Source organism: Botrimarina colliarenosi (assembly GCF_007859955.1).
GTDB lineage: Bacteria > Planctomycetota > Planctomycetia > Pirellulales > Lacipirellulaceae > Botrimarina > Botrimarina colliarenosi.
The window spans coordinates 57672-141080 of record NZ_SJPR01000009.1; the positions used below are offsets into that span (position 1 = coordinate 57672).

The following is an 83409-nucleotide window of genomic DNA, read 5'->3' on the forward strand; positions in this document are numbered from 1 at the left end:
AGGGCAAGCACGTCTTTGTCGAGAAGCCGATCTCTGTCGACATGGCGGGCGCCGAACGCGTCGCTCAGACCTGTGAGGTCGCCGCGTCGAAGGGGCTGTCGATCGTCTCCGGCCTCTGCTGGCGCTACGACTTGGGGGTCCTTGAAACGATGAAGCGGATCGAGGACGGCGCGATCGGCGACATCGTCGCGATCGAGTCGTGCTACAACTCGGGCACGCTCTGGCACCGTGGCGACAAGCCCGACTGGAGCCGCATGGAGTACCAACTCCGCAACTGGCTCTACTACACCTGGCTGTCGGGCGACATCATCGCCGAACAGGCCATCCACTCGCTCGACAAGACGGCTTGGCTGCTCGGGGATCAGAGCCCCACCAAGGCGATGGCGATGGGGGGCCGCCAGCAGCGGACCGACCCGAAGTACGGCAACGTCTTCGATCACTTCACCGTCTTCTACGAGTACCCCACCGGCCAGAGCGTTTACTTCACCTGCCGGCAGCAGGACGGCTGCACGATGCGGGTCGACGAAGTTGTCCACGGCACGAAAGGGAAGGCCGAGATCCTAGCCGGACGCATCTGGACCCCCGGCGGCAGCGAGTGGCGGTACGACGGCCCCAAACCGAGCATGTACCTCAACGAGCATGTCGAGTTCTTCAAGAGCATCCGGGCGGGTGAGCCGATCAACAACGGCCACTACATGGTCAACAGCACGCGGATCGCGCATCTGGGACGGATGGCCGCCTACACCGGCAAGACGACCAGTTGGTCCGACGCCATCGCCGACCCGACTCACCTGGGCCCTCAGGATTACAGTTGGACCGACGTCCCCGAACCGTCCGTCGCGATCCCCGGGATCTTGGCAAAGGCATGAAACGCTGGCTCACCTTCCTAGCCATCGCAGCGGCGCCAGTGCTCGCTAGCGGCGAAACGCCCGGCGTCGCCACCGAGCGTCCCGCCGAGGGCCGCTACGTCGAGGTCGACGACGTCTTCCTCGTCCCCTACGAGGCGACAATCCCTGGGACCGATGTGTCGTTCTGGATGGAGCCGATCCCCGGCGACAAGACGCTCGCCCCGTACTGGATCGGCCGCACCGAGGTCACCTGGGCCGAGTACCGGCAGTACATGAATCTATGCGCCATCTTCGAGCGGTTCAACGACGCCGGCGTGCGACAAGTGACCGACGCCAACCGAGTCGATGCGATCACCGCGCCGTCGAAGCTCTACGACGCCAGCTTCACCTTTGGGTCGGGCGACAAGCCCGAACTGCCGGCCGTGTCGATGACGCAATACGCCGCCAAGCAGTACACGAAGTGGCTCAGCCTGTTGACGGGCTCCGTGTATCGGCTGCCGAGCGAGGCGGAGTGGGAGCACGCCTGCCGCGCCGACGGAGCCGAGCCGAGCGATCCGGATGCGGTCGCTTGGCACGAGGACAATTCCGATTTCGAGACCCACGCGGTCGCCCGAAAGGAGCCCAACGCTTGGGGCCTCTACGACATGCTCGGCAACTCGAGCGAATGGGTGCTCGACGCGCCCGACGCCGAGTTAGAAGACGCCGATGGCCCCAGAGGCGAGCCGCCCGTCGCGTGGCCGACAAAGCTCTTCCCACGGCTACTAAAGGGGGGCTCCGCCTTCTTGGCGGCGGACGAAGCCACGTGCGACGCGAGACGCGACTCGGACGACGACACCTGGCGTGACTACGACCCGAACACCCCCAAGAGCCCGTGGTGGTTCGCGAACGACGACGCGCAGGACGTCGGGTTCCGCGTGTTGCGGCCCTACCAGGCGACGTCGGACGCGATGCGACTCCGCTACTGGGACGCCGACATTCCGCGGATCCAGAAGGTGGCCGACTTCCGAATCGACGAAGAGGGCCGCGGCGAACGCGGATTGGTCGATCCAGGACTGCCAGCCGCCATCAAGCAGTACGGCCGCTAGATTGTTCCCCTCCCTTTCAGGGAGGGGTTAGGGGAGGGTCTCGGCGATCCCTACAGGAAAACTCTCCTGTGCAGGACAGTCCCACCCTCCCCTAGCCCCTCCCTGAAAGGGAGGGGGGAAGTAGAGTCGGTACCCGTTCAAACCCATCCCCCAACCCCTCGTTATCGAGGGGAGGGGAGTTTTCGCCATGGATGACTCAATGCACGCCAACGAGTCGCCGCCGACCCAACGGCTCGCTTCGCTCGACGTGTATCGCGGCGTCACGATGCTGCTGCTGGCGTTCACCGTCCCGAACTGGGGATGGCAAGAGCCGATCGCAGACGCCCACCCCTGGCTGCGCCCCTTGGCGGAGCAGTTCGAGCACGCCACGTGGCGCGGCATGACGCTGTGGGACCTAATCCAGCCTTCGTTCATGTTCATGGTGGGGGTGTCGTTGCCCTACTCGCTCGCCTCGCGCAAGCGCCGTGGCGCCATGCAGGCCTCGTTATGGAGACACGCCGCGACACGAGCCGTGGCGTTGATCCTGCTCGGCGTCTTCCTCCGCTCGATCGGCCGCGACGAAACCAATTGGACGCTCGAGGATGTCGTCTCGCAGATCGGGCTGGGATACTTGCCCCTCTTCTGGCTGGCGACACGTGGACCCCGTGAGCAAGGGATCGCTATCGCCTTGCTGCTGACGGCGACTTGGCTCCTTTACGCTCTCTGGCCAATCCCGACCGATGACGAGCTGGTCGTCGAGCACTTCAGCGGCTTTTGGGCCCACTGGAACGAGCACGTTGGTCCCGGCGTCGCGTTCGACCGGTGGCTGCTGAACCTGCCGCCCCGATCGACGCCCTTCGTCGTCAATGAAGGGGGCTACTACACGCTCAACTTCTTGCCATCGCTAGCGACGATGACGCTCGGCCTACTCGCCGGTCAGCAGATGAAGAGCGATCGGACGGCGGGGGCAAAGCTCGCTTGGCTCACCGCCTGGGGCGTGGGCTTGCTCGCGTTCGGACTCGCCCTCGACGCCGTCGGCGTATGCCCCCTCGTGAAAAAGGTCTGGACACCGAGTTTCGCGCTAGCGTCGGGTGGCTTGTGCCTCGTGATCCTGGCCGTCTTCTACGCGATCCTGGACGTTGGCGGCTGGCGGCGCGGGGCCGAGCCCGCCACGGTAGTGGGACGCAACCCGCTCGCCATGTATGTGATGACCTGGACCATCGCTTCGTGGGTGCTCATGAACCTGACAACACACTTGGGCGACGACCTTTTCTTCGTCTTCGGTGCCCCCTACGCCCCCCTGCTTGGCAATCTCGCCGTGGGGACGGTCCTGTGGCTGTTTTGCTGCTGGATGGACCGAAATCGGGTCTACGTCCGCCTCTAGAGAAGTTACGACGTCGATCAGAGACGCCTGTCAGTTGGACGCCGAAGCGATCGGCGCCGCCCCGTCGGAAGCGCTCGTCCGTGGCCAAACGCCCGTCAGATCTCCCGATTTTTTAGACGCGAGCCCCCGACAGTCGTCGAGGTCCTTCCAACAATTCGGGTTCCCGCACCGCACCAATCGGGTGCGATCAAGCCGCCTGCGCCACGGATCAAGATTTCAACGGCGGACGGTATTGGTTGCCGAGGCAGAGGCGTGCTGCTTTGAGTCCCGTCGCGATCGGCTGCGATTGTGATCCGGAAACGTCAGGGTCAAGCGAACATCCGCTCCAACGCCTCGTCGATCGATTCAACGTACGACTCTTCGGCGACGGCTTCGGGGCGGTCTCCCGTTAAGCCTTCATCCGACACGGAATCGGCGAAGTCGAAGTCCTGGCTCTGATTCAGAAGCAGCAGTGCGGTTTGTCGAGTTAGCGGCGTTGTTAAAGCGACGCTTGATTGGGCGACCGGTCGCGATAGGAACGGCTCGCGCTGGGGCGCGACAACGAACGATCGTTGCCTGACGCCGCTGTCGGCGTCGTTGGTTGGATCACTCTGCGCACTCGACGCGGCGGTCGAGGAATCCGCTACGAGTGGGACGGGGCTAGGTATCGCCACTGCGTTGGTCGCCACCGCGTCCGCCATTGCAGCGTCCTCAATCGGGTCGATCGGCTCGCTCGCTAGCGCAACGGATGGTGGGACCGACTCGAGACGGATCAGTTGGTCAGGCGTCGCCGTGCCGAGCGTGGCGCCGTAGCTGGCGACCCATACGTCGTAGTCGTTGCTGTCGATAACGGCGTCGCCGTTGGCGTCACCCGACGTGTAGGGGGCGCCGACAACGCTTCCGAGCGAATCGCGCCAGAGGCTGTAGTCGGCGGCGTTGACCTTTCCATCCCGGTTGAAGTCCGCGGCGAGTACGAAATCGGCCGGAGTCGTTCGGAGGACGTACTCCCCGGCGCCCGACTCCGCCGTGGCCTGGACGATATAGACGCCCGATACGTTCGCGACGAAGCCGAGCGACGCGTTCACCCCGTCGGCCGAATCCTGGTCCGTTCCGACCAGCACGCCAAAGGGGTCGTAGACGGTGATCTGCGGGTCGAGCGTGTTAGCCGGCGCCGACGGTCCGAGCCTTGGCAACGCCGTTTCGAGGAGGATCCCCTGGCCCGCCTCGAGCGTGATTTCGTAGTAGTCACCCCCGGATGGCAACTGGAGGACCACTTCAAACTCATGGATCGTCGCGGCGCCGAGGCCGGGGCCGTCGAGGGAGTTCAGCGGGTTGCCCTCCGGGTCGACAACCCCGTCATCGACCCGCAACCGATAGCGTCCCGTGCGGAGGGGCGTCGAGCCGTCGCCGACAGCCAGCGTGACGGTGGTCGCCCCGTCGTAGAGAGGCACCAGGGCGAGCACCACGTCGTCGCCGGCGCCGTCCTGGAAGACCCCATCAAAGCCGGCGCCAAGGAGCGAGAAATTAGCCGCGTTGGACGCGGCGGTCGCATCGAGGACTTCGCTGAACTCAAGCGTCAGCTCGGTGAGACTGAGGTCGGTGGTGACGCCGGCCGCGGGGCTGATCGCCGTGACCCGCGGCCCCTGGAGCGCCGGGTCGACCGACACGAGCGTGAGGGCGCCGACGGAGTCGATAAACCCGGGGCCGGTTGCGTCGTCGAAGCCGACGTCGAACCCCACGGTCGAGGGGTCGTCCATGTCGATCGCCGACAGGGCGAGGGCGTCGTAGACCTCTGCCGGCGTCGCCAGTGGTGAAAGTTGCTTCATCAGCGCCGCCACCGCCGCCGCATGCGGGGCCGCCGCCGAGGTGCCAAAGAAATTGGGGAACCCATCCCCGTCGACGTCGCTGCCGAAGAACGTCGTATTGGTCCCGTCGGGCGCGACCAGATTGGGTTTGCTCCGCAACTCGTTGATGCGATTGCCGGCGAGGTCGAACAGCGTCGGAATCCCCCCCGCCGAGGAGAAGCTCTCGAGCGACGGGGCCGATGCGCCAAACGCGGGCGTGGCGCGGTAGTCGGCCGCTCCGATCGCCATCGCGCCCGCCGCGTTGGCGTGGCCGTAGGCGGTCGCGCTGTTGCTGGCGTACTCGTCGACCGTGAGCGTGTCGAACGAGACCCACTTCATCAAGCCGGGCGCGGCTCCTCCCGCCAGGCCGATGGCGATGTTGAGCGAGGAGGAACCAGACGTGTTGGTGAAATTCATCACCTCCAGCGCGTCGCCCCCCAGGTTGCGGGTCGTGCTCGACGCAAGGACCGACGTGCCCGTCGAGTTGAGGACGTAGACATCGAGGTCGTTTTGCGTTCCGGCGCCGCCGCTAACCGAGAAGAAGGGCGAGTCCCACTGGAACGACAGGATGAAGGAGCTGCCGACGGGGACGGTGATTCCCTGCAGCGTATCGACGCCCGGGCCCGGGTCGAAGTCGTGCAACTCGGCGCCGAAGCGTGACTCGCCGCTGCCGCGGAAGGCGTCGTCCCACGAATCCCTGCCGTTGTTGCCCGCCGACGAGAAGTAAGTCGCTCCGTTGGCGACGACCGTGTCGATCGCTTGAGCGATCACGCCGTCCTGGAACATCGGCTCGGCGAAATAGATGACGTCGTCAACGATGACGTCGGCGCCCGCGACACTCTGTAGCTCGAGGATTCCGTTGGCGAAGTCGGCCTGCCCATTGAAAGCGGTGTGAAAGGCGAGGGCTGCGCCCGGCGCGACGTCGTGCACCAACTGCGCCATCGCCCTGCCCTCGCCCGTGCCGGAGGTGTCGGAAAGCACGTTAACGGGGGTCGTGTTCCCGAAGGGATTACCGACGCCCGGCAGATCGCCGAAGGCCACATCCGACGCGCCGGAACCGAAACTGTCGGAGAGGACGCCGATGGTCACGCCGGCGCCATCGACGCCAAACAGCGAGCGGGCGGCGTCCGACCCCATCGACCGATCGCCCTGGCTGGTGGTCCTGCCGACGTTCGTCATCGGTCGGTAGGAGGCCCGCGCGAATCGCATCGCAGTTAGTTCGGCCATTCCGCCGAGCGCCTCCACAGGCATCCAGCCCGAGACGGTCCGGCTGTAGACCGACCCCCCCTGCATGCCCAAATCCTCCAGCCGCGTCAGGAGCTCCAACCCGTCCTCTTCGGCAAAAGCGTCCACCAGCACCCAGCCATCCTGAATCTCGACCAAGTTGCGTGCGCCGCTTGATGACGCGTTGGCGTGGGCGGCGAGGTCCAAGCCGAGGGTCTCCCGATAGATCGCGGCGAGATCGGCGCCGATCTTCTTGCCGAGGTCGTCTTGATTCGCCGCCGCGCCGAGGAACTCCGCCTGGGGCGTCGCGGTGAGGTCGGGTATGAGGCCGGGCGTGGGGTCGTAGTAAGGCCCCGCGGCGCCGGTCTCTGGCGTCGCGCCGGGGCCCACGGCGATCGGAGGCACGAATCCAAACGGTGCGACCCCGGAGCCGTCGTCACCACCGAGCGCCGAAACCGCAAAGCCGACGGCAAAGGTGTCGAGCAAGGCTCCGGTGTCGGGGTCCAGCCGATAGATGACCCCTGACGAGTACGCCGAGACGTAGAGCGACCCCGCCACGTACGCCAACCCGTAGGCGCTCGAGCTGGGCGAACTGAACGAGTTAACGGCCGTCCCGGTCGCGACATCTACTTCGTAGATGAAGCCGTTCGACAGGAAGTCGTTGACGAAGATCGAACCACGCGTCGCAGCGCCAGCCGCTCCACCCCGCACCGAGACGGGTAGTAGAAAGCTCCCCACGACGGTGTCGGTCACGGTGTCGACGAAGTAGGCCCGCGCCTCGATCGTGTCGATCACCACCAGCCGCCCGCCGTAGTAGGCGAGGCTGTCAACCGTCGTCGGAAGGCCCATGCTCGCGAAAGAGTCGGTGTCGAGCACCTCGCCGGTCGCCGGGTCTATCTCGTAGAGCAGCGTGCTGCCGACGCCGAAATCGCCTTCCGAATAGAAGAGGGAGCCGCCGCCCATCGCGAGGCCGTCCGGCCCGCCGGTGGGCGCCTCGGGCAACGGGATCGTGGCGATCGGCTCACCCGTCTGTGGGTCGATCTCGACGACCGCCGACGAATTGACATTCACCGCATAGAGACGGTCGCCGCCGCTTGGTTCGAATCCCAAGAAGCCCAGACCCGAGCCGCCGACGGCAAGTTCTCGTACCGAGGGGCTGGCCGAAGAGCCGTTCGGCTCCGCCTCGAACACCGCGCCGGCTGTCACGACGACGCTGTACCGACCCGCCTGTTGCGAGACAACCCGCACGCCGATGACGCCATCTTGAGCAGGCGTGTACCCCAAGACCCCGAAGTCGTAGTTCTCCACCACCTCGCCGGATGGCGCCGCGACGCCGCTCGCCAAGACAACGCCGGACATCGGATCGACGATCTGGAGCGTCACGCCCGCGAAGTCGGCGTTCTCTTGCGACGCAAGAACGACGTCGATCGGCACGCCGCCAACCACCGGCAGGGTGAACTCGTCGAGGTCGGCAATCGACGCACCGGCCGCTTCGACCCGCAGGTCGTCAATGAACCAGCCTTCATAGTTATTAGCGACCGCGTCAACCGAGTCGAAGCGGAAGCGGAGCTGAATCGACCGGCCGGCGAACTGGCTGAGGTCCACTGAAACGGTCCGCCAATCGCCGGCCGTGTCGCTAGCGAGCGTGCCGTTGGTGGTGAGGAGGATCGGCGTCACGACGCCGCCCGACACAACCGCGACCTCGGCGACATCGTTCAACCGGTCGGTCTCGATCAAGTGATTGAACGTGAGCCAGGCGCCCCCCGTGTCGGGAATCGCGATCGTCGGCGAAGTCACGACGCCTTCCACCGGGACGCCGGAGTTGTAGTCGCCTCCGCCGAAGGGGCCCGTATTCTGGCCGAAGTAAAGGCTGTTGGGGGCGGAGTGATTCGGGAGGCCGTCGAGTTGCCGGCCCGTCGAAAGGTCCCACAATCCGGCGCCGGCGCCGAAGTTGTTGTTGACGATAAAACCGCCCCGACCCAGATTAAAATCCTCCGTGTAGATGGTCGAACGCGACGGCGTCGGCGCCGCCTGACCGAGGACGGCGTAGCGGCTCTCGGGCAGAGAGACCAGCGAGCCGTCAATCGCGAGCGGATTTGAGAGCCCCGAGTCGAGCGGTCCCAAGTCGAGCGACGTGTTGAGAAAAACGTCCAGTCGGTAGCTGGTCGGCTTGTCGCCCACGACTCGCAGCGTCAGCGGACTGTCGATCGGCATCGCGACGGCTTGCAACACCGCCGCCGCGCCGGCGACGGGCGCCGTGATCGGGCCGCTGAGGCCGACGGCCGAGACGTTGAGCGTGGCGGTCGGGTCGGTGGGCGTCACGGTGACGGCGATCACCTCGCCCGCCGCGAGCGACAAGACGAAGTCGTCGAAGTCACCCGGCCCATTGAGGATGCCGGCGTTGTTCTCGCTAGCGAAGACCAAACCGCCCAGCGGCTCGAGCCGCGTGAAGTCGGCGATTGTCCTGACGCCCGCCGAATCGATCTGAAAACCTAACGTGTAGTCGCCGCCAGGAATCCCGTCGCCGCTCGGCGCGCCGTCGAGCGGCGTCCCCAATGGCTCGCCATCGAGGACGTTCCCGACGGCGTCGACGAAGGAACCCGCCACGAGCGTGAACTCGTACGCTCCTTCGTCGAGCGCCGTGTAGTCGACGGTGAACGTCTGGCTCGCCGAATCGTACGAGAAGGCTTCCGCGGCGACGCTCGACCCCGAAACGGTCTCGACGAGACGGAACGAATCGAAGGTGAGTAGCGACTCGTCGATCGGCTCGCTGAACGTCGCCGAGATAGCATGGTCGCCGTTCAGATAGGTCACGCCCAGCGGCAGAGAGAGGCCGTCGATCCGGGCCGCTTGGACGATCGGTGGCGTGTTGTCGATCTCGAAGGTGAAGGTCTGGTCCGCGTTGGCCAGGCCTTGGAGGTCGGTAACAGCGCCGGCCGGGAGCGTAACGGTGAAGGCTCCATCGCCGAGCGCAGCCGAGGGATCGATCTCAAATCGATACGTGAGTGAATCGATCTGAATGACGCTCAACGCGCCGGCCACGCCGTTCAGTAACAGATCGCTGGCCTCGACCTCGCCCGCCAACAGGGGCTCCGAGAACACGAGATCAATCGCCGAGGGCAGCGCGTTGAGGAGTTCGCCGTCGGCGGGGGAGGTCGCAACGATCTCGGGCGCCCGGGCGCCGCCGGTGGCCCCGGTGAGGGACACGTAGTACTCGCCCGCCAATCCCAACGCGGAGACTCGTAAGCGGTAGGCGCCCGCCTCGGCGGCACTGTAGAGCAGGGACGTTCCGTCGCTTACGACTTGCGTCCCGCTAGGATCGAACAGGGCGACCCGCGCCAGCGGCGAGTCGCTGGGCACGAACTGATGCGCGCCGGGAGTTGTCTTGGCGAGCAGCAACGCGGCGGGGCTGTCGGACCCGTCGTCCAGAGCGCCGGGCGTCGCGACGTACCACTGGCCGACTTGGAACGCTTCCCCGGTCGGGGAAATCGCTCCCGGCAAGCGGTACGCGTAGGCGTCGGTGTATTCCCAGGGTGAGCCGGCGCCATCGACTCCGAACGGACCGTACAGGTCGAGGATCGACGACCCATCCGCCGCATCGGTGACGGCGTAGCGATCGTTGCCGTCGCCGATGAGCTCGTCGGCGTAAACGTCGGCGGCGAATCCGTAAACGCTCTCGAAAACGGCGCGGCCGCCGTTCGCCGACGACGCGATCATCAGCGAGGCGCCGGCGCCAATCGTCACTCCCGTCAGGTCGATATCGACCGTGCGGTCGGTGTTGGCGTTCGTCTGGACAATCAGTCCGCCGGCGGTGAAGGTGAACGGAGCGGAGTTCGTGTTCGTGATCTCGACAAACTTCGGGTTGCCGTCTGCGATCGCGCCGTCGACGACCTCGGAGATGATCACGCCGCCAGGAAGCCCCGTGGCGAGAGGATTGTTGAACTCCCCTGCCCCGCCGCCCGGCAGCGAGACCGACGCCGATAGCGTGTCGCCGGCATTGAGCGTCACGAGGTACCAGTCGTCGTCACCGCCGACGCCTTCCTGATCGGGACCCACAACCGCGCCGAGCACACCAGCAAGGCCGCCCACGTCTTGGGCCGTTTCAAACGAATCGTTCGACCCTCGATCGAGGGCGGCGTCGCGGGTCAAAACTATGTCGTATTGCCCGGTCCCGGCGACGCGCAAGAAGTAGTCTTCCAACGCCCCGTCAGACGTCCTATCGACGTAGTTTTCGAAAAACCATCCTCCGTCGACCGAGGGCGTGCCGGAGGCGATCAGCGTCACTCCGTCGGCGGCGTACAGTTCGGCCGTAACGCCCTCGGCCCCAACCAGAGCCGCCGTCGCCGCTTGGCCGTCCGCCAATTCGAACCGGTACCAGTCGTCGCCCAGGACACCCGCGACCGCGTACGCCACGTCGATGGTGACATTTCCAGGCCCGATCCCCGAATTGACGGCGGTCGAAGGAGTCACCGTCAGCGTGATCGTCCCGTCCGCCGCCAGCAGGGCCGCCGTGGCTGCAGGAATCGTGAATTGCGCTGTCGAAAGCCCCCCTTCCGAGCCACCCGACGCAAAAAGGACTTGTGAGAAGAGCCCCTCGGCATCGACCGTGAAGAACTCGGTCGTGGAACCCAGGTCGGCCTCCGTGTTCACCGTGACAACGACGTCACCAACCGGCGTCGGCGTCTGGACGAAGTCGAACGTCAAGATGTTGGGGGCGAAGGCCCGACCGAGGTCCGTCAGGCTCGCCATGTACGTTGGGCCGACGCTCGACACCAGGCCTGTCACCGCCGCGTGCTCGCTCAAGACACCAAAGCGCCCTGAAGCCAGAGGGGTAAAGTCGAGCGTCTCGGCCTGCGCTGGGGATGCGTTGTCGGCGCCGCCTAGTTCCTCGCGCTCGGGCTGGGCGTTCAGTAGCGCGTGCAAAGTGAAGCCACCGGTCGTGTCCGAGTCGCCGGCTACTTCGATGCGGTAGGTCCCGCTGACGCCGACCGGGAGACTCTGGAGGACCGCCGCCTCGCCGGCCGCCGCGGCGGTCGCGACGGCCAGTGACTCGCCGTTGGGTCCGAACAGCTCCACCAGCGCGCTGATTTCGCCGTCGATCACCACGCTGATCGCTTGCCCCACGTCGAGGTCGACCTCAAACGCGTCGATATCGCCCGCGGGGCTGATGTAGCCCGACGCACTGGCCTCGTAAACGAGCCCCCCCGCCAGGCCTCGCGGCGTGAAGTCCACCAGCGGCGACGTGACCGTATCGACCGAGAAATTGACGACGAAGTCGCCGCCCGGGACGCCGTCGCCCGAAGGGATCGTCGTCACAGGATCGGCCTCGCCGTCGAGCTCGAGCCCGAGGACATCGACGAAGGCGCTGTCGATCAAGCGGAGGACGAAGGCGTCCTCGGGAAGGTTGGCCGTTGTGGTCACCGTCAACGACAGCGTCGCGACGTCGAACGTCACGCTCTCGATCGGCTGCGACCCCGTCCTGCTCCCGACAAGCGACACGCCGCTGGGGGTGAGGGCCGACTGATCGAGCGGCTCATCAACGACAAAAGTAAACGTTCGGAAATCGGGCGGTCGACTCTCCCCCTCGACGACGGATGTGCCGACGATCCTGGGGCCTTGGCCATCGACGACGACGGCGATCGAGAACCCCTCGAGCGGCCGACCGTCCAAGGCGACAAGCGAGCCGGCTGCTAGCTCCAGAGTGTGGACGCCGTCGGCTAGCGCCGGGAGTGCGAAACTCAGAATGTTGGGGTCGACCACCGTCAGACCCGTCGCTGCGCCGAAGCCATCAATGAGCAAGTCGGACGTCGCCACCGAGTCGAGCCGCAGGTCGGCGTCCAGATCGACGGTGAACGTTGTCAGACCGCCCGGCAAGAACGTGTCGCCATCGACGGCCGACGACGCGACCACCTCGAACGGGTCCGGCGCCGCGGTCGTCCCGGTGACTTCGACGGCGTAGTCGCCGACCGTCTCGCTCTCGCCGAAGAGTCGCAGCGTGTAAGCGCCCGTTTGCGACGCGGCAAACGACAGGGTCTCGTCGCCAGCGGCGTTGACGTGCGGCACGACCGAGCCGTCGGGCGCGATGACCTCGACGGCGGCGTCGAGATCGTTGAGAAACTCGTACGGACCGGCGCCCGGCGTGTAGGTCCTTATCTGGACGGCGTCGCCAGCGATCGCCTTGAACGTGTAGACGTCGGGGCGCAGCTCCAATCGCGGGATTGGCGGCGCGCCGATCGTGGCGAAGAGCGACTCGACGTCGGACTGGCTCGACCCAAAGACGATCTGGAAATCGCGGGTGACGGCTGCGCCACTCGGGAGGTTGCCGATGTTAAAGGCGAGATTTATCGCGATGTCGTCGGACACGCCACCGGGGTCAGCGGGCGAGTCGATGACGACGAAGGGATTGGTAATCGTGAACCCCTCGGCCGACACCACGACATCGGGGTCGTTCGAACCCAGCCCGATCGACTTGCCCCCTGCCGACGCGACAACCAGCGTTCCCGCCGAAGTGACATCGTTGGACGTTGAAGACGTCGTTGAAGAAGGGTCCGGGTCGATGTTCTCCAAAAAGGCCAACCCGCTCAGCACGGCGCCCGACTGATTATCGATGGTGGTCGTGACGTGCATGAAGTCGTCACCATCGGTCCATTGGACGGTGCGTTGGAAGGTGACGCCGGGCGAGATTTCCCCTTGGATTCGATAGGCATGGTGGTTCGCCTGAGAGATGTCGTAGATGGCGACCGGGAACGATGGGCTAGAAACCGGCGAGTTGTTCGCGAACGTTTGGCCGTTGAACGCGACCGAATAGCCCGCCAGAAAGGTCCCCCGGTTAACGATCTCAACGCCGCCGTGAGAGATGCCGACGCCCGGCCCAGAGAACGAACCGTCGACCGCAAAGCCAACGCTCAGCGGCGAGCCCACGACATCAAAGGGGGCGACGAGGGGCGTCTCAAGCGAAACATCAGCGTCGACATAACCGAGGGCTGTCTCGCCGGACCGCAACGGCATGGGATCTGGCGCGAGGCCGCTGAAGGAATTCAGTTTTCCTTCTTTAAGGGCGACGAGCCGATACTCCCCCGAGGCGCCGGAAACGCGTAGGTAATAGCGATCGGCCGCGTTGTCGGAGGTCGTGTCGACGAAGCCGCTTATCGCAATCCCGACCGAGTCGCCGGACGGGCGCCCCGTTGCGAGGAGCGTTACGCCGTCGGCGGCGTAGAGTTCGAGGATGGCGCGGTGGGCCCCCGAGAGGGCGACCGTCGCCGCTTGGCCGTCCGCCAAATCGAAACCGTACCAGTCGTCCCCCGATGCGTCTGCGATCGGTTAATCAACGTCGATGGTGACGTCGCCCGAACCATAGCCCGAGTTGACCGAACTAGAAGGGGTGACGGTTAGTGTGATCTGGCCGTCGGCGGCTAATTGAGCGGCCACCGCCTGGGGGATCGTAAACTGGTCCGTTGAGAGCCCCCCTTGGGACCCTCCGGTCAAGAAAACGTTCTGCGTGAACAAGCCCTCGGCGTCGATCGTGAAGTACTCGGAGGCGGAGTCCAGGTCGGTTTGTGCGACCACCTTGAACACCACATCGTTCAGCGGTGCGGGAGTCCCCGTAAACGCGAACGTCAGGACGTTCGGGTTGAACGCCCGCCCGTAGTCAGTCAGGCTCGCCGTGAAAGTGGGGCCCGAGGCGGCGCCCTCGCCAACTATCGCCGCACGTTGCGCCGTGAGCGGGCCGACCGCGGCGAACGCTGGCTCGAGGTCTTCGGCCTCGGCGGGCGAGTCGTTCGAGGGTCCGCTATGGCTCTCGCCCTCCCAGGCCGCGTTCAGGACGGTGCTCAGAGTAATTGCGTCGAAGGGGACCCCGTCGCCGCTCGAGACGCTGATCGTATAAACTCCCGCCAAATCAATGGGCAGTGACGACACCGCCGCGGCGTCACCTGCGGCGGGAACGCTCGTAGCGGCAATGGTCGCGCCGAGCGGGTCGACGACGGTCAGATTAGCCGTCGAGAAACCGGTGGCCGACAACGAAAGCGACTGCCCCGCGTCCAGCGCAACCTCGTACGACTGGATCGGGTTGCCCGGGTCAACGACCGCGGCGAAAGTCGACGCGTAGATCAACCCACCAGCCGGGTCGAGCGGCGCTAACGCCGGTAGCGGCTGGACGGCGAGGAGGTCTCTCGCTTCGAGCCTCTCCGCACGCCGCACGCGGTGCCGGGACCTCCTTTTGTTAACGACCTGCGAGCTTCTCGATCGACGCATCTTGCGATTAGGCACAGGAGGTCCTCGTAAGCGTCAGTTCACAGATGAGTAGCAGGCATAGACGCAGGCTCAACTTCAACGCATGATCAACTCGGTTAACTTGGCCGCATAGTATATCGCGATCCCAAGCCCAACAAGCACCTCGAACCAGTCCCGCTCGTGAGGCACAGGCTGATCACTCGGTTCGACGAACGCGGCGACGACAAGCGTTCACGGATCGTCGGTCGGGATTCAGCCGCACGCTTCCCTTAACGCCTTCTTCGCGAATGAAGGCGAGTAAACGCGGTGCTTGTCGCAAGAGAGGGGCCCTAGCAGCAGCCAGACCTGGTAGTTTTCCACTAGCGCCTTGTCAAAGCTAGAAGATGGGGGTCGGCGCCATGAGCCGTTTTGGCGCTAGCCACGGTTCTTGGTGATTCAACCGAGGCTAGCGCCCAATCGGCTCATCCTAGGATTCAGCTTCGACAAAGCGCTAGCTGTGTCGAAGCTGAACGCGTTGGGCCCGCGGCCGACGTCGATGAAGACGCCGCCTCCGACTCACAACGATCGACGCAAAACGCCACGACTTCGAACTATTCCGGTGTGAGCCTCCAAGCGGCTCGAGCGACGGCCTGCGATGAGGTGCGCGATCTATTTCGAAGTCGACTGCCTACAAGTACTCGTTGATCACGTTCTCGAACAACTCCTGCCGCCCGCTGGCGTTGGGCGCCGCTTCGCCCTGATCGAGCATCCGCTTCTCAAGCGAGGCGAAGCTGTGGTCGCCCGCTTCGATCTCGGCGCCGAGGCCCGTGTCCCAGCTGGCGTAGCGGTCGCGGACCATTCCTTCGATCCGGCCGTCGGCCCGCATCGCCGCGGCGATCTTCAGGCCCCGCGCGTAGGCGTCCATCGAACCGATATGTGCGTAGAACAGATCGATCGGCTCGAAGCTCTCGCGGCGGACCTTGGCGTCGAAGTTCACGCCGCCGGTGGTTAGCCCGCCGTATTTGAGGATCGAGTACATGCACTGCGAAGTCATGTAGATGTCGGTGCCGAACTGGTCGGTGTCCCACCCGAGCAAGAGGTCGCCGGTGTTGGCGTCGATCGAGCCCAGCGCGCCGGCGGCGCCGGCCACCTCGAGCTCGTGCTGCATCGTGTGGCCTGCGAGCGTGGCGTGGTTCGTTTCGAGGTTGAGCTTGAAGTACGGCAGGAGGTCGTACTGCCTGAGGAAGTTGAGGCACGCCGCCGCGTCGGAGTCGTACTGGTGCTTGGTCGGCTCCTTCGGCTTCGGCTCGATGTAGAACGGACCGGTGTAGCCGATCGCTTTGGCGTGGTCGACCGCCAGATGCAGGAACCGCGCCAGGTGCTCCTGCTCGCGCTTCATGTCGGTGTTCCAGAGGCACTGGTAGCCTTCGCGACCGCCCCAGAACGTGTACCCCTCGCCGCCCAGCTCGTGCGTCACCTCGAGCGCCTTCTTCACCTGCGCCGCGGCGTAGGCGAAGACCTCGGCGTTGCAGCTCGTGGCGGCGCCGTGCAGGTAGCGCGGGTGGCTGAACAGGTTGGCGGTGCCCCAGAGCAGTTTGACGCCACTCCGCTGTTGCTCTTCCTTGAGGACGGCGGCCACCGCGTCGAGATTCTTGTGGCTCTCGGCGAGCGTTTTGCCCTCGGGCGCCACGTCCCGGTCATGGAACGCATAGAACGGCGCGCCGAGCTTCTCAAAGAACTCGAAGGCGACGCGGGCCCGCTTCTGGGCGTTCTCGACCGAGTCCGAGCCGTCGTCCCAGGGCCGCTGCATCGTGCCGGCGCCGAACGGGTCGGAGCCTGTCCCCCGAAACGTATGCCAGTAGACGACGCTGAACCGCAGGTGGTCCCGCATCGATTTGCCCTCGATCATCGCCTCGGCGTCGTAGTGCTTGAACGCCAGCGGATTGCGGCTCGTGGGGCCTTCGTAGGGGATCGCGGCGGCGACTTCGGAGAACGCGGGCATAGAACGGTGACGCAGTTAAAAGGAGGAGTCGAGGAAGACGCGGGACCGCCGAGGCTACCACTGACAGCGGCGTCCAATGCATATCAAACAGCATACGGCGGCGATTGACCACGCCCCCGGCTCGGGGACGCCGGCCAGCGGCGACGTCGTAGCAGTGGCGCCGTAACGCGACGCCCAAACAAGGCGGTCGGCTTCATCGACCACGCCGTCGTTGTCGCCATCGGCGGCGAGGTTCGCAGTGGACGCCCCGACGCTGTCACGCCAGACGGTGTAGTCCGCGGCGTCAACGGCGCCGTCTTGGTTGTAGTCACCGACGAGCAGGTTCAAGACGATTGAGAGCGACTCCCCGTCGTCCGAGAGGACCGCGGAGACGGTCTCGCTCTCGCCGCCGGCGGACGCCGTGACTTGGTAGTCTCCCTTGAAGCCGCGGACCGTGGCGTCGCCCGCGGCGTCGGCCGACGTTTCGACATCGGTCCACCAGTCATTGAAGACGAGGTCGAGGTACGCCTCGCCGCTCGGCTTGATCGACCAGTCGCTGCGGAACATGGCCGCATCGGGACGCCAGTGGGCGTCCTCAAAGAATCCCCACTGGATGAAGTCATCGACCCCTTCGTGGGCAAAGACGGCCATCATGAAGTCGCTCAGGTACTGGGCCTGGAGCTCTTCATTGGTGGTGTTGAAGTCGAACTCGGTGATCTGCATGTCGAGCCCTAGCTCGGCGAATCGGTCGAAGACTTCCCAGAGCTCCTCGGGGCCAACAATGTCTCCTTCGGTAAAGTGCCCTTGAAAGCCGACCCCCGTAACCGGCGCGCCGCCGTCTTGCAGGGCCTCGACGGTGTCGTAGTACTGGTTGCGGTTGGCGCCGCGGCCCCAAGTGTTGAGGATGCCAAAGTCGTTGATGTAGAGGCCGGTCCCTGGCGCCGTGGCGGCCGCGGCTTGCTGCATCCAGGTCACCGTCGCCTGGTCGCCTTCGGAGAGCTCCCGCATCAGGTCGTTGTTGGTGCGGGTCTCGTTGATCACGTCCCAAGCGACCACCTTGCCGGCGGTGGCGGCGCCAATCTCGGCGATGTGCTGCGCGATGCGTGTCCGCACCGTCTGCTGTTCGGCGGGGGTGAGGTTATTGTCGGAGAGCATCTGGCGGATATCGGCCGGCAGGTTGTCCGTGCCGGGCCAAACCATGACATGCCCGCGGCTGTCGATGCCGTTCTGGGCGAGCCAATCGAGGGCGTTCAGGGCGCCCTGCTGCGTGAAGGACCCGCCCCACTCCCCCTCCCAGGGCTGCCATTTTAGGTTGTTCTCGAGCGTCGCGACGTTGAACAACTCGGCGGTCTTCGCCTTGTAGGTGTTGTGCTGCGGGTTGCTGTCGCGTAGCCGGTAGGCCTGGACCGCTGTGCCGAAGCCGAACTCGTGCTGCTGCATCGCAACGTGAACCGCCGCGCCGGGAACCACCGCGCCCGACAGGTCGCGGACCGTCACCGAAAGATCCGCCTTACGGTTGGCCTCAATCCGGCTGGCGGCTTCGGTGCGCCACGGAGCGTCCGACTCGGCGCCAGGATACGCGGGGGGAGGCGGGGCGTCGTTCGAGACGACAATCCGATCGAACTCAATATCGAACAGGTCGGACGACCCGAACTGCCCCAGCACCTGCCACTGGTTGACTTGCGAGAGGTTGAGGTTCCCGTAGTCGCCAAGCCCGCTGGTCGGCTGCGAAAGCGTCGTCGCCGACGTCAACGAAACCGGGACCCCGGGCGTAAGGCCCGCGACGTTAAAGTCCCACTTGCCGCTCTTGGTGGTTTCGCCGCCGGTCGACTGTTCGATGAGTTCGATCGTAAACGTGTTGACTCGGTTGCCGGCGAGCGGCGTGAAGTCGATCACCAACCAGCTGTCTTCCCACCCACTGAAGTTGGGGGCTGAAGTGACGCCTGCCCCCCCCCAGCCGTTGATCGCATCACGGACCCGGACCGAAGTCGGACCGATCGTCTGCGTGAAGTCGTCGAATGTGTAGTCGAAGCCGGTCCCGTTGAATTCCGACAGGACCAGGTCCGCGGCCCGCAACGAGGGAGTCGCTAGCAGGGCGAAGGTTGTCAACGCGGTCCACAGAACGGGGCTGCGGAGCGAGGCGTCGAACGCCCGGCGGGGCGACGTGAGCGCTAAGAGCAGCATGGCGAAGAGGAGCGATTACGTAGGCAAGAAGAGATTGGTGAGGGGCGGCCCCTCCCAAGACGGCCTCGGACTTACTGTAGGCGAATGCGACAGGACTAGCCGGGGACGCGACGCACGAATCCTGACATAAATTGACACCGCTGTCAAAAAGGCCGAAACTTTTGTTGACAACGGAAGGTGCGCGTCATAGCTTGAGCGTTAGCGTTGGAAGGGATGCCGAGTCTGCCGAGGCCAAACTCGCCTCCATCATCGCTCAACCTCGTCCCAATGGAATCCGCTGTCACGTACCGACAGCGCTACCACTTAGTTCTTGCCACAGCGGCCCTTCACTCAGCTGCTTGGTCCACTGTCTATGGCTGTCACGATCGATCAGATCGCCGAACAAGCGGGCGTCTCCGCCTCGACCGTCGCTCGCGTACTCCGCGGCGACGTGAAGGGCGTTCAAGAACGCAGCGCGCGGAAGTCACGTGAAATCCTGCGGATCTCTGCCGAACTCGGCTACCAGCCCAACTGGCGCGCCCGCGCTCTCTCACGGGGGAAGACTCACACGATCGGACTCCTCTACTCCAACCCGCGGTGGATCTTCGAAGACCCGATGAACGAGATCGCAACCTCGTTCACGGAGACCCTTCAGGAAGAGAACTACGACATTCGCCTGGTCCCCGTCACCGAGACCAGCGACTGGAAAGAACTGGTGCTCGGCGGCGCCGTCGATGGCCTGGCGTTCCTGCTGCACGTGCCCGAACCGGCCCAGGCGATCGTCCTCGAGGGGCGGCTTCCCACCATCCTGATGGGCGAAAAGTTCGGCGGCCTGCAGCACGTGGTGACCGACGACATCTCCGGTGGCCGCTTGGCCGCGCGGCATCTGCTGGGCCTGGGCCACAAGCGGATCGCGCTCTACGTGAACGAGACGATCCGCGATCACGTGAGCGTCCACGAGCGGCGCCAAGGCTTCGAGCAGGCCATGCGTGAGGCGGGCTACGACAGCAAAGCCGAGGTCTGGCGCTGCAACGTGGACGACGTGATGCAGCGGCTCCTCGCGAGAGACGCCCCCACCGCGATCATCTGCTACTGCCACGTCGAGGCCTTGGAACTGATGCACGCCTGCTGGTCGCATGGCGTCTCGGTCCCGACCGACCTCAGCCTGATCGCCTTTAACGACATCGCGGCGACGCGGTACACGACCCCGCCGCTAACGGTCATCCGGTTCGACACGGCCGAGCTTGGCGCCATCGGCGCCAGACGCCTCGCCGCCCGGATCGCTTCGCCCGAAGAAGCGACGGACGAGAACACCGTGGTCCGTCAGCAACTCGTACTCCGCGGCACGACGGCCCCCCCGACAAAGCGGTAACAACAGCTGTTTTTCTTCCGGCTATTTCACACTTTTCCAACCCCCAGCCCGACGACGTTTTTGCGGCTTCTTCCGGCTGGTCATCCGACTCCGCCCAGCAAAGATACTTAGTGCCGGCGACGCGACTGGTTGCGGGTCGCCGGCTCTCCTTTTCAACGCTTCTTATCACCCCCCCGACGCGGAGACTCGCCATGTCTGATGGCTCTACACGCAGAGTGCTCGCTGCGCTGTTCGGCTTGTTCTTGACGACGGGAGCCTCGCTTGGCGCCACCTTCGCCACGCTCGACGTCCCGAGGTTTCAGTCGAACGGGTTCCGCTTCGGCGACTTTGCCGACAACTTCTTTGGCAACTTCGACGTCAGCAACGGCTACTTCGGCCTCGACTTGACCGAGGACGTCGATATCACCGACCCCTCGGCCGGGTTGTTTGGCGGCGTTGGTTCCGACATTTCCACCGACTTTGACGCGATGACGACACAACTCGAAATCCGCGTGCGGGTTGGATCCCTCAACGAGGCGACCAACTTCCGCGTCGTCCTGGCGGACAACGACGGCGAAGGCGTCGGCGACGAGTTCCAGTTCTATATCGACATCGCTAGCGTTACCCCGGGCGAATTCGTCACGATCATTCAGCCCCTCACCAATCCAGGCCCCGTCTTCGTGCAACCTGGATTTGAACTGAACCCAGGCGACACGATCCAGAACTACGGTCTGACCCAGATGCAGATTCAGAGTGAGTATGGCGGCACCGCCCGCCTTCAGGTCGACATTGAAAGTGTCAAGCTGGTTGACCCCGAAGCGCCTGAGAACCCCTTGCTCATCGAGTTGACGCCCGCCACCTACGCCACTCAGGGGCAGACCTTCACGTTCGGTAGTTTCAGCGACGCGGGGGTCGTCGATCAGACCAGCGGCAATTTCATCATCGACACGACTCAGAGCGCGACACCGGCCGGCACGGGCGGTATTGGCTTCAACGGGTTGAACATCGCGTTCGACGCCACCCAGTACCAGATCGAGGTCGAGGCGAAGCTCATGCCGAACAACACGGCCGACAGCTTCAATCTGATTATGGGCGACGTCGACGGTGACGACAGCGGTCCCGAGTTGGGCAGCGATGACTACATCTTCACGGTCCCGACTTCGGAGTTCAACACCACCGACTTCACCACCTTCACGCTGCCGCTCGGCACGGGGAGTGAGTCGGAGAGGGTCAACACGTTCGATTTCGTCAACGGCGGCGACGGCCTGCAGAACTTCGGCCTGACCCAACTCCAGATCCAAGCCAACGCCGACTTCACCAACAGCGGCCTGGGGATCGAGATCGTTCGCTTCTCGATCGTGAGGATCCCCGAGCTCGAAGGGGACTACAACGGCGACGGCATGGTCGACGCCGCTGATTACACCGTCTGGCGTGACGGCGACTCGGCCGACAGCACGCAGGCGGGCTACGACCTCTGGGCTGCCAACTACGGCGCGACGCCCGGCAGCGGCCCCGCCGAGGGCGCCACGGCGGCGGTCCCCGAGCCGACCACGCTGGTGGCGTTGTTGCTGGGACTAGCGACCATCGGCGTCGCCCGGCGGCGCTGATTTTAGATTCTGCGGGGTGCCCCCCCGGCGGCAGGCCTATCCTCTTCCTAACCGTCTGAGTGCAAACGGACTGGAGCCATGTCAGTAATCCATAAGAGCCGCGGGTTCACCCTCGTCGAGCTGCTGGTCGTGATCGCGATCATCGGCATCTTGGTCGCCCTGCTGCTGCCGGCGGTTCAGGCGGCGCGGGAGTCGGCCCGGCGGATGCAGTGTGTCTCCAACATGAAGAACATCGCCTTGGCGGCGATCAACTATCACGATCAGAACGGGCACTTCCCGGTCGATGAGAGTTACTACGATGGCGGCGACCGCGGCGCCAATCAGAACAATGTCCAAATTGTCGATCTAGGCGTGCCGAGTATTATCCGATGGCAGGATCGACTTCAGGTCAATTACCCTAGCGACGGCCTCGACGGAGGGGGGTGGATAGCTCGGGTATTGCCATTCATTGAAGAGTCGGCTCTTTACGACCAATTCGACTTGCCTGACACCGGCCTGAATGGGGATTGGAACCGTGTCGGTGGTAGAAATCTCGGCATGAATAACACCTTGGATCTTAACTCCACGTTTACTAAGGCGCTTGGGCAACAGCCTGCCGTACTTGCTTGCCCCTCTGATCCTAAAGCGGGCCCTGCCGTGGGCGAACAGTACCCTTATAATACTGGAACTGAGGCGCCAAAGGGTTCGCAAGTTCTTGTGGCGACGACCAGCTACAAAGGCAACGCCGGCGATGGTGTCTACGAAAACGAACCGACCCCCTTGGCCGACTGGAGTTACACGCCTCGGTTCTCTTGCTACGAAGGTGACAAGTGCGTCGGCGTCTTCTGGCGAGCTACGTACATTAGCGGCGGGGTCAAGATGCAGAGCATCACCGACGGCACCAGCCAGACCTTCTTGTTCGGTGAGACCTCCCCGGTCGACGGTAACAGCGCCGCTTGGTCGAGCGACGGCGACTGGGCCGTCACGTCGATCGAGATCAACTTCGACTATCTGAGCGACGGCGCCTGCATCGACGCTACCGGCCAGTCCAATCCGGGCCAGTGCTGGGGCTTGATGCGAGGTTTCCGCAGCCTCCATCCTGGCGGCGTCAACTTCGCGAAGTGCGACGGCTCGGTCGCCTTCGTCTCTGAAGGGATCGAACACCGCGTGTACCGGGCTGTTTCCACTCGTCAGGGTGGCGAGGTCATCCGTGAGTAAGCGCCGTCGCCGGGCGTGATCGAAACGCGGCTCTTGGTCAACGATCTTTACTCAGAACCAACGTCCCTAAGATGGCCCCGAAGATGGCTTTCAAGAACTGCTGGCTCGCTATGCTGATGCTGCCGTTGTGCATAGCTTGTAGCCGCAGCCCGTTTGACGCGGACGTCGCCGGGACGATCACACTCGACGGGTCGCCGGTGGCGCCCGGGGTAGTGATCTTCTCGCCGATGGAGCGTGGTAAAAACTCCTCGCGCGGTATGATCGACGCCCAAGGGGGGTACCACTTGGTGACGCAGCACGAACGGGGCGTCCATCCCGGTGAGTATCAGGTGGCGGTCCTCGTCTACGAGAAGGGCGACCCGCCGGGTCCCGGCGAGCGGGCCCCCGCCAACCTGCCGGCGCTGGTGCCCGAGAAGTACCTCGACGTAAAAACCTCTGAGCTGACCTTCGACGTGGCGCCGGGGCGCAACACGATCGACATTGAACTGACATCCAACTGACAGCGGCGGCAGCCGTTGATCGCTCTGCATGACGACCGAGAAGACACGACTGCCGCTCTCCGAGAAGATCGGCTACGGCCTTGGCGATTGCGCCGCGAACTTCGTCTTCCAGACGCAGCTCATCTTTTTGACGAACTTCTACACCGACGTGCTAGGCGTTGCCGCCACGGCGGTCGGGTGGATGTTCCTCTTCTCGCGGCTGTTCGACGCGGTCAACGACCCGCTGATGGGCGCCCTCGCCGATCGCACGAACACCCGCTGGGGAAAGTTCCGTCCCTGGCTGCTGTGGACGGCGATCCCGTTCGCGGTCTGCTTCGTGCTCGCCTACACGACGCCCGACCTCGACGCCCGCGGAAAAATCATCTGGGCGTACGTGACGTACAACCTGTTGATGATCGCCTACACGGCCAACAACATCCCCTACGCCTCGCTCTCGGGGGTGATGACGCCCGACCCGGTGGAACGGACGAGCCTGATGTCGTGGCGGTTCTTGTTGGCGATGACGGCCGCCTTCTTCGTGCAGACCTACACGCTCGACCTTGTGGAGTACTTCGGGCAAGGTGACGTCGCCACGGGCTATCAGCTAACGATGGCGATGTGGGCCGCGATTGCGACCCTCTTCTTCGTGATCACCTTCGTGACCACGAAGGAACGGGTCCAGCCGCCGCCGAGCCAGAAGTCGTCAATTGTCGCCGACATGGCGGGCCTCGTGGGCAATCGTTCGTGGGTTGTCCTGTCAGTGGCGACGCTCTTCTACTTCATTTACCTTTCGATGCGCGGCAGTATTGGACTCTACTACTTCAAGTATCTCGTGCAGCGAGAGGACCTCTTTGGCTGGTTCAACGGCCTCGGATTGCTCGCGTCGTTGGTGGGTATCCTGCTATCGAAGCCACTCTCGATTCGCTACGGCAAGCTGGCCGTCTTCAAGGTCAGCTTGTTGCTCACGGTGGCGTGTACCTGTGCATTCTATTGGCTGCCGACATCGGCTCCAGCGTCGCTGATCGCGATGCAGTGTCTGCTACAGTTCGTTTACGGGGTGGGCATCCCGCTGCTGTGGGCAATGATCGCCGACGTGGCGGACTTGTCGGAGCTCCGCACCGGGCGGCGAGCGACCGCGATGACGTTCGCCGCCACAGTTTTCGCGCTCAAGCTAGGATTGAGCATAGGCGGCGCACTCTCCTTATGGTTGCTGTCGGAGTACGGTTACGTCGCGAACGTCGAACAGACGGCCCAGTCGCTGGAGGGGATCCGATTGATGATGAGTCTGTTCCCCGCATTGGCGTTCGTCGTCGCCTGGGCGGTATTATGGTTCTACGAGATCGACCGCGACACCGAGTTCTCCCTGAACGACCAACTCGCGGCCCGCCGAGACGAAGAGCGTGGCCTAACGCCGTCCCTACCTTGAGCAAGCCATGACACACCACCCCGTTACTACCGCCCTCGCCGTCTTGAGCGCCCTCGTCGCTTGTGGGCCAGCGATCGGCGATGAGCCTGTCGGTTCGCTCGCCAAGGCGTTCGCCGGCAAGTACCGCATCGGCGTCGCGATTTCCACCGGACTGGTGACGAACCCCCGTCCGGCCGCCGACGCTCTCATCCGTCATCAGTTCAACTCGGCGACACCCGAGAACTTGCTGAAGTGGGAGAACGTGCATCCCGACAAGGACCGGTACGATTTCGGCCCAGCGGACCGCTTCGTCGCCTTCGGCAAGGAGAACGACCTGTTCTTGGTCGGTCACACGCTCGTGTGGCACAGCCAAACGCCCGCCTGGGTGTTCGAGTCGGCGCCCGGCGTGCCGGCGACGCGGGAGCAACTGCTGACGACGATGCGCGACCACATCTACAACGTGGCCGGTCGGTACGCCGGCCAAATCGGCGGCTGGGACGTGGTGAACGAAGCGCTGAACGACGACGGCACGCTCCGCGATTCACCGTGGCGCCGGATTATTGGCGACGATTACCTCGAGTTCGCCTTCAAGTACGCCCAAGAGGCCGACCCCGCCGCCGAGCTCTACTACAACGACTACAGCATGCACCTCGCGGCCAAGCGCGACGGCGCGGTCCGTTTGGTGGACAAGCTGAAGCAGGCCGGCTGCCGCGTTGACGCGATCGGCATGCAGTCGCATTACGGGATGGGCCATCCGCAAGCCAGCGAGGTCGAGGCGTCGATCGAGGCGCTCGCCGAGGCCGCCGGTAAGGTGGCGATCACGGAGCTCGACATCAACGTGCTGCCGTGGCCCTCCAACATCGCCGGCGCCGATGTCGGCCAGTCGGCCGCCGCGTCGCCCCGGCTCAATCCGTACCGCGACGGATTGCCGGCCGCCAAACAGGCGGAACTCGCGGAACGCTACGCGATGTTCTTCCGGCTGTACAATCACCACGCCGACGTGATCGACCGTGTCACGTTTTGGGGCCTCGACGATGGCCGCTCGTGGCACAACGGCTGGCCGGTCCGTGGTCGGACCGCGCACTCGCTGCTGTTTGACCGATCGCTGGCGCCGAAGCCGGCCTTCGACGCGGTCCTGCGGACGGCGACCGAAACGCCCTGAGACAATAATCCAACTGACCGAAGTCTTGTTCTTTCTCAACACCGATACGACCTGAAGCCGATGCCCGTAGCTCTCGCTAAAGCCGCCTACCTCGACGCCACCTTGCCGATCGCCGATCGCGTCGTCGATCTCCTCGGGCGGATGACGCTCGAAGAGAAGGCGGCGCAGATGGCGTGCGTCTGGAACGAAAAAGTCGACAAATTGCTCGGCCCCGACGGGGGCTTCTCCCCCGAGCGGGCGGCGGAGCACTTCGGCCACGGCGAAGGCCTCGGACAGGTGGGCCGACCGGGTGACGCCCACGGCGGCGCCTCGCCCGCGGAGTTTGCGAAGCTGACCAACGACATCCAGCGCTACTTTCTAGAGAACAGCCGGCTGGGGATCCCCGTGCTGTTCCATGACGAGTGCCTGCACGGTTTGGTGGCGCGCGACGCGACCAGCTTCGCCCAGCCGATCGGCCTCGCCGCGGCGTTCAACCCCGAGCTCGTCCGGCGGGTCTATGAGATCACGGCCCGCGAGTCGCGGGCGTGTGGCGTCCACCAAGCGCTGGCGCCGGTCGTCGATGTGGCGCGAGACCCGCGTTGGGGACGCGTCGAAGAGACCTTTGGCGAAGACCCTCACCTAGTGGCCGAGCTGGGCGTCGCCGCCGTCCGTGGCTTCCAAGGCGACCGTGAAGTCGGCGCAGCGGATCGTGTGATCTGCACGCTCAAGCACTTCGCCGCCCACGGCCAACCCGAGTCGGGCAATAACTGCGCGCCGGTCAGCGTCTCGGAGCGGCACCTCCGCGAGACGTTCCTGCACCCCTTCGAGCGAGCGATCCGCGAGGGCGGGGCCATGAGTGTCATGGCGTCCTACAACGAGATCGACGGCGTCCCGTCGCACGCCAGCCGTTGGCTCCTGCAAACCGTGCTCCGCGAAGAGTGGGATTTCGACGGCACAGTGGTCTCGGACTACTACGCGATCCGCGAGCTGTGGGACCGCCCCGATCTTTACGGGCACCACGTCGCCGCGAACCGCGAGGAAGCGGCCGCCCTGGCGATCCGCGCCGGGGTGAACATCGAGCTGCCCGAACCCGACTGCTACACCGTCGTCGCCGATCTGGTGCGTGACGGCGCCGTCGCCGAGGCGGAGATCGACGAGCTGGTCGGCAAACTGCTCGCCCACAAGTTCCAATTGGGCCTGTTCGAGAATCCCTACGTCGAGCCAGAGCACGCCAAGACAGTCGTCGGCTGTGAAGAGCACGCGGCGGTCGCGCTTGAATCGGCCCGCCAGGTGATCACTCTGCTGAAGAACGATGGCGGCGTGCTGCCGCTCGACACGGGCAAGGTCCGCACCGTCGCCGTCATCGGCCCGAACGCCCACCGCACCGTGCTGGGCGGCTATAGCGGCGTGCCGAAAGAGTTCGTCACGGTCTTCGACGGCCTCCGCGCGGCGTTTGGCGCCGAAGCGGAAGTGCTTTACGCCGAAGGCTGCCAGATCACGATCGGTGGCGGCTGGTTCGAGGACGAGGTGGTCCCGAGCAACGCCGAGGAAGACCGGCGCCTCATCGCCGAGGCGGTGGAGTTGGCGAAACGGGCCGACCTGGTGGTGCTCGTGGTTGGCGGGAACGAGCAGACCTCGCGCGAGGCTTGGATGGCCAATCACCTCGGCGACCGCACCGACCTCGATATGGTGGGGCGCCAGGACGAGCTGGTCGACGCTTTGCACGGCGTCGGCAAGCCGATCGTGTCGCTGCTGTTCAACGGCCGCCCGCTCGCTGTGAACAACCTGGCCGAGAAGTCGGCGGCGTTACTGGAGTGTTGGTACCTGGGCCAAGCGGCGGGGACGGCGGTCGCCGACGTGCTTCTCGGACGGCACAACCCAGGCGGCAAGCTGCCGATCACGATCCCCCGCTCGGTCGGCCACCTGCCGGCTTACTACAACCACCGCCCGTCGGCACGCCGCGGCTATCTGTTCGACGAGGTCACGCCGCTCTACCCGTTCGGCTATGGGCTCAGCTACACCACGTTCGAACTCGGCGCCCTGACGCTTGACGACGAGAGCATCGCCGTGGGCGAGTCGACACAGCTGAGAGTCACGGTCACGAACACGGGCCAACGCGCTGGCGCCCAAGTGGTGCAATTGTACATCCGCGACTTGGTCAGCTCGGTCACCCGGCCCGTCCGTGAGCTCAAGGGCTTCCAGCGTGTCGAACTCGAGCCAAACCAATCGCAGGAAGTTGTGTTCCCGATTACTGCCGATCGCCTCGCGTTCTGGAACCTCGACAAACAATTCGTCGTCGAGCCGGGTGATTTTGAACTCTTCGTCGGCTTCGACTGCGGAGCGAGTCAATCACAACGGCTGTCGGTCCTACCGTCGTTGTCGAATTAGAGTTGTCGAGTCGGGCGGCCGCGTCGAGCGGAGATCGCGAGCAACGCCACCAAGGCGATCGACCCCGTCGCCGGCTCTGGAATCGCAGCGGTGCTTCGCACGTACGAGAAGCCTCCGCCGCTCGAACTGCCTTCGCCCCAACTGGTGAAACGCAGGTCGAGATAGATCTGCTCGTCGACTAACTGCACGACGAAATCGAGCCCCACCGAGTTTGGTGGTCCATTGATGGCGCTGCCGGGCTCGATGAGCTCGAGCCAAGTCTTGAACTCGAGGCTCGGCAGGTCGGCGGTGGTGCCAACCGCCCAGAGCGTACCCGCGGGGCTTGTCGGCCCTTGCGATCCTTCGGAAGCCGCGTTGAACAGCCCGCGGGTGTTGGATCGCGTAATCCAAATGGAATCGGTCAAGCGATCTTGATTCTCCGCCAGCGTAGGGTCGGCAAACCCTGCTTTCGAGAACTCGATGGCGGGACCACCCCACACCAACGGTGCGGATAGCGCCTGAGAACCAACAGCAAGGGCGAAGGGAATCGCGAAGAGAAGGCTTCTTAGCATCAAGGAATCTCTTGGGGGGGCTTATCTCGGGGTGGTGTTCTCGGAGCTCAACTTGACAAACTCGATCAATGAAACGGCCTGTCGCGGAAGCTTCGTTGTGACGGTGGTTCCGTCTGAATCGGGTTGCAGTTCGGGGAGTTCCACCTCTTCCAGCTGAGCGGCACTCTTCAGACGCTCGAACTGTTCCTTACTGGGGGCGAGTGGCGAACCCATCCGCCGCCAAGCGGCGTAGCTGTTACTGTGCTGCTCGTCGATCGTCTGGTGGGAGACAAGACGGTAGGACGCGTCGCCGTCCAACCGGATCGCGACGCTCGCGTCGGGGCCTTCAACGTCGTCATCGTGATAATGCCATAGTAGTAGCCAGAGGCGGTCCTTTCCAACACTTGCGAGGCACCCGACGTCGGGCTTGTCGCGGACGCCGCTGCGAAGGATGGCGTCTAAATCGGCCTGGGCGGTGCTATGGACCGCGACCCGATCGCCGCTCATCTGGCTGAACATCCGGAAGACGTTCAGCACCGGCAGCGGGATCGAGTTGGAAGCCAACTGGCGGAAACCAGCGAAATAAGGCTGGTCCTCGAACTCGAACGCCCAGGTCAGGGCGCCCTCGAGATGGACGCCGTGCCGGTCGGCCAGTTCGTACTTCCTGGCGAAGCTCGCGGCGGTGTAGCTGGAATAGACCGACCCATTCCGGTAGCTAAACATCGACCCCTGGCAGGCGGCGCAGCCTTCGGGGTCCGATTCGCCAATCACAATCGGCGTTTTCCGGAGTTCCGGAAAGGACGCGACGATCCGAAATCCCCGATCGATCGTCGCTAGGTGGGCGGCGATCCCCATCCGGATGTGATCTCCCTCCCAGTGGGGAGCCCCTTTGGCATGGAAGGAGATGAAGTCCAAAGGCGTGCCGACGTCGCCCGTCGCTGAGTTCTCTTCTCGCAGGCAGTGTTCTAGGAAAGCTCGCGTAAAGTCACCGCCATCGCCGGCCGAGTGGGGCCCCCCGACGCGCGCGTCGGGCAGGGCCCGGCGCACGGCGGCGATCGTGTGGTCGTGAAGCGTGAAGAACTCTTCTCTCGTCCCGCCCCAATAGCCGTTGGGCAGGCTGTTGGCCTCGTTCCAGGTCTCCCAGTACCAGCTGGCGGCCTCGGCGGCGCCGTACCGCTCGGCGCAGTGCGACGCGAACTGGAAGACTAGTTCCTCCCACATCGAGTAATCCCGCGGCGGGTAGCGCCACCCCGTCATGATCTCGCCGTAAGGGAGCCCCGGACGCCACTCGTGCCGATAGGGCTCAGGCCTCTGTGACAGCGCCTCGGGCATGAAGCCGACTTCGACATACGGCTTGACCCCGCGGGCGATCAGCGTGTCAAAAATCCGGTCAGTGATGGTCCAGTCGTAGACCGGACGGCCCGCGTCGTCGAGCGTGAAGGCGTTGGTGCTCCCCCACTTCAGCGCCGGGGTTCCGTCGCCGGAAGTCAGGAGGTTGTGCGCGCGAAAGTAAACCTCGCCGGGCCGCAACTCGCCCAGTTCTTTGACGAGCTTGACGCCGTCTTTCATGTAGACGTAGTTGGGTTCGTCCGCCCCGAAGAATCGCCAGATCGGACGCAGCGGCCCGATCCGCTCCGTAGTCTGGACGGCGATCTCGACCGGGAACGGCTCATCGGCGCGTACCGCTGCGAAATCGCCCTCACCAGCCAGCAAGGCGGCGAGCGTAAGGGATAGCCGTAGCGTCTGACGAACCTGATTCATTACCGAGCGCTCCGATGATTGCGGCAGCCGAGGAGCAATGCCCCAAGAATCCACATTGTGCCGGCGACCGGCTCGGGAACGCCGGCGATTGCCCGGGCCAAAGCCCCCGCACCATTGGCGGCGTCAAAGTCGGCCTGGAACTGGCGGAAGTCTTCGAAGTCGTTGTCGCCATCGGCGTCGAGGTCTCCGAAGCCGTAGCTCTGCGCCGGGCTGAGGCCGCTCAGGTCCGCCAGGTGATTCGCATTGAAGACAACCCAATCGGAGTACGACACTTGGCCGTCAAAGTCGAGGTCGCCGAACGCGAAGGGGACGCCGTCGTTGCCGATGAATTCAACCGACGCGGGCACCACGGTCCCGTCGCCCAGGGTGACCATGAGAACGAGGTCCTCATTGGGTGAAGGGACCCAACCCCCCGCAGCGCTCAGCTGAAATCCCTGCTGGTCCGCCACGTTGGGAGTGGCGCCTGTCGCCTGCTCCTCGAAGGCAAAGTTGTCAGACGCTCCTGAGAGAACCTGCCAATCGCCGCTGGGGTCAAACGATCCGTCGCCGCCGGGAGGGGCGTCGTAATTGCCGGCTACGGGGGTGAGCGAGACGGGGTCGATCGCTCCGGTCGCCGAGGTTAGCTGATAGGACTTGATAGCGGCGGTGTCGCCGGTGAAGTTGCTGAAACTCATCGAGCCACTCTCGCGATTGACGGTGAGCGTCAGCGCCACGTTCGGTAGCAGCGCGTAGAGGGCGCCGGCGCCGTCAACGATTAGGAGATTGCCATTCTCGTCGAGGTCGAAAGAGGTGACCCCATAAATCTGCCCTTGGTCCGGCGTAAAGAGGCTGTTCATGTTTTGGATGGTCCCCGAGGGATCGGCGGGGTCGAACGACCAGATCTGCCCAGACACGTTGTCGGCAAACACGTACCGTCCATACAGCTCTTGCACCGGGCCGCGATACACGACGCCCCCCGTCACCGAGTTGCCGCTGAAGCCGGCGACTGCGCCCGCTCGACCTGGATGGAGGTACTCGTAGATCGGGTCCACGGTGTCGCGAACCATCCCACCGACGCCGCCGGTCGGAGTCGCGTGGAATCCTTCGCGGAGACGCCAACCGAAATTCTGTCCACTCGACCCCCCCGGGATTAAGTCGATCTCCTCGTACCAACCTTGCCCGACGTCGCCGATGTACATGTCGCCGTTCGTCGGATCGAAACTCGCCCGCCAGGGGTTCCGCAAACCCCAAGCCCACACCTCGGGGGCCCCTTCGACGCCGTCCGCGTAGGGATTGTCGGCGGGGACGGCGTAGTTGCGACTGGGGTCCGCTGCGAAATCATCGCCATCGACGTCGACGCGGAGAACGGATCCGAACCAGCTGTAGGGGTCCTGAGCGTAGTTCGCCGGATCGTGCTGATCGCCGCCATCGCCCAGCGTGATGTAGAGATTGCTTTCGCCGTTCGCCGTTTCGAGTGGATTGAAACCGATCCAACTCCCGTTGTGATTGGGGGCCGGCTGATTCAGTTCGAGAATTGTCTTCGAGCTCATGATCGGCAGGGCGGAGTTGTTGACGTCGACCGTATACTCACGCACCACCGTCTTGAAAGGCGAAACGCGGGTGTCAACGATCGGGGCGGGCCCGGTGTGCGTGACCGCGGCCTGCACATAGAACTTCCCGTTGTTCTGAAATTGGGGGTGAAACGCCATGGAGAAGAGCCCCACCTCGGGCACGCCGTACGGGTCCACCAAGCTGGTGTCGCCGATCGTCAAGAACGGGTTGTTGTAGTCAACGAGCCCCGTCGTCCGGTCGTAGACAACGATCCGCCCCTCCGACTTGGTGATCGGGTCGCCGTCGTTGCCGTCCGACGCAACGCCCCCCAGCTGCGCGATAAAGATCTTGTCTTCAAAGCCCGGAACCACTTCCGCATCGACCGGGATGTGCAGCTCCGAAGTTAGCTGCTCGACGTGATAAGTGGCCGCGTTGGAAGTCGTCGCCATCAGGGCGATGATCAGCGGGGCGAAGAGCGTTGAGGAGGTTAATCGCATCGTGTTCAACTCGAGGTGATAAGCGCGGAAGATCGCTGACTAATCGCGTGATCGCACGTCACGCTGAGGACGCGTTCCCGGCCCCGACAACCGCACATCGGCGGCGACGGGCCAACCGTCTTCGGTCCAGGTCCAGGAGGCAAGTGCGAGCTTCGACTTTCCTTGGTCGTTCCCGTCGTAGTAGTGAAAGGCGAACCGATTGGATTCGTCGCCAGCCACCGGCGCGATGTGGCCAGGTCCGATGCGAGAGTCGACGCTCTCAAGCACCACCGAGCCGCCTCCCTCCGACATCGCGAGCCCGTCGCGATCGAGGTAGGGTCCCGTGACGCAATCGCTCCGCCCGACAAGAACGCGATACGTGCTCTCGACGCCACGGCAGCATTGCCCGTGGTTGACGAAGAGGAAGTAGTTGTCGCCGTGTCGGAGAAGCGTCGCCGCCTCGATCGAATCCGCCGAAGCCAAGCGGCGGGGCGGCTGCTCAAGGTGGCGGCGTAGGCCGGTGGCCGGATCGAGTTCGACCAAGTGGATGCCGCGCCAGTACGAGCCGAACGCCATCCACTGACGTCCGTCGTCGTCTTGCAACACCGACGGGTCAATCGCGTTGTAGGCGTCGCCGTCGTGTGACTGAATCACGATCCCGACGTCGCGCCAACCGTAGAGGGGGTCGTCCGGGTCGAGAGTCGGACTGACCGCTAGGCCGATCGCCGACGTCTGTTTGCCAAATCGCGATACGGAGTAATAGAGCCGGTACTCCCCCCCCTGCTTGGCGATGTCGGGAGCCCAGAAATGGCCGCGAAATCCCGGCGCAACGCCGCCCGTCCACGCAGGCGTCTGATCCCGGTCGAAGACCGCTGGGCCCTCGTTCCAATGGACGAGATCGCTCGACCACTTGGACCGCAGGCCAACGCCCGTAGCGTAGACGTAGTACCGACCATTCTGCCGAACGATGGTCGAGGGATCGTGCGCCCGAACGCTGCCCTGTAGCACGTTCTCCGTGTCGGCCTCGGCGCACGTCGTCAGCGTTTGGAACGCCGTGGCGACAACGACAACCCTGAAAGCTAGTCGATGGTTCAAGGCGTCCCCCCTTCCGGCGAAATACGCAGCACGGTCAGCGAGTGGGGCGGAAAGACTCGCGACACGGCGGGCGCCGCGATCGTCTCGGTCGACTCGATGGGGCGGATCAGCATGGGCTGGTCGATCGAGTTCGCCGCCTCGGGGTCGCCCGCAATCTCCACGATACGGCAATCGTGTGAGCCACGGCCGAGGCCGTTGAGCTCGAGCCGGATGTCGGTCGACTCGTCGGTTGCGTTGACGATTTTGACGATCGTCTCTCCCGTGGCGTCGTCGCGAGACGAGGCGGCGAAGACCCGATCGATAGGGGGGTCCGGGGCGTCGACTTCGTGGATGAGTTCGTCGTCAAGATAGCAGCGAATGCGTGAGCCCTTCGTTTCGACACGCACGTCGTACCACCGGCCCTGCTCGATCTCGCCGGGGGTCCGCCCCAGGTCAACGGGCGTCGTGCTATGAGTAGCGAGTTCGCCTATCAAGCCGTGCTGACGATTACCCCAACCGCCGAGGTTCCACTCGATCCGCGACCCGCCCGGGCGACAACGGAAGAAGATCGTGAAGCCCTCGCGTCCTTTCAGCTTGCGCGCCTGGACTCGGAGAGTGGCGCCGCTCCAGTCAGGATCACCAAAGAGGACGCGCGACGACCCTCGATCGTTCTGGTTAGCGATGACCGCGTCACTTACTCGCCATTCTCCATCCTGCACGATCAAGTCATGCACTTCCGGCGTTGCGGACCAGACCTCGGCGCCGTCGCTGCTCGTCACGCTAACTTCGCGAAACTCAGCAATCGTCTCGTGAGTCCCCAAACCAAAACGGCCTCCGGGCGGAAGCGGTGGGCGGGCGTCTTCGACGGCGACTGGCAAAGCCGTGTCGCCGCGGTGGAGGCTGAAAGCCTGCTGGACGTAGTAGCTGGGCGTACCGTAACTCTTCAAGTTATCGAACCAAATCAAATCGGGGCGCCACTGCCACGCCTCCTCGTGGGCGAACAACGGCGCGTAAGCGCTCATGGTCACGATGTCGGAGTTACGCTCGATGCCCGTCAAGAAAGCCGCCTCGGCGATCGCGCAACGGAGGGTGTTGCGGTTCCGCGGTGACGCGATCTGAATCGACTGCGCCGCATACTCACCCATGAAGACTTCCGGGCCGTTCCGGTCGTAGTCGTCGTAACGATGCGCTTCGCGGAGGAACCAATCGGGCATGGCGTAGCAATGCTCGTCGACGATCGGCGCCTTCAGCTTGCGGAGTTGCGGCCAGGCGTAGTCGAATCGCTCTCCCGACGGGAACGGGCCCGAGGTCGATACGAGCTCGATCTCGGGATGCTCCCGCTGCAGCGCCTCGGCGAATCGCTCGTAGCGTTCGAAATACTCGGGGCCCCACTGTTCGTTCCCGACACCGAGCATCCGCAGATTAAACGGTTCGGTACGCCCCATCGCGGCCCGCGTAGCGCCCCATTCGCTCGTCACGGGGCCGTTGGCGAACTCGATGAGGTCCAGGGCGTCTTGGATATAGGGCTGCAGTTCTTCCAGCGGGACAAGCTCTCCCGTGTTGAACTGGCAAGCCATTCCGCAATTGATGATCGGCAACGGCTCGGCGCCGATGTCGTCGGCCAACTGGAAGTACTCAAAGAAGCCGAGCGCAAACGACTGGTAATAATCGGGCGCTGGTCGATGGGCGAATTCGGTGTTCCATCGGTTGACGATCAGCCGTCGTGTCTCACGGGGGCCGATCGTCGTTTTCCAATCGTAGCGATACTTAAGCTGCGACCCCTCGACGATGCATCCTCCCGGGAATCGGAAGAACGCCGGCTTGAGGTCGGCGAGAAGCTGCACCAGATCTCGCCGCAGACCGTGCGGCCGGTCGCGCCAAGTCGCAACTGGGCAGAGCGAGACCAAGTCGAGGTCGATCGTGCCGCCTTTCGGCAGGCTCAACTCGAGCCGGGCGCGCTTGTCGGTCTGCGAGGCGGCGATCTCCGTCTCGTAGAGTCGCCACGACGAGCCGGCCAGCTCGAAGGACTTGGTGGCCAGCGCTTCGCCGCTCTCGCCGACCAAACGGACCGCAAGCGGTACGGTCTTGCCGGCTTCTGCTCGGCCCCAGAAGGCGAGGCGCAGCGATTCGCTCTGATGGACTCCGATCCCGCGGAAGCCCTCATTGGCGAGCGCGCCGCTGCCGTCTCCGCGTAGGCGTATAAACGACGGGTTGCCGGCGCTGAACGGCGCCTCGTGTTCGACGGCCGCCGAGAGTCCCTCGCCAAGCCGGCGCCAGCCCAGCATCGCGCGCGGAACCTCGAAAGACCCGTTTTTGATCAGCTCAGCGTTCAGCCCGCCGTCGCCGCCAAAGTTGATGTCCTCGAAAAACGCGCCGACAAGTCGCGGGCTGATCGCGTGTCCCGGTTGGTCGCAATCGACATGAACCGTAACCTCCGTAGCGGCGATCGCGAGCGATCCCGCAGCGCCCAAGATGGCGCACAGAGTTATCGCGATCGTGAGATGACGACCGGCTCCGACTGACCTGGGTTGCGACATCTTGGGTGCTTATTCAAATGCCAATGGAGAGCACGCCGACTCCGTCGATCACGCCAAGGTCAAATCACGCCAAGCCAAGAGAAGGCCGCTCGCCTAGTAGGCTTCACCACCGGCGGCCGAAGTGAGGGCGTTCCAAACAAGCGGGTCCGTATCATCCGTGTAGAAAGCGACCGAGCCGTCGCACCTTGATGCGTTGACGCCGCCCGGGTGACGGCTGCGGACTGCGATGTGCTGCTGTTTGGTGCCATCGCGGTTATCGACGCTGGCGTCAGGTGGAATATTGCCGCCCCCCCCGCGGCTACTGGGAATCGCGGGGGGCCTGGCCGGGCCGACCGGGGGCAGACCTGGAGCCGCTCCCTCGCTGCCGGGCAGCTGGGCCATCACCCAAGCGCTCTGGACCTCGGGGTTAGAAAACCAGTTGTAACTCGGGACGATACCGTCGCGCTCCGAAGTGTTCGGCGTGTTGTAGCCGGTGAAAACCTGGCCGCCCAACGCGGTCTGGGCGTCGGAGTAGGGGCCTCCCCAGCCGAGCGTCTCCGGCAAGACCAGGACCTCCCCCATCATCAACGTGTTGGACGTGCCGTCGATGATCGTCGCTAACCGCCCGAGTTTCCTCGCTACAAAAGGGCCGCCAAAGAATTCACGGCACGTGGGGAAGACGCCGGGGCAGGTGCCGACGTTGTGCTGTCCGTACACGGTGTTGCCGGCGTTGACCACATAGCTGGACCGCACCCGGGCCCATTCGGGTCGGTCCCACTCGTTGCGCTGTAGCCCGATGTCCGAGGGGCACGCATGGAGCCCGACGTAGGCCTTGCGGACGTTGAGATTGACGGGGTGACTTAGCGGGGCCTTCGCATTGCCGAGATCGGTGAGGCTCGCCTCTTCGATGTAGGGCATCAGCGGGATATACCACCCGTGGTCGTCGTACCAACCACCGGGGGCCGCATAGCCGGTCCCCTCGTAGAGCGCATTCAATTCGGCGTTGGTCCACGACTTGGCCATTGGGGGCAAGCCGCCGAACGTGCTCTCGAAATTGAGCATCGCCACGCCAAGCTGGCGGAGCTGGTTCACGCACTGCGTGCGCCGGGCCGCCTCACGCGCCGCTTGGACGGCGGGCAGCAACAAGGCGACCAAGATGCCGATAATCGCGATGACGACGAGGAGCTCCACCAGAGTGAAACCACGATTCCTGCCTGTCTTGTTCATAGGATTCGTTCTTCCCCGGCTATGACGCCGTAAAGTAGTGGCGGATTCCGTTTCGCTGAGCCGTCGTCGCGGTGCGTGACGCGACCCGCAATCGTTACAAGTCAAAATCGAGCGTGGGGTTCTCTCCCGTGATCGTCGCGGCGATGCCGGTCGATCGTTGAGAGGGAACGAGGTCTTTCTGCTTCTGGTACTCTTGGCCGGTTCGCTCGCTGAATTGCTTGGGACCGACCGGCCGAGTTATCTGGAAGGTCACGTTCACCGGCCCCGTCGGGGCGTTCGGCGCCTCGTACTTCCCGCTGTTGATCGGCGCGGTTGCCGGCTTCACTTCGCCTCCCGACGCGGGCGAGATGGTGATCAACGCCGACGCGTCGTCGGGTATCGGCTTGCCTCCGATCGTGACGGTCCCGGTGACTCTCGCCGTATTGGACGAGCCAAAGCCGCAGCCGACAGCAAGGGTGCAAGCCAAACACAGCACGGCCACCCCGCTTGCCTTGCGTGTTGGGTTGGGTTGGTTGAAAGTGATCAAATATCGGTCTCCATTTTTTGGTCGATCACCGACGGGCGCGACCGAACGCAACGAGGCAGGCGAGCGCCGCAACCGCCAGAGCCGCAGGCTCGGGGATCGCGACCGAAGGGGGCATCGTGTTGCCGTAGTTCGCCGCCCAGATGTTGTAGTCGGCTTGGTCGACGCGTCCGTTGCCGCTGGCGTCGGCGGCGAGGTTCGACTCCGATCCTTGGTTGTCACGCCAGATGGTGTAGTCGGCCGCGTCGACGGAGCCATTTCCGTTGAAGTCGCCCGGCAGGCCCGTTGCGGTCGTGTAAACGACCTTGGCGCCAGTCAAGGCGCCGTCGGCGACAAAACCAACCTGGAACTCCAAGTCGCTCGAGACGCCACCCGTGTAGGCGTTTCCTAGTGAGACGGCATGACCGGGCGCCAGCGTGGTGTCGCCGAGCAAGAACTCCTCCACCAAACGGTTGACCGAGATCGCGTTGGTCGCCTCGTCCCAAGACTCGCCTGGATTGGGGCCAATCGAATCGACACCTTGGTCACTAAGCGAGTTCCATGCGCCGGGGCTGAGATCCCCATTGGTCGGACTGTCGACTCGGTAGTAGTCGAACGAGAGAACGTCATTCGAGTCGTTGCGGATGCTGACAACACCCGTGGCGGTGTTCACCACGAGCGATAGCGAGTCGATCGTATTGTTCAGCAACTCGCTGACGGTCAGAGCCGCGTTGCTAATACGGACATCGTCGATGTACCCGTTCACGCGGTCACCGTGGCCGTCGTTATACATGCCGCGGGCGACCGTCCAGGCGTAGGGTGAGTCAGAAGTCAGGTCGTCACCAGCGAAACCGGACTCGTCGAGCGCGACCATCCGTGTGTCGGCGGACGTTGCGGTTAGATCGAGACTCGTCTCTCCAATGCCGTTGACGTAGAGCCGCAGCGTGCTGCCGTCGTTGGTGGCGGCAAGGTTGTACCACTTGTTGGCTTGAGCGGTGGTGACGCTGTCGAGGATGTGAGCGTTGCCAAGGACGTCAACATAGTTAATACGAAACTGCTCGGTGCCGTCGCCCTTCTTCTGAAAGTAGAGCGGGGCTTGGTTGCCGTCTCCGTTGGTCGCTTGGCCGAAGCCGTCTTTTCCGACGATCGTTTGCCAGCCACCCGCGTCGAAGAAATTGACAGAGGCCTCGATTGTCCAGGCGGCGAGGGCGCCCACTGGGCTGCCGCCGAGATCGAGATCGCCTTGGCTATTGAGCACCTCACAGCAGTCGCCCGGGGCGCCGGTGATGCTGAGCGTTGAGCCGGTGCGGTTGCTCGGCGAGACAACGTCGCTGAACTGCATGACGGCGAAGCCGGACCCGTCGATCGAAAACGCCGATAGATCGTTGCCGTTGCCACTGATATCCGGGATCGCCGCGTCAAAAGCTCCATTGATGCTGGGGTGTGAGACATTCTGACCCGAGACGGCGGAGCCGGCGATTAGGTCGGTCTCGAAGTCCCAGTGGGCGATGGTTACTGCAAACGCCGCGTTCACCGACAAGGACAGTACAGCGATGGCTGCCGCCCCTCGCAGTGCACGCCACGCGGCGAAACTTGGCTTGATTATCGTCATCACTATTCTCCGCGAGAGGTCTGTGCAGAAGGTGCGTGAAATGAGAGAGGAGTAGCTATTGCGTTTCGCCTAGCGCCGTCACGGCGCCGCCCAGCTAGCGCATGTGGCGAAGAGCAGGCATAAGGAGCGGAGTGAACTCCTGCCCGGCGACTCCGTCTTCAAAGTCCCAGTAAGCAACCGTGGCGCCGGGCGCCCTTCCGACGAACGCTAAGAGCAGGGCGAGGGCAAGGTGGCAGCGGAAAGTGGCGATCATGAGGACAACTCCGGAACAGGATGCTGATCAATGGTGTGTGAGTCGAAAGCTGAGCGGGGACAATTCCTTCCTACCGACGACGCCGCGTTACCGCCGCCGCTGCCGCCGTCAGGCAGATCAATGCAGCCGACGACGGCTCGGGGACTGCGGCGGTCAAAGCGAGAAATGCCGGCAAACCGTTGGCGGCGATGTAGTCGGCTTTGAAGAGCCGGAAGTCGCCGAAGTCGTTGTCGCCATCGCCATCAATGTCGCCCTGCGAGAAGGTTTCGAAGGCGGTTGTTCCCGAGAGCGTGACAAGGTGATTAGTCAAAAGCGTGTCGTAGTCACTCGGATCGAGGACGCCGTCCAGGTTGAAGTCGCTCCGGCTGAACGATGTTCCGCCGTTACCCGTGTACCGAACCGGCACGTTGATCGAGATCTCGTTGAAGTTCGCGTCGAGAGTCGTCGCCGTCACGACCAGGTCTTCGTACGGCGACTTCGCCCAGAGGTTTCCGATACTGGCGGGCGAACCGACCTGGAAGCCATCGTCGGGACCGCCACCACCGATTGGGTCGGTCTCGGAGATCTCCAGGCTGCTGGGCGTGCCTTGCACCATCCAGATGTCGTCGGCGTCAATCGATCCGCCACTGTCCGCATCGCCATTGTCGGCGATCGACGCCCATCCCAGCGGGTCGATGCTTCCCGACGCCGAGGTGATGGTGTAGATGACTACGGTCTCGGCGGAGAGGTCATTGACGAAGGTAGCGGCTCCGGTGTCGCGGTTGACCTCCAACCGGAGCGGGTCGCCACAGAAGTCCGTACAGCCCGCCGAGTAGTTGGCTTGCACCTCAACGTCGGTCAAGGCGTTGTCGTAGATCCGGAACTCGTAGATAGAGCCCTGGAAAAAGGGATCGGGGTATAGCGAGCGACCGAGGTAGGCCAGGTCGTTGCTCACGTTTGCTAGACTGAAACCATTCAGGGGCGCCGTGCCGATTTGGGCGCCGTCGACGTAGTAGCCGACATCCGTCGAGTCGACCGTGAGCACAAGGTGGTGCAGGTTGCCGTCGTTGAGATCGCGAGCGCCGTCGGTGACGCCGACTTCCGCGTCGTACGTTCCGTTGGAGATGGCGCCGCGACTTCCTTGGTCACCAGGACCACGGCTTGGTTGGATCATTAGGTAGTCGTACCCAAGATTCGCCTGCTCCTCATTCGAACCATCGCTTGTACGACCAAGATGGGCTGCTGCCGTAAACCCGACGTTGCCGGCTCCGGGGACGAGCCACAATTCGAGGCTAACCTCGCCGTAGGTGTTGATTGCGATGTCCGGCCCCGGAAGCGCCACGTAGCCGGCGGTTCCGTCCAGAATCAAGCGGCTATCGGCGATGGCTACCGTGGCGCCATCGATGGCGGCGCCGTTCATGCCCCCTACCGAGTCGATGACGGTGAGGCCGTCACCCGAATTGAAGAGGTAGTTGTGCGTGACCGCTGCGCCGGCGCTGGTGGTGACGGCTACCGAGGCGAGGAACGCGACGACGGACGGGCATCCGCTCAGGCCAAGATTGAGACGAGACATACAGGGTCCCCTGTGACAGATTCAGGCGAAGCCAATGGTGGACGAGGACAACGCGTCGATTCGACGACAATCCGCAGTTCTCAGGACTCACCGGACGATCGACATCACGGATGAACGCGAGCGGACGCGGCAAGTCGCCGTGGCCCTTCGACGGCAGCCGAGCCGAACGAGCAGCGGGGTCGATTGAAAAGCAGAAAAATGTTTAGAAAAGCAACACGCTCAGACTATCCTCTACGAGGGGGGCGTGGCAAGCGGATTTCTTACAATTATTTAGCTTGCCCGCATATAATTGAAGTTTCGCTGCGTAGAAGGCCTGATATTGGGTCGGCCGTAGCGAGACGAAATGGACCGCGTTGGCATCCACGCCGATATCAGCTACGAGGCCTTCGCCGTCCCGTCATTTTGGACACCGATGCGTCACACGCCACAGGTCGCCCTACTGATCGAGACCTCGCGCGGCTACGGCCGCGACGTGGCGCTTGGCGTCGCGCGGTTCGCCCGCCTGCATGGCCCCTGGAGCTTCCATCTCACCCCGGGCGACTTCGAGCAGTCGTTCCCCTCGTCGCAGTACTGGAAAGGCGACGGAGTCTTCGCACGATTGGTGAGCGAAGAGATCGCGGACCAACTACTCGCCGCGGGCTTGCCGACGATCGCCCTCGACAAGAGCGAGGAGCAACTCAAGCCGACAAGCCCCCTCACGCAGTTCTCCGACCTGCGTGTTGATTCCGTCGCAGCGGCGCGGTTAGCTGCGGAGCACCTGCTCGAGCGCCGGTATCGGCACTACGCCTTCGTCGGCACGCCTGGCAAAGTCTGGTCGGATCACCGGCAGCAGACCTTCGGCGAAGTGATCCGCCAAGCGGGTTTCGAAGCGCAGGTCTTTGAACCCGTATCCACTGAGCTGGCGGGCCTTTGGGAACGTGAGATTTCGCGGCTTACCGATTGGGTGGCGTCGCTTCCCAAGCCGGTCGGCATTATGGCGTGCAACGACGAACACGGGCTGCATGTCCTGGATGCATGCCGCCGCGCCGGCGTCCGCGTGCCCGAACAAGTTGCCGTAATTGGCGTCGATAACGACTCGCTCCTCTGTGAGTTGTGCAGCCCAACCCTCTCAAGCGTCGTGTTGAACGGGGTCGAAGGAGGCTACCAAGCCGCCGCCCACCTCGACGCCATGATGCGAAAGGGCGGCAACGACCCGCGCGAGATCGTCGTCAACGCGTTACGCGTCGAGGCGCGTCAGTCGACTGATTTGCTCGGCGTCGACAACCGGCAGGTCGCCGCCGCCCTCGCCCTTATCAAGCGATCGAGAGGTCGCGACATCTCCGCCGACTCGGTCGCCGAACATGCCGAGTTGAATCGCCGTGAACTTGACGCGATGTTTCGTGACTCGGTTGGGCGATCTGTCTCCGCCGAGATCCAGCGAATCCGCCTCGAGCACGCCCGCCGTCTGCTGGAAGAGACCGATCACCCGATCCCTGCGATCGCCGAAGCGGCCGGGTACAGCTCCGCGAGCTACATGATTCAGGTCTTCCGACGCGAGCTAGATACCACGCCGTCGAAGTATCGATCAAGAGTGCGGTCCCTTAGCATCGCCGGCGTCGAACGATCGACCTGACGCGGCAGCGCGGTGTGATCAGCGTTCTCACGCAGCGCATCCGACTTGGAAGTCGGGTCAAGACGTGGCGTGCCGCCTTTGTCGCAAGGCGTGATTGCGCTGCAGCGTTCGATAGTCACCGGCGCCGCGCGGCGGCGCAAGGCGCTCGGATACAAACCTCCCGATCCGACCGACATCGGATACGCCCGGCTCAGCGGCGTCGCACGAACCTCGCCACGGCCGGAAAGGACGGGGCTAACTTCCGTTGCTCTCAAGCCGAATCGATTGGGGAGGAAGCCCCCGCGACTCGACGCGCAGCTGGATCTGGCCGGCCGTCCCCTCAAGGGCCCGAACGACAATCATGGCTTGCCCGTTGAAGAGCGGAACGCGGTCGTCGAGGAATGGATCGAGCGACAACGGATTGCCATTGTCGGCGCCGGCGAGCTCGCACGGTCCGGTGAGGCTGAACTGCAGGGCATTGTCGGCCAGCGGACAGGGGGTCCCGTTCTCGTCGACGGCAGTCGCCGTCACGAACGCGACATCTTCCCCGTCGGCGGCCAGCTCGGTACGATCCGCTTCGAGCAGGATCCGTTTGACCGGACCAGCGGTGCGCACAGCCGCCTTTCCGATCGGTCGGCCGTCCTTGTAGGCGACCGCTTCGAGCAGGCCAGGCTCGTAGACGACTTCGTTCCAGCGGATTCGGTCGTTGTAGGTCGGGCGAAAGTAATTCACCTCGTAAGGCGACGCAAATACCGAGAAGCCGACGATACCGGGGCCGACACCGTCGAGGCACTCCTGGAACGCAACCCGGAACCACCGACTCGTCACTGAGAGGCTGTGCACCGCCTCGTTGACGCCTCCCCAGCGGGGCGATTCGGAGGCTTGTTTCGTTGCAATCGTCCGCCATGCGACGCCGTCGTCTGACGCCTGCAGTTGGTAGCCGTAGTATTTCGACTCGCGGGGGAACTGGAGAGCGACCGACTCGATCGGTTGTTCGTCGCCAAGGTCGATCGCAACCCAGGCCTTCTTGTCCCCCGGATCGGCCGCCCAGTGAGAATCGCGTTGCGTTGAAGTGGCGGTGAGGAGTTCGGGCCCAGCGCCTTCCTGATGGCTGCTGGCCGTCGCGGCGGCTCCAAGGGCCAGATTGTGCGGGCGCGGCGGCGCCTCGCCCTTCCTCCGCACGCCCAGTGAACGGCCGTTGAGAAAGAGCTCTGCCGAGTCGCCGCTCGTATAGACCATCACGGGGACCTCTTTTCCAATACGCTCGGGCCAGTTCCAGTGCGGCGCGAGGTGAACAGTCGCCGCCTCGGGACGCCACACACTGCGGTAGAGATAGAAGCGGTCCTTGGGAAGCCCAATGAGATCGCATATGCCAAAGTAGGAACTTCGAGCGACTGCCGCGAACGGGGTCGGCTCGCCGAGGTAATCGAACCCCGTCCAAACGAACTCGCCGGCGACGAAACGATCTTCCCGCATCCGATCAAACTCGACCTCCGGCAGATCCGCCCAAGGCGCCGCGCACAGTTCGAACGCACTGACTTGATTCTCGGGCGAATAGTCGCACTTGGTGCTCGGGAGCGGCAGTTCGTAGAACCCGCGCGTGCTCACGGTCGACGCCGATTCGCTATACACGATCGGGGTCTCGGGGAAACGCTTGCGGAACAAGGCGTACCGTCGCTGGTAGTTCCAGCCGGTCAGGTCGAGGTCGGCGAGGATGTCGCTCTCCGCCGTCTGTGGGATGTGGCACCCCAGCCCCACGGGGCGGGTCGTATCGTGCTCGAGGAACGCGTCGCGAACCGTGCGGACACGCTCGCGGGACTTCCCCTCGAGGTCATGCGGTTGATTGAGGATTTCGTTGCCGATCGACCAGACGATCACCGACGGATGGTTACGGTCACGGCGCACGAAGGCGCTCGCGTGGCGTTGCAGATGGGCGACGAACGACGGCTCTCCATTGACGCGTCCCGCGGTGGCGTCCCATTTGTCAAAGAGCTCGTCCCACACCAGCAGCCCGAGCTGGTCGCAGAGGTCCAGGAACTCGGCCGCAGGCGGGTTGTGCGACGTGCGGATGGCGTTGACCCCCATGTCCTGCATAATCCGCAGCTGTCGCTCCGCCGCCTGGCGGTTGAACGCGCCGCCGAGGGGTCCCAAATCGTGGTGCAGGTTGACGCCGTGCAATTCAACACGCCGCCCGTTGAGCCAGAAGCCATCGTCCGCGGTGAACTCGAAGGAGCGGACGCCAAACGAAGTCGTGCGACGATCGACGACGGCGCCGTTAATCCGCAGTTCCGTCACGGCCGAATAGAGCGACGGGGCGTCGACTTCCCAGCGTTGAACGCCGGTGAGTTGGAATTCGTGCTTCGCTGCCGCGTCGCTCTTCGGGGCGATGGTCAAATCGCGGGTGGATTCGGCGACGGTGCTGCCATCGGGCGCGAGCAATCGCACGACCACGCTGAGCGGACTCACAATCGGCAAGTGATTCGCCACCTCGTTAGTGACGACCACCGTGGCCGTGTCGCCTGCAACCTCTGGCGTGGTGACGAACGTCCCACCGTGAGCCAGGTGCGTGGGGGGACTCACGACCAGCTTCACCTTCCGGTAGATCCCGGCGCCGGGGTACCAACGCGTCTCCATGCGCCGTGTGTTAAAACGGAGGGCGACAACATTCGCCCGCCCAAAACGGAGATGCTCGGTGATGTCGATCCTAAAGGGCGTGTAGCCGTAGTCCCACGACCCGGCCAGTTGGCCGTTGACGTAGATCTTCGGCGCCGCCATGACGCCGTCAAAGTCGAGGTAAACTCGAGAGCCCTCTTCGCGGCGATCGAGTGAGAGCCATTTGCGGTACCAGCCAACACCCCGCCAGGGGAGCTTGGCGGCGTGGCCGTCGACATCGGGATCGAAGGGGCCGGCAATCGCCGCGTCGTGCGGCGTGCGGACCGTTTGCCACGCAAGGTCGTCGAACGCCAGCTGCTCGGCCCCGGACGGGTCGCCCCAAGTGAACTTCCAGCCCCGGTTGAAGTCCGCCTCGCGCGCCAACGCCGTGTTTGCGAAGGAAAACGCGAGTGCGAACAGGGCAACCCGCAGGCGACCCCTCATTTGGCTCTGTTGGCGTGGGGTCATTCGTCTTCTCCGCGGTGATCGAATCCAGGTGTTGTTGTCCGCACCGCGTAGTCGCTGCCGCCGTCTGACTCTTGCGGTGACAGTCGCCAATCCCCCTGCCCCGAAAGGTGGGCGGTCAGAATGGTGTCGCGTCCCTCCGGGAAGAACACTCGTGTCGACGCGTCCGCCGTACTGTCGCCGTAGTGAACAAGCTCTAGCTGGTCCCAGGCAATGGCGCCGGTGTGCTGGGCGAGCGGCGCGTGCGGGACGAGCGACCCGTTGCGGACAAGCACGATGATCGGTAGCTCGGCTGCCGTCATCGTATGCCAGGCGCGTCCCTCAAAGGTCCCTCCCGTTTGGTAATCGATCCAATCACCGGGCGGTAGGTAGACGTCGCGCTGGAGGCCATCGTCGAGCAGTGGCGCGATCAGAAAGTCTTCGCCAAGCAGGTACTGGTCTTCGATCAGCCAACTGGTCGGGTCGTGGGGGTACGCGAAGAAGAGGGGACGGATCAGCGGCGCGCCGCGCTCGGCGGCGGTCCGCGATTGGGCCACCAAGTAAGGAATCAGGCGGTAGCGAGTTTCCATAATCTGGCGGAAGGTTCCGACGAACGCTTCGTCGTACTCCCACGGCTCGCGCGGCGGGGCGCCATGGCAACGTGTATGAGAGCCAAAGGCCGCCATCGCGAGCCAACGGACGTAGAGCTCGCGCGGCGCGCGCTCGACAAAGCCACCCGCGTCGTGGCTCCAGTAGGTGAACCCACATAGGCCTAGCGATAGCCCACCACGGAGGGTGGCGGCCATCGCGGAGTAGGTATTCTCCGCGTCACCGCCCCAATGCAAGGGGTAGCGTTGACTACCGGCCCAGGCGCTGCGGGCCCAGATGATCCGTTCGCCGGTGATGGCTTCGGTCAGGTCCGAGACAACGCGGTTGTAGAGTAACGGATAGAGGTTCCTCTCGTACCAACCGGTGCGGCCCGATGCGTAGACGCCTTCCAACGGGGCGTCTTCGCCGAAATCGACCTTGATGGCTCCGACTCCGAGCTTCAGCAACTCGGTGAGCTTGCCTTGGTACCAAGCCACCGTGTCGGGATTGGTGAAATCGAGCACGCCATCTTCGGCCGGCATCTTGCCGCCACGGTTCTTGACGAAGAGCCCGTCATCCTGGGCCTCGTCGAAGAGGCGATTCTTGGCGGTGAAGTAGGGGAGCTGCCAAAGGCAAACCCGAAAGCCGTCGTCGATGAGGTCCGCGATCATGCCTCGCGGGTCGTCGAAACGGCTCGCTGAGAACTGATAGTCGCACTGCCAATCGGTCTCGAACCAACCGGTGTCGAGGTGGATCACGTCGCACGGGATGGCGTGCTCGCGGAGCTTCGCCGCCACGTCGCGGACTTCCGCCTCGCTTTTATAGGTGATCCGGCTCATCCAGAGGCCGAAGGACCAGACCGGCGGCGCAGGGCTGCGGCCGGTCAACGCGGTGTACTCCTCGAGCACCTCCGCCGGGTCGCCGACAAAGAAGAACAGGTCCAGCTGCTCGTCACCGACGTAAGCGACGTTCGTGCCATCGAAGTCACGGCCAAAGTCGAAGGTCGTCGGCGTGCTGGTGTGGACGAAGACGCCGTAGCCGTTGCTGCTGAGGTAAAAGGGGATCGGTTTGTACATCCGTTGCGATTGCACGCCCATCGCGTCTCGTGTCATGGCGATAATCCGCTGGCCACGTTTGTCGAGGCGCGTGAAGGATTCGCCACAGCCGAAGAGACGCTCGCCGGGCGACAGCGACGTCGCAGCAGCAAACGACCGAGACAAGTCGGCGCCGTTCCGCACGAACGAGAACCCGGGTGGCGCCGAGAACGACGCGGGCTCGCCCAGCCGTCGGGTTGCGGTCAACACTCTCCCCTCGGCGTCTTCCAAGGTCACGCGCCACGGCCGCAGCGTCATCCGAAGCGTTGCCTTAGCGCTCTTCATGACAATCTCTTCGTCGTCGCTCTCGACGGTCCATTCCCCGCCCGCCGCAACGGGCCCGACGAGCATCAGCGAATCCCCAGCCGGGAGGGCGGCGTCACGCGCGTTGAACCTCAGCCGGATCGTGCGATCGCTAACGAGCGTCAACTCGAACGGCAGCACCGGATCGCGGTCGTACTCGGTATCGGGGAACTCGGTCGCGGCGCTGCGTGACAGCGGCGTGTCGACCTTGTTGAAATTCAAGCTCTGCCGCCGTTCATGACGCAACCAACGGATCGCCCCTTTGCCAGTTTCTTGGTCAAACCGCACCAAGTCCTCGGCGACAAAGTGGACCGACTGCTGCCCCTGGAAAGCGTCGGCGACATCGACCAAGTCGCCGAGGGATTCGCCGGCCAAGGCCGGAGCGCTCGTGATCGCGATTGTCGCCAGCCAGGCCGTAGCCCGCGATGCAAATGGAATAGGAAAGCTCATAGAAGCACGGGTATTCGAGGTGATAATCGAGATGAGAGCACGCCGCCCAGGTGGGCGATTAGCAGGCGGGGCAATTAGCGGACGGAGTCGTTGGTGTCGGGCAGTTGTGCGGCTAGCGCATAGACCAGGGCCGCATTCCAATTGATGGCGATCTCGTTGGTGCGGAAATCATCTTGGTCGTCCCGCCAATCGGTAGGGCCGCGATTCGGGCCGCCAACCAAGTAGCCCGGCCAAGGGGAGGCGACGCGGTCGGCACCACTCCGACGATCATGGGGATGCCGTGGCGGGTGATGACCCAATCCGGTTACCTGCGAGCGACCGAAGAGATTACGGCCGAACAAGTGGTGAACGGCGTCGAGCCCCGTGGCGGAGTACGCTTGCCGGGGCTCCACAAGGTTCGCCGCTTCGAGAAGCAGCACCTGCCGGGCGACGACACCGTTGCAACCCCAGCCGTAGCGTTCGCCGGCTGGCCGGCCGTAGGGATGTTCGGCGGCGGTTTCTACCAGTCGATCGGCGGTCCGCCGTAAGCCCGTCCTTAAGCGTTCAACCAACGCGGGTGAGCGTCCGGAACGAGACGATTCCAAGTAGGTCATCAGGCCCAGATTGGCGACGTTTCCCCAATCGAACGTGGTCTCAAAAGCCCCCTCCGAATGCGTGTCGCGACGTCTACGGCGTTGCGAGCCGTCGGCATGCCGGCTGATCGCCTCCTCGAGTCGCCGCAAGTCGTCGTCTTCGCCGGTTGTTTCCCAGACCTCGGCGAAGGCCCAAAGCCGGTCGTCGCGGTCGGCCGATTGATACGTCCCGGTGGAGAAGAGTTCGAGGTCGGGGGTCCGGTCCTCGGGATGTCGCAGCAGCTTGGCGTAGCTCTTCAGGCTCGCGTTCCGTAACCGTTGCGCGTACGCCGCGTCAGACAGCTCGAAGGTCCTGGACGCGGCAGCGGTCATGGCGACAAAGCTGGCGGTAGCGGCGGTTCCCCAGTCGGAGAAGTAGCGACGCTCCCGCTCCTCCTCGGGAAGTATAAACGGCCCAAAGTCCCGCGTGCTGACCTTGTGCGCCACCGAGCCATCGTCATTCTGCAATTTCAGCAGCCAGTCGAGCTCCCACCGCAACTCGTCCAGCAACGCCGTGTCAGTCGCAGCGGTGATCGCCGGGGCAAAGTCTCGCCAAGCCTTGAGCAGGCAGCCGACAGAGACTCCCGCGTTGACGACGTACTTGTTGTAGTCCCCCGCGTCGTGCCATCCGCCGGCGCCGTCGCGTCGAACGAGCGCCCCGTCGACCACGTGGTAGGCGTCGTGAAGATGGCAGGCCTCATGGGCGAAGGTCTCCCCGGCATGCGTTGCGGAGACGGCGCAGCCGCAACGCCAAAGCTTCATCGCCTGGAGCGTAAGACGGAACGCTTCGGAATAGACGCCCGAGTCGATTGCGAACGGCGGTGATCGTAACGCGTCTCCGGCGACTAAGGCGTATCGCCCTGGAGTGCTTACGGCCGAGAAGTCGGCCACCAAGGCGTCGCCCGCTGGAGACGCCTTGAGCTGTCCCTCGAAAACAACGGCTTGACTGTCGTACTCAGCGACTCGGAACAGGTCGCCAGGGTTAGCCGATGCAATGGCGAGCGTCGCGACTTTCGCAGCTCGTGGCGGGTAGCCCACCGTGTCGATCGACCAAACCGTCTCCGCCAGCGACACGCCGGCCGTCGCCCCAATGAGGACGACATAAGCCAGTGCGGAAGCCTTCGCTCGCAAGGGGACAGCCGTAAGGGCGAAGTTGGGCATCGAATCGCCATCGTGAAAAGGCCCTCGGCTAGTTGCCCGCCTGAGGGGGGAGCGGGAGCGTCTTGGCCAACGCCAATTACCTCGGGGTTGCGGCGATGCCGTACATCGCGCGAGCTTCCCGACCAACGCCCATCGATCCGAGTGTCACCACCTGACCCCTGCGGAACGGGCGCTTCCACACCGAAAAGACGTTGTCAATGCTCTCGCCAGGACCGGATGCGACGCTGAACTCGGGATTGCCGAACCAAGCGTCCTCGTCGAGGCCGATATCGACGCCCGTGTCTTCGTAGTCGGCAAGGAGCCAGTCGGGAATAGCGACCCGATTGTCGAAGAAAACATACAGTTCCGCGTCTTGGGCGAATTCGATCTGGATGGTTAGTTCGCCACGATAGCGGTAGTCGTTGACCGTGCGGACATAGTCGGCGCCGGCCAGGAAGTCCGGGAGGCCGTCGTGATCGAGGCCATTCCACTCGTGCGGATGGTCGACGTAAGACGGAGCGTCTTCACCGAAGCCGCCTGCCAGCACCTGGTAGTAGCTCACGCTCTTGCTAGCGCCGAGGTTGTCCCAGACCGCGGCAATCAAGGCGTCATTTTCCGGCCGTCGGGCGGTAGACCAGCCGTTGCCGGTCCACTCACCGTGGACTTGAAAGATCCGCTCCATCCCGCCGAGGCGGTCGACCCTTGCCGCCTCGCCTTGCGTCAGACGCCGCTCGAAAGACCGCTCCTCGCTCTGGAGCGACTTGAGATCCACCTCGCCCTCGAACACGACGACGTCGGTCTTCCCGTCGATCTCACGCGCGACGCCAAACCGGGTCCCAAGATCGACGACGCCGACATCGGGGGTCTCAATGGTGAAGCCACGCGCCCACCGCGGGACTTGGGCGGTCGCTTGGCCGTTGCGGAGTCGCACCAGCATGCCGGAGACCACTTCGCACTGGGCCGGCCCGGTGAGGTCCATCTCGACACCCGACGCAAACTCGATCGACAAAGACCCGGTCTCGATTTCTAGCAATCCCGACACGAGCTGATCAGCGCCGAGCAGCGCTGAGGTCGCCGACGCCAGTCGCAAGTCGGCCCCGGGGAGAACCCGGCCGATCGCAAAGTTACCAGTCCTGGCAGGAGCAGCCCGGGTGGGGCCAAGCCGGTCGGGACTCCAGAACCAGAGCGTCGCGAGCAGACAGGCCGCGGTCGCGATGAAGGCGGCGCCGGTGCTCCAGAGCCTAAAGCCTTGCGGGAGGGCCGTCGCCGGCGCCACTCGATGGGGCGGCTCGACGTTCTTTTTCTCATCCGTCGGTGATGAATCGTCCGGCTGGGCTGTCACCGATTCCGCCACGGCAGACGGAGACATCTCCCACGACAGCAAACTATGGACGCGCAATTGCTCGAAGACCGCGCGATGCAGGCCTGGATGATCGTCAAGCAGTCTTCGCAACTCGGCGCTCTCAACGTCGGTCTCAGAACCAGCAAGGACCGAGTCGAGTAGATCTCGCAGGCGGGATTCGGGGTCGGTCATGAGGCGTAGCCCCCGTCGGCGCCGACGAGGCGTGTTTCGATGCACTTGGCGAGCGCTTTGCGGAGTCGGTAGAGCTGCGCTGATACGCCGTTGGCCGTCACCCCGGTTCGAGACGCGATGGCTTTGACCGACAGCGAGCCCTGGTAGCGTTGGGTCACCAGCTGACGCTGGCCCGGCGGCAGCTGCCCGAGGCACTCTCGCAAGGCGGTGAGTCGATCGTCGGCTTTGACGGGGTCGTTAACGCAATCATCGCTGAGGGCCTGAACGAATTCGTCACTGAAGACGAGCCGCGAGCGGCCCCGCGCCTTGCGGTGCGCCAGCACCCGATTGAACGCAAACTTCATCGCCCACGGGAGAAACGGTCGGTCGAAGTCGAAACGGTCCATGTTCGACCAGAGGTCGACATTAGCGTCTTGGACCACATCGGCCGCGGCCGAGTCGCCGGCGAGCAGCATGGTCACGTAGGAGTACAAGTCGCGCTGATGCGCAGTGAGCATTTCCATGAAGCGTCGGCTGCGGTCGTCTGACATGGTTGAAGCGTTGTCGTTAACTGCCTTATCGGCTTCGAAGCAGCCGCGATGGTCCTCGGGGCGTCATTCGGTGGTTGCCCGACGGAGTGATTGCCCGACGAAAAGGCGTCCGCCATTCGCGGGGTGACAGTTCCACCAAGTTATGAGCCTGATTTGAAAAAATCTGACGGAAAAAAGCACCAAACCGCGTCAGAAACGCCTGGGCGCCGCTTAATTGTTCCTAGACGGGGCAGACTCACCTGCCCCGATCCTCGTCAGTTACCGCTTATCCGCTTCTACTTCCACTGCATCGGCTACAGCTGCCAGTTGGGGCGTCTGCCGCCGACGCGCCCGCGGGAAACGCCCCTTCGGCGCCTGCCGGGACTTATCGCTAACCGCTCGAGTTGCATCTAATGACTACGCCCTCTCACGTTTTTTGCATCGGCCGCGTCGCGCTGGCTCTCGCCATCGGGACCGCTGTGTCCGCGTCGGCCGCCGACACGACGCTCTTTACAACACAAGAGGACTTCACCGGCTGGAATGACTCCGTCCAGCAGGCTAGTCCCGACTTGGATGGCTCCTCGACCAATGGCCTCGCCGAGGGCGGTGGCCCCGGCACCCCCGGGTCCCTGCTGGTGATCCCCGGGTCCGGCTTTATGTACATCAGCTCGGATGGACAGCAAGACAACGTGGCCCTCGTCAGCGCCCTCGGCACAGGGGGCGTGATTCAGTTCGACCATCAGATTCCCGCCGAAGCGGCCGCTAGCTACTTCCAGCTTGGCGCTCTGTTTAACTACGACGGCCACTTCGACCAGTACTTCGGGACCACCGTCGATAACCTCGACGGGACCTTCACCACCTCGGTGCCCTTCGATTTTTCGCCCGGCGACCTCGCGAGCTACCTGCAGATCGGCCTGATTTATAACGCCGGATTTAGTGGCGTCTCGTTCACGGTCGACAACGTCCGCATCGCGGGACCGGCGATCCCTGAGCCCACATCGACCGCCATCGCAGCGATCGGGCTTGCGGGCCTCGGGATGATGCGTCGCCGGCGGCGCTAGCCGACTATTGGCGATTGGGTCAATGCCGCCCGCGCCAGCGCAAGAACAAACAATGAGTTTAAGATTCCGATCAGGTAGGAGCCGGCCTGCTGGGGGTGAGCCGGCCGGCTTCTAACTGATCACGCCGTGGAGCCAACGCTCCTCCCACTCTCTAAGTCAATCGCCCTCCGCGACCATCTACAGGCAGAAATAGTATGAGAGGCGCCTTGCAAGCGATCGCCGTCGTGGCCGCGAGCCTACTGTTCGTGGGCTACGCACCGGCCCAGTTTAAAATCGACTTCGATCTCGAGTTCGACGGTCCGATCCCCCCTGACCAAAATCCGGGCGGGACCACTGGCATGTACCAGTTCCACGGACCCACGGGGAACGTCAACTTCCCCACATATAACCTTGGGTTCAGCCACGCGATCGTCTCGGATGGCAACGGGGGTTTCGCGTACGAGCAGACGGTCGATTCGTCCGGATTGGCGACGCAAGTCGGGACGTTCCCACCGAACCCGCAACCGCCGGGCTACTTCTATACCGGCGGCGGCGGTGGCTTCTTTGTTCCCAACGACAGCGGCATGACCGGTCTTGGGGAAGACGATCCCGCGAACTACCGCTTCTCGTGGGACTTGAGCCTCGACGGCCAACTCTCCGAGGTTCCGCTGTACTTTAACTTTGGGCAGTTCGACGCGGACTACGAGGTGACCTACGGTATCGACGCCAATTCTGACGGCGACATGCTGGACGGTGCCAACACGTATGTCGTCAGCGATATTCCTGTGTCGCTCGCGATGACGGCCGGCTTTCAGCCCTGGTCCACCACGCTCAATGTCGGCGCCGCGACGGCGACCGGCGACACCGGCGTCCTGCCTGAACACATCGTTTTTGACAACGAGAACTCCATCTACTTTTCGTGGTACTTCGGCCACACGGAGTTTGGCTTCGACAACGACAACACCGTGCTCTTCGACAACATCGCCGTCGACTTCACGGCCGTCACGCCGATCCCGGGTGACTACAACCTCGACGGCAGCGTCGACGCCGCGGACTACACCGTCTGGCGCGACAATCTAAATGGATCGAACGACGTCCTGAGCGGCAACGGCGACGAGTCGGGCCCCAGCGCAGGCGTCGTCGACCAAGCGGACTACGACTACTGGGCCGCCAACTACGGGTCGACCGGCGGCGCCACGGCGATCGGGGTCCCCGAACCGGGTTCTCTTCTGCTTGCAGGCTTGGCGCTCGTCGGCGCGAGCCGCCGGCGGAATCGTACGGTCTGATCGACACGCTTGCCGTGATTCGTAGCGGCGCCGGTGGGACGGTCGAGGCGCCGTTCCACCGTGGTGTCGTCGTCGGACCAACTAGGAGGGAATGGAACATGAAGAGGGCGTTCACACTCGTCGAACTGCTGGTGGTGATCGCCATCATCGGCATCTTAGTGGCTTTGCTGCTGCCCGCCGTGCAGGCCGCCCGAGAGGCGGCGCGGCGTACGCAATGCAAGAGCCAGCTGAAGAACATCGCGTTGGCGATCGCCAACCACCACGATACGCAAGGACTGTTCCCGACCGGGGGCGTCTCCTACGGACAACCGTTGGAGTGGTTTGTCAGCGGCGGCAGCCCCTACCAAGCGCCGAAGCAGGGTTGGTCGTGGGCGTACCAGATCCTCTCGTTCCTCGAAGAGGGAGCTCTGGCCAATCTGGTCACCACCGAACAGGTGGCGGAGACCGCGGTGCCGCTCTACAACTGCCCCTCGCGCCGTGGCCCGACCTTCTTTGAGAATCCGGTGCAGGGCGCTTCGTACCTGATGGACTACGCGGGAACGCAGCCTCTCACAAAGAATACGAACGACCCGTTCTTTGCTACGAGTCCGTCGTTGTACTACGACGTCCCGGCTCACGTCGCCTCCGGGACGTACACCCGTGTGCATCAGGGGTTCTGGAGCCCACGCGGGAGTGGCTATCCGAACCCCGTCAACTACGGCGTGTTCGACGGCGTCATTATCCGCTCCCCTTACCGGGTCGTTTCGGGCCCGCCGAACCCGGTTCCGGCGAGTCCCCCGGCGGAGCTTGCCGAGCTAACGGGCGTTCCAAAGAAGGTCACCTACAGCAAGATCTCCGACGGCACCAGCAAAACCATGGTGATCGGCGAGAAGTGGGTGCCGACCGATCGGTACGAGCCGTCCGATACGAACTACTCCGCCTCGGACGACCACGGCTGGGTCGACGGCTGGGACCCCGACACGATGCGGACCACCGGCTGGCCGCCGCAGCCCGATTCGCAGGCCGACCCCGCGACCAGTGGAACCGGTTCCGACCAGGACTACTTCTTCGGCTCGGCGCACCCGGGCGGCTTCCAGACGACGTTTGCCGACGGATCGGTCCATTCGATCAGCTACGACATCGATATGACCGTCTTCAACAGCCTCGGCACGCGGAACGGCGAGGGGTTGAATGAGACGACCGACCTGACGGGCGTCCAGTAACTAACCGCCAGCTGGCGACGGGGAGAAGAGGCGTATGGCGGTTGTGCATTGGCGTGGCCTATTAAGCCACATCGTGTTGTTGGCGGGTAGTTGTTGCCTCGCCGCGCCGGCGCTGGGCCAGGTTTCAGCGATCGTCAATGTCGACTCCACGACGGTGCGGTCGGTCATGTCCCCGCTCGGCTTAGGGGTGCACACGTCGCCCTACTACAACAGCCTCAGCAACGCCGGCATGGACGAGCGACTGGAGGCGGCCGGCGTTACGACCATGCGATTCGGCGGCGGCGGTTATGCGGACGTGCTTCACTGGTCGATCGCGCGCCCGCAATGGGAGAGTGGCGTCGTCGGCGGCGGACTCTCTCCTTGGTTCGGCAACGCCAGTGACTTTGGCTACGTCGGCCCCGGTTCTGATTTCGGTAGCTTTGTCAAACTGCTCGACCAGACCGACAACAGTCGGGCCGTGGTGACGGTGAACTACGGCTCGGCGCTGAAGCTGGTGAATGGCCAGTCGGCGGTCCCTGACTTCGGCGGTCAGCCCAAAGAAGCCGCCGCCTGGGTCGCCTACGCCAACGCCGATCCGGCGATCTACGGCACGCCAAATGACATTCCCCTAGGCGTCGATCAGCAGGGCAACAACTGGAAGACCGCCGGCTACTGGGCGCGGCTCCGCGCATCGACCCCGGCAGAGTTCCAGTCTTGGGCGTCGTCGGACGGGGTCTACGAGCCGCTCAACCAGTTCCTCGCCATCGACCGCGACGCCCCCGTCGGTATCGAGCACTGGGAGATCGGCAACGAGACCTTCGGCACGGGCTACTACGACGGCAGCACCGGCTACAGCGTCGATTACGACCTCCCGTACGGCGCCAACCGTGAGCTGGCTCCCGAGCTCTCCCCGGCCCGATACGCCCAAGACCTGGTCGAGTACGCCCAGCTGATGCGTTCGGTCGATCCGACGATCAAGATCGGGGCGGTGCTCGCCACGCCGCCCGACGACACTTGGTCCTATGCGGACTTGAACGGCAACAATTCACGACAGTCGAACGAGCCCTACTGGAACGACGAAGTCCTCGCCAACGCGGCCAGCGAAATCGACTTCGTGATGGTTCATTGGTACCCGTATGTGGGCGAGAACAGCGACGGCGCCGCTTTGCTCGATGCGGTTGCCGACAAGATCGGCCCGATGATTAGCGGGCCGTCTTCGGCCGGCAGACTTCCGAGCCTACGCGACTCGCTCGCCACACACGGCATCCCCGACGCCGAGATCATGGTCACCGAGTTCAACTACTTCGGTTCCCTACAGAACTCGTTGGCGGACGCCGCCGAGTCGCTCTTCGTAGCGGACGCTTACGCGTCGTGGCTCGAGCAGGGGGTTACGAGCGTGCAGTACCTGGAATTGCTGACCAAGGACTTCTTATCGGATTCCAGCGGGCTCGACCCCGGCTCGGCGTACTGGGGCGTCTCTCTAGTCGACAAACTCGCCAAGCACGGCGACGCCTATGTCGACGCCCAGAGCAGCGAGTCGTCCGTTCGGATCCACGCCGCCGTGCAGGCCGACGGCAGCGTCGCGGTGATGTTGCTCAACACGGCCCTCTCCGGCGACGCGACCGTGGCCATCGACATCGAAGGCGTTTCACTCGGCGGAGACGGTGTCCGTTACACCCTCACGGGCGGCGACAGCCTCGTCGCTTCGCCGCTGTCGGGTGTCGCCAACGGCTTTTCGACAACCGTTGGACCGCGTAGCGCCCAGGTTCTGGTGCTGTCCGCCACCGCCGCCCTCGCAGGCGACTTCAACGGCGATGGCGTCGTCGACGCGGCCGACTACACGGTCTGGCGTGACGACCCTTCCTTCACCCCGGCCGACTACGCCGACTGGCAGGCGAACTACGGTTCGACAACGGTGACGGGGTCGTTTGCTGGGACGGAGTCGCCGGCTGGAACGGGCGTGCCCGAGCCGGCGTCGGCGCTGCTGGTTAGCCTGATCGTCGTGGGGGCCTGCTACTCGACACGAAGGCGTCACCTTTGAACTGGCAGAGTCGCCTTCTTCAAAGCGCTGATGCCCACATCGATATACTGGCCGCCCGATGTCTGCCGGCAGTGCACCGCCAACACGTTGCCGGTCGACTTTAGTGCGGCGATCGCATCGGGACGGATCGGTTGCTGATCGTACTGGGTCGTGTAGCCTTTGAATTCCCCGGCAAGCACGCCGTTGAGAAAGACTTGCGCCTTCTCGTCGTGATGGATGTGGAGGCGGAGCGATTCATTGATCTCGCCGGGGAGGTCGAACTGGCGACGGAGCCAGATGTCGCTGCCGGTCCATTTCGTCCCGACCGTCGAGTTGGGGGTTTGGCTCGTGCCGAATCCTGACTCGCCTTCGCTCCATTGCGAGTCGTCGTAGTCGCCGGCTTGCCAGTCGCCCTGGGGAGCCTGAGTCGTGTATCGCCACACCGCGGGAGCCTCGTCGGCGGCTTTGACCAAGAAATCAATCTCGGGCGGAACGGGCATCTGGGCGTAGTCGCGGCCCGCCTCGCCGCCACGGCGGGCCCACTTGTCCCAGACCTGGGGCTCGTAGAGCAGCCGCATAAAGACGCCACCGACCACCGGACGCGCGGTGAAACCCACCCGCTCGCCGCTGTGCGTGCGGTACCAGTCGGTCATCGGAACCTTGTTCGGCGTCTCGCGGAGGAAGCGGTGCACCGGCTGCACGAGCGCTTCGAAGTCCTCGCGATCTCCGGTCAGCGTGGCGGTCCACAAGATCCAGTCGAGCTTGGTGTAAGGCCGCCGATTGTCCAGCGGGAGTCCGAAACGGTTTTGCATCCGTCGATAGAAGTGCATCTCCTTCTCGCGGACGGCGTCCGGGAACAGGTCGAGGCCGAGGAGGCGGTCCCAGACGAGGTTGTACTTCTGACTCCAGGTGTCCGGCTTATCGAAGGCGAGCCGGAAGTGATTGCCGTCGTCGGCCGCCTCGATCCAGCGCGCGGCGAATTCTTTGGCGGTCGCACGGTACTTCGCCGCCATCGCCTCGTCGCCGCGTATTTCACACAGCTGGGCGAAAGCGCCGAGAACGCAGATCGCCTTGGCGGAAAGGTTGACGTTGTGCGCCAAGTGACCGGCGAAGTCGTCGGTGCAGAGTTGGTTGGCGGGGTCGAAGCCGCTCTGTTCGAGGTACTCCGCCCACTCGGTAAGCTGGGGCCAGTAGCGCTCGGCGAAGCTGGCGTCGCCATCGAGTTTCGCGATCGCCGCCATGAGGATGAGCAGATTTCCGCTCTCCTCGACCGGCATCTGGTTCTCTTCGCTGTGCTCACCGCCGCCGTAGACCTGCCCATTCGCGCGAGGATAGGTGCCGAGGTCGTGCGGGGCGAACGGGAACGTCCAGCGGTCGCTCGCCGCGTACTCCATGAAGGGGACGATAAAGGACTTCGCTAGCGACGGTCCGAACAGGAGAAACTGCGGCGCCATCGGGTAGAAGACGTCCGACGTGCCGATGCAGCCGTTGGAGTTATTCTCCTTGCAGAACTGGATCGGCAGACCATTCGCGTCGGCGACCAGCTTGCCCGCAGCGAAGCACTCCCGGTACGCGAGACAGGCGATGTCGGCGTACTCACGCCCCCCCGCCGCCTCGAGGTCGGCAATCAGCTCCTGGTCGAAGGCCTCGCAGCGCTCGATGACGCTACGATGGTCCGCCAGTGCTTCCGAAAGCAATCCCTTGGCGGTCAGGCCGTCCCGCCGCAAGTAGGGACGCAGCCGAGACCCCATGTAGGTGATCGAGTACAGGTCGTCGTAGGCGAGCACGACGCCGCGCGTCACCGGCTTGTCGCCGACTTTCAGTCCCTGGAACGTGACGGCGCCGGCTACTTCGTTGCCGGGGGCCGACTCGATCGAAGTTGGCGCCGAATCGCTCGACGCGCCATTCCGCAGAGCCGTGACCTGCTGAGCGCCCTCCGCCAACGAGAACTTGACGCCTTTGCCGCCAGCGGCCGCCAGGTAGAGGTGGCCCCAGTCGATGCGGATATCGTCTCCCTGATGCATCAGGACCGCTTGCGAAACCGATCCCATCTTCAGCGCGCGACCGCCCTTGATCTTAACCGCGGACGCTTTGACCAAGTCGGGGGCCAGGTTGACGCACAACTCTCCTGAGACATTGAACGCAACGGCGACGTCATGCGACTCGCCATCGATCGACTTCATCTCGTAATCGACATAGGTCACCGGCCGTGACATCAGGTCGAGGTCGTCGGGCAGCATCGGCGTCGTGAACGCCAACTCGAGCTCGACGCCCGCGCCCCGGAAGACATAAACGGTCCTCGTCGGCGCGACGCGTAGGCCGATCTGTTCCAGAGCCGGCGTCTCTTCGGGCTCCGCTCCGAGGACCCGGTACGTCTGCCCGTCGATCGTCACGACGCTGCCAATCGCGTGCCGTCGCCCGGTCCAGTGAGTGGTCTCGACTTCGGTCAGTTGCCGGCCGGTCGACCAGACGCTGAAGTACGGGTCGCACGTAACCAGCGGCGTCGCCGGCGGCGTCCACCCCAGGAAGTTTTGCTCGTTGGCGCTGGCGACTCTGTTGACAGAAGCCAGGTTGATAGAAGCCAGGATCAGCCAGGCGGTGAGCGATTTCAAAACAGGGTAGGTCATAGAGATTGCAGGCGAGGAAATCGTCGCGGTCGAAGTCGAATTGGGTGCGTCTCTAAAAATCGGGGGCCGGGCATCCAGAAGACGCCCGGCCCCGACTAAGTCTCTTCTCAGCGTGCCCGCACGGGGCAAAGCTGCCGACGCGGAAACAACGCCAACAAACCAACTAGCAGCGACGCCAGCGACGCCGGTTCGGGGACGCCGGCGGCCGTCGCGGTGCTGATGGCGCCGTAGTTGGACGACCAAATCGAGTAGTCGGCGCCGTTGACCGCGCCATCGCCGTTGGCGTCACCCTGAGCGAAAGTGGCGCCACTCGCGACGCCGTCGTTGTCACGCCACACCGTGTAGTCGGCCGCGTTGACGACGCCATCGTTGTTGAAGTCGGGGAGCACGCCCGAAAGGTACTCGACATACCCCTGCAGACGCTCCCCGGTCGGGGACTCGTAGTAGAACTCCAAGTCGCGCGTGTTGAGCGACGTGTTATAGACAGCGCCTAGCGAGACCGCCGCGCCGCCCGCGGCGAACGTCGATGCGTCCTGCAGATACGACTCGCTCAAGAGCGACGACGACTGCACGCCATTCAGTTCCCAGCCGTTGCCTGTTCCGTTGCCGACAGGGAAACCCGCCGCGCCGCCAAGACCGTCGAAGACGCCGACAACCAGACCGGATCCGGCGCTTTGCACCTCGTAGAAGTCGAGCGAGTTGGCGACGTCGCCCCCCGCGATCGACGCAACGCCGGTCGCCGTATTGACCTGCAAGCGGAGGGGGTTGATCGCCGCGTTGGTGACGGACTCAACCACAAAGTTGTCGAACTGGACGGCGGTCCCGTCACGCGAGTCGAGGCCAATGTAGTTCGACATGTCCTCGCTCCACTTGAACGCACCAAAGCCTTGCGACGCGCCGTCGAAGAACACCTCGTAAGCGACCGAGTCACCTTGGGCGAAGCCCGTGGTCGCGAAGGTCGCCGAGAGCGTCCCCGTTTTGGCGCCGACAGCGGCGGTGCGGTAGCCGGACGTGCCCGGCGCCACGGCTCCGGCCCCCCAGGCAAGCGTGCTGTTGCCCCGGATGCCGAACCAGAAGTCCGAGACGGCGTTGTTCGCGAAGAACGCGGGGTCATTGAAGACGTTGGTCATTTTGGCGTCGTTGGCGGCTCCGTTGACGGAATCCCCCGAGGCGTTGGCCTCCGCTTGCGACATGCCAATCGCAAAGGCGCCCCCCTGCCCCGTCCCCGTCCCGGCGAAGCCGGCGACTTGCACCGAAACTCGGAACCCGCCGTCGGCCAGGATCGATCCGTTCGTGAAGTTGTGGTTGACGTACGCGTTTGACGTGCCGGCCCCGACCGCTAGCTGAAGCTGGTTCGCCAGGATCTGTGTGCCGCCGCCGTTTGTCGCGTCGGCGTCAAGCGGCCCGGGATCGTTCGCCGGGTCAATGTGCGGCGTCGAGTAGACGCCATCCACCGGGAGCGCCGAGCCGGCGCCGTTGCTAATGCCCGAAAGGACGGCGTCGATGTTGCGGCTGTCCGGCCGGTCAAATGTGTCGCTGAACAGGTTGATCGCACTCGCTTCTTGCGAAGTCACGCCGAAGCAGCAGACGCCCAGCAACAGCGCGGCGAGGCAGCGGCCTAACGAACGCCGGCTCCCCAAGACAACGATCCCCGCGAGGACGAGGCACGCCGAGGTCGGCTCGGGGACCGCCAGCAGCGCGGCGAAACTGCCGAGGCCGTTGTCGGATTCGTAGAGCGTCTTGAACTGGCGGAAGTCCGTGCTATCGACGCGTCCGTCGGAGTTCAGGTCGCCGGCCAGGTAGGCCTGGATCGGCTGCAGCGCCGAGACGTCGGAAATCAGGCCGCTACGCACATTGGCCCAATCGGTTGAGTCGACGATGCCGTTGGCGTTGTAGTCGGCCAATCCCAGGGGCTGACCGCCGTTGCCGGTGTACCGAACGATGACGGGGATATCGTTGCCGGCGGCGTCACGGACCTCTACCAGCACATCCTCGAAGGGGCTGGGAATCCAGGCGTTCCCCAGGTTGATCTCGTCGCTCGCCGACCCGACCGCGCCGAGCGTGTACTCGCCGAGGGTCGCCTCGGACAGGTCGGTGGTGCTGCTCGGTGCGGTCAGCTTGATCCAGTCGTCGTTGGTGTCGAGATTCTGCGTCTCAATCGTCGACCAGCCGGCTTGGCTGAAACCGCCCGCCTAACTGGTGAGTGAGTAGATCGTCATCGAGAGTGGTTGATTGGTCTCGTTGAGTAGCGTGATGTTGCCGGTCTCTCGGTCGATCGTGATCGCGGGCGTCGCGGGGGGCGCCGAAGTCATCACGTTGAAGTTGTCGAACGAGACGGCGGCGCCGTCGCGGCCGTCGATGCCGATGTAGTTTTGGTTGGACTCGCTCCAGGCGAACGATCCGACGCCGCGGGAGACGCCGTCAAAGAAGACCTCGTAGTTGACGGTGGAGCCCGCGTTGAAGCTGCTCACGCCAAAGTTCGCGGAGATCGTGCCGGTCTTCGAGCCGACCGCCACGGCGTTGAAGCCCGGGTCTCCCGGCTGGACGGCGCCGTTGCCCCAAGTGAGCACGCCGTCGCCACGGACGCCGACCCAGAAGTCGGAGATGACGTCGAGGTAGTCGCCGAGGAAGGCGTTGGTGAACTTGGCGTTGTTCGGGTCGGCGCCGAAGGCGTCGCCCGCCAGCAGGGCGTCGGCCTGCGACATGCCGATCGCGAATCCACCGCCCTGTCCGTTGCCGTTCCCACCGTAACCGAGCACGTCGAGCGACACCGTGAAGGCGCCGTCGGACAGGATCGAGGCGTTCGTGAAGTTGTGATTCACAAAGGCGTTTGACGTTCCCGCGCCAACCGCAAGCAGCAGTTGATTGCTGAGGATCCGGGCGCCGCCGCCGTTAGTAGCCATGCCGTCTTGTGGGCCGGGGTCGTTGGCGGGGTCAAGAAACGGATGGGTATAGACCCCATCGGCCGGCAGCGCTGTCCCGGTGTTGTTCGTAATGCCGGTGAGATCGGCGTCGATGTTCCGACTATCCGCACGATTGAACGTGTCGGAGAACAGAACGACAGCGGGGGCGGTCGAGGCGCCGGTCACCAAGGCAAAGATCGCCGAGGCAAAGATCGCCGAGGCATGGGCAAGATTAGATCGGATTGAACGGTTCATTTGTGCGAAGTCCCTAGCGACGAGGTGGGCTCTCAGACGGTTATGGCAAATGTCAGCTACGCGGCCCGCCACCCACGGCGGGAGGCGAGGATCACAGACGCTCCGGCGATCAACACCAGCGCGGTTGGCTCGGGGATCGTCGTCACGGCAAAGTTGTCGAACGTGACAGCGGCGCCGTCACGCGAATCGATGCCGATGTAATTGGCGTTAGAGTCGCTCCATGTGAACGCTCCCGTTCCTTGGGAGACGCCGTTGTAGAAGACCTCGTAGCCGACGCTCGCGCCGGCGTCGAAGCTGTCGACCGTGAACGTGGCGGCGATCGTGCCGGTCTTCGCCTCGACGTCGGAGACAAAGAACGACGTGCCCAGATCGGCGATCCCTACGGGTCCGTGGCCCCAGGCGAGCTCCTGGTTGGCGTCGCCCCGCAGCCCGATCCAGAAGTCGGAGATCGTGTCGGCGAATTGCTGCGGGAAGGCGTTAGTAAACTTGGCGTTGCTCGGATCGCCGCTGAAGGCGTCGTCGGAGTCGGCCGCTTCTGTCAGCGACATGCCAATGGCGAAGGCGCCCCCCTGCCCCTCGCTCGTGCCGGAGTAGCCGAGCACGTCCAGCATGACGGTGAAGCCGCCGGCGGCGAGGATTTCGGGATTGATGAAGTTGTGATTCACGAAGGCGTTGGAGGTTCCTGGACCGACCGCAAGTTGGAGCTGATTGCTAAGAATCCGCGTGCCGCCGCCGTTGGTTGCGTCGCCGTCTTCAGGGCCGGGATCGTTCGCCGGGTCAACCCACGGGGTCGAGTAGACCGCGTCCGCCGGCAAGACGGTTCCGGTGTTGTTACGGATGCCGCTAAGCGACGCGTCGAGGTTACGAGAATCGGCTCGATCGAAGCTGTCCGCAAACAAAGTCAGGGCCGACACGTCGGCGACTTGGGCGGATAGCCCGAGCAAGAGACCGACAACCAAGCGTCGGAGTGTTTTCGTGGTCATCATTAGTCGTGTATCCAAGAGGTGCCGAGAAGAGAGTCGCGATAGAAGAGAGGCGGCGTCGGTGGCTTTGATCGAGCGTTGTCGACGCACTAACTAACGCTCCATAAAGACCTGCGGTGAGGGAGGGTTTTGTGGATTGAAGTTGGCGCCTCAGGCTCAGTGGGATCGGTGTTGGCGTCTCGACCTGCGTTGGCGTGTCGCGGCGCAGACCGCAGCGGCCGCCATTACCAACGACGAAGGCTCGGGCACGCCAAGCGACTTGACGAAGCTGTCGAACACAGCCTGCTGTCCGCCGAGTTGGAAAGCCCGGCGCGCTAGGACGAAGTCATCGACATTGGTGACGCCGTCGAGGTTGATGTCGCCACGTGCGAACGATCCGTTGCTGCCTAAGGCGTCCGATTCGAGCCAGCCTGCTTGGAAGGCGCCCAAGTCGGAGGCGTCGAGCACGCCGTCCTTGTTGAAATCGGCGGCCGACCAGGTGAGCACGCTCGAGACGTCGTTCTGATACGCCCAACGCTCGTACCCCGCCACCATCTTGGCGAACTGGGCGGCAAACACAGGGTCGTCGGAGAGGTCGTCAGACTCGGTAGGGTCTTCGCCCAGGTTGTAGAGCTCCCATTCGTTGGCGCCGGCGCCGCCCGGTTGGGTGCTGCCGAAGTTCGACGAGACGAGCTTCCAGTCCCCCAGCCGATAAGCCCGGTTCCCTTCGTGCTCCCAACCAAGCTCGCGATCGCCAAGCGGCTGGCCCGTGGTGAGGAATCCGGCGAGGCTCTCGCTCAGCGTGCCGGTGGTCTTGTAGGTGGCGCCCGAGAGGTCGGTCCACTCGGAAGGCATCTCCTCACCGGCGATCGCTAAGAGCGTCGGCATGAGATCGCGGATGTCCGAGACCTGGCTGCTGATCTGGCCGACGAGCGACTCGTCGAGACCGTCCTTCCACTGGATGATGGCGGGCGATCGGATGCCGCCCTCGTGCGTGTAGTGCTTGTAGTTCCGGAACGGCGTGGCGCCGACATTCGCCCAGCCCGTGCCGTAGAAAATGTGATCGTCGACCCCCGCCGTGGTGGTCCCCATGCTGTCGAGAGCCGCCCCGGTCCGGGGGGCCTCGTTTGCGTCGAAGCCGTACTCGTGCCACTCGCCGTCGGCTCCGTTGTCGCTCATGAACACAATCATCGTGTTGTCGAGCTCGCCGTTCACCTCGAGGTCAGACAGCACGCGGCCGATGCTGTAGTCGATCCGTTCCACCATCGCGGAATAGATCGCCATCCGCCTCGCCAGGTCGGCCTGTCGGGCCGGGTCAAGAGAATCCCACGCCCGTATCTGATGGAGCGCCTCGCCGTGTCCGGTGTTGGCGACATCGCCGCGGAGCGTCAAAGCAACGTCTTCGTCGATCAGGCCCAGCTGCTGCATCCGATCGAGCCGGTCGTCGCGGATCTGGTCCCAGCCGGCCTCGTACCGGCTCACTAGCGGATCGACCCACTCGTCTCGGACCTGCAGAGGAAAGTGGGGAGCGCCGTAGGCGACATAGGTGAAGAACGGCTCGTTCGTTCCCTCGGCGGCGTTGCGTTGCCGGTTGTTCTCTAGGAAATCGAGCGTGTAGTCGGTGATCGCGTCGGTCTGATAGAACGTGCCGGGCTGATCTCCACCCGAGCTCGTGGTGTATGACCGCTCGTCGACCTCATCCGAGAGCAACCGATAGCTGCCCTGGAAGTTGTCTTGGCTGTGGTTTTCGGTGAATCCCCAGAAGCTGTCGAAGCCGCGAACGCGGGGGTCACGGACGTGTCCGCCGGGGATCGACCCGAAGTTCTCGGTGTTGCCTAAGAGGCCCTAACAATAGTCCCAATCCAGGGCGCGGAAGCGGATGACGGCTTGAGCGAGCAAGAGGAAGGCTTCTTGGATGTCGTCGCGTCGGTCGTAGCGGGTCTTGAGGCGGCGGAACTGGTGCAGCCAACTGAGGGCCCGCTCGGCCACCCAGCGGTGGACGCCCAGCCCGCTGCCGTGCTCGATCTGGCGACGCGTCAAGTGGGGCTCGATCCCTGGCTCACGCAACGCCTGGCGGTGCTTGTCCGAATCGTAGCCCCGGTCGGCGTACACGAGGTCGGGCCGGTGACGCGGGTGGCCCGGCTTGCCGGCGATCGGCGGAGTCTCGTCCAACAGCGGCAGCAACTGCGTGATGTCGTTCCGATTCGCCGCGGTGAGCGTCGTGTTGAGCGGGAGACCGTTGCCGTCGGTCACGACGTGGCGCTTGCTGCCCGGCTTGCGTCGGTCGGTCGGGTTGGGGCCGGTCTTTTCGCCACCCCCCATAGCGCGAGACGACGCGCTGTCGATAGCCGCCCGCGAGAAGTCGATCCGATCCGCCCCACGCAGTTCGTCGAGTAAGACCCGCACCAACGCGTCCCAAACGCCTTCTTCTTGCCAGTCACGCAGGCGTCGCCAACACGTCATCCCCGAGCCGCACCCCATCTCGCAGGGGAGGTCTTCCCAAGCGATCCCGGTCTTCAGGACGAACAAGATGCCCGTCAACACGCTACGGTACTCCAAGCGGGGGCGTCCCCCGTCCGGTTGTGGCGGCGGCTCGGGCAGGAGCGGTTCGATTCGTTCCCAGAGTTCGTCTGGCAGCAGCGGCTTGGCCATGTCGGGCCCTCCTTGTTGCGGGTCCATCACCCGAACCTATCCTTCCCGATCCCAGCCGTCGTTCACGTCCCATCCCACAACTTCCAAAAGCCACGCCGTGCTGCTACCACATCTTCCGCCACGCTAAGCTAGCGGACAGTTCTGTTAGGGCCTCTAAGTACGCGGGACGTTACAAGGAGGGGTGGGATTCGCTCCGTGAGGAGCGTTTCCGTCGCCAAGAGGAACTAGGCGTCTTCGATGCCGAGACCCCACTAGGGCCCCTGCCTGCCAAGCGACCCGTCTGGGACAGCCTTTCGGCGAGCGACCAGGACTTTGAAGCGTCGAAGATGGCGGTCCACGCGGCGATGGTCGACCGCGTCGACCAGGGCCTCGGCAAGGTTGTCGACCAACTAAGGAAGAACGGACAGCTCGACAATACCGTGCTGGTCTTCATCTCCGACAACGGCGCCTCGCCGGAGATCCCTGGAGGGCCCGGGTACGACCGCAACAGCGGCACCCGCGACGGCCAAACGGCGCTGCGTGACCACGACCTACGCGAGCCGGAAAACCGCAGCAAGCTCGGCTCGGACGGTCATCCGCCTCGGTCGCTTCGGTGACGTAGCGGCACGCTTCGTCGGTAAAGGCGTCCGTGGCGTAGAAGTCGTCGCCGGGTACTTCCCGTTCATTCCCGCGGGTAAGCCCGCGATTGCCGCCGGGGTGGAAGTAGTTAAAGGCGCCACTCAAACCACCGTAGTAGCGATCAAAACCTCGTTGGAGCGGCCATGTCGATCGGTCCTCAACGCCAAGATGCCACTTGCCGGTCATAAACGTATGGTACCCGGCCGCCCGCAAGACCTCGGCAATCGTGACGCAGTTGTCGCTGAGATAACCCTGGTAGGCGCCTTGGACATCGAGCGGCTCATTCGGAGGCGCCGTCATGTGGCCGATGCCGACCTGGTGCGGGTGCAGACCCGTCATGAGGCTCGCCCGCGTGGGGCAGCAACGGCCGCTGTTGTAGAACTGCGTGAAGCGCAGGCCGTCGGCCGCAAGCCGGTCGAGGTTGGGCGTTTGGACCTCGCTGCCGTAGCAACCGATGTCTGAGTAGCCCATATCATCGACGAGGATGAGGACGATGTTGGGCCGCTGATCCGCCAAGGCCGACCAAGACGCCGACGCGCACCCGGCGGCGATCGCCAAGCAGCACAAGACATGGATTCCCACCAATCGGCGACGGCTCGGTTGCATGGAGAGATAGAGGGGTCGAGATTGCGGAACGATGAGGTATCTGGGGGCCGGCCTGTATCGTAGTCCCTAATTCCGTGCGCGGGCGGCGGCGCGGGCCGCTGGGTTGCCGTTGAGCATCCGGCTGAGGGCGGCCGCCTCGGTCGCCGGCCCCTCGTCCCCCTGGCTCTCCATCCACGCCGCGAGACGCTCTCGCAGCTCGGCGAGCCGCTCGGCTTGGCCTGGGTCGTCGGCCAAGTTTCGGAGCTCGTAGGGGTCCTCGTCGGTGTCGAAGAGTTCGAACTCGGGCGGTTGGTGGAATCGCTCAATGATTGCCGCGGCGTCATCGTCTCCTGCCTCCGCCGCGCGCCGCCAGTCGGCGAAGTAACGCGTCTTGCTGATGCCGTTGTCGAAGCGTGCCGACGGGCCAAGATTGTGGATAAGATGGTAACGCTCGGAACGGACCGACCGCCTGCCGTAGAGGCCGTCGAAGGCATAGATTCCGTTCGAGGTTTGGACGCCGAACACATGCTCCTTGTGGCGGTCCACTTCGCCTCGCAGCAGAGGGACCAAGCTTTTCCCTTCGAGTTCGGCGGGAAGAGTTCCTTCCGCCATTTCGATGAACGTCGGCGCCACGTCGACGTACTCGACGAGGGCGTCACTCTCGCTGCCAAGCTTCACGTGTCCGGGCCAGCGGACCATCATGGCCGACCTCAGCCCGGCGTCGTAGCACGTCCACTTCGCGAAGGGGAACCCGTTCCCCTGTTCGGAGAGCACCACGACGACCGTGTTCTCCACCAGCCCGTGCTTTTCAAGCAGAGTCAGTGTCCTCCCGACCTGGGAGTCGAAGTAGGTGATCTCGGCGAGGTACTTGGAGTAGGCCTTACGGAGCGCCGGGCTGTCCTGCCTGTAGGGAGGAAGCTCAAGACTTCGTGGTGGATACGCCGAGGCGTCTCCCTTGTTCCAAGGGCTATGGGGCTCGTTCGAACAAACGAAAAGACACAACGGTTGACCACCCGCAGAGCATTCGCTCATGAGGTTGTCGATAGCGGCGAAGTCCGGATTAGCGCCGCCAGAGTACTCGAACGGGAAGGCTTCTAGCGGGGCGATGTGCCGCTTGCCGGAGAGGGCGACCCGGTATCCTAGATCGCCGAGATAGTGACCGAGGCTCTTGACCCCGTCTCGGACAAAGGTGTGGTTCGGATAGGCGCCGCTCCGGACCGGGTAGAGGCCGGTCAAGAGGTTGTGCCTCGTCGGCGAGCACATCGGCGCCGCTTGAAAGCATCGCGTTAGCCGCATCCCTTCCGAACAGAAGCGGTCCAGATGCGGCGTGTGGGCCTGCCCGCCATAGCACCCGAGGTCGCGCCAGGTGCAGTCGTCGGCAAGGATGAGAACGAGGTTCGGCCGACCCACCGCCGTGCCCGCCAATCCCACGACAGCGAGGGCGGCAAAGAAACGGAGACGGGCCATACGACAACCGGAGGCGTGGGGGAGAAGACGAGCGGCGCTCTGCAAAGGCCGCGGGCCAGCCGCAACGCCGAGGGCGTCGCAGGGGGCATTCTCTATACCAATCGAGCATGAGAAATCTGAGCGGCAAATTGAAGGCCCTCGACGATCTGCCGCTAAAGCAGAGGCCGCCCCCCCCTGGCCGACTGGTTGTGCCGACTGGTTGTGCCGACTGGTTGTGCCGACTGGTTCCGGCGACGGACCGTCAACCGCTCCTGTGACCCCGCCCCAAGCGGAGGCGGCCGGACCATTACGCCTCTGAACCGGGTGGCGGCGTCTTAGCCAGAGAATCCTGCTTTTTGGTCTTTTTTCGAATCATATTACCGCCGCTACCGGGGTCCTATTCTACGGGTGGAGAGAGGCTGCGACGGCCATCCGACGTTAGGGGCGTCTTATCAGGCCTCCGGTCTCTCTTGTCGCGGCGTTCCACACGCTAGTTCCTTTTCCCACGACTTGTCGACGGATCGTAAGGGGGGCAAACGCCCCTGCGGTGCACCTGCAATCGGCTCCCTTTTGGCTGGTTCCAGGCTCCTGGCTCGCTGCGTGGCGGCTTTCTCTATGAGAAAACCTCGCCTCGGCAGCCTTGGGAGCGTACTGCGGGCGTCAATCACGTCCACCCATCGACTTCAGCGACACCGACAATCCTTTTCCCAACAGGCTTGGCGAGTAACTCGGGCGGCCACAACTGCGCTAGCAATCTGAGATCGAGTCGGGTGACGAGCCCGGCTCGCCGCTGCCAAGCCAACGACCGACAACGGGCCCATGCACCAACAACCGATGAGCAAGCTTTCCCTCCCCGTCATGCTCGGGGCCTTCGTGGTGTCGGGCGTTCTGCTGCCTTGCGACGACGCCGAGGGCGCCTACACGCTCGACCGCTGGTATCAGATGGGCGACGACTTCCTGTTCTCCGGCGGTGGGAATGCCGAGAACGCTTCGAACGGGGCGCTGGTCGGTTCGGGCAACAGCCAGACGGGCGTTGGTGGTGGGCCCGCCACCTACGACAGCGCCGCCACGAACAACGACACCTTCCAGCCCCTCGCCGCGTTCGGTGCGACGGGCTTGCCGACCTATGCCCAGTACGGGGTTGGTGGCAATCCGGCCGCCCCTGTACCCGGCGCCGCTTCGATGAATCAGTTCGGGATCCGCTTCGACGGCATTGACGATTACCTCGCGGCAGTGAACCTCAACGACCCGTCGGTCGCGGCGCCAGGGTCGCTGGTCAGCTACAGCACCATTGATCGCGGCATGCAGTTGTGGGTCATGCCAACCAACCTCGACGGGGTCGCCGAGTACGTCATCGACGACGCCGACCAGCATGGTTTCAACATCACCACCGCCGGGGCGTGGATCGCTGAGACCCGAGAAGACCGCATCACGACGAACGTACCCGTGCAGCCAAACACCTGGGCCCACGTGATGCTCGTGCACGATTCGGTGGGGCTCCAAGCGTCGGTCATGTACGTCAACGGGCTGGCCATTTCATCGCAGCTTCCGCTCTACGACTCGACCAGTCCGGTCAACCTGCTCGTTGGCGCCAACGCCGAGGTCGACACCGGCGAGACCCAGGACCCGAACCTGCAAACACCGCCGGCCTTCTTCTCGGGTCTAATCGACGAAATCGAGCTCTTCGTAACCGACGACGGCGCGCTCTATGGGCAGTTTGATTACGCCCGTGACAACGGCTACTTCACCGACGTCTTCTTGCCGGCCCAAAGCGGGTACGGATTCACGCTGAACGCCTCGACGGGCCACAACTCTCAGCAGTGGGTGGCGGGCGACATCGACTTCGACGGCGACTTCGACCAGACCGACATCAACACCTTCATCACCGGCTGGCTTTCGAAGAAGGACGACCTGCCCGGATCGGGCCCGCAAGTGGGCGACTACCTGTCTTTGGCGTTGGGAGACCTGGACCTGGATGGCGACACCGACGCGAGCGATTGGGTGGTCCTGCGTGGCTTGGCCGCGGCTTCGACCTCCCATCTGACCGTGCCGCCAATCGCCTCGGTCCCCAAGCCTGTGACGGTTTGCCCCGCTCTACTCGGGTGCGCCCTCACGCCACTCCGCCGCCGACGAACGATCCGCTAACGACGAGCATAAGAGTAACTCGGCGAGATTTGACGCGCCGGTCACTTGAGACCGTACCGCGTACCGAATTGCAACGGCTGACGAGAACCGGTAAGCGGGGCAGCTCCCCCGCTGAAACCTCATGATCAAGAAGGATTCAGGAATGGAAGACCCCAGCCGCAAAGAATGCCACAACGCGTTCACCCCCGTCGAATTGCTGGTCGTCATCGCGATTATCGGCATCCTCGTCGCCCTGTTGCTCCCGGCGGTGCAGGCAGTTCGCGAAGCAGTCCGTCGCACGCAATGCACGAACAACCTCAAGCAGCAGATGCTCGCGTCGTTGAACTACGAGTCGGCGCGGGGAGAACTTCCTGCGGGGATTAACGTCTTCCAGAACTCGAACACCGACAACCCGATTCAGGTTCCGGGCGACACCAACTTTGTGGCCGTCTGGGCGACTTGGTACGTTGAGATCCTTCCCTACATCGAGAACCAGTCGCTAGAGAATCAGTTCGACAGCACGAAGCGGCTCGACGAATTGCCCAACCGGAATCTCATCACCCTCGAGTTGCCCGAGTTCATCTGCCCCTCGGATAGCCAGCCGAGCGGCTACAACCCCGATCCGACGGGCGCAATTCCTTTCGGGAGGTCGTCCTATCGCGCCAATTGCGGCGTGGCGCAAGGCGGAGATATATGGGGCCGTGTGCTCAGCGTCATCAACGGCGCGGGGGCCCCTACCGCCCTCTCCAACAACGCCAACGGCAAGCTGAAGCGTGGGCCGTTTACGACGGTGTACGAACCGCGCAACATGAACCGCGTGTCCCTGCAGAAGGTAGCCGACGGAACGAACAAGACGCTCGCGATCGGCGAGTACCACACCGCCAACGTGTTCTCGTCGACCAACACGGCCCTCTGGAACTACTCCGCCTGGGGGAGCTGGCGGGCCTATCCCGCGATGGCGGCCATCTTCTCGCCCAACTACTCGTCGAGTGTCTACCTCAAAGCCTTCGGGATCGCCGACTACGACGAGTGCCTCAAGAAGGGGATCAACGACCGCGCCTGCACCCACTCGTTCGCGTCGACGCACAGCGGCGGCGGGATCCAAGCGGCCTTCCTCGACGGCCACGTCGAGTTGCTGTCGACGGACACCGATATCTTCGTGCTCGAAGCGCTCGCGACGATCGCGGCCGGCGAGGCCGGCGCCGCTGTTGATCAGAGCGCCAACACGGGCGGCCCCTTCTAGTAGGGGAACGACCATCACAGGTTCTGGCGTAACGGAGCGGTGGGCTCTTCAAGAGCGCCCGCTCTTTTTCATTAGGGCGACGACACAACTGCCTACCGAAGTATGATGACGGCCTGCAACCTAACGACACGAATTCGGCCCGAGCACCTCATGACGCGATCGATCGCATCGACTCTGTTCCTACTGGGAGCGTTGCTTGCCCACGCCGGGGATCGCCCGAACATCGTGGTGTTCCTCTCCGACGATCACACCCTGCTCGATTCTTCGCTGTACGGATCGGACGAGATCGCCACGCCGAACATGGATCGCGTCGCGGCACAGGGAATGACGTTTGATCAAGCGTTCGTCGTCTCGCCGGCGTGCGCGCCAAGCCGGGCTGCGTTACTCACGGGCCTGATGCCCGCCCGCAACGGCGCCGAGGCGAACCACGTCAGGCCACGCAAAGCGGTGAAGCGACTTCCCGCCTACTTCCAAGAACTTGGCTACGAAGTCGTCTCGTTTGGAAAAGTTGCCCACTACAAACAGGTCCTTGAGTACGGGTTCGACCTCGCCAAGCACTTCAACTACCACGAAGACATCGCGTTAGGCGAAGCCGTCAAATGGCTCGAGGCCCGCGACAGCGACCGGCCACTCTGCCTGTTCATCGGAACAAATTGGCCGCACGTCCCCTGGCCGAAGCCGACCACGATCGGGCCCGACGACGTGCAGGTCCCCGACTAGCAAGTCGATACCCCCAAGACACGCCAGGCGCGGGCTCGCTACCTGCAAGCCGTCCGGGCGATGGACGATGAACTCGGCATGGCGTACGACGCCGCGATCGCCAAGCTCGGCGACGATGCGCTTTTCGTCCACACCAGCGACCACGGCGCCCAATGGCCCTTTGGCAAATGGAACCTCTACGACGACGGCATCCGCACGCCGCTCGTCGTGGCTTGGAAAGGCCGTGTTGCCGAAGGCGTCCGCACTGACGCGTTGGTCTCTTGGGTCGATCTCCTCCCAACGCTCATTGATGCGGCCGGGGGCGCCCCCCCCGAATCGCTCGATGGCCGATCTTTCCTCGCGGTTCTCACCGGCAATGCGAAAGAACATCGCGACGTGATCTACACCACCCACAGCGGAGACGGCAACTTCAACGTCTACCCCTCACGCAGCATCCGCGCCGGACAATACAAGTACATCCTCAACCTCCACCCCGAGTACCGCTTCCAGTCGCACGTGACGCTCGTCAAGAAAGACGGCGGCTACTGGCGGAGTTGGCAGCGCAAAGCAGAGCACGACGACGCCGCTGCCGAAAAGGTGCGCCGCTACCAAGAGCGTCCCGCCGAGGAACTTTACGACCTTCAAGCCGACCCCCACGAGACGCATAATCTGGCGGACGACCCGCTACTGGCGGATCGCCTTCACCGACTCCGCGAGCGACTTGAAGAGTGGATGGCGGCACAGGGCGATAAGCAGACCGTCTTCGGAACCCCGAATCCCCTCTCCGAGCCGGCAGGACTACCGCCAAAGTAGAGGCGACACACGAAGGACGTGTTGTTGACGGTAGGCCGTCGGGGCAAGGGGACCAAGGTCATGGGGTTCGCCGATGGCAACGGCATCTCCTACCGGGGCGCCGATAGCACCCCGCTGTGCAAGCGGTTCGCCGAACGCGGGATTGAATTGGTCTACCCGCACCGCAATGGCCATGTCGGCAAGAATGCGCAAGACGGACGGAGACTCAGGCGATAGCGGCGTCGCTGGAAGATCGAACGCGCCATCGCTTGGCTGCACGACTTCCGCCACACCGTCACCCGCTACGATGTCGGCGCCCGTCTCTACCAGGGCTTCGTTAAGCTAGCTTGCTTGATGATCTGCCTCAGCCGGTTGTGAAACTGCCTCGGGGGGTGATCCTCCCCGGTCTGGAAACGCGACCGACCAGCCTGAGCCGTGTTTTTCTGTCAGACGCCATCTTGAGGCGCAGCGACGCGCCACCAAATCACTTGAAATAAAGGAGCCGTGACGGGAATTGCCCCTTCCGGCTAGGCGATCCCCGCCGACGGGGGTCTCGACCCGCTGGATGAGTACTCGGTCGGTTCAGGGATCGATGACCGCGAGCACCGTGACCAGAACCGTGTCGCTGTCACGGCCTCTTCCCACAGGGTTGGCAATCGAACGGGACTCGGGGGCCGCCCTCGAAATCTGTTAAGAAAATGAGTGACAGCGGTATTGGCGACGCCTATAGTTCGGGCTAGGCCGATGGTTTAGCTCAGGCGGGCACGCCACGGTCACGACGGCTGGCGATCGCCGGTCGTCGACTACCGCTCGACGGAACAGCACCTCAGTGTTTCCGCCCTCCATTGCCGTTCCCCACGCCACGCCGTCCTCTGCGGCCGTTTGTGAGCCTCCCAGACTGCCCGACGGCCCCCCACTAAGGCAGACGGCCCCACATTAAGGCTCGTTATTTCTGCACGGACTTAGCCGGACTGCTGGTGAGCGTCCTCGATCCCGCAGCTGCTGCCGCTGCTCCCCTTCAGCCCTCGAGAATTGACCTCATGAATTTCAATCCGCTGCGTTTTGTCACGCCCGCGCTGGCGATGTTCCTACTTGCCACCGGCGCCGCCCACGCTCAGTACTACTTCGTGGGAGCCCTCGGGGGCGACTTCTTCGACGAGTTGAACTGGAACACCGCTGTCGACGGAACGGGTATGAGCCCCATCGGCGACCTGATTCCCAACAGCACAACGGGGGCGATCGCCCTGGACCTCATCATCGACGGCGATACCGTCGAGGCGAATGGCGAGGTCGATTTCGGCACGGGATCGCTCACGCTTCTCAGCGGCTCCATCCTGAACGTCACGGGCGCTGGGAACGACATCGACATCAACTCCGGCTCGACCTTCTCGATGACCGACTCGACGCTGACGGCTGACGCTATCATCCACTTCGAGGGTGTCAGCCTGTTCAACGGAGGCTCCGTGACGTCGAATGGAGACGACATCGCCTTCCAGGACAACTTCGTCAACCTGTCGATCGTCGGCACTTCGTTTACCGCGTTCGACAACATCTACTTCGACGGTTTCAACGGATCGATCAGCGGGGCCTCGTTTGTCTCCGGCGACCGGCTCGGCGTTAGGCAGAACGTCAATATCACCATGACCGACACCTTCATCGAACTCGAAGGGGGTCAGGGCGACATCGACGACGTGTTCGCCCTAGCGGGCGCGGGGTCGCAGCTCACCCTCGACGGCGCGTCGCTCTTAGTCGTTGACAGCGTCGAGGAAGGCGCCGACCTCGTTCTGCTCGGCACGACCATCGCCAGGATGGGGGCTGGCGGCGAGCGGATCGTCTTCCCGGACGAGCTAGTCCCGAACGATGACTCGACGATCACCGTCGGCTCCTACGGTGTTCGGCTGGAAGTCGTCACCAATATCCTCAACGACGCGACTCCGTTCTTGATCAACGGGTTCACCGGTTTGTCGTACCTCGACGACCCCAGCGCATGGAATGTATCCGACTGGAATGGCACCGACGCCGTGACGCTCTGGCTCGTCCCCGAGCCGACCGCTGCGACCGTCGCGCTGCTAGGGATCGCCGCGGTGGCCACCGGCCGCCGCCATCGGGGCTAAAACCAAAGCGGGCAGCCGCCGTGGGACGGACCCTCGGCGGCTGTCTCGCGCGCCCGTGGTTTCGACCCTGGCATTCCTTTGATTCTGCTCCGAAAGGCAAACGATATGAGAGGCGACTTGTGGCTGGCAGCGACCCTCGCCACGACGTGCGTGGCGGTGGCGTCGCCGGCCTTGGCGGTGCGGATCAGCACGAGCCCGGCGACGACCACCGAGTTGGAGTTCTCCAACATCGCCATCACGCCCGACGGCGCTACGATCATCGCGAACGGGGTGTTCTCTTCGGCGCTAGCGGCGAATGGCCGAGACCGGCTCTACCGACTTACGGTTCCGACCGACCTCGTCACGGGGACGGCGAACGTCACCCAGATCACGACGACAAACGCCGGCATCGTGTACGACACGGACTTCACCCCGGTCCTCACACCCGGGGGATCGGTGCTCGCCACGCACGACGCGCTCGGACAAACCAACCGCCTCTACACGGTCCCGCTAGCGGGCGAGGGCGGCGGCGCCCCCAACGGGTTCTTCAACCCCAACCCTAACCTCGTCTCGCCCGGCAACGGGAACTTCGCGCCGAAGTTCAGCCCGGACGGGTCCACCCTGTACTTCCTCAACAGCAACGCCGGTTTCGACGGGTCGGTCCCGGCGTTCCCCGGGTCGCCGGTGCCGTTCATCCCCCGTCCCGACTGGGACGTGCTCTACCGCATCCCGGCGGGCGGAGGGGCCGCGACGGCGGTGACGTCGTCGGTGGATGGCGACCTCGACCTCGGTTTCTTCGATCTCACGCCGAACGGCGCCACCGTGATCTACGCGCCGGACAACCCGGTCGTGAACGCGTCGAGCCGCGACAACATCCGTCCGAAGCTGTTCACCGTTCCCGCGGCCGGCGGGGTATCGGTTGAGGTGCCGATCACCGCTCCGGGGCACGACTTCACGATCACCAACCACCTGGCCGCCGGGCCCGACGGGCAGTCCGTGCTGTTCATCGCCGACTACCTCGAAGTCGGCAAGCAAGAGCTGTTCTCCCTGCCACTCACCGGCGGCGTGCCGGTCCGCTTAAACGACCCGCTACCTTTCGCGGGCGACGTCACTAGCTTTGCGGTCTCGCCCGACGGGCTGTCGGTCGCCTACGCGGCCGGACAGAACACGAGCGCCACCACCGAGCTGTTCTACAAGCCGATCGCGGGGGGGCCGAGTGTCCGAATCAGTGAACCCCCGCCATCGAACTCGGGGCAGTTTGACGTGAACACCTCCTTGGGCGAAGGCGACCAGTCGGTCTACGAAGGGGGCCAGATCGTCTTCGACCCCGACGGCTCGCGGGTCTTCTACCTTGGCGCCATGACGACGCCGGGCGTGGTCGACTTGTTCGCCGTCGATACAACCGAGAAGGCGGGCCTAGTTCCCTCGGTCTATACCTACACGGGCCCCGCGGCGGGCGACTTCTTCGACGAGTCCAATTGGACCGACGCCGACGGTGCACCCGCCCCATCGGACACGATCAATGCCGGGTCTGCGATCTATCACTCGCTGCTTATCGACGGGGCCTCGGTGACAACCTCCGGTGGGGAGATCGATTTTGGCTTCGGCGGCAGCTTGGAACTCACCCCCGGCTCGTTGCTGACGCTGCCCGACTTCGGCGGCCAACTCGACTTCAACCCCGGCTCGGGGCTCAAGCTGACCGACGCCAGCATTATCGCCAACGCCGACGTGATCCTCGAAGGGACGACCGTCCTCAACGGCGGCCTCCTCGAGTCGCAGGGAGACGACATCGAGTTCCAAGACCGCGCCGAGGTGTCCATCGTTGGCACCACGCTGCGGGCGTTCGACATCCTGGTGGTCGAAAACTCGGTGACCTCGGTCCAGGGGGCCACCTTCGAGTCCGGCGACCGCCTTAGCATGCGCTACGAGGTGGACTATGCCGTCACCGACACGGCGATCGTCCTGGAAAGCGGGCGGGCCGACATTGAAGACGGCTTTGCCGGCAACCGCGGCGAGGGGTCGAGGCTGATCCTCAAGGGCACATCAACACTGTTGGCCGACACGATCGAGGACGGCGTCGATCTAATCCTGGAAGACTCGGCCTCGGCGAGCCTGATCGACTCTGGCCCCACCGGCGGGTCCTCCCAGATGATCGACCCCGCCAACGGCGAGTCGCTCATAATCTTTAACTCGTACAGCGCCGAGTTGGTGGTCCGGAACGACTCCGAGTTCGACCCGCGGCAATATATCATCAACGGCTTCACGGGCCTTAGCTACTTGGACGATCCCAACGTGTGGAACGAGGCCGGTTGGGACGGCCTCAGCCCGCTCGCGTCGCTCCGACTGGCCTTGGCCGTCGCCCTGCCGGGCGACTACAACGACGACGGGCGCGTCGACGCGGCGGACTACACCGTTTGGCGTGACGCGTTGGACACATCGATCACTCTTCCGAACGACCTGACGCCCGGCTCGGTGTCGCCATCGGACTACGACGTCTGGGTGAACAACTACGGCACGGTCGGCAGTGTGGCGATCCCCGAACCGACCACGCTCACCTGCGCCCTTGCCGCGGCAATGGCGGCGCTGCGTCCGCGGCGCGAGCCGCGGGGCGGCGCTAGGCCGTCGAACGCGGTCAGGGAGTTGATCTGACTCTCATCAGATCTCGCATGGTAACTACCGTTTCTGCAGGAGGCTTTCCGTGAGTCGATCCCCCGAGCGAGGCCGTGACTGTCGCGCCTTCACCCTCGTCGAGCTGTTGGTGGTCATCGCCATTATCGGGGTCCTCGTTGCGTTGTTGCTCCCGGCGGTACAGGCTGCGCGCGAGGCAGCGCGACGGACCTCCTGCCGGAACAACCTCAAGCAGATCGGCATCGGCATGCAGAACGTGCATGACACCGAAGGGGCCCTCCCGCAGGGGGTCTACTCCGATCCGCAGAACGACGCCTCGATGGGCCTGACTTGGTGCACCCGCCTCCTGCCGTACATTGAGGAGCAAGCACGCTTCGACCTGATCGCGGATCACTTCCCCCCCGCCGTGCCGCCGTTCACAAATCACGCGAACGCTTGGGAGTACTACGACCACTTCAACTACGCCGATTCTCTAGGGCCTCCGGGAATCATCCCGACGAGTGACCAGCAGATACCGGCTTTGGTCTGCCCGTCTTCCGCCCTCCCGACGGTCGTGCCGGAGACGGTCAATCCTGAGGTGGTGCGCGGTCTAGCGACCATGTCGTACAAGGGCTCCAAAGGGGTCGGCCGCGCCGGGGTGCTGGTGCGTCCCGACCCAAGCGACGTTGGCCGCGTTCGCACGTACAAGCTCGACGACGGAAGCACGTTTTCGGTCACTCAGCCGCGTCGAGTCCGCTACAAGTTCAAGGACGTGACCGACGGGTTGTCGAAGACCGTCGTCGTCTGCGAGGCCGCCTACGGCATTGACGACGGGTCATTCGGCCCCCGGTGGCCGGTCTGGGTCGCGTCGCCCGGGCTCGATTGGGACGAGGCCGCCCTCTACAAGACCGACTTCTTCATCCAATGCGAGCTGTCGGACACGCGTGCGTACTACGAAGCGAACGACCCCTCGAACGTGGCCACCCGCGGGAAGCTGGAGGCCTACAACGACAGCCGCCAACCGGCCGACGTGAACGACTGCGCCTACGGCTGGCACCCCGGCGGCGTCCTCGCGGTGCTGCTAGACGGCTCGGTGCAGTTCCTCAGCCGCGATCTCGACCTCCGCACGCATATCTACTTGGGCCACCCCGCGGACGGTGAATTTGCCTCCGACTCCGGCTCATGAGGCGCACGACGACACTGCTACTGGTGCTCAGCGTGCTGGCCGGGGAGCGGGCCGTGGCCGTCTCGATCGTCCTGGACTACGCGCTCGATGCGCATAACGAGAACTGGTTCGACCCCTCGACCCCCGACGGCCGGGCCCGCCGCCTCGCGGTGAACGCGGCGGCCGACCTGCTTTCGGTCATCATCACCAATGACGACTGGGCCCCTCTGTCAAACTTCCGAGAGTCGATCACTTTCACCGACATCGCGGCCGCGACGATCCGCGATCTCGACGGCGGTACGCTGATCGGAACTCCCGAATCGGACGGCCGCGGCTACTCGTACAGCTCCTCCACGAACGACGTTGACACGACGAATCGTGGGTCGGTCGACGCCAACGAGTACGTCATCTATGTCGGGGCGTTCGCCTTCGACTCGGCGGCCACTGCCAACGCGAAGGCCGGGTGGGATAGCAACGACCGCCGGAACGCGGCCGGCGACGAGTTCAACACTTGGGGAGGACGCGTATATTTCAACACCGCGTACAACTGGTACGCGGGTCAAAACCCTGGCGCCAACCCCGTCGATAGCTACGGCATCCAGGACCCTGACAAGACCCCGACCGCCGACTCGTCGGCGGACAACTGGGAGTGGTCTGCGGCCGACGCCGCGTGGAAGGGGTTCGACCTTGCTTCGGTGGACCCCTCCGCCGGCTCGGCCCGCGACCTTTATGGAACCGCGCTGCACGAACTGATGCACGCCCTGGGGGCGACCTCGACCGTGATCGAGGACTATGTGGGAGTCAATCTCGCCGGCGACTTCGTCGGAACGGCCCTCACGGCCGAGCACGGCGGCCCTGTCCCAGGTGATGGGGGTCATTTTGCGGAGGACACCCAGTCAGTGGTTTGGGCGTCGGAAGGTGTCGTCTCCGAAACGCTGCTCGACCCTAATTCCCGGCTGGGCGTCCGCAAGCACCTGACGCGCCTCGACGCGGCGTTGCTCACCGACCTGGGCTACCAGGTCGAAGGGGCGTACCCCGACGGCTTCCTTCACGGTGACTACAACGACGACGGCCTCGTCAATGCGGCCGACTACACCGTGTGGCGTGACGCCGAAGCTGGCTCCACGACGCTTGCGAACGACCCTTCTTTCACCGAAATCAATCTCGACGACCTGCTCGCCTGGCAGGATCGATACGGACACTCGGCCATAGCCTTGACCGTCCCGGTCCCTTCCGGGGCCCTCATCGCACTACCGCCACTCGCCGCGTTGATCCGCAGGCGTCGTTTCGACGGGAACAAGGCTTGCCACTAGCCGTGGCGGTTTGGCCCCAAAGCCCTCAAGGTAACAAGGCACACCCGCGAGCTTCTACAACGACGTGTCCCCCCAGACGCGCGCCAGCACTAGGTCGCGTTGACATTCCCACGGCGACGTAGTCGCGATCATCCCCCCCTTCTTCAGTGGGACGCCGCTTCACCGGATATGTGGTGGAGGGTGCTGAAGCGGGCCCAGCGACGCCAGATCATCCTCTACGACCGCCCGAGGTCGTCTTCATTCTTGGTACAGGAGCGACCACGCTTCAAGTTGAGCGGGCACCCGACAGACGTCGCGCCCATCAACCACCCCGCTATCAGGCCCCAACGGATGGGGTTCCAAGTAGCGGCGGATAAAGACGGTCTGGCGAAGAAAGAGGTTTGCTTGGCCGATTGACGACGATTCACCCGTCCATTCAGGCGTCGGCCGCTGCACCGTTTGGCAGACAGCCCGCGGGTTGGAAGCCGCCTACGGGCGCGCCGCTCGCCTGGAACGTCGTTTGCACACTTGTCTAGGGTCGCCGTGTTGGCGGCCTTACGCCCAAGCAATAACAGAATGATCCTAGCAAGAGGAGAAGATCATGCGCTCTATCACCGCGGTAAAGCTCGCCGAAATGCGGCAGAACAATCAAAAGTTCTTGCTGGTGAACACGCTCCCTAGCGAGAACTTCGAGGCGACCAAGATCGATGGGGCCGTCAACATTCCGCAGTACCATAGCGACTTCGCCAAACAGGTCGAAGAAAAGGCGGGCGGCAAATCGCAGCCCGTTGTCGTTTATTGCGCAAGCGCCTCGTGCGATTCTTCGGAAAAGGCCGCCGAGAAGCTAGACGACGCCGGCTTCGATCACGTGCTGGACTTCACGGACGGGGCCGAAGGATGGAAGGAACTCGAAACGGCGAGCACTCTGTGAGGTGAGCGTGAGCTGAGCTTCTCGACGCCGCGAGGTAGCCTCTATCCGGTAGCATGCCAGCCAGTGAGATCGGCGGTTGACCCCGCCGGTCTCTTACCTCTTACTTGGAGGTGTTCAGAAGGCAAAGGTAGCGAGGGCGTCGAACCGCTGGCCTAGCGATACGACGGCTGCAGTGCTCGTACTAAGTTGGAAACGGAGCCCACGATGGCCTTCGCAGAGATCCCCTCGTCCGTGCGAAGAACTTCCGGGTCGCCGCTACGTGGCCGGTGGCTGACGGCCAATTTGAAAACCGGGATGGGGTGGTCTGACAGAGCAGAAGCGACGGCCTCGCCGATGCCTCCCTCGGGGTAGTGATCCTCGATCGTGACGACAAATCCCGTCGCGTCCGCGGCTTCGTGAAGCGTTTGGCTGTCTAGCGGTTTGACGCTATATAGGTCGACCACACGCATGGTGACGCCTTGTTCGGCTAGTTCCTCGTACGCCTTAAGGGCCTCGTGGAGCGTCACTCCCGCGGACACAAGCACTCCATCGTCGTGCGGCGATTCACGGTGTGATCGGCAGTCGAAAAGTGCAGCGCCCGGCGGGCCCCGGTGGCGCCCGAATTGTGCAGCGCGCAGCTGTGCCGAGTGAGCCGTTAGCAGGAAGCTGAGAGGCCGTGGGGCGGGGGCGAAGC

General features: G+C 64.0%; 51 protein-coding genes and 2 pseudogenes (1 of these 53 cut by a window edge). 25 read left to right on the plus strand and 28 right to left on the minus strand.

What is annotated here, in order from left to right; genetic code table 11:
- From Pla108_RS19685 to Pla108_RS19695, 3 genes are all read left to right on the plus strand, one after another.
- Positions 1-869, plus strand: partial view of a Gfo/Idh/MocA family protein gene (locus tag Pla108_RS19685; RefSeq protein WP_146446695.1) — the 3' portion only. The gene continues 433 nt to the left of window position 1, outside the view; the window shows 869 of its 1302 coding nt (coding positions 434-1302); its start codon lies off the left edge, out of view; its stop codon occupies positions 867-869.
- Complete coding sequence (locus Pla108_RS19690) at positions 866-1933, plus strand: formylglycine-generating enzyme family protein (RefSeq protein WP_146446696.1); 1068 nt, start codon at positions 866-868, stop codon at positions 1931-1933. Before Pla108_RS19685 ends, Pla108_RS19690 begins: the two co-directional genes overlap by 4 nt.
- 187 nt (positions 1934-2120) lie before the next feature.
- Complete coding sequence (locus Pla108_RS19695; RefSeq protein ID WP_146446697.1) at positions 2121-3296, plus strand: acyltransferase family protein; 1176 nt, start codon at positions 2121-2123, stop codon at positions 3294-3296.
- 308 nt (positions 3297-3604) lie between these two features.
- Here the strand turns inward: Pla108_RS19695 and Pla108_RS19700 are convergent, their stop codons facing one another.
- From Pla108_RS19700 to Pla108_RS19715, 4 genes are all read right to left on the minus strand, one after another.
- Entirely contained in the window at positions 3605-13621 is a 10017-nt protein-coding gene (locus Pla108_RS19700; RefSeq protein WP_146446698.1) for an Ig-like domain-containing protein, read from the minus strand.
- Positions 13622-13663: 42 nt separating this feature from the next.
- Entirely contained in the window at positions 13664-14542 is an 879-nt protein-coding gene (locus tag Pla108_RS19705; RefSeq protein WP_197526736.1) for a hypothetical protein, read from the minus strand.
- Between the two features lie 700 nt (positions 14543-15242).
- Positions 15243-16556, minus strand: a complete 1314-nt coding sequence (gene xylA, locus Pla108_RS19710) for a xylose isomerase (protein ID WP_146446700.1) — start codon at positions 16554-16556, stop codon at positions 15243-15245.
- Between the two features lie 54 nt (positions 16557-16610).
- On the minus strand, positions 16611-18719 hold the full coding sequence (locus Pla108_RS19715; protein ID WP_146446701.1) for an endo-1,4-beta-xylanase: 2109 nt from the start codon (positions 18717-18719) through the stop codon (positions 16611-16613).
- Positions 18720-19071: 352 nt separating this feature from the next.
- On the opposite strand from Pla108_RS19715, the gene Pla108_RS19720 reads away from it, so the two are divergent.
- From Pla108_RS19720 to Pla108_RS19750, 7 genes are all read left to right on the plus strand, one after another.
- Positions 19072-20070: a LacI family DNA-binding transcriptional regulator gene (locus Pla108_RS19720; RefSeq protein WP_146446702.1), complete on the plus strand. Its 999-nt coding sequence runs from the start codon at positions 19072-19074 to the stop codon at positions 20068-20070.
- A 191-nt stretch (positions 20071-20261) separates the two neighbouring features.
- Complete coding sequence (locus Pla108_RS19725; protein WP_146446703.1) at positions 20262-21656, plus strand: PEP-CTERM sorting domain-containing protein; 1395 nt, start codon at positions 20262-20264, stop codon at positions 21654-21656.
- 78 nt (positions 21657-21734) lie between these two features.
- On the plus strand, positions 21735-22853 hold the full coding sequence (locus Pla108_RS19730) for a DUF1559 domain-containing protein (RefSeq protein WP_146446704.1): 1119 nt from the start codon (positions 21735-21737) through the stop codon (positions 22851-22853).
- A gap of 83 nt (positions 22854-22936) precedes the next feature.
- Positions 22937-23353 (plus strand): hypothetical protein, encoded by a 417-nt coding sequence (locus Pla108_RS19735; RefSeq protein WP_146446705.1) that lies wholly within the window; start codon positions 22937-22939, stop codon positions 23351-23353.
- Positions 23354-23381: 28 nt separating this feature from the next.
- On the plus strand, positions 23382-24758 hold the full coding sequence (locus Pla108_RS19740; RefSeq protein ID WP_146446706.1) for an MFS transporter: 1377 nt from the start codon (positions 23382-23384) through the stop codon (positions 24756-24758).
- Positions 24759-24765: 7 nt separating this feature from the next.
- Positions 24766-25899, plus strand: coding sequence for an endo-1,4-beta-xylanase (locus tag Pla108_RS19745; protein ID WP_146446707.1), 1134 nt, complete (start codon positions 24766-24768; stop codon positions 25897-25899).
- A 60-nt stretch (positions 25900-25959) separates the two neighbouring features.
- A complete protein-coding gene (locus tag Pla108_RS19750; protein ID WP_146446708.1) occupies positions 25960-28266 on the plus strand; it encodes a glycoside hydrolase family 3 N-terminal domain-containing protein in 2307 nt (768 codons plus the stop codon).
- On the opposite strand, the gene Pla108_RS19755 is transcribed toward Pla108_RS19750, so the two are convergent.
- From Pla108_RS19755 to Pla108_RS19795, 10 genes are all read right to left on the minus strand, one after another.
- Entirely contained in the window at positions 28263-28670 is a 408-nt protein-coding gene (locus tag Pla108_RS19755) for a hypothetical protein (protein WP_231934564.1), read from the minus strand. The genes Pla108_RS19750 and Pla108_RS19755 overlap by 4 nt on opposite strands.
- Positions 28671-28838: 168 nt before the next feature.
- Entirely contained in the window at positions 28839-30557 is a 1719-nt protein-coding gene (locus Pla108_RS19760; RefSeq protein WP_146446710.1) for a GH39 family glycosyl hydrolase, read from the minus strand.
- On the minus strand, positions 30557-32584 hold the full coding sequence (locus tag Pla108_RS19765) for a PQQ-dependent sugar dehydrogenase (RefSeq protein ID WP_146446711.1): 2028 nt from the start codon (positions 32582-32584) through the stop codon (positions 30557-30559). Before Pla108_RS19765 ends, Pla108_RS19760 begins: the two co-directional genes overlap by 1 nt.
- Before the next feature lie 39 nt (positions 32585-32623).
- Positions 32624-33658 (minus strand): arabinan endo-1,5-alpha-L-arabinosidase, encoded by a 1035-nt coding sequence (locus tag Pla108_RS19770; RefSeq protein ID WP_146446712.1) that lies wholly within the window; start codon positions 33656-33658, stop codon positions 32624-32626.
- Positions 33655-36174 carry an alpha-L-arabinofuranosidase C-terminal domain-containing protein gene (locus Pla108_RS19775; RefSeq protein WP_146446713.1) on the minus strand — a complete coding sequence of 840 codons (2520 nt, stop codon included), beginning with the start codon at positions 36172-36174 and terminating at the stop codon, positions 33655-33657. Before Pla108_RS19775 ends, Pla108_RS19770 begins: the two co-directional genes overlap by 4 nt.
- A 93-nt stretch (positions 36175-36267) precedes the next feature.
- A complete protein-coding gene (locus tag Pla108_RS19780; RefSeq protein WP_146446714.1) occupies positions 36268-37380 on the minus strand; it encodes a DUF1559 domain-containing protein in 1113 nt (370 codons plus the stop codon).
- 94 nt (positions 37381-37474) lie between these two features.
- On the minus strand, positions 37475-37846 hold the full coding sequence (locus tag Pla108_RS19785) for a hypothetical protein (RefSeq protein ID WP_146446715.1): 372 nt from the start codon (positions 37844-37846) through the stop codon (positions 37475-37477).
- 85 nt (positions 37847-37931) lie between these two features.
- A complete protein-coding gene (locus tag Pla108_RS19790; RefSeq protein WP_146446716.1) occupies positions 37932-39494 on the minus strand; it encodes a LamG-like jellyroll fold domain-containing protein in 1563 nt (520 codons plus the stop codon).
- A 94-nt stretch (positions 39495-39588) separates the two neighbouring features.
- Entirely contained in the window at positions 39589-39747 is a 159-nt protein-coding gene (locus Pla108_RS21120; RefSeq protein WP_197526737.1) for a hypothetical protein, read from the minus strand.
- Positions 39748-39817: 70 nt separating this feature from the next.
- Complete coding sequence (locus Pla108_RS19795) at positions 39818-41299, minus strand: LamG domain-containing protein (protein ID WP_146446744.1); 1482 nt, start codon at positions 41297-41299, stop codon at positions 39818-39820.
- Positions 41300-41642: 343 nt separating this feature from the next.
- Between Pla108_RS19795 and Pla108_RS19800 the strand changes: the two genes are divergently transcribed.
- On the plus strand, positions 41643-42911 hold the full coding sequence (locus Pla108_RS19800) for an AraC family transcriptional regulator (protein ID WP_146446717.1): 1269 nt from the start codon (positions 41643-41645) through the stop codon (positions 42909-42911).
- 234 nt (positions 42912-43145) lie between these two features.
- Here Pla108_RS19800 and Pla108_RS19805 read toward each other — a convergent pair whose 3' ends face one another.
- From Pla108_RS19805 to Pla108_RS19825, 5 genes are all read right to left on the minus strand, one after another.
- Positions 43146-46010, minus strand: a complete 2865-nt coding sequence (locus tag Pla108_RS19805) for a glycoside hydrolase family 2 TIM barrel-domain containing protein (RefSeq protein ID WP_146446718.1) — start codon at positions 46008-46010, stop codon at positions 43146-43148.
- Complete coding sequence (locus Pla108_RS19810; protein WP_197526738.1) at positions 46007-48346, minus strand: glycoside hydrolase family 31 protein; 2340 nt, start codon at positions 48344-48346, stop codon at positions 46007-46009. Before Pla108_RS19810 ends, Pla108_RS19805 begins: the two co-directional genes overlap by 4 nt.
- A gap of 149 nt (positions 48347-48495) precedes the next feature.
- Positions 48496-50193 carry a glycoside hydrolase family 9 protein gene (locus Pla108_RS19815; RefSeq protein WP_146446720.1) on the minus strand — a complete coding sequence of 566 codons (1698 nt, stop codon included), beginning with the start codon at positions 50191-50193 and terminating at the stop codon, positions 48496-48498.
- A gap of 76 nt (positions 50194-50269) precedes the next feature.
- Positions 50270-51541 (minus strand): FecR domain-containing protein, encoded by a 1272-nt coding sequence (locus tag Pla108_RS19820; RefSeq protein WP_197526739.1) that lies wholly within the window; start codon positions 51539-51541, stop codon positions 50270-50272.
- 161 nt (positions 51542-51702) lie between these two features.
- Positions 51703-52236, minus strand: a complete 534-nt coding sequence (locus Pla108_RS19825) for a sigma-70 family RNA polymerase sigma factor (protein WP_146446722.1) — start codon at positions 52234-52236, stop codon at positions 51703-51705.
- A gap of 392 nt (positions 52237-52628) precedes the next feature.
- On the opposite strand from Pla108_RS19825, the gene Pla108_RS19830 reads away from it, so the two are divergent.
- The 4 genes from Pla108_RS19830 (at position 52629) to Pla108_RS19845 (ending at position 57763) form a co-directional block, all read left to right on the plus strand.
- A complete protein-coding gene (locus Pla108_RS19830) occupies positions 52629-53276 on the plus strand; it encodes a PEP-CTERM sorting domain-containing protein (RefSeq protein ID WP_146446723.1) in 648 nt (215 codons plus the stop codon).
- Positions 53277-53470: 194 nt separating this feature from the next.
- Complete coding sequence (locus tag Pla108_RS19835; RefSeq protein WP_146446724.1) at positions 53471-54541, plus strand: PEP-CTERM sorting domain-containing protein; 1071 nt, start codon at positions 53471-53473, stop codon at positions 54539-54541.
- A gap of 98 nt (positions 54542-54639) precedes the next feature.
- On the plus strand, positions 54640-55743 hold the full coding sequence (locus Pla108_RS19840) for a DUF1559 family PulG-like putative transporter (protein ID WP_146446725.1): 1104 nt from the start codon (positions 54640-54642) through the stop codon (positions 55741-55743).
- Between the two features lie 34 nt (positions 55744-55777).
- Positions 55778-57763 carry a hypothetical protein gene (locus Pla108_RS19845; RefSeq protein ID WP_146446726.1) on the plus strand — a complete coding sequence of 662 codons (1986 nt, stop codon included), beginning with the start codon at positions 55778-55780 and terminating at the stop codon, positions 57761-57763.
- On the opposite strand, the gene Pla108_RS19850 is transcribed toward Pla108_RS19845, so the two are convergent.
- The 6 genes from Pla108_RS19850 to Pla108_RS19875 all read right to left on the minus strand — a co-directional run bounded on the left by Pla108_RS19850 (position 57754) and on the right by Pla108_RS19875 (position 67141).
- Positions 57754-60369 (minus strand): glutaminase domain-containing protein, encoded by a 2616-nt coding sequence (locus Pla108_RS19850; protein WP_146446727.1) that lies wholly within the window; start codon positions 60367-60369, stop codon positions 57754-57756. The genes Pla108_RS19845 and Pla108_RS19850 overlap by 10 nt on opposite strands.
- 107 nt (positions 60370-60476) lie before the next feature.
- Positions 60477-62357, minus strand: a complete 1881-nt coding sequence (locus Pla108_RS19855; RefSeq protein ID WP_146446728.1) for a dockerin type I domain-containing protein — start codon at positions 62355-62357, stop codon at positions 60477-60479.
- A gap of 204 nt (positions 62358-62561) precedes the next feature.
- Positions 62562-63527, minus strand: coding sequence for a hypothetical protein (locus Pla108_RS19860; protein WP_146446729.1), 966 nt, complete (start codon positions 63525-63527; stop codon positions 62562-62564).
- A 56-nt stretch (positions 63528-63583) separates the two neighbouring features.
- A complete protein-coding gene (locus Pla108_RS19865) occupies positions 63584-64510 on the minus strand; it encodes a hypothetical protein (RefSeq protein ID WP_231934565.1) in 927 nt (308 codons plus the stop codon).
- 156 nt (positions 64511-64666) lie between these two features.
- Complete coding sequence (locus Pla108_RS19870; RefSeq protein WP_146446731.1) at positions 64667-66301, minus strand: sulfatase-like hydrolase/transferase; 1635 nt, start codon at positions 66299-66301, stop codon at positions 64667-64669.
- 33 nt (positions 66302-66334) lie between these two features.
- Positions 66335-67141, minus strand: a complete 807-nt coding sequence (locus Pla108_RS19875; RefSeq protein ID WP_146446732.1) for an IS5 family transposase — start codon at positions 67139-67141, stop codon at positions 66335-66337.
- On the opposite strand from Pla108_RS19875, the gene Pla108_RS21705 reads away from it, so the two are divergent.
- Positions 67072-67737: a sulfatase-like hydrolase/transferase gene (locus Pla108_RS21705; protein WP_146446733.1), complete on the plus strand. Its 666-nt coding sequence runs from the start codon at positions 67072-67074 to the stop codon at positions 67735-67737. The two genes, Pla108_RS19875 and Pla108_RS21705, sit on opposite strands and share 70 nt — an antisense overlap.
- On the opposite strand, the pseudogene Pla108_RS19885 reads toward Pla108_RS21705, so the two are convergent.
- A pseudogene (locus Pla108_RS19885) lies at positions 67706-68365 on the minus strand (sulfatase-like hydrolase/transferase); the annotation flags it as partial. The gene Pla108_RS21705 and the pseudogene Pla108_RS19885 overlap by 32 nt on opposite strands.
- 66 nt (positions 68366-68431) lie before the next feature.
- Positions 68432-69811: a sulfatase family protein gene (locus Pla108_RS19890; protein WP_146446735.1), complete on the minus strand. Its 1380-nt coding sequence runs from the start codon at positions 69809-69811 to the stop codon at positions 68432-68434.
- Positions 69812-70624: 813 nt separating this feature from the next.
- Here Pla108_RS19890 and Pla108_RS19895 point away from each other — a divergent pair.
- The 9 genes and pseudogenes from Pla108_RS19895 to Pla108_RS19935 all read left to right on the plus strand — a co-directional run bounded on the left by Pla108_RS19895 (position 70625) and on the right by Pla108_RS19935 (position 82736).
- Entirely contained in the window at positions 70625-71935 is a 1311-nt protein-coding gene (locus tag Pla108_RS19895) for a LamG-like jellyroll fold domain-containing protein (RefSeq protein WP_197526740.1), read from the plus strand.
- A 142-nt stretch (positions 71936-72077) separates the two neighbouring features.
- Positions 72078-73157, plus strand: coding sequence for a DUF1559 family PulG-like putative transporter (locus Pla108_RS19900; RefSeq protein WP_197526741.1), 1080 nt, complete (start codon positions 72078-72080; stop codon positions 73155-73157).
- Positions 73158-73307: 150 nt separating this feature from the next.
- A pseudogene (locus Pla108_RS19905) lies at positions 73308-74669 on the plus strand (sulfatase family protein).
- Between the two features lie 24 nt (positions 74670-74693).
- Positions 74694-74885 carry a hypothetical protein gene (locus Pla108_RS19910; protein WP_146446737.1) on the plus strand — a complete coding sequence of 64 codons (192 nt, stop codon included), beginning with the start codon at positions 74694-74696 and terminating at the stop codon, positions 74883-74885.
- A gap of 803 nt (positions 74886-75688) precedes the next feature.
- Positions 75689-76762: a hypothetical protein gene (locus Pla108_RS19915; RefSeq protein ID WP_146446738.1), complete on the plus strand. Its 1074-nt coding sequence runs from the start codon at positions 75689-75691 to the stop codon at positions 76760-76762.
- Positions 76763-76867: 105 nt separating this feature from the next.
- The gene (locus Pla108_RS19920; protein WP_146446739.1) at positions 76868-79390 is read left to right on the plus strand and encodes a TolB family protein; all 2523 of its coding nucleotides are present in this window, start codon (positions 76868-76870) and stop codon (positions 79388-79390) included.
- Between the two features lie 49 nt (positions 79391-79439).
- Entirely contained in the window at positions 79440-80534 is a 1095-nt protein-coding gene (locus tag Pla108_RS19925) for a DUF1559 domain-containing protein (protein ID WP_146446746.1), read from the plus strand.
- Positions 80531-81826, plus strand: a complete 1296-nt coding sequence (locus Pla108_RS19930; RefSeq protein WP_146446740.1) for a hypothetical protein — start codon at positions 80531-80533, stop codon at positions 81824-81826. The genes Pla108_RS19925 and Pla108_RS19930 overlap by 4 nt, the downstream gene beginning before the upstream one ends.
- 580 nt (positions 81827-82406) lie before the next feature.
- Positions 82407-82736, plus strand: coding sequence for a rhodanese-like domain-containing protein (locus tag Pla108_RS19935; RefSeq protein WP_146446741.1), 330 nt, complete (start codon positions 82407-82409; stop codon positions 82734-82736).
- 152 nt (positions 82737-82888) lie between these two features.
- Here Pla108_RS19935 and Pla108_RS21710 read toward each other — a convergent pair whose 3' ends face one another.
- A complete protein-coding gene (locus Pla108_RS21710) occupies positions 82889-83377 on the minus strand; it encodes a transketolase C-terminal domain-containing protein (protein WP_390616121.1) in 489 nt (162 codons plus the stop codon).
- Between the last annotated feature and the right edge of the window lie 32 nt (positions 83378-83409).

Bases quoted from the DNA above. Each gene is read 5' to 3' on its own strand.
- Pla108_RS21120 (WP_197526737.1), bottom strand. From the start codon at position 39,747: ATGATCGCCACTTTCCGCTGCCACCTTGCCCTCGCCCTGCTCTTAGCG.
- Pla108_RS19745 (WP_146446707.1), top strand. From the start codon at position 24,766: ATGACACACCACCCCGTTACTACCGCCCTCGCCGTCTTGAGCGCCCTC.
- Pla108_RS19820 (WP_197526739.1), bottom strand. From the start codon at position 51,541: ATGTCTCCGTCTGCCGTGGCGGAATCGGTGACAGCCCAGCCGGACGAT.
- Pla108_RS19735 (WP_146446705.1), top strand. From the start codon at position 22,937: ATGGCTTTCAAGAACTGCTGGCTCGCTATGCTGATGCTGCCGTTGTGC.
- Pla108_RS19730 (WP_146446704.1), top strand. From the start codon at position 21,735: ATGTCAGTAATCCATAAGAGCCGCGGGTTCACCCTCGTCGAGCTGCTG.
- xylA (WP_146446700.1), bottom strand. From the start codon at position 16,556: ATGCCCGCGTTCTCCGAAGTCGCCGCCGCGATCCCCTACGAAGGCCCC.
- Pla108_RS19720 (WP_146446702.1), top strand. From the start codon at position 19,072: ATGGCTGTCACGATCGATCAGATCGCCGAACAAGCGGGCGTCTCCGCC.
- Pla108_RS19840 (WP_146446725.1), top strand. From the start codon at position 54,640: ATGAAGAGGGCGTTCACACTCGTCGAACTGCTGGTGGTGATCGCCATC.
- Pla108_RS19740 (WP_146446706.1), top strand. From the start codon at position 23,382: ATGACGACCGAGAAGACACGACTGCCGCTCTCCGAGAAGATCGGCTAC.
- Pla108_RS19865 (WP_231934565.1), bottom strand. From the start codon at position 64,510: ATGACCACGAAAACACTCCGACGCTTGGTTGTCGGTCTCTTGCTCGGG.
- Pla108_RS19805 (WP_146446718.1), bottom strand. From the start codon at position 46,010: ATGACCCCACGCCAACAGAGCCAAATGAGGGGTCGCCTGCGGGTTGCC.
- Pla108_RS19900 (WP_197526741.1), top strand. From the start codon at position 72,078: ATGGAAGACCCCAGCCGCAAAGAATGCCACAACGCGTTCACCCCCGTC.
- Pla108_RS19930 (WP_146446740.1), top strand. From the start codon at position 80,531: ATGAGGCGCACGACGACACTGCTACTGGTGCTCAGCGTGCTGGCCGGG.
- Pla108_RS19695 (WP_146446697.1), top strand. From the start codon at position 2,121: ATGGATGACTCAATGCACGCCAACGAGTCGCCGCCGACCCAACGGCTC.
- Pla108_RS19725 (WP_146446703.1), top strand. From the start codon at position 20,262: ATGTCTGATGGCTCTACACGCAGAGTGCTCGCTGCGCTGTTCGGCTTG.
- Pla108_RS19775 (WP_146446713.1), bottom strand. From the start codon at position 36,174: ATGTCGCAACCCAGGTCAGTCGGAGCCGGTCGTCATCTCACGATCGCG.
- Pla108_RS19790 (WP_146446716.1), bottom strand. From the start codon at position 39,494: ATGACGATAATCAAGCCAAGTTTCGCCGCGTGGCGTGCACTGCGAGGG.
- Pla108_RS19750 (WP_146446708.1), top strand. From the start codon at position 25,960: ATGCCCGTAGCTCTCGCTAAAGCCGCCTACCTCGACGCCACCTTGCCG.
- Pla108_RS19875 (WP_146446732.1), bottom strand. From the start codon at position 67,141: ATGGCCAAGCCGCTGCTGCCAGACGAACTCTGGGAACGAATCGAACCG.
- Pla108_RS19860 (WP_146446729.1), bottom strand. From the start codon at position 63,527: ATGAACCGTTCAATCCGATCTAATCTTGCCCATGCCTCGGCGATCTTT.
- Pla108_RS19935 (WP_146446741.1), top strand. From the start codon at position 82,407: ATGCGCTCTATCACCGCGGTAAAGCTCGCCGAAATGCGGCAGAACAAT.
- Pla108_RS19835 (WP_146446724.1), top strand. From the start codon at position 53,471: ATGAGAGGCGCCTTGCAAGCGATCGCCGTCGTGGCCGCGAGCCTACTG.
- Pla108_RS19915 (WP_146446738.1), top strand. From the start codon at position 75,689: ATGAATTTCAATCCGCTGCGTTTTGTCACGCCCGCGCTGGCGATGTTC.
- Pla108_RS19895 (WP_197526740.1), top strand. From the start codon at position 70,625: ATGAGCAAGCTTTCCCTCCCCGTCATGCTCGGGGCCTTCGTGGTGTCG.
- Pla108_RS19825 (WP_146446722.1), bottom strand. From the start codon at position 52,236: ATGTCAGACGACCGCAGCCGACGCTTCATGGAAATGCTCACTGCGCAT.
- Pla108_RS19715 (WP_146446701.1), bottom strand. From the start codon at position 18,719: ATGCTGCTCTTAGCGCTCACGTCGCCCCGCCGGGCGTTCGACGCCTCG.
- Pla108_RS19830 (WP_146446723.1), top strand. From the start codon at position 52,629: ATGACTACGCCCTCTCACGTTTTTTGCATCGGCCGCGTCGCGCTGGCT.
- Pla108_RS19795 (WP_146446744.1), bottom strand. From the start codon at position 41,299: ATGTCTCGTCTCAATCTTGGCCTGAGCGGATGCCCGTCCGTCGTCGCG.
- Pla108_RS19800 (WP_146446717.1), top strand. From the start codon at position 41,643: ATGGACCGCGTTGGCATCCACGCCGATATCAGCTACGAGGCCTTCGCC.
- Pla108_RS19780 (WP_146446714.1), bottom strand. From the start codon at position 37,380: ATGAACAAGACAGGCAGGAATCGTGGTTTCACTCTGGTGGAGCTCCTC.
- Pla108_RS19815 (WP_146446720.1), bottom strand. From the start codon at position 50,193: ATGCCCAACTTCGCCCTTACGGCTGTCCCCTTGCGAGCGAAGGCTTCC.
- Pla108_RS19765 (WP_146446711.1), bottom strand. From the start codon at position 32,584: ATGCGATTAACCTCCTCAACGCTCTTCGCCCCGCTGATCATCGCCCTG.
- Pla108_RS19850 (WP_146446727.1), bottom strand. From the start codon at position 60,369: ATGACCTACCCTGTTTTGAAATCGCTCACCGCCTGGCTGATCCTGGCT.
- Pla108_RS19690 (WP_146446696.1), top strand. From the start codon at position 866: ATGAAACGCTGGCTCACCTTCCTAGCCATCGCAGCGGCGCCAGTGCTC.
- Pla108_RS19845 (WP_146446726.1), top strand. From the start codon at position 55,778: ATGGCGGTTGTGCATTGGCGTGGCCTATTAAGCCACATCGTGTTGTTG.
- Pla108_RS19760 (WP_146446710.1), bottom strand. From the start codon at position 30,557: ATGAATCAGGTTCGTCAGACGCTACGGCTATCCCTTACGCTCGCCGCC.
- Pla108_RS19890 (WP_146446735.1), bottom strand. From the start codon at position 69,811: ATGGCCCGTCTCCGTTTCTTTGCCGCCCTCGCTGTCGTGGGATTGGCG.
- Pla108_RS19920 (WP_146446739.1), top strand. From the start codon at position 76,868: ATGAGAGGCGACTTGTGGCTGGCAGCGACCCTCGCCACGACGTGCGTG.